At 59.8% G+C, this 115,343-nt stretch carries 87 protein-coding genes and 1 riboswitch (2 of these 88 only partly in view); of the genes, 48 read left to right on the forward strand and 39 right to left on the reverse strand.

Annotation, left to right across the window (positions count from 1 at the left end):
• The 5 genes from I6L44_RS07410 to I6L44_RS07430 form a co-directional block, all read left to right on the forward strand.
• A protein-coding gene (locus I6L44_RS07410; RefSeq protein ID WP_064337796.1) for a hydroxymethylglutaryl-CoA lyase crosses the window boundary here: on the forward strand, positions 1-641 show its 3' portion. 328 nt of this gene lie to the left of the window's left edge; the window shows 641 of its 969 coding nt (coding positions 329-969); its start codon lies off the left edge, out of view; it ends in the stop codon at positions 639-641.
• A 2-nt stretch (positions 642-643) separates the two neighbouring features.
• Positions 644-1,054: a MerR family DNA-binding transcriptional regulator gene (locus I6L44_RS07415; protein WP_216953765.1), complete on the forward strand. Its 411-nt coding sequence runs from the start codon at positions 644-646 to the stop codon at positions 1,052-1,054.
• Between the two features lie 36 nt (positions 1,055-1,090).
• The gene (locus I6L44_RS07420; RefSeq protein ID WP_216953767.1) at positions 1,091-1,852 is read left to right on the forward strand and encodes an ABC transporter substrate-binding protein; all 762 of its coding nucleotides are present in this window, start codon (positions 1,091-1,093) and stop codon (positions 1,850-1,852) included.
• A gap of 52 nt (positions 1,853-1,904) precedes the next feature.
• Positions 1,905-4,907, forward strand: coding sequence for a DUF748 domain-containing protein (locus tag I6L44_RS07425; protein WP_216953769.1), 3,003 nt, complete (start codon positions 1,905-1,907; stop codon positions 4,905-4,907).
• A 224-nt stretch (positions 4,908-5,131) separates the two neighbouring features.
• Positions 5,132-5,728 (forward strand): GPR1/FUN34/YaaH family transporter, encoded by a 597-nt coding sequence (locus I6L44_RS07430; RefSeq protein WP_005336948.1) that lies wholly within the window; start codon positions 5,132-5,134, stop codon positions 5,726-5,728.
• An 81-nt stretch (positions 5,729-5,809) separates the two neighbouring features.
• Here the strand turns inward: I6L44_RS07430 and I6L44_RS07435 are convergent, their stop codons facing one another.
• The gene (locus I6L44_RS07435) at positions 5,810-6,574 is read right to left on the reverse strand and encodes a zinc-dependent peptidase (protein ID WP_254204291.1); all 765 of its coding nucleotides are present in this window, start codon (positions 6,572-6,574) and stop codon (positions 5,810-5,812) included.
• Between the two features lie 76 nt (positions 6,575-6,650).
• Positions 6,651-7,088, reverse strand: coding sequence for a GNAT family N-acetyltransferase (locus tag I6L44_RS07440; RefSeq protein ID WP_216953772.1), 438 nt, complete (start codon positions 7,086-7,088; stop codon positions 6,651-6,653).
• A gap of 349 nt (positions 7,089-7,437) precedes the next feature.
• On the opposite strand from I6L44_RS07440, the gene I6L44_RS07445 reads away from it, so the two are divergent.
• On the forward strand, positions 7,438-8,937 hold the full coding sequence (locus I6L44_RS07445) for a sodium:alanine symporter family protein (RefSeq protein ID WP_100645999.1): 1,500 nt from the start codon (positions 7,438-7,440) through the stop codon (positions 8,935-8,937).
• Positions 8,938-9,007: 70 nt separating this feature from the next.
• Here I6L44_RS07445 and I6L44_RS07450 read toward each other — a convergent pair whose 3' ends face one another.
• Complete coding sequence (locus I6L44_RS07450) at positions 9,008-9,814, reverse strand: crotonase/enoyl-CoA hydratase family protein (protein WP_216953774.1); 807 nt, start codon at positions 9,812-9,814, stop codon at positions 9,008-9,010.
• 168 nt (positions 9,815-9,982) lie between these two features.
• Between I6L44_RS07450 and I6L44_RS07455 the strand changes: the two genes are divergently transcribed.
• The 5 genes from I6L44_RS07455 to I6L44_RS07475 all read left to right on the forward strand — a co-directional run bounded on the left by I6L44_RS07455 (position 9,983) and on the right by I6L44_RS07475 (position 16,225).
• Positions 9,983-11,770: a putative nucleotidyltransferase substrate binding domain-containing protein gene (locus tag I6L44_RS07455; RefSeq protein ID WP_216953777.1), complete on the forward strand. Its 1,788-nt coding sequence runs from the start codon at positions 9,983-9,985 to the stop codon at positions 11,768-11,770.
• Between the two features lie 2 nt (positions 11,771-11,772).
• On the forward strand, positions 11,773-12,399 hold the full coding sequence (locus tag I6L44_RS07460; protein WP_216953779.1) for a 3'-5' exonuclease: 627 nt from the start codon (positions 11,773-11,775) through the stop codon (positions 12,397-12,399).
• 105 nt (positions 12,400-12,504) lie between these two features.
• Entirely contained in the window at positions 12,505-12,816 is a 312-nt protein-coding gene (locus tag I6L44_RS07465; protein ID WP_040068110.1) for a DUF485 domain-containing protein, read from the forward strand.
• A complete protein-coding gene (locus I6L44_RS07470) occupies positions 12,813-14,465 on the forward strand; it encodes a cation acetate symporter (protein WP_216953781.1) in 1,653 nt (550 codons plus the stop codon). Before I6L44_RS07465 ends, I6L44_RS07470 begins: the two co-directional genes overlap by 4 nt.
• A gap of 167 nt (positions 14,466-14,632) precedes the next feature.
• Positions 14,633-16,225 carry an ABC-F family ATPase gene (locus tag I6L44_RS07475; protein WP_058057478.1) on the forward strand — a complete coding sequence of 531 codons (1,593 nt, stop codon included), beginning with the start codon at positions 14,633-14,635 and terminating at the stop codon, positions 16,223-16,225.
• Between the two features lie 235 nt (positions 16,226-16,460).
• Here I6L44_RS07475 and ppiD read toward each other — a convergent pair whose 3' ends face one another.
• The 6 genes from ppiD to tig form a co-directional block, all read right to left on the reverse strand.
• Positions 16,461-18,374 carry a peptidylprolyl isomerase gene (gene ppiD, locus I6L44_RS07480; protein ID WP_058057477.1) on the reverse strand — a complete coding sequence of 638 codons (1,914 nt, stop codon included), beginning with the start codon at positions 18,372-18,374 and terminating at the stop codon, positions 16,461-16,463.
• A gap of 150 nt (positions 18,375-18,524) precedes the next feature.
• The gene (gene hupB, locus I6L44_RS07485) at positions 18,525-18,797 is read right to left on the reverse strand and encodes a nucleoid-associated protein HU-beta (protein ID WP_005315375.1); all 273 of its coding nucleotides are present in this window, start codon (positions 18,795-18,797) and stop codon (positions 18,525-18,527) included.
• A 240-nt stretch (positions 18,798-19,037) separates the two neighbouring features.
• Positions 19,038-21,392, reverse strand: coding sequence for an endopeptidase La (gene lon / locus I6L44_RS07490; protein ID WP_005336976.1), 2,355 nt, complete (start codon positions 21,390-21,392; stop codon positions 19,038-19,040).
• Between the two features lie 141 nt (positions 21,393-21,533).
• Positions 21,534-22,808 carry an ATP-dependent protease ATP-binding subunit ClpX gene (clpX, locus tag I6L44_RS07495; RefSeq protein ID WP_005336977.1) on the reverse strand — a complete coding sequence of 425 codons (1,275 nt, stop codon included), beginning with the start codon at positions 22,806-22,808 and terminating at the stop codon, positions 21,534-21,536.
• 70 nt (positions 22,809-22,878) lie between these two features.
• Positions 22,879-23,502 carry an ATP-dependent Clp endopeptidase proteolytic subunit ClpP gene (gene clpP / locus I6L44_RS07500; RefSeq protein ID WP_005336979.1) on the reverse strand — a complete coding sequence of 208 codons (624 nt, stop codon included), beginning with the start codon at positions 23,500-23,502 and terminating at the stop codon, positions 22,879-22,881.
• Between the two features lie 86 nt (positions 23,503-23,588).
• Positions 23,589-24,899 (reverse strand): trigger factor, encoded by a 1,311-nt coding sequence (gene tig, locus I6L44_RS07505; protein WP_005345092.1) that lies wholly within the window; start codon positions 24,897-24,899, stop codon positions 23,589-23,591.
• 441 nt (positions 24,900-25,340) lie between these two features.
• On the opposite strand from tig, the gene I6L44_RS07510 reads away from it, so the two are divergent.
• The gene (locus I6L44_RS07510; protein WP_216953783.1) at positions 25,341-25,775 is read left to right on the forward strand and encodes a YccF domain-containing protein; all 435 of its coding nucleotides are present in this window, start codon (positions 25,341-25,343) and stop codon (positions 25,773-25,775) included.
• 92 nt (positions 25,776-25,867) lie between these two features.
• Complete coding sequence (gene yfbR / locus I6L44_RS07515) at positions 25,868-26,458, forward strand: 5'-deoxynucleotidase (RefSeq protein WP_042052862.1); 591 nt, start codon at positions 25,868-25,870, stop codon at positions 26,456-26,458.
• An 87-nt stretch (positions 26,459-26,545) separates the two neighbouring features.
• On the opposite strand, the gene lolE is transcribed toward yfbR, so the two are convergent.
• From lolE to I6L44_RS07530, 3 genes are all read right to left on the reverse strand, one after another.
• Entirely contained in the window at positions 26,546-27,787 is a 1,242-nt protein-coding gene (gene lolE, locus I6L44_RS07520; protein ID WP_216953785.1) for a lipoprotein-releasing ABC transporter permease subunit LolE, read from the reverse strand.
• Positions 27,787-28,485, reverse strand: coding sequence for a lipoprotein-releasing ABC transporter ATP-binding protein LolD (lolD, locus tag I6L44_RS07525; protein WP_005336988.1), 699 nt, complete (start codon positions 28,483-28,485; stop codon positions 27,787-27,789). Before lolD ends, lolE begins: the two co-directional genes overlap by 1 nt.
• A gap of 88 nt (positions 28,486-28,573) precedes the next feature.
• Positions 28,574-29,809, reverse strand: coding sequence for a lipoprotein-releasing ABC transporter permease subunit (locus tag I6L44_RS07530; RefSeq protein ID WP_216953788.1), 1,236 nt, complete (start codon positions 29,807-29,809; stop codon positions 28,574-28,576).
• Between the two features lie 76 nt (positions 29,810-29,885).
• Here I6L44_RS07530 and I6L44_RS07535 point away from each other — a divergent pair, with 76 nt between their 5' ends.
• Both I6L44_RS07535 and mfd read left to right on the forward strand, forming a co-directional pair.
• Entirely contained in the window at positions 29,886-30,461 is a 576-nt protein-coding gene (locus I6L44_RS07535) for a hypothetical protein (protein ID WP_064336238.1), read from the forward strand.
• A 56-nt stretch (positions 30,462-30,517) separates the two neighbouring features.
• A complete protein-coding gene (gene mfd / locus I6L44_RS07540) occupies positions 30,518-33,985 on the forward strand; it encodes a transcription-repair coupling factor (protein ID WP_216954384.1) in 3,468 nt (1,155 codons plus the stop codon).
• 100 nt (positions 33,986-34,085) lie between these two features.
• Here the strand turns inward: mfd and fbp are convergent, their stop codons facing one another.
• Positions 34,086-35,120 (reverse strand): class 1 fructose-bisphosphatase, encoded by a 1,035-nt coding sequence (fbp, locus tag I6L44_RS07545; RefSeq protein WP_005336993.1) that lies wholly within the window; start codon positions 35,118-35,120, stop codon positions 34,086-34,088.
• A 382-nt stretch (positions 35,121-35,502) separates the two neighbouring features.
• Here fbp and I6L44_RS07550 point away from each other — a divergent pair, with 382 nt between their 5' ends.
• Positions 35,503-37,119, forward strand: coding sequence for a peptide ABC transporter substrate-binding protein (locus I6L44_RS07550; RefSeq protein ID WP_216953790.1), 1,617 nt, complete (start codon positions 35,503-35,505; stop codon positions 37,117-37,119).
• A gap of 104 nt (positions 37,120-37,223) precedes the next feature.
• Here the strand turns inward: I6L44_RS07550 and I6L44_RS07555 are convergent, their stop codons facing one another.
• From I6L44_RS07555 to sixA, 3 genes are all read right to left on the reverse strand, one after another.
• Entirely contained in the window at positions 37,224-38,141 is a 918-nt protein-coding gene (locus tag I6L44_RS07555) for a DMT family transporter (RefSeq protein ID WP_216953792.1), read from the reverse strand.
• Positions 38,142-38,305: 164 nt separating this feature from the next.
• Positions 38,306-38,512 carry a DUF1107 domain-containing protein gene (locus I6L44_RS07560; RefSeq protein WP_005336998.1) on the reverse strand — a complete coding sequence of 69 codons (207 nt, stop codon included), beginning with the start codon at positions 38,510-38,512 and terminating at the stop codon, positions 38,306-38,308.
• Between the two features lie 133 nt (positions 38,513-38,645).
• Positions 38,646-39,113, reverse strand: coding sequence for a phosphohistidine phosphatase SixA (gene sixA, locus I6L44_RS07565; RefSeq protein ID WP_021230584.1), 468 nt, complete (start codon positions 39,111-39,113; stop codon positions 38,646-38,648).
• Positions 39,114-39,275: 162 nt separating this feature from the next.
• Between sixA and I6L44_RS07570 the strand changes: the two genes are divergently transcribed.
• On the forward strand, positions 39,276-42,062 hold the full coding sequence (locus tag I6L44_RS07570; protein WP_216953794.1) for an insulinase family protein: 2,787 nt from the start codon (positions 39,276-39,278) through the stop codon (positions 42,060-42,062).
• A gap of 331 nt (positions 42,063-42,393) precedes the next feature.
• Here the strand turns inward: I6L44_RS07570 and I6L44_RS07575 are convergent, their stop codons facing one another.
• From I6L44_RS07575 to I6L44_RS07585, 3 genes are all read right to left on the reverse strand, one after another.
• Positions 42,394-43,041, reverse strand: coding sequence for a thiopurine S-methyltransferase (locus I6L44_RS07575; protein ID WP_216953796.1), 648 nt, complete (start codon positions 43,039-43,041; stop codon positions 42,394-42,396).
• A gap of 291 nt (positions 43,042-43,332) precedes the next feature.
• Positions 43,333-44,703 (reverse strand): leucine-rich repeat-containing protein kinase family protein, encoded by a 1,371-nt coding sequence (locus I6L44_RS07580; protein ID WP_216953799.1) that lies wholly within the window; start codon positions 44,701-44,703, stop codon positions 43,333-43,335.
• Between the two features lie 251 nt (positions 44,704-44,954).
• Positions 44,955-45,746 carry an alpha/beta fold hydrolase gene (locus tag I6L44_RS07585; protein WP_040066426.1) on the reverse strand — a complete coding sequence of 264 codons (792 nt, stop codon included), beginning with the start codon at positions 45,744-45,746 and terminating at the stop codon, positions 44,955-44,957.
• Positions 45,747-45,864: 118 nt separating this feature from the next.
• On the opposite strand from I6L44_RS07585, the gene I6L44_RS07590 reads away from it, so the two are divergent.
• From I6L44_RS07590 to I6L44_RS07600, 3 genes are read left to right on the forward strand one after another with little or no spacing between them, the layout of a single operon-like run.
• Positions 45,865-46,248, forward strand: coding sequence for an MmcQ/YjbR family DNA-binding protein (locus I6L44_RS07590; RefSeq protein WP_005333730.1), 384 nt, complete (start codon positions 45,865-45,867; stop codon positions 46,246-46,248).
• Complete coding sequence (locus tag I6L44_RS07595; protein ID WP_216953801.1) at positions 46,245-46,733, forward strand: GNAT family N-acetyltransferase; 489 nt, start codon at positions 46,245-46,247, stop codon at positions 46,731-46,733. Before I6L44_RS07590 ends, I6L44_RS07595 begins: the two co-directional genes overlap by 4 nt.
• Before the next feature lie 57 nt (positions 46,734-46,790).
• Entirely contained in the window at positions 46,791-47,126 is a 336-nt protein-coding gene (locus I6L44_RS07600; protein ID WP_005333735.1) for a DUF3802 family protein, read from the forward strand.
• A 261-nt stretch (positions 47,127-47,387) separates the two neighbouring features.
• Here I6L44_RS07600 and msrA read toward each other — a convergent pair whose 3' ends face one another.
• Positions 47,388-48,020 (reverse strand): peptide-methionine (S)-S-oxide reductase MsrA, encoded by a 633-nt coding sequence (gene msrA / locus I6L44_RS07605; RefSeq protein WP_216953803.1) that lies wholly within the window; start codon positions 48,018-48,020, stop codon positions 47,388-47,390.
• A 268-nt stretch (positions 48,021-48,288) separates the two neighbouring features.
• Here msrA and argA point away from each other — a divergent pair, with 268 nt between their 5' ends.
• Both argA and lysC read left to right on the forward strand, forming a co-directional pair.
• Entirely contained in the window at positions 48,289-49,617 is a 1,329-nt protein-coding gene (gene argA / locus I6L44_RS07610) for an amino-acid N-acetyltransferase (RefSeq protein WP_216953805.1), read from the forward strand.
• 107 nt (positions 49,618-49,724) lie between these two features.
• Positions 49,725-49,948: riboswitch (Lysine riboswitch) on the forward strand.
• Positions 49,949-50,038: 90 nt separating this feature from the next.
• Entirely contained in the window at positions 50,039-51,391 is a 1,353-nt protein-coding gene (gene lysC / locus I6L44_RS07615) for a lysine-sensitive aspartokinase 3 (RefSeq protein ID WP_216953808.1), read from the forward strand.
• 82 nt (positions 51,392-51,473) lie between these two features.
• Here lysC and I6L44_RS07620 read toward each other — a convergent pair whose 3' ends face one another.
• A complete protein-coding gene (locus I6L44_RS07620) occupies positions 51,474-52,559 on the reverse strand; it encodes a hypothetical protein (protein WP_216953809.1) in 1,086 nt (361 codons plus the stop codon).
• 255 nt (positions 52,560-52,814) lie between these two features.
• Here I6L44_RS07620 and I6L44_RS07625 point away from each other — a divergent pair, with 255 nt between their 5' ends.
• Positions 52,815-55,070, forward strand: a complete 2,256-nt coding sequence (locus I6L44_RS07625; RefSeq protein WP_216953811.1) for an LTA synthase family protein — start codon at positions 52,815-52,817, stop codon at positions 55,068-55,070.
• A gap of 91 nt (positions 55,071-55,161) precedes the next feature.
• Here the strand turns inward: I6L44_RS07625 and aroG are convergent, their stop codons facing one another.
• The 5 genes from aroG to I6L44_RS07650 all read right to left on the reverse strand — a co-directional run bounded on the left by aroG (position 55,162) and on the right by I6L44_RS07650 (position 60,937).
• On the reverse strand, positions 55,162-56,217 hold the full coding sequence (gene aroG, locus I6L44_RS07630) for a 3-deoxy-7-phosphoheptulonate synthase AroG (RefSeq protein WP_216953812.1): 1,056 nt from the start codon (positions 56,215-56,217) through the stop codon (positions 55,162-55,164).
• Between the two features lie 220 nt (positions 56,218-56,437).
• The gene (gene aroA, locus I6L44_RS07635; RefSeq protein WP_005351267.1) at positions 56,438-57,721 is read right to left on the reverse strand and encodes a 3-phosphoshikimate 1-carboxyvinyltransferase; all 1,284 of its coding nucleotides are present in this window, start codon (positions 57,719-57,721) and stop codon (positions 56,438-56,440) included.
• Positions 57,722-57,947: 226 nt separating this feature from the next.
• On the reverse strand, positions 57,948-59,036 hold the full coding sequence (gene serC / locus I6L44_RS07640) for a 3-phosphoserine/phosphohydroxythreonine transaminase (RefSeq protein WP_216953813.1): 1,089 nt from the start codon (positions 59,034-59,036) through the stop codon (positions 57,948-57,950).
• Positions 59,037-59,261: 225 nt separating this feature from the next.
• Positions 59,262-60,188, reverse strand: coding sequence for an electron transfer flavoprotein subunit alpha/FixB family protein (locus I6L44_RS07645; protein WP_216953814.1), 927 nt, complete (start codon positions 60,186-60,188; stop codon positions 59,262-59,264).
• Positions 60,185-60,937, reverse strand: coding sequence for an electron transfer flavoprotein subunit beta/FixA family protein (locus I6L44_RS07650; RefSeq protein WP_201950651.1), 753 nt, complete (start codon positions 60,935-60,937; stop codon positions 60,185-60,187). The genes I6L44_RS07645 and I6L44_RS07650 overlap by 4 nt, the downstream gene beginning before the upstream one ends.
• Before the next feature lie 169 nt (positions 60,938-61,106).
• Between I6L44_RS07650 and I6L44_RS07655 the strand changes: the two genes are divergently transcribed.
• From I6L44_RS07655 to I6L44_RS07705, 11 genes are all read left to right on the forward strand, one after another.
• Positions 61,107-62,750: an electron transfer flavoprotein-ubiquinone oxidoreductase gene (locus I6L44_RS07655; RefSeq protein ID WP_216953816.1), complete on the forward strand. Its 1,644-nt coding sequence runs from the start codon at positions 61,107-61,109 to the stop codon at positions 62,748-62,750.
• 293 nt (positions 62,751-63,043) lie between these two features.
• Positions 63,044-63,991 carry a magnesium/cobalt transporter CorA gene (gene corA / locus I6L44_RS07660; RefSeq protein WP_005337059.1) on the forward strand — a complete coding sequence of 316 codons (948 nt, stop codon included), beginning with the start codon at positions 63,044-63,046 and terminating at the stop codon, positions 63,989-63,991.
• Between the two features lie 148 nt (positions 63,992-64,139).
• A complete protein-coding gene (locus I6L44_RS07665) occupies positions 64,140-64,616 on the forward strand; it encodes a DUF2919 domain-containing protein (protein ID WP_216953818.1) in 477 nt (158 codons plus the stop codon).
• 310 nt (positions 64,617-64,926) lie between these two features.
• The gene (locus I6L44_RS07670; RefSeq protein ID WP_058056695.1) at positions 64,927-65,376 is read left to right on the forward strand and encodes a hypothetical protein; all 450 of its coding nucleotides are present in this window, start codon (positions 64,927-64,929) and stop codon (positions 65,374-65,376) included.
• Between the two features lie 4 nt (positions 65,377-65,380).
• Complete coding sequence (locus tag I6L44_RS07675; protein WP_216953820.1) at positions 65,381-68,371, forward strand: hypothetical protein; 2,991 nt, start codon at positions 65,381-65,383, stop codon at positions 68,369-68,371.
• The gene (locus tag I6L44_RS07680) at positions 68,371-69,210 is read left to right on the forward strand and encodes an FTR1 family protein (protein WP_201967649.1); all 840 of its coding nucleotides are present in this window, start codon (positions 68,371-68,373) and stop codon (positions 69,208-69,210) included. The genes I6L44_RS07675 and I6L44_RS07680 overlap by 1 nt, the downstream gene beginning before the upstream one ends.
• A gap of 102 nt (positions 69,211-69,312) precedes the next feature.
• Positions 69,313-70,737: an NAD(P)/FAD-dependent oxidoreductase gene (locus I6L44_RS07685; RefSeq protein WP_216953823.1), complete on the forward strand. Its 1,425-nt coding sequence runs from the start codon at positions 69,313-69,315 to the stop codon at positions 70,735-70,737.
• Between the two features lie 34 nt (positions 70,738-70,771).
• On the forward strand, positions 70,772-71,332 hold the full coding sequence (locus tag I6L44_RS07690) for a hypothetical protein (protein WP_216953826.1): 561 nt from the start codon (positions 70,772-70,774) through the stop codon (positions 71,330-71,332).
• Positions 71,333-71,490: 158 nt separating this feature from the next.
• Positions 71,491-72,861, forward strand: a complete 1,371-nt coding sequence (locus I6L44_RS07695) for a hypothetical protein (protein WP_216953828.1) — start codon at positions 71,491-71,493, stop codon at positions 72,859-72,861.
• Positions 72,862-72,919: 58 nt separating this feature from the next.
• Positions 72,920-74,614, forward strand: coding sequence for a hypothetical protein (locus I6L44_RS07700; RefSeq protein WP_216953830.1), 1,695 nt, complete (start codon positions 72,920-72,922; stop codon positions 74,612-74,614).
• Positions 74,615-74,727: 113 nt separating this feature from the next.
• Entirely contained in the window at positions 74,728-75,939 is a 1,212-nt protein-coding gene (locus I6L44_RS07705; protein WP_216953832.1) for a Bcr/CflA family multidrug efflux MFS transporter, read from the forward strand.
• 80 nt (positions 75,940-76,019) lie between these two features.
• Here I6L44_RS07705 and nhaD read toward each other — a convergent pair whose 3' ends face one another.
• Positions 76,020-77,444 (reverse strand): sodium:proton antiporter NhaD, encoded by a 1,425-nt coding sequence (nhaD, locus tag I6L44_RS07710; protein ID WP_216953834.1) that lies wholly within the window; start codon positions 77,442-77,444, stop codon positions 76,020-76,022.
• Between the two features lie 107 nt (positions 77,445-77,551).
• The gene (locus I6L44_RS07715; RefSeq protein WP_005333716.1) at positions 77,552-78,019 is read right to left on the reverse strand and encodes a DUF4357 domain-containing protein; all 468 of its coding nucleotides are present in this window, start codon (positions 78,017-78,019) and stop codon (positions 77,552-77,554) included.
• Positions 78,020-78,216: 197 nt separating this feature from the next.
• Here I6L44_RS07715 and I6L44_RS07720 point away from each other — a divergent pair, with 197 nt between their 5' ends.
• The 5 genes from I6L44_RS07720 to I6L44_RS07740 all read left to right on the forward strand — a co-directional run bounded on the left by I6L44_RS07720 (position 78,217) and on the right by I6L44_RS07740 (position 84,476).
• Complete coding sequence (locus I6L44_RS07720) at positions 78,217-78,897, forward strand: ABC transporter ATP-binding protein (protein ID WP_216953836.1); 681 nt, start codon at positions 78,217-78,219, stop codon at positions 78,895-78,897.
• A 30-nt stretch (positions 78,898-78,927) separates the two neighbouring features.
• The gene (locus tag I6L44_RS07725; protein ID WP_216953838.1) at positions 78,928-81,357 is read left to right on the forward strand and encodes an FtsX-like permease family protein; all 2,430 of its coding nucleotides are present in this window, start codon (positions 78,928-78,930) and stop codon (positions 81,355-81,357) included.
• Between the two features lie 32 nt (positions 81,358-81,389).
• Positions 81,390-82,439 (forward strand): lipocalin-like domain-containing protein, encoded by a 1,050-nt coding sequence (locus I6L44_RS07730; protein ID WP_216954386.1) that lies wholly within the window; start codon positions 81,390-81,392, stop codon positions 82,437-82,439.
• Between the two features lie 393 nt (positions 82,440-82,832).
• Positions 82,833-83,597, forward strand: a complete 765-nt coding sequence (locus I6L44_RS07735; RefSeq protein ID WP_216953840.1) for an SDR family oxidoreductase — start codon at positions 82,833-82,835, stop codon at positions 83,595-83,597.
• A gap of 51 nt (positions 83,598-83,648) precedes the next feature.
• Entirely contained in the window at positions 83,649-84,476 is an 828-nt protein-coding gene (locus I6L44_RS07740; RefSeq protein ID WP_216953842.1) for a bifunctional transcriptional activator/DNA repair enzyme AdaA, read from the forward strand.
• 243 nt (positions 84,477-84,719) lie between these two features.
• On the opposite strand, the gene I6L44_RS07745 is transcribed toward I6L44_RS07740, so the two are convergent.
• From I6L44_RS07745 to I6L44_RS07770, 6 genes are all read right to left on the reverse strand, one after another.
• Positions 84,720-87,671, reverse strand: a complete 2,952-nt coding sequence (locus I6L44_RS07745) for a KAP family NTPase (RefSeq protein WP_216953844.1) — start codon at positions 87,669-87,671, stop codon at positions 84,720-84,722.
• Positions 87,672-87,833: 162 nt separating this feature from the next.
• Complete coding sequence (locus tag I6L44_RS07750) at positions 87,834-88,106, reverse strand: hypothetical protein (protein ID WP_101531265.1); 273 nt, start codon at positions 88,104-88,106, stop codon at positions 87,834-87,836.
• 379 nt (positions 88,107-88,485) lie between these two features.
• Entirely contained in the window at positions 88,486-90,075 is a 1,590-nt protein-coding gene (guaA, locus tag I6L44_RS07755) for a glutamine-hydrolyzing GMP synthase (protein WP_076495702.1), read from the reverse strand.
• A gap of 84 nt (positions 90,076-90,159) precedes the next feature.
• The gene (guaB, locus tag I6L44_RS07760; RefSeq protein ID WP_041207517.1) at positions 90,160-91,623 is read right to left on the reverse strand and encodes an IMP dehydrogenase; all 1,464 of its coding nucleotides are present in this window, start codon (positions 91,621-91,623) and stop codon (positions 90,160-90,162) included.
• Between the two features lie 264 nt (positions 91,624-91,887).
• A complete protein-coding gene (locus tag I6L44_RS07765; RefSeq protein ID WP_216953846.1) occupies positions 91,888-92,523 on the reverse strand; it encodes a YitT family protein in 636 nt (211 codons plus the stop codon).
• Between the two features lie 610 nt (positions 92,524-93,133).
• Complete coding sequence (locus I6L44_RS07770; RefSeq protein ID WP_254204274.1) at positions 93,134-96,340, reverse strand: alpha-amylase family glycosyl hydrolase; 3,207 nt, start codon at positions 96,338-96,340, stop codon at positions 93,134-93,136.
• Between the two features lie 329 nt (positions 96,341-96,669).
• Between I6L44_RS07770 and xseA the strand changes: the two genes are divergently transcribed.
• Positions 96,670-98,043, forward strand: a complete 1,374-nt coding sequence (gene xseA, locus I6L44_RS07775) for an exodeoxyribonuclease VII large subunit (RefSeq protein ID WP_216954388.1) — start codon at positions 96,670-96,672, stop codon at positions 98,041-98,043.
• A 116-nt stretch (positions 98,044-98,159) separates the two neighbouring features.
• Here the strand turns inward: xseA and I6L44_RS07780 are convergent, their stop codons facing one another.
• Complete coding sequence (locus tag I6L44_RS07780; protein WP_005337027.1) at positions 98,160-98,879, reverse strand: GntR family transcriptional regulator; 720 nt, start codon at positions 98,877-98,879, stop codon at positions 98,160-98,162.
• Positions 98,880-99,126: 247 nt separating this feature from the next.
• On the opposite strand from I6L44_RS07780, the gene mngA reads away from it, so the two are divergent.
• Both mngA and mngB read left to right on the forward strand, forming a co-directional pair.
• Positions 99,127-101,073 carry a PTS 2-O-a-mannosyl-D-glycerate transporter subunit IIABC gene (gene mngA, locus I6L44_RS07785; protein ID WP_216953855.1) on the forward strand — a complete coding sequence of 649 codons (1,947 nt, stop codon included), beginning with the start codon at positions 99,127-99,129 and terminating at the stop codon, positions 101,071-101,073.
• A gap of 86 nt (positions 101,074-101,159) precedes the next feature.
• On the forward strand, positions 101,160-103,814 hold the full coding sequence (mngB, locus tag I6L44_RS07790; RefSeq protein ID WP_216953857.1) for a mannosylglycerate hydrolase: 2,655 nt from the start codon (positions 101,160-101,162) through the stop codon (positions 103,812-103,814).
• Between the two features lie 170 nt (positions 103,815-103,984).
• On the opposite strand, the gene I6L44_RS07795 is transcribed toward mngB, so the two are convergent.
• Entirely contained in the window at positions 103,985-104,974 is a 990-nt protein-coding gene (locus tag I6L44_RS07795) for a D-alanine--D-alanine ligase (RefSeq protein ID WP_216953859.1), read from the reverse strand.
• Positions 104,975-105,178: 204 nt separating this feature from the next.
• Positions 105,179-105,787: a 2OG-Fe(II) oxygenase gene (locus I6L44_RS07800; protein WP_005360026.1), complete on the reverse strand. Its 609-nt coding sequence runs from the start codon at positions 105,785-105,787 to the stop codon at positions 105,179-105,181.
• A gap of 338 nt (positions 105,788-106,125) precedes the next feature.
• On the opposite strand from I6L44_RS07800, the gene I6L44_RS07805 reads away from it, so the two are divergent.
• Complete coding sequence (locus tag I6L44_RS07805; RefSeq protein ID WP_040066373.1) at positions 106,126-106,602, forward strand: glutathione peroxidase; 477 nt, start codon at positions 106,126-106,128, stop codon at positions 106,600-106,602.
• A 161-nt stretch (positions 106,603-106,763) separates the two neighbouring features.
• The gene (locus tag I6L44_RS07810) at positions 106,764-108,164 is read left to right on the forward strand and encodes a DEAD/DEAH box helicase (RefSeq protein ID WP_216953860.1); all 1,401 of its coding nucleotides are present in this window, start codon (positions 106,764-106,766) and stop codon (positions 108,162-108,164) included.
• A gap of 98 nt (positions 108,165-108,262) precedes the next feature.
• Here the strand turns inward: I6L44_RS07810 and hutW are convergent, their stop codons facing one another.
• A complete protein-coding gene (hutW, locus tag I6L44_RS07815; protein ID WP_216953862.1) occupies positions 108,263-109,624 on the reverse strand; it encodes a heme anaerobic degradation radical SAM methyltransferase ChuW/HutW in 1,362 nt (453 codons plus the stop codon).
• A 253-nt stretch (positions 109,625-109,877) separates the two neighbouring features.
• On the opposite strand from hutW, the gene I6L44_RS07820 reads away from it, so the two are divergent.
• The gene (locus tag I6L44_RS07820; protein ID WP_216953864.1) at positions 109,878-111,473 is read left to right on the forward strand and encodes a methyl-accepting chemotaxis protein; all 1,596 of its coding nucleotides are present in this window, start codon (positions 109,878-109,880) and stop codon (positions 111,471-111,473) included.
• Positions 111,474-111,607: 134 nt separating this feature from the next.
• Here the strand turns inward: I6L44_RS07820 and I6L44_RS07825 are convergent, their stop codons facing one another.
• Positions 111,608-112,624 carry a S66 peptidase family protein gene (locus I6L44_RS07825; protein ID WP_216953866.1) on the reverse strand — a complete coding sequence of 339 codons (1,017 nt, stop codon included), beginning with the start codon at positions 112,622-112,624 and terminating at the stop codon, positions 111,608-111,610.
• A gap of 264 nt (positions 112,625-112,888) precedes the next feature.
• Here I6L44_RS07825 and I6L44_RS07830 point away from each other — a divergent pair, with 264 nt between their 5' ends.
• The 3 genes from I6L44_RS07830 to asrB all read left to right on the forward strand — a co-directional run.
• On the forward strand, positions 112,889-113,731 hold the full coding sequence (locus tag I6L44_RS07830; protein WP_005333746.1) for a patatin family protein: 843 nt from the start codon (positions 112,889-112,891) through the stop codon (positions 113,729-113,731).
• Between the two features lie 200 nt (positions 113,732-113,931).
• A complete protein-coding gene (gene asrA, locus I6L44_RS07835; RefSeq protein WP_204383049.1) occupies positions 113,932-114,990 on the forward strand; it encodes an anaerobic sulfite reductase subunit AsrA in 1,059 nt (352 codons plus the stop codon).
• 1 nt (position 114,991) lies between these two features.
• Positions 114,992-115,343 carry the 5' portion of an anaerobic sulfite reductase subunit AsrB gene (gene asrB / locus I6L44_RS07840; protein ID WP_216953874.1) on the forward strand. 488 nt of this gene lie beyond the right edge of the window, so 352 of the gene's 840 nt are visible here — the first part of the coding sequence; the start codon lies at positions 114,992-114,994; its stop codon lies off the right edge, out of view.

The following is a 115,343-nucleotide window of genomic DNA, read 5'->3' on the forward strand; positions in this document are numbered from 1 at the left end:
CCGACGGTTTTACCCGCGCCAATATCGGCATCAGCGTGGAGGAGTCGCTGGTGCGCTTCGCCCCGCTGGTGCAGGAGGCGCGCCGCCTCGGCATCAAGGTGCGTGGCTACCTCTCCACCGTCATCGCCTGCCCGTTTGATGGCCCGACCCGCCCGAAACGGGTCGCCGCCATGGCCGAGCAGTTGCTGGATCTCGGCTGCCACGAAATTTCGCTGGGGGACACCATAGGCGTCGGCACTCCGGGCACGGTGGCGCCCATGCTGGATGCGGTGCTGCACGAGATCCCGGCGGGTCGACTCGCGGTCCATTTTCACGACACCTACGGCCAGGGGTTGGCCAACCTGCTACCCGCGCTGGAGCGCGGCATTCGCACCATCGACTGCTCGGTGGCGGGGCTTGGCGGCTGCCCCTATGCGCCGGGCGCCTCCGGCAATGTGGCGTCAGAAGAGGTGGTCTACCTGCTGCACGGCCTTGGCATGACGACCGGAGTGGATCTCGACAAACTGGCGGCCACCGGCCAGTGGGTCAGCGAGCAGCTCGCTCGCCCCAACGGCTCGCGGGTCGGTCAGGCCTTGCACGCCAATGCCGAACGGCTGCGTGCCCGCCTCTGCCAGCCACACGCCCAGCAACAGGAGTCATGACCATGTCCCGTTCCCTGCCCGGCAAGGAGGTCACCTACAGCATCTCGGAGCTGGCCCACGAGTTTGATGTTACGCCGCGCACCATCCGCTACTACGAGGACGAAGGGCTGCTCACCCCCCTGCGGGAGGGGCAAACCCGCATCTACAGCCATCGGGACAAGATCCGGCTCAAGTTGACCCTGCGCGGCAAACGGCTGGGGTTTAGCCTGGCCGAGATCCGCGAGCTGTTCGATATGTACGACACTGACAAATCGAGCAAAACCCAGCTCTACTCCATGATCCAGCTGATCGAGGAAAAGCGCCGTGCCCTGCACCAGCAGCTGGAAGATATCCAGATGGTGATGGCCGAGCTGGAAGCCGCCGAACAGCGCTGTGTTAATTCCCTTAACAGCTTGAAAACTGGCGCAGATTAACCGAATCTGGGAGCAAGCTATTGCCTTGGGGATCCCATGAGATATTGGTGCTGGTTTTTGCTCTTGTTCAGCCTCTCTGGCTGGAGCCATCCCCTCATCAAGGTTGGCGGATACCCCTATGCCCCCTTTGTGGTCAAACTCTCCGATTCCAGCTATGAAGGGCTGACGCTGGACCTCATCGCCAAGCTAAACGAGATCCAGCACGAGGTAAGATTCGTGTTTGTTCCCACCTCGGCCGCCAACCGTTACAAGGCGCTCGATCTGGGCCGTTTCTCGCTGATGCTGTTTGAAGACACCAAGTGGGGCTGGGACACAGATAAATTCAAGATAACAGCCCCCTTTCTCGGTGGTGGTGAGGTCTATGTGGCCCTGAACAAAACGGGCCGGGATCAGCGCTTTTTCGATGACCCCTCTCGGCATCATCTTATCGGGGTGACCGGCTACCACTACGGCGTCGGCCAGTTCAATGCTGATCCCCTCTACCTGCAGCGCAAGCTCAATATCACCCTGGTCAAGGACAACATCAGCGCCCTGCAAGCCCTGCTCAAAGGGCGTGGCGAGGTAGCCATTCTCAACGTTTCCTACCTTAACCAGTATCTGCTGGCCCATCCCGACACCGCCGACCTGCTGCTGATCTCGCAAAAATGGGATCAACAGTATCAACACCGCGCCATCCTTCACCCTGAGGCCCCCATTACCCCTGCCCAGCTGGAACAGTGGCTCGCAGCGCTGCAACAAAAGGGGGAACTGGATCGCCTTTGGACAAAGTACGGCGTACAACAGCACGCAACCCCATGATTACTATCCAGCTTTTCTGTACCATGGTGGGAACCAAATGGGAGTGCACCAAATGAACACCACTGAGCCCGCGTCCCCCAAGCTCCGCTTGCTGCGCTACCTTGCCTACGCTTTTCTGCTGCTTCTTATCCTGATCACCCTGCTGCTGTGGCAAACCCCCCGTCTGGTCCAGCGCTATCTGCCCGGCTGGCTGGCCGAACACTATGGCCTGCAACTGACGCTGGGGGAGATTGACGTAGGGCTGCGCAACCCATCTCTCACCCTCGGCGCGACCGCCCTGCTCGATGCCAAACAGCAGCCCATCATCCGTTTTGAGCAGCTCTTTATCACCCCCGACCTGCAAGCCAGCTGGCAGCAGAAAGAGGTCGTGCTTTCCGCCGTCACCCTGACCAAACCCGTGGTGCTGCTGCAACGGCTGGCAGACAAAAAGGGGGATGTTCGACTCAATCTGACCGATGCGCTGGCGACCCTGCTCGCCCCTGCGCCCGCCCCCGAGCCCGAAACAGCCAGCGCCCCGCTATTGGTCGATATTGCCAGTGTCAATGTCACTGACGGCCATGTGCGCTATCAGGATCAACGCAAGGAAAGCGAACCTGGCTGGTTGCCGCCCCTCAATCTGGAAAAAGTGACCCTCAAGCTCGATAACCTGCGCACCGAGGCAAATCACCCGACCGCCTATCAGCTGAACGCCGCCATCAACGGCAAAAGCAGTCTCTCCGCTCACGGCAAACTCGATGTGATGAGCGGCATGGGTCAGGGCAAGGTGAGCCTCAAGCAGGTCGAGCTGAAACCCTTCGCCCCGCTCTGGGCACCCTATCTCAAGCTGGATCTGGCCAAGGGCCACGCCAATGCAGAGGTGGAGTACCAGCTTAAAGAGAGCAAGCAAGGGGTACTGTGGCAATTGTCCAAAGGCAAGCTGACCCTAGACAACTGGCAGCTTAAAAAACACAAGGGCGACGAATTTGCCCGCTTCGGCCAGTTGGCCCTTAGCGATCTGGCTGTCGATGGCCAGAAACCGTCGCTCCAGATCGGCAAGGTGACCCTGCAACAGCCCCTGCTCAAGGCCACCCTCAACCCACAGCAGGAACTGGATCTGGCTGACTTGCTGATTGAACAGGCCCCCGCCAAGCCCGTCAAAGAAGCCAACGCCGCAAACGAGGTGGCCAACAATGCGGCGCCCAAGTCGGCACAACAAGCAAAGACAGCCGGTAACGGCAAGAAACAAGGGGCAGACAAACCCTGGCAGTGGCAGATCAAGCAGATCACCATCGACAAGGGCGATCTCACTCTCACCGAATCGAGCAGCGGCAAACCGCAGGCACGCCAGCTCTCCGGCCTCAAGCTGGCGCTGGGGCCAATGGGCAGCAAGGGGGAGCAACCGAGCAAACTGACTCTGGCCACCCAGTTCAACCAGAGCAGCCCCCTCGCCTTTGATGGCCAACTGACCCTGACTCCTTTCACCTTAAGCGGCGACATCAACCAGCAGGGGCTGCCCCTGACGCTGGCACAGCCCTATCTGGCCGATCTGGTACGCATCAAGGTGCAAAACGGGCTGCTGAGCAGCAAGACCCGCCTTGATCTCGCCACCACCGCCCAGGGAGATCTGAGCAAGCTGACCCTGCAGGGAGGGCTCGATGTCAACGGGCTCAAGGTGGTCGATCGGGCAGACAATCAGCGGCTGCTGGAGTTCAACACCCTGGCTCTCACCGGTCTGACGTACGACGGCATCAGCCAGCAGATGCGGATCAAGGAGATTGCCCTGAACAAGCCCTTCGCCCGCATCGAGATCAACGAAGATGGCACCACCAACCTGCAACAGCTGCTGTTGCCGCAACCGGCGGCAACCAAAAGTACTCAAGCGGCGGCAGGCAGCAAGACTCCCGACTTTCGTTTCACCATTGACCAACTGCGCACAGAGCAGGGCAACCTGCGCTTTGCCGACCGCAGCCTGAGTCAGGATTTTGTGGCCGATATCGCCTCGCTGGGCGGCCAGAGTCGCCATATCAGCAATATTCCGGGGCAACGCTCCGATCTCGCCTTCAACGGCAAGGTGGATCGCTATGCGCCAGTGACCATTCGCGGCGGTACCAACCTGCTGGTGGCCAACCCAATCCTCGACATCGCGGTCGCTTTCCACAATCTGGAGCTCACCACCTTCACCCCCTATTCGGGCACCTATGCCGGTTATGCCATCGACAAGGGGCAGCTCTCCATGAAGCTGCACTACAAGCTGGAGGGCAACCGGCTGGAGGGGGATAACGACATCACCATCAAGAAGCTGCAACTGGGCGAGAAGATCAAGAGCGATCAGGCCAAGGATCTCCCGCTGGGGTTGGCCATCGCCCTGCTGAGCGATGCCAACGGGGTGATACAGATGAACCTCAAGGTGAAGGGGGATCTCGATCAACCGGACTTCAGCATCGGCAATATCTTCTGGGATGTGCTGGGCAACACCCTGAGCAAGGCGATCACCTCCCCCTTCTCCCTGCTCGCCTCGCTGGCCGATGGCACCGAAGATCTCGACGAACTCCCCTTCCTGCCGGGGGATCCCGATCTCACCCCCACCCAGCAGGAGAAACTGGTCAAGCTGGCGCAGGCCCTCAAGGATAGACCCAAGCTCAGCATGAACATTCGCGGCAAGGTCAACTTCAACGAGGAGCGCCCCATCCTGCAACGGCAAAAGCTGGAACGGGTACTGGCCAAGCTCACCGGCAATCAGGCGGATCTCGACCTGCTGGAACAGGACCCCGCCCTGCAAGAGGCGCTGGCCCAGGCCTATGAAGAGCGCTTTGGCGAAGATCTGGATGACCTGGCCGCTCGGCTCCATCTGGATGAAGAGAGCGCGGCACTGCGGGCCCAGGCGGTGATCCTGCTGCGGGATCAGCAGCTCATCACCGCCAAATCCCTGCGCAATCTCGCCATGCGCCGGGCGCAAAATACCAAGGAGTTTCTGGTCGACAGCCAGGGGATCGCCCCGGAGCGGCTGTTCGTGCTCGACAGCCAGGTCAAGGAAGAGGACAAGGAAGCCAAAGTGATCCTGACACTGGATCAGTAAGGCCGCCGCACTGCACAAAAGCGTAATAAAAATACAACCCCTCAACTATTTTGACACCTTTTGCTCACCAAACAGCCTGCCTTGGTGAGCATTTGGCCTCTGATGCAAATAATCACGTAGTTTTTTTACGATTTATCCCCCTTGCCCCCTTGCGGGCGCGCCGCAGCCTGCCTAAAATCGCGCGTCTTTTGTTAACCCCCACCTCTATTTTTGGAGAACGCCACGTGAGCGAAAAATTGGCCAACCCTGCCCCTCTGGGTCTGATGGGTTTCGGTATGACCACCATCCTGCTGAACATCCATAACGCAGGTTTCTTCCCCATCAGCGCCATGATCCTGGCCATGGGCCTGTGCTACGGCGGCATCGCCCAGATCATTGCTGGCATCATGGAGTACAAGCGTGGCAACACCTTCGGTGTGACCGCGTTCACCTCCTACGGCCTGTTCTGGCTGAGCCTGGTGTTCCTGCTGATCATGCCGACCATGGGTCTGGCCGAAGCCACTCCGCACGCCTACATGGGTTGGTATCTGCTGATGTGGGGCATGTTCACCCTGTTCATGCTGGTTGGCACCATTAACTACCCGCGCGCCAAGCAGTTCGTGTTCGCCTCCCTGACCGTGCTGTTCTTCCTGCTGGCCGCCCGTGACTTCACCGGCAGCACCCTGATCGGCACCATCGCCGGTTTCGAAGGCATCATCTGTGGCGCCAGCGCCATCTACCTGGCCATGGCCACCGTGATCAACGAGCAGTTCGGCCGCACCGTGATGCCGATCGGCGATCACAAGAAAGCCGCCGCCGTACAGCTGAAAGCCGCTGCCTGATAGGCAAGCCACTCAGATTGTGAAAAAGGCACCCTCGGGTGCCTTTTTGCTATCTCGAATAACCGTTCAACAGATCGATTATCAGTCAAGTGACTCGACGTCCACCTCCCCCGCCAGCAAGCGAGTCGCGGGGAAACGCAGTGCGGGATCCTGGCTAAAGAACTGGCTCAGTTGCCGGTATACCGCGGGATAGACCTGCTGCAGCCGCAGCGGATCGGTAAAGAAACACTCGCAGCAGACGGCGAAAAACTCCGCGGGATGTTCAGCAGCATAGGGATCGATGGCGGTCACTTCGTCCCGGTCGAGTTGCTGGCAGAGCGCATCGAAGGCGCTCTGAAAGGCCTGTTGCCAGAGCTGACTGCTCATCTGCCCCGGCAACGGCGGCGCACCGTCCGCCTCACCGCCCAGCATATCGAGCTTGTGAACCAGCTCGTGGATCACCAGATTAAAGCCATCCCAGTCGCCATCCTGCTGCAGTTCGCTCCAGGCCAGCACCAGCGGCCCTTGCGGCCAGGATTCACCGGCGTTCTCCTCTTCAAACTCGCTCACCAGACCGAACTCATCCTGCACCTCCTGACGCCGGGTGACGGGTTCGGGAATGATGATGATTTCGTGAAAGCCGCGATACCAGTCAAGGCCGAGGTGCAAGATGGGCAACGCCGCCTGCAGCGCCAGCACCGCCTGTTGGCGTGGGCTGAGCTCGACCCCGATCAGGGTCAGGGTCTTGCGCTTGAGCAGCTGTTGCCCCAAGCCGATAAGCGTCGTCTGCTCGGTGTCGCTGAGCCCTTGCAAGATGGGCACTGCCGCCAGCGCCTGACGCCACAGCGCCAACTCATCCTCACTCATGGACGTTTGCGGGCGACCACCCAGCCATTTGAACCATCCCAGCACGCCTACTCCTTCTTTTGATGCAAACAACAGGTTACAGCAGTTTGACGAACCGTTTCGGCCGCTCCTGATAATCCTGCGCCAGATAGAAACGGTGGGCCGCCTCGCGCATGAGACTGCTGGAGAGCTCCAGCTGGGCGCAACCAGCGGCCCGCGCCATCGCTTCGGCTCCCTTGAGCAGGGCTGCGCCCACTCCCGCCCCTCTTGCCCCTTCATCGACAACCAGCGCCGAGATCAGGCCCCAAGCTGGTGCAACATGCAGCGGTGCCAGCTTGTGCCACACCAGCACACCGACCACCTTGTCGGCCTGGGAGGCGAGCAGCACAACGCTCGCGGGATCCGGCGCCAACAGGCGCGCCGTCACGTCAGCGCCTTCGGCAGGATACCCCAATTGGCTGAACAGGTGGGCGATGGCGCTCCCGTCGTCTGCCTCAGGGGGACGGATCGTCAAGGTGTCAGGGTCATTTTTCATTGTTGGCCTCATGTTTGCTTTCCATTGTGTTACGCCCGTCACATTGTCCGGCGCAGATCAACAAGGAGGATCTCATCTTTACTCATAGAAAACGCTGCCTGCCATTATCCCCCCACCCTTGTCAATTCACAAATTTGCAACAAGGCAACATTTTTCGCTGGGAAGCACCGATACAACTCGATATGTTACAAGCCATGCATGGCGCGTGTTTGCGCCCTGCCAAACCACTCGGAGCCACCCTCGTTTGCTTACCTCAGACTGTTAACAAATGAGCCCCTAACTGTGACAGAGAGCGAGGCCAAGATCTCGCCAAGACAGCGCCACAAACACAACAAAGGAGTTGTTGTACATGAATGAAATCGTCAATGCCATCAATGGTGTAATCTGGAGCCCTGCGCTCATCTACCTGTGTCTGGGGGTCGGTCTTTACTTCTCCCTGCGCACCCGTTTTTTGCAACTGCGTCATATGAAAGAGATGGTGCGCCTGATGTTTGATGGCAAGAGCACCGATGCCGGTGTCTCCTCCTTCCAGGCGCTGGCCATGACCCTGGCAGGTCGCGTGGGTACCGGTAACATCGCCGGTGTGGCCACCGCCATCACCTTCGGTGGCCCGGGCGCCCTGTTCTGGATGTGGATGGTTGCCTTCCTCGGCGCCAGCTCCGCCTTCGTGGAGTCCACTCTGGGTCAAGTTTACAAAGAGAAGATCAACGGTGAATACCGCGGCGGCCCGGCCTTCTATATCGAGAAAGGGCTTGGCATGAAGTGGTACGCCTGGACCTTCGCCATCGCGACCGTATTCGCCTGCGGCGTGCTGCTGCCGGGCGTGCAGGCCAACTCCATCGGTTCAAGCCTGCAGACCGCCTTTAATATCGATCCGAACGTCACAGCCGCCGGTCTGGCGCTGCTGCTCGGCTTTATTATCTTCGGTGGCGTCAAGCGCATCGCCAACTTCGCCAGTACCGTAGTACCCTTTATGGCGCTGGGCTACATCATCGTGGCTTGCGTCATCATCGCCCTCAATATCGGCCAGCTGCCGGGCGTGATCCTGCTGATCTGGAAGAGCGCCTTCGGTCTGGATGCCGGTTTCGGTGCCATTCTGGGTCTGGCCATCATGTGGGGGGTAAAACGCGGGGTCTACTCCAACGAAGCGGGTCAGGGTACCGGGCCGCACGCCTCCTCTGCTGCGGCAGTGAGTCACCCGGCGAAGCAGGGTCTGGTGCAGGCGTTCTCCGTCTATATCGACACCCTGTTCGTCTGCTCCGCCACCGGCTTTATGCTGCTGATCACCGGCCTCTATAACGTACAAGGGCCGGACGGCGCCGCCATCTACACGGGTATTGCCGGTATCGCAGCAGGCCCGGGCTATGTGCAGACCGCCATGGAGAGCATGATGCCGGGCTTTGGCAGCATTTTCGTGGCCATCGCGCTGTTCTTCTTCGCGTTCACCACCATCGTTGCCTACTACTACATCGCCGAAACCAACATCGCCTACATCAACCGCAAGATAAATCGCCCCTGGCTCACCTTCTTGCTGAAGATTGCGCTGATGGCTGCCACTGTCTACGGCACCGTCAAGACGGCAGATCTGGCGTGGGGCATGGGTGATATCGGGGTCGGCCTGATGGCATGGCTCAACATCATCGCCATCCTGCTGCTGCAAAAAACCGCCTTCACCTGTCTGAAGGATTATGAAGCGCAGCAGGCACAAGGGATTGACCCCGTATTCCACCCGGAGAAGCTCGGCATCAAGAACGCCGATTACTGGGTGGGCAAACGCTCCGAAGAGAACTTGGAGCGGGAGAAATCGGGCCATCAGTTCGAGCCGGATCAGGATCGCAAGATCTCCTAAACCGACACGAAATAACCGTTCGATAAAAATGGCAGCCTCGGCTGCCATTTCTTTTTCCTGTCACCTCATCTCAGAGCGGATTGCGGCGCGGCCCGAAGGGCAGGCGCCAGCGAAACAGGCTGTTAAGGGTGGCCCGCCACTGATTGGGTCGCCCCAGGATCTGCTTTTGCAAGCGGGTCTCTTCCTTCAGCATCGCCTCATCGCTGCGGGCCCAGGCCTGACTGTAGAGCTGCTTGATCCCCGCCAGTGCATCCGGCGACTTGGTGATAAGAGTGCGGGCAAACTCCCGCGCCTCCACCAGCGGATCGGCGCAGACCCGACTCACCAGCCCGAGGGATTTGGCCTCGATGGCATCCAGCTCGCGCCCGCTCATGGCCAGCTCCATGGCGGTATCCACTCCCATCAGGTTGCGCATGGTGACGCTACCGCTCATATCGGGAATGATGCCCCACTTGATCTCCATCACCGAGAAGCGGCAATCGGGGGTGCTGAAGCGAAAATCGGCGCCGAGCGCAATCTGCAAGCCACCGCCAAAACAGACTCCCTGGGTCACCGCAATCACCGGCACCGGCAGCTGGTGCCAGCCATAGGCAACCCGCTGGGCCAGATTGGTCGCCTCGTCTGCTTCACGCTTGAGAATATCGAGCGCCGCTACCGGCTGTCTCAGCATGGATTTCACATCCAGCCCGGCGCAGAAGGCTCGCCCCTCGCCATGCAGGATCACCGCCCGCAGCCCCTTGTGCCGGGCGAGCTGCGTCAATGTCTCATCGATGGCGCTGAACATGGCGCGGTCCAGCGCATTGAGTTTATCCCCCCGCGTCAGCATCACTTCGGCAATCCCGTCGTGGATCTCGCACTTGATCCTTGGTTTTTCCATCTCCCTTGTCCTCCCCTTGATCCCTGAAACTGACTCACTGGTCATACCACCACGTTATCAGAGTGTGAACAGGCGGTACAGCTGAGACTAAAGTCGGCTGGTCGCCTCCCCCTCCCTTTGTCACACTGGGAGCTGCATGAGTGCCGCAAGCCAGCAGAGGACGCTGTCATGTCAACCCTGTTCAATTTTGCCAGACCACCGTTCGACCGACTGGATGAGGAGGCGCGCGAGCGGCTCTCCCGCCACCTCTCGCTCTGCTATTTTCGGGCCGGGGATCTGCTGCTCAAGGAGGGGGACGAGCCTCCCGGCCTCTATCTCATCATCAAGGGGGCGGTGGAAGAGTCGGCCCCTCACCATCAGTTTGGTGATTACGGGGTCGATGACCTGTTCGATGTGCGCGCCCAGTTTGACGGCCGCTGCCGCCACCGCTTCACCGCGCTGGAAGATAGCCTCTGCCAACTCATTCCTCGCCACACATTTCTGACGCTCTGTGAGCAGGATCCGCAGTTTGCCAGCTACTTCACCGCCAATCTGGCCGAGCGCCAACGCCAGCAGGAACAACGCGAACAACTGGGGCAGAAGAATCTGGCGGAGTTTATCCTGACACGCATCGAACCGGGCCACCTGCAGGCACCGCTTATCGTCGACAGCAGGCTGTCACTGCTGGCAGCTACCGAAGCCATGGTGAGCCAGGGGACAGATTGTCTGCTCTACCCCGCCCACGACGGTTCGCTCACGCTGGCAACCCGCAAGACCTTGCTCCATGCCCTGACCCTCAAGGGATTGCCGCTGACGGCCCCCCTCTCGGTGCTGACCCCCACGCCGCTCATCGGTCTGCCGCTGGAGAGCTATCTGTTTGATGCCCTGCTGCTGATGACCCGCCATCGCATCAAGCGACTGGTGGTGTGGCGCGGCAACGAAGTGGCGGGGATCCTGCAACTGACCCAGGTGCTGGGGCTCTTCTCGACCCACTCCCACGTGCTGACATTGCGTATCGCCCGCGCCGACAGCCTGCCGGCACTGGAGGCGGTGGCCCGCGAGCAGCAACAATTGACCAGATCGTTGTTTGCCCAGGGGATCCACACCGCCTTTTTGATGAAGCTCATCGCCACCATCAACGAACAGCTTATCGCCAAAGCCTTTGCGCTGGTGATCCCCCCCGAGGTGCAGGATAAGGTCTGCCTGCTGATGCTGGGCTCGGAGGGGCGCGGCGAGCAGATCCTCAAAACCGATCAGGACAACGCCCTGATCCTGCCAGAGGGGCTGGCATGGCCCACCCAGGCAGCCGATCTGGCCGAATTCAGCGCCCTGCTGGAGCGCCTCGGCTACCCGCTGTGCCCCGGGCAGGTAATGGTGAACAATCCGGCCTGGGTAAAAACAGGCGATGAGTGGCAAAGCGCCATTGCCAGCGCCTGCACCACGGCCAGTGAGGAGGAGCTGCTCTGGCTCGCCACCCTGGCCGATGCTCACCCCATCGCGGGGGATCGACAGCTGCATCTGCCTGTTGCCAGAGCGCTGCGCGAGCAGTTGGCGGACAGGCGGGATCTGCTGGCGGAGATGGTGCGACCGGCGGTGGCCTTTCATGCCCCCCTCACTCTGTTTGGCAGGCTGGAGCAGCCACCGGAAGGGCTGGATCTCAAGCGGGGCGGCCTGTTTCCGCTGGTGCACGGTATCCGCATGCTGGCCCTTGAGGCTGGCATTCTGGAGACCTCAACCCTGGGGCGTATCGATGCGCTGGTGGCAGCCGATCGGCTCAGTGCCGACTATGGCAGCAATCTGGCAGAGGCGTTTCGGCTCTTTATCCGGCTGAGGCTGCGCAGCCAGCTCAAGGGGGGCAATAGTCGGGTGCAGACAAGCGAGCTTAGCCACAGCGAGCGGGATCTGTTGCGTCAGGCGCTGCATCAGGTTAAGAAGTTCCAGCAGTGGCTCACCTTGCACTTTCGTCTGAGACAATAGCCATGTTGAGCCGCGTTCGACGCTACTGGTATGGCCGTGCGTTCCGAACTGGCGAGTTCGCGCCGCTCTTTGCCACCCCACCGGAAGATGAACGGATCGCCCTCGATTTCGAGACCACCAGTCTCGATCCCGAGCAGGCCGAGATCGTCTCCATCGGGGCGGTGCGCATTCAGGGCAACCGGCTGCTGACCGGTGAGGCCCTCGCCATCAAGGTACAGCCACCGGCCAGCCTGACCAGCCAATCTGTGGTGATCCACGGTCTGCGCCATCAGGATCTGCAACAGGGAATGGAGCTGGAAGCCGCGCTGCGCCTGCTGCTCGACTATATCGGCCCGCGCGAACTGGTGGGCTATCACCTCGCCTACGATCTGCGTATTCTCAATCTCGCCTGCCAAAAATTGTGGGGATTGACCCTGCCCCAGCGAGGGATCGAGGTGAGCCAGCTTTATCATGACCACCTCTATCGCCGCTACCCCGATGCTGCGATTGACCTCCACTTGAGTGCCATCTGCCGTCACTTGGCGCTGCCCCCCCTGCCCGCCCACGATGCCCTTGCCGATGCCACCACGGCCGCGCTTATCTACCTGCGCCTGACCTGCGGCTCGCCGCTCACTTATCCCAAAGTCTAATTGTCGAGAAATAACATTTAATTCACATTTTGCTTACATGAGCAGATTGCCTGCTCGTCGGGGTTACCCCATCCACCGCTGACACTCATGTCATGGAGAACTGCAATGGAACAGCAAAGCTATCTGAGGATCCAGCAAGATCCCAACTTCCAGGAGCTGGTCGCCAAGCGCCAGCGTTTTGCCTGGGCCCTCTCGGCTCTGATGCTGGGACTCTACCTGGCGTTTATTCTGCTCATCGCCTTTGCCCCCGGTTGGCTGGGCACCCCCTTGAGCGAAGGTTCGACCATTACTCGCGGCATTCCTGTCGGGGTAGGATTGATCCTCTCCTCCTTCGTGTTGACCGGCGTCTATGTCTTTCGCGCCAACGGCGAGTTTGATGAACTGAACCAGAAGATCCTCAAAGGGGTGCAATCATGAAAGGCAAGTTGCTGCTGTTGACCTCACTGGCCTCCTCTCCCCTGCTGGCGGCCGATGCAATCTCTGGCGCCGTGGAGCGTCAGCCCCTTAATGTCGCCGCCATCGTGATGTTTCTGGTGTTTGTGGCCGCTACCCTGTTCATCACCTACTGGGCCTCCAAGCGCAACCGCTCGGCTTCCGACTACTATGCGGCCGGTGGCCGTATCACCGGCTTCCAGAACGGTCTGGCCATCGCCGGTGACTATATGTCCGCCGCCTCCTTCCTCGGGATCTCCGCGCTGGTCTACACCTCCGGCTACGATGGCCTGATTTACTCCATAGGTTTTCTGGTGGGCTGGCCCATCATTCTGTTCCTGATCGCCGAACGGCTGCGCAACCTCGGCAAATACACCTTCGCCGATGTCGCTTCATATCGTCTCAAACAGACTGAAGTGCGCACCCTCTCCGCCTGCGGTTCGCTGGTGGTAGTCGCCCTCTACCTGATCGCCCAGATGGTCGGTGCCGGCAAACTGATCGAGCTGCTGTTTGGCCTGCAATACCATGTGGCCGTGGTGCTGGTTGGTATCCTGATGGTGCTCTACGTGCTGTTTGGCGGCATGCTGGCCACCACCTGGGTGCAGATCATCAAGGCAGTGATGCTGCTCTCCGGTGCTAGCTTCATGGCCATCATGGTCATGAAATCGGTCAACTTCGACATCGGCGCCCTGTTTAGTGAAGCGGTCAAAGTGCACGAGAAAGGCTCCGCCATCATGAGCCCGGGCGGGCTGGTCTCCGACCCCATCTCCGCCATCTCGCTCGGTCTGGCATTGATGTTCGGTACCGCCGGCCTGCCCCATATCCTGATGCGTTTCTTCACCGTGAGCGATGCCAAGGAAGCGCGTAAATCTGTGTTCTACGCCACCGGCTTTATCGGCTACTTCTACATCCTCACTTTTATCATCGGCTTTGGCGCCATCTTGCTGGTGAGCACCAACCCGGCCTTCAAGGACGCCACCGGCGCCCTGCTGGGCGGCACCAACATGGCGGCAGTCCATCTGGCCAATGCGGTCGGTGGCAGCCTGTTCCTCGGCTTCATCTCCGCCGTGGCATTTGCCACCATTCTGGCGGTAGTTGCCGGATTGACCCTGGCCGGAGCCTCTGCGGTCTCCCATGACCTCTATGCCAGTGTGCTGAAGAAGGGCAAGGCCAACGAGAGCGATGAACTGCGTGTCTCCAAGATGACGACTCTGGTGCTGGGTGTGGTTGCCATTGGTCTGGGGATCCTGTTCGAGAAGCAGAACATCGCCTTCATGGTCGGTCTGGCCTTCTCCATCGCCGCCAGCTGCAACTTCCCGGTGCTGTTCCTCTCCATGTTCTGGTCACGCCTGACCACCCGTGGCGCCGTCTATGGTGGCTGGCTGGGGCTGGTGAGCGCAGTGACCCTGATGATCCTGGGCCCGACCGTGTGGGTGAAAGTACTGGGCCATGCCCAGGCTATCTTCCCCTACGAATACCCTGCCCTCTTCTCCATGGGTTTGGCCTTCATCGGGATCTGGTTCTTCTCCATCACCGACAGCTCCCAGAACGCCGCCGACGAGCATGCCAAGTTCCTGCCGCAGTTCGTTCGCTCCCAAACTGGGCTGGGTGCCTCTGGCGCCACCTCCCACTAACAGATCAAGTTCATCCTTCCAAGCCGGCTTCGCGCCGGCTTTTTTTATTGCCCATCAATCGGCTGCACGCCCCGCTTGCCCCGATCAAGATCACACTTCTCGCTAAAACTTTCGGGGGATCTGTGCCATAATGCGCGCCATTTGACAGACCAATCGGGACACATACCTTGTTAAGCAGCAACAACATCACCATGCAGTTCGGCGCCAAGCCGCTGTTTGAGAACATCAACGTCAAGTTTGGCGGCGGCAACCGCTATGGCCTTATCGGCGCCAACGGCTGTGGCAAGTCCACCTTTATGAAGATCCTCGGTGGTGATCTGGAGCCCACTGGCGGTAATGTGAGCCTGGATGTCAACGAGCGCATCGGTAAGCTGCGTCAGGATCAGTTCGCCTACGAAGATATGCGCGTACTGGACGTGGTCATGATGGGTCACACCGAGCTGTGGGCGGCTATCGCCGAGCGCGATGCCATCTACGCCAACCTCGAAGCCACCGACGAAGACTATATGAAGGCCGCCGAGCTGGAAGGTCTGGTTGCCGAGTATGACGGCTACACCGCCGAAGCGCGCGCAGGCGAGCTGCTGCTGGGTGTCGGCATTCCGCTCGAGCAGCACAACGGCCCGATGAGCGAAGTGGCGCCGGGCTGGAAACTGCGGGTGCTGCTGGCACAGGCGCTGTTCTCCAACCCCGATATCCTGCTGCTGGACGAACCGACCAACAACCTGGATATCAACACCATTCGCTGGCTGGAGCAGGTGCTCAACGATCGTGAAAGCACCATGATCATCATCTCTCACGACCGTCACTTCCTGAACTCCGTCTGTACCCACATGGCGGATCTGGACTACGGCGAGCTGCGCGTTTACCCGGGCAACTACGACGACTACATGCTGGCCGCCACCCAGGCGCGCGAGCGTCTGCTGGCCGACAACGCCAAGAAGAAGGCCCAGATCGCCGATCTGCAATCCTTCGTCTCCCGTTTCAGCGCCAACGCCTCCAAGTCCCGTCAGGCGACCTCCCGTCTCAAGCAGATCGACAAGATCAAGATTGAGGACGTCAAGGTCTCCAGCCGCCAGAACCCCTTCATCCGCTTCGAGCAGGACAAAAAGCTCTATCGCAACATCCTGGAAGTGGAAGGTGTATCCAAGGGTTATGGCGACGGTCCCCTGTTCAAGGGCCTCAACATGATGATGGAAGTGGGCGAGAAGGTCGCCATTCTGGGTACCAACGGTATCGGTAAATCGACTCTGATCAAGACCCTGGTCGGCGCACTGGCTCCGGATACCGGCACCATCAAGTGGTCCGAGAACGCCCAGATCGGTTACTACGCTCAGGATCACGCCGAAGACTTCGACACTGATCTCAACGTGTTCGACTGGATGGCCCAGTGGAAACAGGAGAACGAAGACGAGCAGGCTGTACGCTCCATACTGGGCCGTCTGCTGTTCTCTCAGGACGACATCAAGAAGCCGGTCAAGGTGCTCTCCGGTGGTGAACAGGGTCGCATGCTGTTCGGCAAGCTGATGATGCAGCGCCCCAACATCCTGATCATGGATGAGCCGACCAACCACCTGGACATGGAATCCATCGAATCCTTGAACATGGCGCTGGAGCTCTACCAGGGGACCCTGATCTTCGTCTCCCACGACCGCGAATTCGTCTCCTCTCTGGCGACCCGCATCCTGGAGCTGACTGAAGATGGTATCCGCGACTTCGGCGGCACCTACGAGGATTACCTGCGCACCCAGGGCGTGGTGTAACCCCCGCCTTGCAAGCTCGCAATGAAAAACCGGCACACACGTGCCGGTTTTTTTATATTCCGTATTTAGACGACTGAGATGGCGTATAGCAGTGGTGTGACTACACGCCACAGAGCAGAGGGCAGAGAGCAGAGAGCAGAGAGCAGAGAGCAGAGCTTGAATATCCCCCCTCTTGCCCACAGATAAAAAAACGGCTCCATCACGGAGCCGTTCTCAATGGATTGCGCAGTGCCGATTACTCGACGGTCGCTTCCACACTGGTGAAGTACTCGATTTTGGCTGCTTTGCGCAACTCGTCGATCAGAGACTTGTAATCCACCTGAGCTTTGCCCTGACCCAGCTGAGCTTGCAGCATGGCGGCCATGCCGGATGCGGCGGCAGGGACGTTGACCTTGTCCAGCGCAACCACAACACGGTCGCCATTGGTCTCGGCAACCAGAGCCACGCTCGGCTTGCCGTCGATCGGATGGGGCAGTGTGAACGCCTGGGCAATCAGGTTCTGATCCAGCTCGCGATCGAAGCGGGCAACCCCTTTGTGGGTCTCCACTTTCAGACCGAGTGCAGTCAGATCGGCGGTGATGCTCTCACCGACCTTCAGCTTGTCCAGCAGACCCTGGGCCTTGCCACGAGCCACTTCACTGGCCTTGTCATGCTTGATGGCGGCAATCACCTGCTCTTTCACCTCGGCCAGCGGCTTGACCGCTTTGGGCTTGTGACCAGTGATGTGCAGCACCAGCGCCTTGCCGTCAGCCAGCTCGATCACGTCGGAGTTGGTGTTGTCATCGCGCAGCTGTTCGGAAAACGCCACGGAGAGCACCTTGGGATCATTCAGCGGAGCCGGAGCAGTCGCCTGGGTGAAGAAATCGGAAGATTGAACCTTCATCCCCATGGCATCAGCGGTCAGATCCAGCGAGTCCGGGTTTTCGAAGCTGTTGTCAGCCATCTTCTGCTGCTCGGCGAAGAACTTCTCCTTGGCCTTGTCAGCTTGCAGACGAGTGATGGTCTCTTCTTTCACATCGGCAAACGGCTTGGTCTGGGCTGCTTCAACCCCCAGCAGCTTGATGATGTGGAAACCGAACGGGCTCTTCACCACGCCGGAGAGATCGCCAGCCTTGTTCAGGGCGAACGCGGCTTTCTCGAAGGCCGGATCCATCACCCCTTTCTCGAACCAGTCCAGCTCGCCGCCTTTTTTGGCAGAGAAGGTATCGGAAGAGTCAGCCTTGGCCAGCGCAGCGAAATCATCGCCCGCCTTGGCTTTGGCCAGCACGGCTTCTGCTTTCTGCTCGGCCGCTTTCTCATCCTTGCCAAACGGGATCAGGATGTGAGCCACGTGGCGACGCTCGGCACGCTGGAACAGATCCTGGTGCTGATCGTAGTAATCCTGGGCATCCTGCTCGGTGACCTTGATATCCTTGGCGAGGTTGGCAGCGTCCAGCAGCAGATAGTCGACCTTGACCTGCTCGTCGTTCATGAAACGGGCGCCATTGGTCTTGTAGTACTGCTCGAGCTCGTTGTCGGAGACCTGAACGTCAGCCATGTAGTTGGCGGCAGCCAGACGTACCAGACGCAGATCGCGAGTCTGGTTGTAGAGCTTGTCGAGCTGCTCCGCTTCCCCCTTGAGGGAGAATTCGGTGCCCAGCAGAGCGCTCATCAACTGTTGACGCACCATGTCCTGACGCAGGGAGTCACGGAACATTTCAGGAGTCATGCCGGCACGACGGATCAGCTGCAGATAGCGGTCATTGTTGAACTTGCCATTCTCGGCAAACTCCGGCATGGCCACGATGGCTTGCTTGATCTGTTCGTCACTGATACGCAGACCCAGTTCACGGGCCTTGCTGTCCAGCAGCGCCTGATCGATCAGCCGATCCAGCACGCCGCGACGGAACTGTTTCATGTAATCGGGGTTCGCGGCCAGCTGGCTGAATGCCTCTCCCATCTGGGATTCCATGCGGGCGCGCTCGTTACGGTAGGCATTTTCCAGTGCCGCAGCACTGATCTCGGTGCCATTGACGGTGGCGGGGGCGGTACGGGCCGGGCCGTTCAGGTAACTACCTACACCAGCCAAGGCAAAGGAGAGGATGATCAGGCCCAAGATAACCTTGGCTACCTTGCCCTGCGCCCCTTCGCGTAGTTTATCCAACATCATGTTTGTACTTATGCTCCCGAACTCGATGGGCGTAAACAATAAAAAGGCGCACCGATTGCGATGCGCCTTGGTCAATCAGTATGAGAGAAGACTCTCTAACTTGTCTGGTCTGCGACCAAGGACGGTAGCCGACGGATATCAGCGACCGACTTAGTTAACAGCGTCTTTCAGGGCCTTACCGGCTTTGAAGGCAGGAACTTTACCAGCAGCGATTTCGATGGTCGCGCCAGTCTGCGGGTTACGGCCTGAACGGGCAGCACGCTCGCGTACAGCGAAAGTACCGAAACCAACCAGAGCAACCTGGTCACCCTCTTTCAGCGCTTCACCAACAGCATCAATGAAGGCATCCAACGCACGGCCAGCGGCAGCTTTGGAGATATCGGCACCGTCTGCAATCTTGTCAATCAGTTGAGATTTATTCACTCTTATATTCCCCTTTTATCGAACACCGCTGCGGCGCTGATTTCCCTGGCCACAACAAGTGGAGGTTTTATAGCAAGCCTCCTGATCAGTTGCAAGTGACAATCTGGCGCAAACCCGCGCCACACAACGCATTGCGACTCATCACGAGTACCCGATCGGTGGTCAAGGCTACTTCCGTTATCGGGCGCATGCAAGCCTTAACCACCCGCCGAATGCGCCAAATTTGCGGCGCATCAACATTTACACGACAGAAACGCGCTCAAACCCCTGTGGATTGTCCTGCAACGCCAATTCCAGCACCTCGTCAATCCAGCGAACCGGATAAATTTCAAGGTCTTGTTTGACGTTTGCCGGGATCTCCTCAAGGTCACGCTCGTTCTCTTTCGGAATAAGCACTCGCTTGATGCCGCCACGGTGGGCTGCCAGCAACTTCTCCTTGAGACCGCCGATGGGCAGCACTTCGCCGCGCAAGGTGATCTCCCCTGTCATCGCCACATCAGCACGAACCGGATTACCGGTCAAGCTGGAGACCAGGGCGGTACACATGGCGATACCGGCGCTCGGACCATCTTTCGGGGTTGCCCCTTCCGGTACGTGCACGTGGATATCGCGCTTCTCGTAGAAGTCGGCATTGATGCGCAGCTTCTCGGCACGGGCTCGTACGACCGTCATGGCCGCCTGAATGGACTCCTGCATTACGTCACCGAGGGAACCGGTATAAGTGAGCTTGCCCTTGCCCGGCATGTTGGTGGTCTCGATGGTGAGCAGATCGCCCCCCACTTCGGTCCACGCCAGACCACACACTTGACCCACTTGATTCTGGTCGGTGGCCTTGCCGTAATCGAAACGCTGCACCCCGAGGAACTCCTTGAGGTTCTCCTGATTGACCTGAACATGCTTGATGCTCTTGTCCAGCAGGATGCGCTTGACCGCCTTGCGACAAATCTTGGAGATCTCGCGCTCCAGACTCCGCACCCCCGCCTCGCGGGTGTAGTAGCGGATCACTCCGACCAGGGCAGAATCTTCGATGGTGATCTCGGACTCTTTCAGGCCGTTGCGCTGGATCTGCTTGGCAACCAGATGCTGCTTGGCAATGTTGAGCTTCTCATCTTCGGTGTAACCGGAGAGACGGATCACTTCCATCCGGTCCAGCAAGGGACCCGGGATGTTCATGGAGTTGGAGGTGGCCACGAACATCACGTCCGACAGGTCATAATCCACTTCCAGATAGTGATCGTTAAAGCTGTTATTCTGCTCCGGATCCAGCACTTCCAGCAAGGCGGATGCGGGATCGCCACGCATGTCCGAGCTCATCTTGTCGATCTCGTCGAGCAGGAACAGCGGGTTCTTCACGCCGACTTTCGCCATCTTCTGGATAAGCTTGCCGGGCATGGAACCAATATAGGTACGGCGGTGACCGCGGATCTCCGCTTCGTCACGCACCCCACCCAAGGCCATCCGCACATATTTGCGGCCTGTCGCCTTGGCGATGGATTGGCCCAGCGAGGTCTTGCCCACACCGGGAGGGCCAACCAGACAAAGGATGGGGCCCTTGAGCTTGTTCACCCGCGCCTGCACCGCCAGATATTCGAGGATGCGATCCTTGACCTTCTCGAGGCCATAGTGATCGGCATCCAGCACCTCTTGCGCCTTGCCCAGGTCTTTCTTGACCTTGGAGCGCGCCTTCCACGGCACCTGCACCATCCAGTCCACATAGCTGCGAACCACGGTAGCCTCGGCGGACATGGGAGACATCATCTTCAGCTTGGCAAGCTCGGCCTGGGCCTTTTCACGGGCATCTTCCGGCATGCCAGCCTCTTCAATCTTGCGATTGAGAGCTTCAAACTCATCCGGGCTATCTTCCAGCTCACCCAGCTCTTTCTGGATGGCCTTCATCTGCTCGTTGAGGTAATACTCGCGCTGGCTCTTTTCCATCTGCTTCTTGACGCGAGTACGGATGCGCTTCTCGACCTGCAGCAGGTCAATTTCCGACTCCATCATAGCCATCAGGAATTCGATGCGCTCGGAGACTGAGACGATCTCCAGCACCTTCTGCTTGTCTTCCAGCTTGAGCGGCATGTGGGCCGCCATGGTGTCAGCCAGACGCGCAGCATCGTCGATCGCCGAGATCGAGGTCAGTACCTCGGGCGGGATCTTCTTGTTGAGCTTGATATAGCCTTCAAACTGGCCGATGGCGGAGCGAACCAGCACTTCCTGATCCTTCTCCTCAATGGCTTGGGAGGGGATGTACTGGGCCTCGCAGACAAAGAAATCCTTGTCGTCGATCATCCGCTCCAGGCGGGCACGCTGTCCCCCCTCTACCAGCACCTTGACGGTGCCGTCCGGCAGCTTGAGCATCTGCAGAATATTGGCCACTGTCCCGACGGTGAAGATCTCCTCCACAGTCGGCTCATCGGTTGACGCATCCTTCTGGGCCACCAGCAGAACTTTCTTGTCCTGCTCCATGGCCGCTTCCAGACAGCGAATGGATTTTTCCCGCCCCACAAAGAGTGGAATGACCATGTGGGGATAAACCACCACGTCACGAAGAGGCAGGACGGGAATCTCGATGCGTTCTGAACGCTCTAGGTTCATATATGTCCTCTCGGCTTGTTATACCGTTGGCAAAGCGCTTGGCTGAGTATATGGGGGCGCTGAGATGAGATTCAATCGCCGAAACCGTAAAAAGCATGAAAGGGGCAAAAAGCCCCTTCCATTCGATTAAAAATCAGACATTTACTCTGATGCAGCAGCCTGGGTTTCGGGATTTTCGTAAATCATCAAGGGCGCGGAGTCCCCTTTGATCACGGTCTCGTCGATCACCACCTTGCTGACCCCTTCCAGAGAAGGCAGGTCATACATGGTATCCAGCAACACGGCTTCCACGATGGAACGCAGACCACGAGCACCGGTTTTACGCTCCATCGCCTTGCGGGCAATGGCGTTGAGTGCGTCGTCACGGAACTCCAGCTCGACCCCTTCCAGATCGAACAACGCAGCGTACTGTTTGGTCAGCGCGTTTTTCGGCTCTTTCAGGATCTGGATAAGCGCAGACTCGTCCAGCTCGGTCAGGGTCGCGACCACCGGCAGACGGCCGATGAACTCGGGGATCAGACCATACTTGATCAGATCTTCCGGCTCTACCTTGGCGAAGGTCTCGCTCAGGGTGGCCTTGGCATCCTTGGATTTCACCTCGGCGCCAAAACCGATACCGGTTCCCTTCACGGAACGCTGCTCGATCACCTTGTCCAGACCGGCAAAGGCACCGCCACAGATGAAGAGGATCTTGGAGGTATCAACCTGCAAGAACTCCTGCTGCGGATGCTTGCGACCACCTTGCGGCGGCACGGAAGCGATGGTCCCTTCGATCAGCTTGAGCAGTGCCTGCTGTACCCCTTCCCCGGAGACATCGCGGGTGATGGAGGGGTTGTCCGACTTGCGGGAGATCTTGTCGATCTCGTCGATATAGACGATGCCACGCTGGGCCTTCTCTACGTCGTAGTCGCACTTTTGCAGCAGCTTCTGGATGATGTTCTCCACGTCCTCGCCCACATAACCGGCTTCGGTCAGGGTGGTGGCGTCGGCCATGGTGAACGGCACATCCAGCAGACGAGCCAGAGTCTCGGCCAGCAGGGTCTTGCCGCTACCGGTCGGGCCAATCAGCAGAATGTTGGATTTGCCGAGCTCCACACCACTGTTTTCGCCGCTGTTGCGCAGACGCTTGTAGTGGTTGTAGACGGCAACGGCCAACACCTTCTTGGCATACTCCTGCCCGATCACATAGTCATCGAGATGAGCGCGGATCTGATGAGGGGTCGGCAGCTCGTTACCATCGCGCTTGGGAGAGATCTCGCGGATCTCTTCGCGGATGATGTCGTTGCACAGCTCGACGCACTCATCACATATGTAGACGGAAGGGCCAGCGATCAGCTTACGCACTTCATGCTGGCTTTTGCCGCAAAAAGAGCAGTAGAGCAGCTTATCACCCTCACCCTTGCGTTTCTCTGTCATTCAGCAACCTCGTTTTATCAATAGAGGATGGATCGGCCTGTTGAGTTTACAACAGACCGGGACACCCTGCTCAGCTACGCTGGCTCAGGACACCGTCAACCAGGCCATAGGCCACGGCCTGCTCGGCGGACATGAAGTTGTCACGATCGGTGTCACGCTCGATGGTAGCCATGTCCTGACCGGTGTGGAACGCCAGGCGCTCGTTCAGGGTATTTTTAATCTTCAGGATCTCCTGGGCGTGGATCTGGATATCAGATGCCTGACCCTGGAAGCCACCCAGCGGCTGGTGGATCATCACGCGGGCGTTAGGCAGGCAGAAACGCTTGCCCTTGGCACCGCCAGCCAGCAGGAAGGCACCCATGGAGCAGGCCTGCCCCATGCAGACGGTGCTGACATCCGGCTTGATGAACTGCATGGTGTCATAGATGGACATGCCTGCAGTCACCGAACCACCCGGCGAGTTGATGTAGATATAGATGTCCTTGTCCGGATTCTCGGACTCGAGGAACAGCAACTGGGCAACCACCAGATTGGCCATGTGATCTTCAACCTGACCAGTCAGGAAGATCACCCGCTCTTTCAGCAGACGGGAGTAAATATCGTAGGAACGTTCACCCTTGGCAGTCTGTTCGACCACGATGGGGACCAGCGCATTGCTGGGAGAATCGGTCATATCGTTATAGTTCTTGTACATAAGGCATTGTCCCTAAAATAAAATGGCCCGAGTGGAGATCACACGAGCCATTATACTTAACAGTCTTGACCTTAAGTCAAATGTTCTTAGGCAGCGGCGCCAGACTTGTTGATCACTTCGTCAAAGGCAACCTCTTTTTCGGTCACTTGCGCTTTGGACAGGATCAGGTCGATGGCTTGATCTTCTACTGCCAGGTTACGAACGCCGTTCAGCATCTGTTCGTTCTTCTGGTAGTACTCGATCACTTCTTTCGGATCTTCGTAGGCAGTCGCCATGGACTCGATGATGCTGTTTACACGGGCATCGTCAGCCTTGATCTCGTTGGTGCGGATCACGTCACCCAGCAGCAGGCCTACGCGTACACGACGCTCGGCTTGAGCCTGGAACAGTTCAGCCGGCAGCTCGGGAGCGTTGCCGCCCTGGAAGCCACCGAAGCGCTGCAGAGCCTGCTGACGCAGTGCGTCGATCTCTTGAGCAACAGCTGCTTTCGGCAGGTCGATTTGGTTGGCTTCAACCAGACCGTTCAGAACCTGCTCTTTCACGCTGTTTTTCAGGGCTTGAGCCAGTTCGCGCTCCATGTTCTTGCGCACTTCGGCTTTCAGCTCTTCAACAGAACCGCTTTCGATACCGAAACGCTTCACGAACTCTTCGGTCAGCTCAGGCAGGATCTGCTCTTCAACCTTGATCAGCTTGGAAGCGAACTTGGCTTCTTTGCCTTTCAGGTTTTCAGCGTGGTAGTCAGCCGGGAAGGTCACTTCGATGGTGAACTCGTCGCCCGCTTTCTTGCCCAGGATGGCGTCTTCGAAGCCCGGGATCATACGGCCAGCGCCCAGCACCAGGTTGAAGCCTTCAGCTTTGCCGCCGTCGAACTCTTCACCGTCGATGGAACCGACGAAGTCCATGGTCACACGCATGCCATTGGCAGCGGCAACATCGGCATCAGCCCAGGTAGCGTGCTGCTTGCGCAGGGTGTCGATCATGTTGGCCAGATCTTCATCCTTCACGGTCGCAACCGGCTTCTCGACCTTGATGGTCTCGAGACCTGCAACTTCGAACTCCGGATACACTTCGAAAGTGGCGGTGAATTCGAAATCCTGACCTTCTTTGATCTCTTTCGGATCCATGGTCGGGGCACCGGCCGGGCTCAGTTTGTTTTCGATGATGGCTTTGATGAAGTTGCTCTGCATCATTTCATCAGCAACGCGGGCGTGAGCCATGGCGCCGAACATCTTCTTGATGATGGCAACCGGAGCCTTGCCAGGACGGAAACCGTCGATGCGACGAGTTTTGGCCAGGCCATTCAATTCTTTACGCACAGCGGCGTCTACGGTAGCGGCCGGTACAGTGATGGTAAGACGGCGTTCCAGACCCTGGGTTGTCTCTACAGAAACTTGCATTCTTCTACCTCGTTCAACTCAGCACTGTGTGCTGACCCTTTATTGCCCCTGGGCAAAGCCCGGAGTCTTCCTGTTTATAAAGACAACGATATGTCTTTGTGATGAGAAAATATGACGCGGCATTATAGCGGCGCACTTTGGTCGAGTCGAGCCACACATCCCCCACATTGAGCGGCGTGCAAGCACAATTCGTGCAAAACTGCCCTTTATATGGGGAGAGAGGTGCCTGACTTCAACTATCCGATGGCAATAATTTTGCGTTTGCTCACCTTTTTTCATCCGAACGCCGCTTTATTGCCCATCTTTCGCCGAAAAACAGCCCACCGTTGCGGGCGGCGACTCAATTTGACCAGCCAAATGGCGATTGGACCAATCAACCATTGCGTCCCTACCCCTCCCTCGTTATGGTGGCAACCAAATTGATGATCTGGAGTCACTCACATGGCCTTTTTCCGCTTCTTGTTCAATCTGCTCTGGTTTGTACTGGGAGGTGTCTTTATGGGCCTGGCCTGGTGGCTGGCCGGGCTTGTCTGCTTTATCTCGCTGATCGGCATTCCCTGGGGACGAGCCTGCTTCGTGATCGGCACCTTTACCTTCTTCCCGTTTGGCAAGCAGGCTGTCAACCGCAAAACCATGACCGGCCAGAGCGATATCGGCACCGGCACTCTGGGGCTGATTGGCAACATCCTCTGGTTCGTGCTGATCGGTGTCTGGCTGGCCATAGGCCACATCGCTTCCGCACTGGCCTGCTTCGTGACCATTATCGGTATTCCGTTCGGTATCCAGCACCTCAAGCTGGCGCTGATCAGCCTGGCGCCCATTGGCCAGATGATTGTGACCAATCAGGAGGCTGAATCGGGCCGCTATATCCGCTAACTGCGGGAAATGCGCGGGCAGACGCTGCCCAGCAACGAAAAAAAGGGCAGACTAGGGTCTGCCCTTTTCTATTCTCTTTTGTTGAGGCCATCATGTTACCCAGTCACTTTTTCGCCAATCTCGCCCGCATGAAACTCATCTATCGCTGGCCCCTGATGCGCAACATCCAGCCGGAAAACATTGCCGAGCACAGCCTGCAGGTGGCCATGGTGGCCCATGCCCTCGGCATCATCAAAAACCGGCTGTTTGGCGGCAGCGTGAATGCCGACCGCGCCGCCGTGATGGCCCTCTATCACGACAGCAGTGAGGTGCTGACCGGCGATCTGCCCACCCCGGTCAAATACTTCAATCCCGAGATCGCCCGCGAGTACAAGAAGATAGAACTGGCCGCCGAACAGCGGCTGCTTGGCATGCTGCCGCCGGAACTGGTAGAGGATTTTCGCCCGCTGCTCGATTCGGCAGCCCAAGATGGCGAGCTGGCCAGGCTGGTCAAGGATGCCGATACCCTCTGCGCCTATACCAAGTGTCTGGAGGAGATCAACGCCGGCAATCGGGAGTTTGAACCAGCTCGCAAACGCCTCGAAGCCATGCTGGAAGCGCGGATGAGCGATGAGATGCGCTACTTTATCGACACCTTCGTAGCCAGCTTCTCCCTGCCACTCGATGAGCTTAACGCTCACTAAGCCAGTCTACATGACCTGAAAACAGAAGGGCCCGCCGGTTTGCACCGGCGGGCCCTTCGTTATTTATGGCGCATTAGATGCGGCGCATCAGTGACCCAGCTCGCGGGAAGGTACCAGACCGCTCGCCCGCCAGGCGGGATAGAGGGTCGCCACCAGACTCATCAGGATGGCGGCGCCCGTCACGATAAGCAGATCCTGCATATGCAACTCGGTCGGCAAGAAGTCGATAAAGTAGATATCCGGATTGAGGAAGCGGTGGCCGATGAGCTTTTCGACAACGCTCAAGATCTGGGTCAGCTTGCTCGAAAGCAGCCCGCCCAGCAGGGCACCGAGCAGGGCACCGGCCACGCCGTTGACCATCCCCTGAATAACGAAGGTAAGCCGGATCTGACCGGGGCTCGCCCCCATGGTCTTCAGGATGGCGATCTCGCTGCGCTTCTCGTTCACCGCCATCACCAAGGTGGAGACGATGTTGAAGCAGGCGACGGCCACCACCATCAGCATCACCACATACATGACGGTACGCACCATCTGGATGTCCTGATAGAGATAACCCTGGCTGTTCATCCAGCTGCGGATATAGACGTGATGGGGGAACTGCTGCGCGGCGGCGATCGTAATATTTTGTGCATTAAGCACATCGTTCACCCGCAGGCTGAAGCCCTCTACATCGCTGCCCATGCCGGTGATCGCTTGCGCATCGGCCAGATGCATAAAGCCGAGTAGGCCGTCGAGCTGACCGCCGATCTCCAGCAGCCCCACCACGGTCAGGGCTTCGCGCCGAGGATTCTTGATCCCCGCCTGATCGCCCCCTTGCGGCAGCAGCAGGGCGACCGAGTCCCCCACCTTGACCCCCAGCTTGTCGGCAATAGTCTTGCCCAAGATCACCCCACGTTCACCCGGTTGCAGCTCACGCAGACCACGGCCCGTCATGTATTTGCCTGCATCCGACAGATTGGCTTCCAGATCGGGTAACACAGCGCGCAGTTGTACCCCCTTGAGGGCAGAGCCATGCTCCAGCAGGCCATTGAGGCGAATGACCGGGGCAGCCGCCTCAACGCCCGGCTGGGCCAGCAGGTAGTCACGCAGACGCGGCCAATCCGGCAACGGCCGCTCGACGGCGTCCAGCTCACCTTGCGGCACCACGGAGAGCACCCTGTCTTTGAGCTCCCGCTCGAAACCGTTCATGGCGGAGAGGCCCAGGATCAACGCCATCACCCCGAGGGCGATACCGATCAGGGAAGAGGCAGAGATAAAGGCGATAAACCCGTTGCGACGGCGGGAGCGGCTATAACGCAGGCCCAGAAAGAGGGGCAGCGGTTTGAACATCAGGCAACCTCCGCCATCACGCCGCTCACCAGGGTCACCCGGCGATGGAGCTTGGCCGCGAGGCTCAAGTCGTGAGTCACCACCACAAACGCAGTGCCCAGTTCACGATTCAGTTCACACAGCAGTTCGTACACCGCGGTGGCACTGGCGTGATCCAGATTGCCGGTAGGCTCATCCGCCAGCACCAAGCTCGGTTCGTTGACCAGCGCCCGGGCGATCGCCACCCGCTGACGTTCGCCACCAGAAAGCTCGGAGGGACGGTGGTTCAAGCGATGGGAGAGCCCTACCCTACCCAACATTTTGGTCGCCTTTTCGGTGGCAACCGCCACCGACTCACCGGCGATCAGCAGCGGCATGGCCGCATTTTCCAGCGCACTGAACTCGGAGAGCAGGTGATGGAACTGGTAGACAAAGCCCAGCTCGCGGTTGCGAAAACGGGCTTGGGTACGGCTGTCCCAATGGTGGATATCCTCCCCTTTGAACAGCACGGCGCCGCTGGAGGGGTTGTCCAGCGCCCCCATCAGATGCAGCAGAGTGGTCTTGCCGGAGCCCGAGCTCCCCACTACCGCCAGCATTTCACCGGGCGCAACGCAGAGATCGATCCCCTTGAGCACCTGAGTCTCCAGCTCCCCCTCTTTATAGACATGATTGAGCGCCTGGCAGCGCAGCAGAGGTTCACGGGATACGGCTTCATTCATAACAGGGGCTCCACTTGCCTCGGTAACAACGCTGGCACCCGCAACTACGGGGGCACCAGTCACAACAGAAGATGCATTATTCACGGCATTACTCATAACGCAGCGCCTCGGCCGGTTTCACCCGTGCGGCGCGTGCCGCCGGGTAAAGGGTGGCACTGAAGCTCAGCAGCACGGCGCCCAGCAAGATGGTGATGACCTGAGCCGGCTCGACAATCACCGGCAAGCCACTGCCGCCCGCCGCCATATAGAGGTTGAGCCCCACCGCATTGAGCAGGGGGTTGAGACCCAAGGAGAGCGCCAGGCCCGCCAGTCCGCCAAACAGGGCGCCAATCACCCCGCTGGAGGCGCCGAGCACCATGAAGATTTTGACGATCCCCGATTCACTCATGCCCATGGTGCGCAGGATGGCCACTTCGCCCTCCTTGTCCGTCACCACCATCACCAGCGCGGAGAGGATGTTGAAAGTAGCGACGGCGATGATCAGCACCAGCATCAGCCCCATCATCCGTTTTTCCATGGCGACCGCCTGGAACAGCTCGCCCCGCTCGCGGCGCCAATCCTGCCATAGCAAGCCATCCGGCAGCGGCGTCTTGATCACTTCGTCAGCCGCAAAGGGATCATCGAGCCAGAGGCGAATGCCACCTACGGTTTCTGTCGGCAGACGCAGCAGCCGCTGGGCATCCCCCAGCGCGATCAGCGCAATCTGGTTATCCACATCGGCACCGACCCCGAAGATGCCGGAGACAGTAAAGAGGCGCTGGGCCGGTACCCGGCCAAACGGAGTGAAGCGGGTCCCCTCGGTCAGGATCAGGCGAACCTGATCGCCGATGGAGACATTGAGACGGCGTGCCACCCCCTGCCCCAGCACGATGCGGTAGTGGCCGGGCTGCAGAGTATCGAGGCGCCCCCCCAGCATCTGGCTATGGAGGATGTCATCCTTGGGCCACTTAGCAGGGTCGATCCCCTGCACGCTCACCCCGGTCAGTTGGCCAGGGCTTTGCAGCATCCCTTCGCTGTCGAGCATGGGGGCCGAGGCGACCACATGGGGTAATTTGGCCAGATCCGGCAAGCCTTGCGGGTCGGCATCAATGCGGCCAGCCTGATTGGTCACCACCACATGGGGGATCACCCCGAGGATGCGCCCTTTGAGCTGCCCTTCGAAACCGTTCATCACCGAAATGACCACCATCAGGGCGGCGACCCCGATGGCGATGCCAAAGGTAGAGAACAGGGAGATAAATGAGACGAAGCGATTGCTGCGCTTCGAGCCTGCATAACGCAGGCCGATGGCCAGCGAAAGGGGCTGAAAAAGTCCGGTCTTCAAGGATATGTACGTTGCCAACAAAATAAGATACCGGATAATAAAGGGAAACCGTCCATGACAACAAGGGATAGCCTCCATGCAGGAACAGTTCTTCAGCGTCACTCATGCCACGCCGGTCAATGTGATCCCCATGCCGGCCGACTTCCATCTCCCCTCGCTGGAGGAGCTGGACGCTGAGCTGCCGGAGCCCTTTCGGATCTCTTCGGCCATTACCTCCATCGATCTGGTGACCACTCGCCTGCTGCGCAACCAGAACGAGTCGATGCACGATCTGATCGAGATCGTCAATCAGCAGTCCCGCAAGATCGACATGATCATGGGCTATGTGCTCTCTCTGCAGGACCATCCGGAGCAGCGCTTTCACACCCTGCGCTTCGGGGCTGGTCAACTCACCTACCTGCACCCCTATCATGGTCACGGGGATGCGCCGCACCTGCACCAGATCGTCCGCCTCAAGATCTTCCTGCGGGAAGAGGCGGCCGCCATCTACTGCTATGGCCAGGTCAAACAGCTTGACGGCGGTGAACATGGCACCCATGTGCAGCTCGACTATGTGCGGATCCGCGAAGATGACCGTGAACTGCTGGTTCGTGCCAGCCTCCACGTGCAATCGAAGCAGCTCAAGCTGCGCGCCCAAGAGCGTCAGCGCTAACCAGAGCGAACGTCAGCGATAGATAACGTCAACGTTAAAAGAATCGAACCATGCCAATGACACTCCCCGCCTTGCCCGCCAAAGCGGGCCAAAAGATCACGCTCGGCCAACTGGTCGGCAGCAGCCTCTCGCTAATTGCAGCCCGTCTCACCAATGAAGCCAAGGGGCCGGTACTGCTTATCACCGCCGATACCCCGAGCGCCCTGCGCCTGGAGCAGGAGCTGCAGTATTTGCTGACAGACAAGCAGCTAGCCGATCAGTCCGTGCCGGTATTGCTGTTCCCCGATTGGGAGACCCTGCCCTACGACACCTTCTCCCCCCATCAGGACATCATCTCCCAGCGGCTCGAGACTCTCTACAAGCTGCCGCAGATGAGCAAGGGGGTGTTGATTGTCCCCATCTCCACCCTGATGTTGCGCTGCGCCCCCCGGGTCTATCTCGACAAATACAGCCTGATGGTGAAGGCCGGCCAGCGCCTCAATCTGCAACAGCTGCGCGGACGCCTGGCCGAGGCGGGTTACGTGGCGGTGGATCAGGTGCTGGAACATGGCGAATTTGCCGCCCGCGGCTCCCTGCTCGATCTCTTCCCCATGGGCAGTAGCAGCCCCTATCGCATCGACTTCTTCGACGATGAAGTGGACTCCATCCGCCCATTCGATCCCGAAACCCAGCGCTCCAGCGAACCGGTCAAGACGGTCAGCCTGCTGCCCGCCCGGGAATACCCCACCGACGAGGCGGCCATCGAGCTGTTTCGTGGCCAGTTCCGCGAGCAGTTCGAGCTGTCGCGGGCAGAGGGCTCCGTCTATCAGGAGGTGAGCAAGGGGCGCTGGCCCGCCGGCATCGAATACTATCTGCCTCTCTTCTTCAACCAGACCGCCAGCCTGTTTGACTACCTGCCGGAAGAGACCCTGCTGCTCACCGTGGGGGATATCTACCCCGCCGCCCAGCGCTTCTGGAACGATATCGGCCAGCGCTATGAAGACAGACGCTGGGACAACACTCGCCCCCTGCTACCCCCGGCCCAGCTCTATCTGCCGGTGGAGCAGCTCTTTGCCGCCCTCGGCCAATATGGCGCGGTGCGGCTGCAAGAGGCCGCCACCGCGGGCGATGCCGGTCAGCACGATCTGCCCATCGAGGCGCTGCCGGATCTGCAACTCGATCACAGCAAGGAGCAACCCCTGCTGGCGCTCAACCAGTTCCTGCAAGGTTTTGCCGGGCGCACCCTGTTTGCGGTGGAATCCGAAGGACGGCGGGAGGTGCTCGGCGATCTGCTGGCGCGTATCTCGCTGCAACCCAAGGAGTTCCCCTCCCTTGACGCCTTTATGGCGAGCCCGGATCGACACGGCTTGCTGGTTGCACCCCTTGAGCGTGGCTTCCTGTGGCAGGAGGTCGGTCAGGATCCACTGGCGCTGATCACCGAGACCGAGCTGCTGGGCGGCAAGGTGCGCAGCAAGCGAGCGCGGGAGAAGAGCAAAAACTTAAGCTCCGATGCAGTGATCAGAAACCTGGGCGAGCTGACCCAGGGCCAGCCGGTGGTCCATCTGGATCACGGGGTCGGCCGCTATCTGGGGCTCGAAACCATCGACGCCGGTGGTCTGCCCACCGAGTTTTTGACTCTCGAATATGCCGGCGGCGACAAGCTGTTCGTGCCGGTCACCAGTTTGCACCTTATCAGCCGCTACACCGGCTCTGATAACCCGCCCAGCCACAAGCTCGGCGGCGAAGCCTGGAGCAAGGCGCGGCGCAAGGCGGCGGAGAAGGTGCGCGACGTGGCAGCCGAGTTGCTCGATGTCTACGCTCATCGCGCCGCTCGCGCCGGTTTTGCCTTCAAGCACGACAAAGAGGCCTATCGCCAGTTTGCCGCCAGCTTCCCGTTCGAGGAGACCGACGATCAGCTCAACGCCATCAATGCGGTGTTGGGGGACATGTGTCAGGCCAAGAGCATGGACCGACTGGTGTGTGGCGATGTGGGTTTCGGCAAGACCGAAGTGGCGATGCGGGCGGCGTTTGTGGCCGTCCACGGCGGCAAGCAGGTTGCCGTGCTGGTGCCCACCACCCTGCTGGCGCAACAGCACTACGACAACTTCCGCGACCGCTTTGCCAACTGGCCGGTGCGGGTCGAGGTGCTGAGCCGCTTCCGCTCCGCCAAGGAGCAGAGCGCTGTGATGAAGGAATTGGCCGAAGGCAAGGTGGATATCATCATCGGCACCCACAAGCTGCTCGGCTCCGAGCTCACTTTCAAGGATCTGGGGCTGCTCATCGTCGATGAGGAGCACAGATTCGGGGTGCGCCAAAAGGAGAAGATCAAGGCACTGCGGGCCGATGTGGATATCCTCACCCTCACCGCCACCCCTATTCCGCGCACCCTCAATATGGCGATGTCCGGCATGCGGGATCTCTCCATCATCGCGACTCCACCCGCCAAGCGACTCGCCATAAAAACCTTCGTGCGCCAGCACGAACCGGCGGTGGTGCGCGAGGCGGTACTGCGGGAACTCAAGCGTGGCGGCCAGGTCTACTACCTGCACAACGACGTGGAGAGCATCGAGAAGTGCGCCGCCGACCTGACGGAGCTGGTACCCGAGGCCCGCATCGGCATCGCCCACGGCCAGATGCGCGAGCGCGACCTTGAGCGGATCATGTCCGACTTCTACCACCAGCGCTTCAACCTGCTGGTCTGCACCACCATTATCGAGACCGGTATCGACGTACCGAGCGCCAACACCATCATCATGGATCGGGCGGATCATCTCGGTCTGGCCCAGCTGCACCAGCTGCGTGGCCGGGTTGGCCGCTCTCATCATCAGGCCTATGCCTACCTGCTCACCCCCCATCCCAAGCTGATGACCAAGGATGCGGCCAAGCGGCTGGAGGCGATCGCCTCGCTTGAAGATCTCGGCGCCGGTTTTGCGCTGGCGACCCACGATCTGGAGATCCGTGGCGCGGGCGAACTGCTCGGCGACGATCAGAGCGGCCAGATTGAATCGGTCGGCTTCACCCTCTATATGGAGATGCTGGAGCAGGCGGTCGAGGCGCTGAAAAATGGCAAGGAGCCGTCGCTCGAGCAGCTGATGAGCCAGCACACCGAGGTAGAGCTGCGCCTGCCTGCGCTGCTGCCGGATGACTACATCCCGGACGTCAATATGCGCCTCTCCATGTACAAGCGGATCGCCAGTGCGGCGGATGAGCAGGAGCTGCGCGAGCTGAAAGTGGAGCTGATCGACCGCTTCGGCCTCTTGCCGGAGGCAACCAAAACCCTGCTGGAGCTGGCTGCCTTCCGTCAGCGTGCCACCGCCCTTGGCATTCGCCGGGTGGAGATGAGCGAGCGCGGCGGCTATCTCGACTTCACCCAGGAGACCAAGGTCAATCCGGCCTATCTGGTCAAGCTGCTCTCCAGCCAGCCACGAGTCTACAAGATGGACGGGCCGACCCGGCTGCGTTTCCAGATGCCAACCCAGGAGCGCGCCATGCGCCTGAAACTGGTGGATGGCTTGCTGGCTGATCTGGCCAACAACAGCCTGTAAGCATTTGCAGTGCTGGCGGCGAGCCAGAGAGATAACGCCAACTAAAACGGGAGCCATATCGGCTCCCGTTTTTTATTTGCTATCTGACTACTGCGTACTATCAGCCCTGGTTGGCAGGATCCTCATGGGCGGAGAACTCGCGCATAAAGGCCTCGGCGCGCTCCACCATCTTGGTCGAGCCAACAAAGTAAGGGGTACGCTGGTGCAGCGCGGTGGGCTGGATATCCATGATGCGGCCAAAGCCGTCGGAGGCCTTGCCACCAGCCTGCTCCACCAGAAACGCCATCGGGTTGCACTCATAGAGCAGGCGCAGCTTGCCGTTCGGGGAATTAGTGCCGGACGGATAGATGTAGATACCGCCCTTGAGCAGGTTGCGATGGAAATCAGAGACCAGGGAGCCGATATAGCGGGAGGTGTAGGGTCTGTGGGTCGCTTCGTCGCGCTCCTGGCAATATTTGAGGTACTTCTTCACCCCGTCCGGGAACTTGATGTAGTTGCCCTCGTTGATGGAGTAGATCTTGCCCTCTTCCGGAATGCGGATGTTCTCGTGGGAGAGACAGAAGCAGCCGATGGAGGGGTCGTAGGTAAAGCCGTTGACGCCAAAGCCGGTAGTGTAGACCAGCATGGTGGAGGAGCCGTAGACCACATAACCGGCGGCGACCTGACGGTTGCCCGGTTGCAGGAAGTCCTCCAGGGTCACCGGCGAACCTTGCGGGCTCAAACGGCGGTAGATGGAGAAGATGGTCCCGACCGAGACGTTGACGTCGATATTGGAGGAGCCATCGAGCGGGTCGATCAGCACCACATACTTGGAGTTTTTGGAGAGTGGCGAGTCAAAGGCCACGAAGTCCTCTTCTTCTTCCGAGGCCATGCCGCACACCTCGCCGCGCGCTTCCAGCGCCGCCTTGAAGCGTTCGTTGGCGTAGACATCCAGCTTCTGCTGCACCTCGCCCTGTACGTTTTCAGCGCCCATGGAACCGATGATATCCGCCAGTCCCGCCTTGTTGATCTCCCGGTTCACCACCTTGGCAGCAAGGCGAATCGAGCTGAGCAACGAGGTCAGCTCGCCGGTCGCGGTAGGATAATCCGCCTGCTTTTTGACGATGAACTCACCCATGGTGATCATGTTTCGCATTTTTGTTCCTTTAGATCGCATCCGTTGGCATTGAAAACGTTTGCAGGCGTCGGCAAAAAAAATGCCGATCACCGGCGGCCTTGATTTGTAACCTAATGTAACGTCTGTTTTTTGTTTTTGCAGCGAATTAAGCGGCCTATTAAATAGGCTATTTCGCCTCACGTTATGGTAAAAGGCGCGTTTTATTCGGTTTCAATCGATAACTTTCGGACCCTTAATTCGTGGCAATAACCTGCGACAAGCCATGAGCTGACTGGCCTTGAGCCATTAAAAATGGAGTCTGATGGGCCTGCCATTACCTCAGCCATTGCCTCTTGAGATCCGATCGCCAATCCAGCACACTGATTTCGCTTTGGAAGCAAATAAAACTCAAGGATTATCAATGAACAAGACTCTCATTGCCGGCATGGTAGCCGGACTGTTTGCCCTTCCCGCCTGGGCTGCCCAGGTGCCTGCCGGTACCAAGCTGCTGCCGGATGCCCAACAAATCTACGTGACCAATATCGGCACCGAACCTACCACCATCGACCCCCAGCTGGTAGAAGAGACCGCCGGTAGTGCCATCGTCAACGATCTGTTTGAAGGGCTCTACGAGCTGGATAATACCGGCAAGATCAAGCCAGCAGGTGCCATCAGCTACGAGGTCGACAAGACAGGTACCGTCTACACCTTCAAACTGAGGCCCGAGGCCAAGTGGTCAAACGGTGAACCGGTCACCGCCGCCGATTATGTCTACGGCTGGCAACGGGCGGCCGATCCCAAGACTGCCTCCAACTACGCCTGGTTTATCGAGTTGACCGGTGTGGTCAATGCAAGGGAGGTGACCCAGGGCAAGAAGAGCCCGTCAGAGCTCGGGATCAAAGCGCTCGATGACCACACCCTGCAGGTCACCCTGAAAAATCCGGTCCCCTTCTTCCTGAAGACGCTGGCCCACTACACCACGTTCCCGGCCCCCAAAGACACCATTGAAAAATTCGGCAAGGATTGGGTCAAACCGGGCAATATCGTCTCCAACGGTGCCTTTGTACTCAAGGAGTGGACCCCCAACGAGCGGCTAAGTGCCGAGCGCAATACCCACTACTGGAACAACCAGCACACCGTCCTGAACAAGGTGATCTATCTGGAGATCGTCTCCGAAACCGCCGCCTACAACCGCTATCGCACCGGTGAACTGCACTACACCACTTATCCGTTGGAGCAGTACAAGCAGCTCAAGAGCAAGAGCCCGGAAGAACTGGTCAGCGTCCCCACGCTGGCCAGCTATTACTATGTCTTCAATACCCAGCGCAAACCGTTCGATGACCCGAAAGTACGCAAGGCGCTTTCGCTCGCCATCGACCGGGAGACCATCACCGACAAGATCCTGGGACAGGGACAAATTGCCGCATATAGCTTCACGCCCCCCATTGTGGACGGTTTTGAATTGAAAAAACCGGCCAGCCAGCTGCAGAGCAAAGAGGAGCGGATCAAGCAAGCCAAAGCCCTGTTGGCCGAAGCGGGCTATGGCCCGGACAAGCCACTCACAGTGGACATTCTCTACAACACCAACGAGAGCCACAAAAAGATTGCGCTGGCCGTCTCCTCCATGTGGAAACACAACCTAGGGGTCACTGCCACCCTCAACAACATGGAGTGGAAGACCATGGTCTCGGCGCTGAACGAGGGGGATTTCGGGGTTAGCCGCTATGGCTGGAACGGGGATTATAACGACGCCTCCACCTTTCTCGACATCATGACCTCCAGCAGCAGCGCCAACAGCGGCAAGTGGTTCAACAAGGAGTACGACGCCCTGCTGGCCAAGGCCCACGACTCGCTGGATCCCGCTGAACGCAATGCCCTGTATCAGCAGGCAGAGGCGCTCATTGATGCGGATGCCCCCATCGCCCCCATCTATTTCTCGGTCAAATCAAGGTTGCTCAAACCTTTCGTGAAAGGCTATCCCCACCTTAACCCGCAGGATGTGGTCTACAGCAAGGAGCTCTATCTGGTTGCCCAGTAACCGGCTCGGCAAGATGTGACCATAAAAAAGCGCCGGCATTGCTGCAGGCGCTTTTCATTGGCGGCCAAGCGGGCCATTGGGCCCATCTACGCTTTCACGCAAGATTACTCTTCGGGACAAGGAGCCAACACCTCCCGGCGACGACCTATCACCACCGGACGCACCAGCAACTGAGCCAGCAAAACCCCCAGCAGAGTCAGACCGCCCCCGATCAGGTGATAGCTGGTCAGCCGCTCTCCCAGCAGGGTGATGGCAAGGCCAGCCGTCATCACTGGCAGCAGATTCATAAAGATGGCGGTACGATTGGCACCAAGCAGGGTGATCCCCTGCATCCAGAGCCAGGGACAGAGGGCCGACGCGGGGATCCCCGCATAGAAGATCAGCCAGATCGCACGCCCCTCTGGCAGCTGACCATCCACCAGCAGAAAGAAGGGGGTCAGGATCAGCACACTGCAGAGCACCTGACCGTAGAGCAGCGACCAGTTGTCGAGCCCCAAATCCCACTTCTTGAGCAGCACGCTATAAAGGGCATAAGTGCCCGCCGAGAGCAGCATGTAGACAGAGCCGATATGAATACCCTGGGTAAACAGTCGGGTCGGATCCCCCTGCCCCAGCAAGATAGACAAGCCAAAGATGGAGAGCAGCGCCCCCAGCACGGCGCCCCAGGTGGGCCGCTCACGCAGCAGCCAGATGCTGAGTAACACGGTCAACAGTGGCGTCAGCCCCATCATCAATCCCATCTCGGTGGCCCCCATGGTCTGTGCGGCGTAGTACCCAAAGGTCTGATTAAGCACCATGCCCAGCGAGGCCAGCATGGCGATCTGCCAAAGGCCGGCACGAATGCGGGCACGCGCACGCCATACTCGACGGGCCAGAAACGGGCTTAATACCAGCGCAGCCACCACCCAGCGCGACCAGGCCAAGGCTGCCGGGGACAACACACCAACCGCCAGTTTGCTGACGATGCCATTGCCAGCCCAGATGGCAATGCAGGAGAAGGGAAACAGAAAGGCAAAGGGCATGAGAGGATCCAGACCGAAGAGACAACAGCGGGTCAGTATAGGGGGCGATGGAAGATAAACAAAGGTGTGGGCCTGAACAGCCACATGGTGAACGCCAGTAGCTAGAAACAAATATGCCCGCAAAAGTGCGGGCATATCAGTGCAGAAACAGGTTCAGAAGCGCATCACGCGGCATCCATGTGCAGTCTGGAGATCAGCTCGTTGACCTCGGTGACTGTCTGGCGATGGGGAATATCCGCCGGATTCGGCATCAGCAACAAACCGGATTGGAAATCAAACCGCCCCCGACCATGAATGTAAATCCGACCTTTAAAGAAGGTTTTGACATGCTTTGCCACCATCAGTGGCAGGTACTTCTTGAACACTCTCATCGTTTGCAACCTCTTGCAGTTGTATCCGTATGACAGCAGCTTCTGCGAATTAATTCCGTAAAATATTTATAAAAATCCGGAAAACTCGCCCATCTCTTCCCAAAAAATTCAATCTATAACTTTTTATTAACTTTTAGCCTATTGTATGCGGCCCTTCGAGCCAGAGCAAGGCTCCTTTGCCATCGTGCCACTCGATACAGGCGATCCCCGAGGTGGCAAACATGGGTGCTCCTGCGGCCGGACAGAGGCTTTGCACCAGATAACCCACTAGCGGCAGATGGCTGACCATCAGGATCTGGTCATGTTGTTCAGCCAAAGTGGTAAGGTAGCTGGCCACGAAAGCGGGATCACCGTAAGGGGTAATGTCGCCACTCTCTTCAACGGCTGCTGCGTCAGGCAATTCACTGCATATGGCTTGCCAGGTCTGGCGTGCCCGCAGATAGTTGCTGTGGATCACCCGATCCAGCGGGCCAATCAGCTGAGGCGCCAGCCAGCGGGCCATCTGGATAGACTCTTCAATACCCTGCTCGGTCAATGGACGCTGTTCATCTGTTTTCGCATTCATGCCAGCCTGGCCATGACGCATGATATAGATCTTCATTACAACCTCGCCCAACGGGCCTGTTTTGATAGCCGGGGGATCTTACCCCGCCACGGGTGTGGAAACAATTGCGCTACCTCTCAGAAAAGGGTTTGCCTGACGGTATAGCGGGGTCGATAATCATGTTTAAATTCAAATAAATCCAACGTGAGTCACACGCCAATGAGCCCATATGCCAGTCCCAATGACCATCGGCAATACCATTTTCTGGAGCTGGCCAACCGGCTCAGGGTCTTGTTGATTTGTGATCCCGACACCGACAAATCCGCCGCCTCACTGGCGGTCAATACCGGCCATTTTGACGATCCCGCTGACCGGCAGGGAATGGCCCATTTTCTGGAGCACATGCTGTTTCTCGGCACCTGCACCTACCCCAAGCCTGGTGAGTACCAGCAATTTATGAGCCGTCATGGCGGCAGCAACAACGCCTGGACCGGCACCGAGTTCACCAACTTCTTCTTCGAGATCGACAACGGCTTCTTCGAAGCAGGGCTGGATCGCTTCTCCCAGTTCTTTATCTGCCCCACCTTTGATCCGGAGTGGGTGGAAAAGGAGCGCAACGCGGTCGACTCCGAGTATCGCCTCAAGCTGCAGGACGACATGCGCCGCAGCTATCAGGTGCATAAAGAGACGGTCAACCCGGCGCACCCCTTCTCCAAGTTCTCGGTGGGCAACCTCGATACCCTGGCCGATCTGCCGGGACGGGATCTGCGCTCCGACCTTATCCGTTTTTACGAAAGCCACTACAGTGCGGATCGCATGGCTCTGGTGATGATCTCGCCGGAATCCATCGATACCCAGTTGCAGTGGTGCTGTCGCTATTTTGCTCCCATTTTGAATCGCAATTTGGGAACCCCGACTCTCACCATGCCGCTCTATCGGCTCGATGATCTCGGCGTGCGCATCCACATCAATCCGGTCAAGGAGACCCGCAAGCTGTCGCTCTGCTTCCCCCTGCCCAATGTGGACGAGTTTTACGACAAAAAGCCCCTCACCTTCCTGAGCCATCTGATTGGTTATGAGGGAGATGGCAGCCTGCTCTCCCTGCTCAAGGCGAAAGGCTGGGTCAACCAGCTCTCGGCAGGTGGTGGCATCAGCGGCGCCAACTTCAAGGATTTTGGCGTCAACTTTGGCCTCACCCCTCTGGGCCTTGAGCATGTGGACGACATCCTCGCCGCCCTGTTTGGCTATCTGAAACTGATTGGCCGCGAAGGGCTGCAGAGCTGGCGCTACGACGAAAAACGGACCGTGCTCGAATCGGCGTTCCGCTTTCAGGAGCGCGGCCGCCCCCTCGATACGGTGTCAGGGCTGGTGCTCAACCTCTTTAGCTACAAACCAGAGGATCTGCTCTACGGCGACTACATGATGCGCGAATATGACGAGGGGCTGATCCGCCGCTTCCTCGCCAAGCTCACCCCGCACAATTTGCGTATCACCATCACTGCGCCGGAAGTGGCGACCGATCGGCTGGCCCGCTGGTATCAGACCCCCTACAGCGTGACGACCATTACCGAGGCCGAGAAAATTTGCTGGCAGCAAAGCGAGCCGGATCCGGCGCTGGCGCTACCCAAGCCCAACCCCTTTATCAGCAGTAGGCTCGATCCGCGCACGCCCGAGCTTGCCGCCGACATGCCCGCCTGCCTTATCGATCGCCCCGGTTTTCGCCTCTGGCACCTCCATGAGCACCTGTTCAGCGTGCCCAAGGGCAATCTCTACATCTCCATCGACAGCGAACATGCGGTAAAAAATCCGCGCAATATCGCCATGGCGCGCCTCGCCGTGGAGCTGTTGGCCGACCACCTCAACGCCCTCACCTATCCGGCGGAGCTGGCGGGGCTGGGCTACCAGATCTATGCCCATCAGGGGGGCTTTACCATCAACCTGAGCGGCTTTGCCGACAAGCAGCCGCTGTTGCTCGACATGATCCTCGGCAACCGCACCCTGGGGTATCCGGATCCGGGTCGCTTCGCCGAGATCAAGGAGCAGCTCATTCGCAACTGGGATAACCAGTCCAAGGCGCGCCCCATTTCCCAGCTCTTTAACCAGCTCACCAGTTTGCTGCAACCGAACAACCCGCCGTTCGAGCAGTTGCTGCGCCACCTGCGCACCGTCGAGCTGGAGGAGATGCCCGGCTTCGTGGCCCAGCTGTTTGGCGAGGTGCATGTCGAGGCGCTGGTGCATGGCGACTGGACTGCCGCCGAGGCGCTGGAGCTGGCCGCCCTGATGGAGCGCCACCTGAGCGACATCAATGGCACCAGCAGCAAGCCGAGCGGCGAGACCCGTCGTCCGCTCATCTCCATTCAAGACAGAGGCACCCTTATTCGCGAGCAGGGTTGCGATCACGAAGACTCGGCACTGCTGGTCTACTACCAGTCTCGCACCACCCGAGCGCGGGATCTCGCCTGCTTCACTTTGGCGAACCACATCATGTCCTCCACCTTCTTTCACGAGCTGCGTACCCGTCAGCAACTGGGGTATGTGGTGGGCGCCGGTAACCTGCCCCTCAATCGCCACCCGGGGCTGATCTTCTATATCCAGTCGCCGGTGGCGGGGCCGCAGATCCTGCTCGATGCGGTGGAGGAGTTTATCGACCTCTTCCCGCTCGCCATGCTCGAATTTACCGAGCAACAGTGGCAAGAGAGCAAGGCGGGGCTGCAAGCCCAGCTGAGCGAGCGGGATGCCAACCTGCGCAGTCGCGGCCAGCGGTTGTGGGTCAGCATCGGCAACAAGGATCTGGGGTTTGATCAGCGGGAACGGGTCTGCGACGAGGTGGGCAAGTTGAGCCGCGCCGATCTGGTGCGCTTTATCACCCAACTGCGTTCGCGCACCTCCGATCGGCTGATCCTCTGCAGCTATGGTCAGGGGCACGAACATGACGAGCGGATCACCGGCCAGTTTATCGACGACCCGCGGGCATTTCGGCTCAATGCCGCCACCTTCGAAGCCTGATCAGGCCTCGACATCCCCCGTTTTTCCTTCCCACGGCAAATCGCAGGCAATAAAAAGCCGACCCATCAGGGTCGGCTGGAAAAACCATAACAATTGCGACCAAAGCCGCCAAAAGTGAACATGAGCGTGAAAATCAGACACTGAGTTGCTGATCAGCAAGCGGGAAAGACCCGATACTCGCTTTGCAATGCCAACAGTGATTGAGAAACAGCCTCATATTAGGCACTCCCCCCGCCAATCACGTTGATCTACGTCAAAGGAGGTAGCGAAGAGCGCGTAGCCTGATGATTTGTCGGCGCAGATCACTCTTTGGCCGCCCGTTAGCTGCCCGTTAACCCCGGCGAACCAGCCGGTAGGCCACCTCATCGAAGTAGGAGAGCTGGCCCGACAACACCCGCGGGTGATCCACCTCGGCGGCGCGCCCCAGCACCTCGATACGAAAATCGCGCTCAAACAGGGCCCGTACCTCCATCTCTCCCACCGAGAAGGGGGGCTGACTCTGCTGCTCCGGCTGATATTCGAGGGTTACCAGCAGGATCTGGCCACCGGTCTCGACCAGCGAACTGATCAGGGCAGCATACTGGCGGCGCATCGCGGTCGGCAGGGCGATCAGCGCCGCGCGGTCATAGACCAGCCGGTAACGGCGACCCAGACTGGGGGCAGCGAAAAAATCCCCCTGAAAAATGCGCAGGCTGTCCACTTGATGGCACTGATAAGGGCCCACTTCGCTGACGGTATCGGCGAGCTGGTTTTCACTGAAGAACTGGCTGACGGCAAGGCTCGATAGCTCGAAACCGTCGACCGGATGGCCCTGAGCGCTCAGCCAGAGCATGTCGCGGGACTTGCCGCACAGGGGAACCAGCACCGGCTCGTCCGCTTGCTGGGCCGACCACCAGGATTGCAGCCAGTGGTTGAAGTCCGCCTGATGAAAGCCAATCCGGTTCTCTTCCCAACGTTGATGCCAAAACGCAGCTTCCATCGTTATTACCCTTCTGTACTAAAGATGCCTCAATATCACAACTTAACCGGCACCGCGCAACCCTCTGCCCTCCCCTTTTTGCCGCGCAGCCTCTGCGTGTTATCGGGCGAATGACGGGACGTCCCCATGCCCTGCGCCTCGCTGTCGCAATGGGCGCTATTGGCTGCGTTTATGACGGACAAGACATACCAACCCATGCAAAAACGTCATGGGTGTATGGCGATGAAGGAATGAAAGGAATGAAAGGAATGACGTTGGCAGGCCAAAACGTGCCCGCCAACGCCAGAAAGATCACGACAGCGTGGCGCGAGCGGCCGCCAGCTGGCGCTCGATATAAGCAAAATCGGGACGATCGGCGGGGAGTTCCGAGAGGCAGGCCGCTTTGAGCTGATGCAACCCATCAAGCGGTGAGTCTTGCGTATCGCAATGGGCCAACAACTCTTCAAGCAGGCAACCAAAGGCACGCACTTCCAAACGCTCAAGGCCTACGGCCCGCTCGCGGTCGCTGCGCTCATATAAGGAAGCCGCACCAAAATCCCCCAGCAGAGCGCGAGCCGGGGCGTCAAACCCACGGGCAAACAGAATATTGTGGCCGTAGAGGTCCCCGTGCATGATGCCCGCGCGGTGCAGATGGCCCGCTACCGAGGCAATGCCGTGGGCCATCGCCAGCGCATCCGGCACACTCAGATGCAGCTCCTCTGGATAGACATCCCGGGTGCAGGAGTCTAGGCTCGGCGGCCCGGCCAGATTGGCAAAGGCCGGGTCGATCAGCTCCATCACCAGCGCCGGAATGCCGGAGGGGTGATCCGCCACCTTGCCTATCACCTTGATAAGTTTGGGATGAGTGCCCGCCGCCAGCGACGCCGCCATCTCGCAGCGGGGCAGCCCGTCACTGGTCACCGCCCCCTTGAACAGCTTGACCGCCACCTGACTATCATCGCCTCTATCGCTCGCCTGAGTCACTTCATCAGCAGTATTACCCACAAGGGTGGCGCGATGGATAACGCCAGATGCTCCCTGCCCCAGCAACTCGCCCAGCGCCAGCGTCTCCCAGGCAATGGGCGCGACATGGGCATCATCGATGGCCCGCGCCTCCTCCCCTTCGCTAAAGGGGTTGCCTGAGTAGGCAAGCCAGGAAAGGCGCGGCAGCGAGAGCAGCCACTCGGGGAAGCGTTCGATGCGGTTGGCGGCGATGCGCAGCAGCTCCAGCTTGCGGCAGTTGGCAAGGCTGGCCGGCAGCTCGCGCAGGCGGTTGCCCGCCAGCATCAGCTTTTGCAGGGCGTCGCACTGGCCCAGCTCATCAGGCAACTGTTCCACTGCGTTGTCGGTCAGGATCAGCCAGCGCAAACCGGCGGGCAGCGCCTTGGCCGAGACGGTAGCAATCCGGTTGGCCTTAAAGCCCAGCATGGTGAGCGTCGGGCAACGCCCCAGCACCTCGGGCAGCTCGGTAAAGCGGTTCTCGGAGCAGAAGATAATGCGCAGTTTGCCAAACTCGGCCAGCTCGTCGGGGAGCGTGCTTAGCTGGTTGCCGGTCAAATCCAGCACCTCCAGCGTCTCTTTCAGGCTCAAAATCTCGGTGGGGAACTCCGTCAGGTTTTCACAAAGCTTCAGATGGCGGGCACCGCACAGTTCACCCGCACGCAGCTGTTCCAGAGTATGCATAACCGTTTCTCAATCCTGATAATCTGCCTGATGACGTAGCCAGCCATCAGCGCGCGCCGAACCGGGGTCCGGCGGTTTTAAAGGGGGGCATTATAAAGAATCAGGGGGGCAGATCACCCCTTGTAGCTTGAAAGTATGCGGCTTATACGATCGCCAAGACAGCGGCATCTATTGCACGTTGGCAGCGCTTTGCTCGCGGCCAGCTTGCAATGCCGCTGTAGCATGACCTGAATGCACAGCGTAATGAATCCTTATTTCCGTCCGCTCCCCAGCGATTGAATAAATGCCAGCGTACGACGATTAAACTGCTCCGGCTGCTCCACATTGCAGACATGACCGCACTGCTCGATTACCGCCAGCGAGGAGCTGGCATCGCGGGCCACCTGCTCGCGCACCGGTGCCAGAAACATATGATCCTCCTCCCCCATCACATAGAGGGTGGGAATGGGCAGGGAGCGTTCGCGGAAGTAACGCATCAGTGGGTTGACCTCAGTGGCGAGGCGGAACCAGCGTTTGAACTCTTTCTGGCAGAGCTTGCGGGCCTCGCGCACAAAGAGGTTGCGCGACTCCTGATGGTGCTGGCGCGGCATGATGATGAAGGCAAACAGCCGGTAGAGCCACATATAGGGCAGGAAGTGCTGGCCGAGTCGGCCCAGCTGCACCAGCACCCGCGAGCGGATATCGAGCCGCAGGATGGCGCCCCCCAGAACCATGCTTTTGACCCGCTCCGGGCAGAGCTCGGCCAGATGGCGAATAAGGATGGTGCCAAGGGAGATGCCGACAAAGTGGGCGCGGCGGATATCGAGATGATCGAGCAGCCGAACGATATCTTCGGTCACTTCCCGAAAGCTGTAGTGACCCTTGACCACCTGTTGCAGCTGGTGGGACTGGCCGTGGCCGCGCAAGTCCAGCAGCAGCACGTTGAAGTGCTCGCGATAGGCGCGCAGCTGTTTGAACCAGATGGAGGAGCTGCCACCGGCGCCGTGGACAAACACCACCCAATCCCGCTCGGGACCCAGTTCGAAAGTCTTGTGATACAACATCCAATAGGCTCCCTTGGTGATGGGGGGTATACTCGGCTGCGCGCATATTAACAGAACAGGCCCGCCGATAGATATGCGCCTGACATGACCCGGATCACCCCTTGCGCGAGAACTTTCCATGGATTTGACCCGTTTGCGCCACTTTCTGCTGACCCTGCCGGGCGCCACCGAAGATACCCCGTTTGGCCCGGAGATCCTGGTCTACCGCATCGCGGGCAAGATGTTCGCGCTGGTGGATTGGCAGGCCGAGCCGCTTACCATCAACCTAAAATGCGAGCCCGAGCTGGCGTTGCTGCTGCGCGAGATCCACCCCGAGGTCAAACCGGGTTGGCATATGAACAAGCAACACTGGAACACAGTGACCCTGAACAGCACCTTGCCAGATGATCTGTGGCAGGGCTGGGTGCACCACTCCTATGAGCGGGTTGTCGCGGGTCTGCCCAAAGCCAAACGGCCACAGGCGCCGCGTCCCCTCTCCCCCACTGACGACCCAACCTTATGACCCCAGCACTTAGTCCAGCACTTTGCATTGTCCCCCTTGGTGAGGCACATATCCCCGCCCTCGTGAGCCTGTTTGAGCAGGCGGTGCGACGCTGCGGCCCCGAGCACTACAGCGCCGAACAGGTGGAGCAGTGGGCCCTCGGTTCACAACATCCGGGCTTTGTCAGCCAGCTGCGCGAGCACCACGGCTGGGTGGCGGAGCTGGCAAATGTGCCCCTCGGTTTTGTCACCCTGAGCCCCGATGGCCATCTCAGTCTGCTCTATGTAAGCGCCGACCATCAGCGCCAGGGACTGGGCAATCTGCTGCTCACCACGGCGCTCGCGGGGGCCAGAGGGCTCGGTATGACCCTCATCACCACCGAGGCCAGCGCCTTCAGTTATGAGCTATTTTTACGACATGGCTTTACGTTGACCGGGCTGGAGTCCGTGGAGCGGGGCGGAGTCAGTTTTACTCGCCATCGCATGCACTGCTGCTTGCCAAGCTAGGGCAAGCCACTAAAATACGCTTAATTTTCGTATTGTTACTGTATTGAGGCAGCAACCATGGTGGTAGAAAGTGAAGGCTATATCTCGCTGATCGAGTATCTGGTGGAGAGTTTGGGATTGTTTGAATCCCAACAGCAGAACGATGGTGAAGAGACCATCGAAGATCTGGTCAGTGGCCGTGTTGCCAGCAACCTGATGGCCATTTGCGAGCAAAACCCCCAGCTAGATCCCAAGGTGCGTTTTGCCATCATGCAGGAGGCCGACGCCGTGGTCGCCGACCTGGAAGAGGTGCTCTCCGCCGTCTGGCTGCGCGCCCCGACCCCGGAACAGAAAACCTTCCTCATCGAGTTTATCGATCTCATCAAGAACCTGTTCGACAGCGCCATCGGCTGATCTGCCGTCCGGCTCTCCCGCCCAACGCAAGATTTCAAAGCAGCAGATAAGGAAAAGGGCCGCCTTGGTGGGCAGCCCTGCTTGCTATCATTTTCAACCCGCCAGTGCGTTCATTCATCAGGCGGTTATCAAGGCAAGAAATGTGTCTGGACTTTGCATCCGATCCCTGGACGCTACCTAGTTAGTCCCGACTGGTCGCAATAAGTTCCCTCCTCCGACCATTTATTTTCACTTTTATTAAGAAATCGACTACAAACCTGTTCAGCGGTTCAGGCTGGGCGGCAAACAGACTCCAATGCCACCCAGTCCGCAGTAGCCATCCGGATTTTTCTCCAGATATTGCTGATGGTAATCCTCGGCGTAGTAGAAGGGCGCCAGCGGCAAAATGCGGGTAGTAATGACACGGCTGTCGCCGCTTGCCGCCATCGCCTGCTGGTAGGCCGCCATGCTCTGCTGGGCAATGATCTGCTGGCTCTCGTCGCCATAGAAGATCACCGAGCGATACTGGGTGCCAATGTCCCCCCCCTGACGCATCCCCTGCGCCGGATCGTGCTGCTCCCAGAATAGTCTGAGCAGATCGCCATAGCTGATCACCGCCGGATCAAACACCACCTGCACCGTCTCGGCATGGCCGGTCAGCCCGCTGCACACCTCTTTGTAGGTGGGATTCTGGGTCACGCCGCCCTGATAACCTGCCGCGGTGGAGTAGACGCCCGGCTGCTGCCAGAACAGGCGCTCGACGCCCCAGAAGCAACCCATGCCAAACCAGGCGATCTCCATGTTCTCGGGCCAGGGCCCCTTGGTCGGGTTGCCATTCACCGCATGCTGCTGACCAATCACCATCGCTTCGCGTCGTCCCGGCAGGGCATCTGCCGGTGAAATAATCTGTTCCATGAATTCTGTCCTTGTATAAAACCCTGTGAAATCACACAGCTGACGAAAAGGAGCATCGAAGATAGCAGTTTATCGCGCCGGATCAACCGGCGGGCCCCTCCCCGCTCGCCCCGGCGGCCATCTGCACCGTCCGTCACCCTTTCCCGATCCGCACTGCCAAGCCGCCCCTCGTAGACCAGAAACAGCCAAAATCAATATTTAGTCTTGATTTGTGAATTAATTTTCATATATTGAGCAAATTGCTGTTTTTTTATGGAAGAAATATCAAGTGCGTGAACGCGAACCCAGTCTGGTCAATGCCTTCCGGCAATCCACCCCCTATGTCAATGTGCATCGGGGTGCCACCTTTGTGCTGATGATGGGGGGAGAAGCCATCTGCCACCCCAACTTCGCCAATATCGTCAGCGATATCGCCCTGCTGCAGACACTGGGCATACGCCTGGTACTGGTGTTTGGTTCACGTCCGCAAAACGATGAAGCGCTGGCCCGCGCCGGTATCGAGGCCCAGTATCACAAGCGGATCCGGGTCACCGATGACGAGAGTTTCACCATCATCAAACAAGTGTGTGGCGGCCTGCAATACGACATCACCGCCCAGCTCTCCATGGGGCTCGCCAACACCCCCATGCAGGGGGCGCGGATCAGCGTGGTGAGCGGCAACTTCGTCACCGCCCAGCCGCTGGGGGTGGATGATGGCATCGACTTTTGCCATAGCGGCCGGGTGCGCCGCATCGACGTGGAGGGGATCACCCGCCAGCTCGATCAGAAGAGTCTGGTGCTCATCTCCCCCATCGGCTGCTCGGTCACCGGCGAGAGCTTTAACCTGAGCTCCGAAGAGGTGGCCCGCCGGGTGGCGGTCGACCTCAAGGCGGACAAGCTCATCTGCTTTAGCAGCACCCAGGGGGTAATGGACAGGCGCGGCGAAGCCATCTCAGAGCTCTTCCCCGAGCAGGCCGAAGAGCTGCTGATTGAGCTGGAGCAGGCGGGAGAAGAGATGTCCGGCACCGCCCGCTATCTGCGCGCAGCGATCGCCTCCTGCCGTGGCGGCGTGCCCCGCTCCCATCTGGTGAGCTATCAGGATGATGGCGCCATGCTGCAGGAGCTGTTCAGCCGCGACGGCCTCGGCACCCAGATAGTGCGGGAAAGTGCCGAGCAGGCCCGCGCCGCCACCATCGAAGATATCGGTGGCATTCTGGATCTTATTCGCCCGCTGGAGGAGGAAGGGATTCTGGTACGCCGCTCGCGCGAGCAGCTGGAGATGGAGATCGACAAGTTCACCATCATAGAACGCGATGGCCTGATCATCGGCTGCGCGGCCCTCTACTGCTTTATGGAAGAGGCGATGGCGGAGATGGCCTGCGTCGCCATCCACCCCGACTATCGCAACTCCAACCGGGGGGATCAGCTGGTGGCCAAGGTGGCCGAGCGGGCCAAGCGGCTCGGCATTCGCCGCCTGTTCGTGCTCACCACCCGCTCCATCCACTGGTTCCGGGAGCGGGGCTTCGATCCGCTGGAAGTGGAAGATCTGCCAGTGGCGCGCCAGCGTCTCTACAACTGGCAGCGCCGTTCCAAGGTTTTGTCAAAGACCATTGCCTAAGTCATTGATCCTGCGTTGAGTTAGCCGACAATTTGAACTTTTTCACAAACTCGATTGACAGTGCAATCCAACGCAGGGTATTTCTAAATGCACTCCACCGCCCTGGTGGAGCCAGAAGAGGAGCGCTGCCCAGGCAGCCCAAGGGAGGACGCCAGCGTCCGGTGAACTTGGGTCAGGGGGAGCAGCGCCGAGACGAGTGAGGAGACTGGTAACCTCAACGTCGGCTGCGGGGGCTGAATCCCCCGGGTTGTCATCGGTAGTGATCATCCCCCACCGCGCCCTGTCAGGGGCGGTACGGGATGGGCTCTGCAGGTGGAGTGCTTCTGGCCGGGATAGTTTCGTTCATTCCTGCCATTTTCAGCCTCCTCCTCTCTTTTTTGCCCGATGGAACCGGAATCTTAAAATAAGACAGGAGTAAGCAATGAGCCCGATCAATGTCGCCAAGTTTGGCGGAACCAGTGTCGCCAACTTCCCGGCCATGAATCACTGCGCCGATATCGTGCTGGCCAATCCCGCCACCCGGGTGGTGGTACTGAGCGCCAGCGCCGGTGTCACCAACCTGCTGGTCGCCCTGGCACAAGGGGAGCTGGACGAAGCGGGCCGCGACGAGCAGCTGGCCAAACTGGCCGGGATCCAGCAGGCCATTCTGGCAGATCTCGGCAACCCCGTTGATGTGAGCGCCCTCATTCATGGCCAGCTGGACGAAATTCGCCTCATGGCCCAGCAAGCTCACCAGCATACCGATGCGGAGCTGGCCGATCGCCTCATTGCCTGCGGCGAGCTGATGTCTACCCGCCTCTTTACCGAGCTGCTGCGCCAGCGCGGCGTCAAGGCCCACTGGCAGGATGTGCGCCAGCTGATGCGCACCGACAGCCGCTTTGGCAAGGCCACCGTCGATCTGGCCACCACCCGTACCCTCTGCCAGCAGACGCTGGGCCCGCAGCTTGGCGACAGCCTCATCATCACCCAGGGCTTTATCGGTGCCGATGGCGATGGCCGCACCACCACGCTGGGGCGCGGCGGCTCTGACTACAGTGCGGCCCTGCTCGCCGAAGCGCTCGATGCCGCCAGTATCGAGATTTGGACCGATGTGCCCGGCATCTACACCACGGATCCGCGCCTCGTCACCCGCGCCCGCCCCATTCCTGAAATCAGCTTTGTCGAAGCAGCCGAGATGGCCACTTTCGGCGCCAAGGTGCTGCACCCCGCCACCCTGCAACCGGCGGTGCGCCAGAACATTCCGGTGTTTGTCGGCTCCGCCAAGGATCCTGCCGCCGGTGGTACCTGGATCCGCGCCAGCACAGATTCAAGCCCGCTGTTTCGCGCCATCGCCCTGCGCCGCCAGCAGGTGCTGGTGACCCTGCACAGCCTCAACATGTTCCACGCCTACGGCTTTCTGGCCGAAGTGTTCGGCATTCTGGCCCGTCACCGCATCTCGGTCGATCTCATCACCACATCGGAGGTGAGCGTGTCACTGACGCTGGATCACACCGGCAGCCAGAGTAACGGCGAACCGATCCTGAGCGACAAGGTACTGGCCGAGCTGGGCCAGCTCTGCAAGGTGGAGGTGGAAACCGGTCTGGCACTGGTGGCGCTCATCGGCAACCGGATGAGCGAAGTGAACGGGGTGGGCAGTCAGGTCTTTGACGCCCTGCGCGAGCACAACATCCGGATGATCTGCTACGGCGCCAGCGCCCACAACCTCTGCTTCCTGGTCAAGGAGAGCGAGGCGGGCAATATCGTCAACCGCCTCCATCAGGAGTTGCTGGACTGACCCTCACCGCGAGGCGAACCAGACCATGCAACAGGGCGCCCGCAAGGCGCCCTGTTCATTTGTACTCCGCAAAGGTATTGGCTCAGGCAAGGCTGGTGGCAGGCAACTGGCAGGCCACTGCTTCCCGGCGCAGCTGCTGCAAGCAGGCCAGCAGCCCGGTCTGGCCCAGCTCCGTCTCCTGGGGCGAGAGATTGTCCACCAGCAGCGGATAGTGTTCCGTCACTGCCTGCATCAACCAGTCGAGGCGACGCAGGGTGAGCGGGCCGCAGCTCTGGCCGCTCAGATCATCGGCCACATCGAGCCGGTGGCTGCGATACATGTCCCGCCACCAGTTGGCGACCAGCGCCTCGTCGCTCGCCAGCGCGGCGCTCCACTCCCCCTGCAGGGCGTGCAGGCGGGCCAGCACGGGCGCGCTGGCCCCTTCGCGGATCAGGTGGTGGATCTCCCGTTTGACCCATTTCAGACAAAGCTCGCGCCAGTAGCGAAATTGCGGCAGAGGATCGGCCTCATCGAGCCAGAGTCCGGAGAGGGTGCGGGTCTCCAACCGCTCCGGTACATGGAACTGCGGATCGACCAGACCGTTGGAGTTGTATTCAAAGCGGGGATCGAAGGTCCACATATAGCCAAAGTCGAACACGCAGATCTGCTCGCCGTCATCGAGCAAGTTGCCCGGACTCGGGTCCCAGTCAAACCAGCCCCAGCGGGCCAGCTCACCCTGCACCTCCAGCATCTGGGCCAGATTGCGCTCGTTGAGCTGATGGACCGGCACACCCCGCAACCAGGGGGAGACCAGTACCCCGGCCCGCGCCGAGCCGAAGCTGGTGCAAACCACGTGGGAGAGGACAGTAGGATGCAGCTCGCGCAGCGCCTCGATTTCACGCCGCCGCTCCAGCTCGGTCAGAAAGGCGGTCTTGCCATCGAGGTTGGCCACCAGTGAATCCTGACGGCGCCGCTTGAGGCACCAGTGATGCCCCTCCACCTTGAGGTGAAACACCTCGGCGGTGAGACCGTGGCGATAGACCTTGACCACTGCGGGATGAGTATCCTTCAGCTTGACCAGTTGGGCCAGCGGCAGCGGGCAGTCGCGCTCGCGTCCGATCCGGATCTCTTCCTTGCTCTCCAGCATGCGCAGCAATCTGGCCTGACGTGCCATCACTTTGGGATTCATACATGTACCTCCAGTCGCTATCGAGAGACTAAACAGCAGCTCCCTCCCAAGCCAGTGGCAAAACCCCATGATGACGCTTTCATCACATATTCCGAACAACCCCTCGATCGGGATCACAATTTGCAAGGTTGAGCTGTAACCAAATATTCATTAAGTGGTCATTAAATTGACAAGCTGAAACAAGGCCCGCACCATCGGGTCAAACTCTATACGGATGAACGATCTCTCCCTTACTCGCTCAAAGGATGAGCTTATATGAATCGCCCCTCCTCAGGCCGCCCCCGTGCCCTGAGTCTGCCCTCTGGGCTACTGGCCCTGCTGGGCGGATTGCTGCTGCTGACTCTGTTATTACCGCTGATCAATCCCGGCAGCTGGCTGGGCCGTGCCCAACCGCTGGTGCTGGGCCCCGCCGACAATCCGCTGGCCACCCTCACCCGCCACGCCCTGCTCTATAAAAGCGACAGCCGCGGCCTCTATCTGGTGGTGCGCAGCCAGTGGCTGTTGCGGGGGCCGCTGCAAGCGGGGGACAAGGTGCGAGTGGAGCTGCTCAACGACAAGGGGGAGCGGATCGACCAGCTCAGTCAATCGGTGGATAAGCGTCAGGTGTGCCGCAATAACCGCTGCTCGCTGGATCTCAACAGCACCTTGCGCGCACCGGACGATGCACTGGCCAGCCGTTATCAGCTGCGCATCGGTCTGCTGCTCAAGGATCGCCCCGAGAGCGGTGATTTCAGCCAGATCCTGCAAACCCTGCCGGAGCAGGGCTTCAACCTCACTTATCTGGTGGTGAGCCTGACCCTGGTGCTGGCCCTGAGCGCCGCCGTGCTCAAGACGGTGCTGCCAAAGCTGCGCCGCAGCCTGCGCTGGCGGATCATCGGCAGCCTGCTGCTCGGCAACCTCACCTTCGTGCTGCTGCACGGCTTCGTGGTGTTCAAGCTGGGGGAGTTTCTGCTCTGGTCAGGCTTTCGCCCAGAGCACTACTATCTCGCCTGGGGCAGCATGGTGCTGGGCTGGAGCCTCTGCGCGCTGGCAGGCTTCAACCTCTATATGGGGCTGGTCTTTACCGCGCTTTCCGGTATAGGCCTGCTCGCCAACTTTATGAAGATCGCCATCTACGGCGTGCCGCTCGGCGGGGACGATTTTGGCAACCTGCTCGCGCTGCTGCGGATCCTGCTCGACCAGCACCCCATCCTGCCCATCTTCACCGTGTTGCTGGCACTGTTTCTCTGCTGGCGCTTTGCCCTGTCACGCTGGGTGTTGCGCACAGCCGCGGCCACCGTCGCCTTCTTTGCCCTGTGCGTCTTTGCCACCCAGACCGGCAACAAGCTGCTGGGAGCCAACATTCGCTACGTGGATCGCGCGGTCAACTACCACAGGGACATCATCCGCTCCGGCCCCGGCCTCTATCTGTTCAATCTGGTGGACGAGATGCTGCAAAGCGGCAGCGTGTTTCGCTACCCCTTGCAGATCAACGAGCTGACCCCGCAGCTGAGCTATCCGCCCCAGGGCATAGCGCCGCGCTGGGATCTGGTGATCGTGCTGCAATATGAGTCGCTCTGGCTCGACTGGAAGGGGCGGATCTGCGCCCCGGCTCCCACCCTCGCCCTGCCCGCCAGCGTGCAGCAGTGGCAAAAAACCATCCACTCCCCCACCACCGGCGGCATGACGGTGCTGGCGGAGTTCGAGATGAACACCGGCCTGCCGGTGGGCTTGCTCAAGCAGGGGGTGGTGCCCTACTACTACCTCTCGCAGCAGGTGCCGGGGCTGGCCCAGAGCGCCAGACAGAACGGCTACCAGACCCTGTTCGCCCACCCCTATGTGGAGAAGTTCTGGGGCCGCGCCAAGGCAATCCCGGCGCTCGGCTATGAGGAGCGCTGGTTCGACACCCGCTTCACCACCCTTGAGCACAAGGGGCTTTATATCTCCGATGATGCGCTGATCGACCACCTGCTCAAGCGCAGCGAACAGGATGACAAACCGCTGTTTGCCTACGCGGTCACCATGCAGGGGCACGGCCCCTTCGATGGCCCCCGCTATCAGGGGCAGGAGCGCCGCGGCGCCTGCCCGAACCAGAGCGAGAGCGACACCCAGTTGCTCAACACCTACTACACCGGGGTGGTGGATGCCATGGCCTCGCTTGAGCGTCTGCTCAAGACCCTCGACCAGTCGGGCAAGCGCTATCTAGTGGTGGCCTTTGGCGATCACCAGCCGTTTTTGATGTCCGCCGGCAAGGGGATTCACGGCGACAAACCGGCGCGCGATGCCACCTACCAGATCCCCATGATGGCCTTTGCCCGCAGCGATGATCCTCTTATCCTCGGGGAACAATTTGCTCCGGTGCGCCAGCTCTACCAGATGGGTCAGGCCACCCGCCAGCTGCTGGCGGGGGATATCACCCCCATCGAGGACAAGCCTCTGCTCCACCCGGTGCTGGGAGAAGAGAAGGGGTTCGACCCCTCGAGCCTGGTTCCGCAGATCCGCGCCAGCTTCCGGCCCGATGCCCTGCCCTGAGCCTTAACCCTGCAACACGAATAGATGAGGCCGCAATAGCGGCCTCTGGTTATTACTTTCTCTTTGTCACTGCGACTGCAAAATCCCGTCTTTAGCGGGCGTTGCGGGTTGCAACGGCATCCGCCAGATTGCGCAGCAGCACTTCGGTATCGGCCCAACCGATGCAGGCATCTGTGATGCTCTGGCCGACGGTGAGTTCACACCCTTCCACCAGATCCTGACGGCCTTCCACCAGATGGCTCTCCACCATCACACCAAACACCGCCTTGCTGCCGGCACGCAGCTGACCGGCTACATCTTCGGCCACCAGCATCTGGTTCTTGAACTGTTTGCTGCTGTTGGCGTGACTAAAGTCGATCATCACCTTCTGCGGCAAACCGGCCTTCTCCAGCCCCTTCACAACTTCGCTGACATGGGCGGCGCTGTAGTTCGGCTCACGACCACCACGCAGAATGATGTGACAGTCCGGGTTGCCGCGGGTCGCCACGATGGCGGAGTGACCATACTTGGTGACCGACAGGAAGTGGTGCGGCGCACTGGCAGCGCCAATGGCATCGATGGCCACCTTGATGGTGCCATCAGTGCCGTTCTTGAAGCCCACCGGGCAGGAGAGACCGGAGGCCAGCTCGCGGTGTACCTGGGATTCGGTAGTACGGGCACCGATCGCGCCCCAGCTCATCAGATCCGCCACATATTGCGGGGTGATCATGTCGAGGAACTCGGAGGCAGTTGGCAGCCCCATGTCGTTGAGATCCAGCAACAGCTTGCGACCAATGCGCAGACCGTCGTTGATCTTGCAGCTATTGTCGAGGTACGGATCGTTGATCAGCCCCTTCCAGCCCACTGTGGTGCGCGGTTTTTCGAAGTAGACCCGCATCACGATCTCCAGCTGACCTTTCAGCTCGTCGCGCAGCGCCTTGAGGCGCTTGCCATACTCCAGCGCGGCAACCGGATCATGGATGGAGCAAGGACCAATCACCACCAGCAGACGATCATCTTCGCCGGCCAGGATATTGTGAATGGCCTGACGGGATTCAAAAACGGTGGACGAGGCCACCTCGGTAGCCGGAAACTTCTCAAGCACCGCAACCGGGGGTAATAACTCTTTGATTTCACTGATACGAACGTCGTCGGTTTGATGCTGCATGACAAGGCTTCCTGCTAGATGACTGCGATTAGGAAATCTCAACATAGCCCGTGACATCGCATGTGTAAATAGGAAATTACAGCAATAACAAAACTATTTTATATATCAATCTTGCAAGTTATTGAAATGATGCTAGGCGAAATTGAGGTGCGGATGAGGAAGGCAAAAAGGCCCGCTCAGCGCGGGCCCGAAGCGTCGGTGATGACGGGTTTGTCAGTGATCAGCCACGCTGGCTGATACTGGCCAGCTTGTCGAAGTAATCCGGGAAGGTCTTCGAGGTGCACTTGGGATCATTGATGGTGACCGGGGTATCCGACAGCGCCACCAGCGAGAAGCACATGGCGATACGGTGATCGTTGTAGGTATCGATCTCGGCATGCTTGAGCTGGGTCGGCGGGGTCACGGTGATAAAGTCATGCCCCTCCTCCACTTCGACGCCCAGCTTGCGCAGCTCGGTCGCCATGGCGTGCAGACGATCGGTCTCCTTCACCCGCCAGTTGTAGATATTGCGAATGGAGGTCGGCCCCTCGGCAAACAGCGCGGCAACCGCGATGGTCATGGCCGCATCGGGAATATGGTTCATATCCATATCCACTCCGTGCAGCGGCGCCTGCTCCGCCTCGATGAAATCATCACCCCAGGTGATGCGCGCGCCCATCTTCTCCAGCACATCGGCAAAGTGAATATCACCCTGAATGCTGTGCTTGCCGATACCGGTGACCCGTACCTTGCCCTTGATGGCACCCGCCGCGAGGAAGTAGGAGGCGCTGGAGGCATCTCCTTCCACCAGAAAGTCACCCGGGCTGATGTAGGTCTGGTTGCCCTTGATGTAGAACAGCTTGTAGTTGTCGTGCTCGATGACCACCCCGAACTGCTTCATGATGTGCAGAGTGATGTCGATGTAAGGCTTGGAGACCAGCTCCCCCTTGATGTGGATCCGGGTATCACCGGCCGCCATCGGCGCCGCCATCAAAAACGCGGTCAGGAACTGGCTGGAGACGGAGCCATCGACGTGCACATCGCCGCCCCACAGCCCCTTGGCATCCACCACCAGCGGCGGATAACCATCGTGTTTCAGGTACTGGATATGGGCACCCGCTTCACGCAGGGCATCCACCAGATGGCCGATGGGACGCTCTTCCATGCGCGGCTCGCCGCCCAGAGTATATTCACCGGAGCCCAAGCACAGCGCGGCGCAGAGCGGTCGCATGGCAGTACCGGCGTTGCCGAGGAACAGATTGACCGGCTCTTTCACCGCAAAGCTGCGACCCAGACCCTGCACTGTACACTCGGTCTTGTCGGCGGAGAGCTTGTACTTGACCCCGAGCTGGGTCAGCGCAGCCAGCATATGACGAATGTCATCGCTGTCGAGCAGGTTGGTCAAACGGGTGGTGCCACGAGCCAGCGCCGCCAGCAGCAGCGCACGGTTAGAGACACTCTTGGAGCCGGGCAGATTGACCTCACCGGCCACACGAGAAATGGGTTCCAAACGCAACGAATTCATAGACTTCCTGTGCTATCTCAAAAAAAACGCCTGTCCGGACGTTAACAGCCTGCGTCCCGCTCGGCAAGGGCACTTTCAGGGGAAATCGCACGGTAAACGCCAGCGCGCTGGTTCTGTTGAAAAAAAGACGCCGGGGTATCCCCGGCGTCTTGAATCACTGCAATAGCTGGAAGCGGCTCAAGGGTTGTCACGAGAGGCCACCAGCAAACACATAGGGGCTCTGTTCTCAGCCGTTGCGCTTGGCAAAGCCATCCATAAAGCTCACCAGGGCCTTCACTCCCTCCAGCGGCATGGCGTTGTAGATGCTGGCGCGCATGCCACCGACGATGCGGTGCCCTTTGAGGGCCAGCAGGCCGGCCGCTTCCGATTCGGCCAGGAACTGCTTGTCCAGCTCGGCATTTTTCAGCTGGAACGGGATGTTCATCCGCGAACGGCAGCTGACATCCACCTGATTGCCGTAGAAGCTCGACTGATCGAGATAGTCATAGAGGAAGTCGGCCTTCTCCTTGTTGCGCGCTTCCATCGCCTCGAGGCCACCCTGTTCTTTCAGCCACTCGAACACCAGGCCAGCCAGATACCAGGCGTAGGTGGGCGGGGTGTTGAACATGGAGTCGTTCTTGGCAGTGAGCTTGTAGTCGAAAATCGAGGGGACATCGGCTCTCGCCTGCTCCAGCAGATCATCGCGCACGATGGCAATGGCAAGCCCGGACGGCCCGATATTTTTCTGGGCACCGGCATAGATGATGCCAAAGCGGCTCACCTCGAGAGGACGGGAGAGAATGGTGGAGGAGAGATCCGCCACCAGCGGCACCTCGCCGGTAGCCGGGATGTCGAACATCTCGATGCCGTCGATGGTTTCGTTCGGGCAGTAGTGAACATAGGCCGCATCGGCGCGAAACGCCGGGGTCGGCAGCAGGTGAGAGATCCCCTGCTCGTTCTTGGCAACCCCCTGGAAGGTCTGGATATCGCCATACTTTTTGGCTTCATCCACAGCGCTCTGGGACCAGACGCCAGTCAGCAGGAAGTCCGCTTTCTTGTTGGCCCCGCCCAGCAGGTTCATGGGTACGGCGGAGAACTGACCGCGGCCGCCACCGTGCATGAAGAGCACCTTGTAGTTGTCCGGCACCGCCAGCAGCTCGCGCAGATCCGCTTCGGCCTTCTCGGCAACCGCCATGTAGGGCTTGCCGCGATGGGAAAGCTCCATGACCGAGGCTCCCAGCCCCTGAAAATTACAAAATTCGCGCTGGGCGCGCTCCATGACTTCAACCGGCAGCATGGCGGGGCCGGCGCAGAAGTTGTAAATCTGTTTGCTCATGACGCTTTCCGTGAGTGGATGAGAATAATCGATGACTTGTCAGGTTTTACACAAGAGCAGCCAGCGGATCAAAGGCTTTTTGGGAGCTGGCTCAACCTTTTACCGTCAATCTGCATCCCCCTTGCAGTAGAAAAAGCCCTGAACGGGTCAGGGCTTGCAGGGAACATGCACAGAAATGGCGGGCAGAGCGCATAAACGACCACAGCCCAGCCATTTCTGACAAATTTACAGTTTGGCGGTGAGCTCCGGCAGCAGAGTGAAAAGATCCCCCACCAGCCCGTAGTCCGCCACCTGAAAGATGGGGGCGTCGCTGTCCTTGTTGATGGCCACGATCACCTTCGACTCCTTCATCCCCGCCAGATGCTGGATGGCGCCCGAAATGCCGACCGCGATGTAGAGCTCGGGCGCCACCACCTTGCCGGTCTGCCCCACCTGCAGATCGTTGGCGACATATCCCGCATCAACAGCGGCTCGCGATGCCCCCACGGCGGCGCCCAGCTTGTCGGCCAGCGCTTCTATCAAAGCAAACTGCGTCTTGGAGCCCAGTGCCCGGCCACCGGAGACCACCACCCGGGCGGCGGTCAGTTCGGGCCTGCTGGAGCGCACCGCGCGGCGCTCGACCAGCCGGGTACGACCAGCGAATTCGGGCACGGCCAAGCGTTCGATGGGAGACTGCCCGCCCGTCGCCGCCTTGGCAAAGGCTGTGGCCCGCACCGTCATCACTTTGACGGGCGCCGAGCTTGCCACTCTGGCAATGGCATTGCCCGCATAGATGGGGCGCAGGAAGATGTCGCTGCTCTCGATAGCCGTCACCTCGGAGAGCATCTCCACCCCGAGGCGAGCCGCCACCTGTGGCAGCAGCGCCTTGCCCATGGCACTCGCCGCCATCAGGCAGTGGCTGTAACCCTGACACCAGCTGGCCAGCAGCTTGTCCACCCCATCCAGCAGCCCGTCGGCCAGCAGGGGATGCTCGGCAAGCAGAACCTTGTCGACACCGCTGAGGGCTGCCGCCTGTTCACCCGCCTCGGTCAGCCCCTGACCCAGCAACAGCAGGTCAACTTGACCGCCGATGGATCCGGCGGCGGTGACCAGTTGTGCCACGTTGTCGGCCAGATGGCTCTGATGATGTTCGGCAATGATCAGCACGCTCATGGCAGCACCTTCGCTTCGTGTTTGAGTTTGTCCACCAGCTCGTCCACCGAGCCCACCTTGATCCCGGCGCTGCGGGCTGGCGGCGCCATCACCCCGAGCAAACGGGTCTGGTTGGCCACCTCAACGGCGAGTGTCGAGAACGGAGCGCTATCAAGCGGCTTGCGCTTGGCCTTCATGATGTTCGGCAGCGAGGCAAAACGCGGTTCATTCAAACGCAGATCGGCGCTTACCACCGCAGGCAACGGCATGCCGAGGGTCTCGAGGCCACCGTCGATTTCGCGGGTCACCAGCAGTTCTCCCGCTTCCACCTTGAGGGCTGACGCGCAGGTCGCCAGCGGCCACTCATTGAGGGCAGCCAGCATCTGAGCCACCTGATTGTTGTCAGAATCGATGGACTGCTTGCCGAGCAGCACCAGATCCGGCTGCTCCTGCTCACACACCTTGTGCAAGGCGCGGGCAACAGTCAGCGGGGCGAGCGTCTCATCGGTGACATAATGCAGCGCCCGATCCGCCCCCAGCGCCAGCCCATGGCGCAGTTGCTCGGCGGCAGCGTCAGGGCCAAAGGTCACCACCACCAGCTCGCTGGCAACCCCGGCTTCCCGCAGCCTGACCCCCTCCTCCACCGCAATTTCACAAAAGGGGTTGATCCCCATCTTCACATTGGCGAGCTCCACGTCGGAGCCGTCTCCCTTCACCCGGATCTTGACGTTGTAGTCGACTACCCGTTTGATCGCGACCAGCAGCTTCATGGGGTCATGCCTCGTCTCTTTGGATTGAATTCATTAGTGTGCCTCTGCGTTTGTTGCAGTACGCTCTTCCCTGATTTTTTGCTTTTTCTTGCTCAGTTTTGCTTACAACAGCTTTACGTTTACGTAAACTACCAGCATTACCCTAGGCCAACCAGAGCGCAGAGGCAAGATGGAACGGGAAGCAATGGAATTTGATGTCGTCATCGTCGGCGGCGGTCCGGCGGGGCTCACTGCAGCCATCGCCCTGAAACAGCAGGATGCCACTCTCTCTGTCTGTCTGCTGGAGAAGGGAGCGGAAATTGGCGCCCATCTGCTCTCCGGCGCCCTGTTTGACCCCGTTGCCTTGCAAGAGCTGCTGCCGGATTGCTGGCAGCAAGCGCCGCTCGGCGTGCCGGTCAGCGACGATCAGGTTCATCTGCTGCAAAGCGAGCAACACTCTCTGCAACTCCCCGCCTGGGCGGTGCCGCCCCGAATGCACAATGAGGGCTGTCACATCGTCAGCCTAGGCAATCTCTGCCGCTGGCTCGGCCTGCAGGCGGAAAAACTGGGAGTCGAAATATACCCGGGATTTACCGCCAGCGAACTTATCATGGAAGCGGGCCGGGTCAAGGGTGTCATCACCGGCGATCTGGGGCTAGATCGCGCGGGCAATCCAAAAGCTGATCATGTGCCCGGCATGGCGCTTCTCGGCCGCTACACCCTCTTTGCCGAGGGGGCCCGCGGTCATCTCGGCAAGCAGCTGATCGCCACATTCAATCTGGCAAGCCCTGCCCAGCCCCAGCACTATGCCATCGGCTTCAAGGAGCTATGGCAGCTTCCCGCTGGCCAAGGCAAAGCAGGACAGGTGCTGCACGGCAGTGGCTGGCCCCTCGGCAAGCAGGGTGGCGGCAATAGTCACGGCGGTTTCTACCTCTATCACATGAAGGAGGATCAGGTCGCGGTCGGGCTGATTGTCGATCTCAACTACCAGAATCCCTGGCTCAGCCCGTTCGACGAATTCCAGCGCCTCAAGCATCACCCGCTTATCGCCGGCGTGTTGCAAGATGGGGAGCGCATCAGCTATGGCGCCCGCGCCATCACCAAGGGGGGCTGGCACGCCCTGCCCCGCATGCACTTCCCGGGCGGCCTGCTGATCGGTTGTGATGCGGGCACTCTCGACTTTTCCCGCATCAAGGGGATCCACACCGCCATGAAATCGGGGATGCTGGCGGCAAAAACCGTCGCGATGGCGCTGCGGGGGGGCGATGAGGGAGGCCGGGATCTGGCCCAGTATGGTGACGAGCTGCACCAGAGCTGGCTGGCCCGCGAACTCAAGGCGGCGCGCAACTTCGGCGCGGCTCTTCATCGCTATGGTCCCTGGTTGGGCGGTGCCTTCAACTGGCTGGAGCAACGGCTGTTTGGCGCAAACTCGCCCTTCAAACTGCTCGATAAGGCGCACGACTACCGTCAGCTGCGCGTGGCCAGCCGCTGCGAGCCCATCCATTACCCCAAACCCGATGGCAGACTGAGCTTTGACAAGCTCTCGTCTGTGTATCTGGCCAACACCAGTCACGACGAGGATCAGCCTTGCCACCTCAAGCTGCAGGACGAGCGCATTCCGGTCGAGGTCAATCTGCCCACCTGGGCCGAACCCGCCCAACGCTACTGCCCGGCAGGGGTGTTTGAAGTGCTTGAAATGGAAGGTGCGGCCAAACTGCAGATCAACGCCGCCAACTGCATCCACTGCAAAACCTGCGATATCAAGGACCCCAGTCAAAACATTATCTGGACGCCGCCACAGGGGGGCTCCGGGCCCAATTATCCGAATATGTGATGAAGCGGGGCAGCGGCAACAAGCAGCCCCAGCTAGCCCTCCCCCAGCCAAAGGCTGGGTTCTACCCCGCATAGCCGCTCAGGTGATCCGACCTCGCTGTTTTTTTGAACAAACAAGCTGAATCCCTGATGAATAGCCCCTGACAAGCGCGGCCCGCCCCTGTATAGTTCGCCGCATTCAGGTTTTCCATCGGCCCGATCTGCTTATCCACGGGATCGCCTTCTGCAGCGATCTAAGGCCGCATGACCTGTGCAACCATCCCTGATTACCCATGACTTTTTAAGGGGGGACAGATGATCACCGCCTACATTCTCAACAACAAGGTGCTGGACATAGTCACGCTCGGGCCTGACGACATAGTACCTGACAACACGGTCTGGCTGGATGCCTACAAGCCGGACACGGCAGAGCGAGAATGGTTGACGGGCCTGTTCCTGGAAGAGGTCCCCGACAAGGAAGAGCTCGACGACATCGAAGCATCCGCCCGTTTTTACTGGGATACCGATGGTCTGCACATTCACTCCCTGTTTCCCCAGCGGATCGGTCGTGACACCAAGGGTGTCCACGTCTCCTTTACCCTGCGCAACAACCTGCTGATCAGCATTCGCGAAGATGACATCGGGCTGGTGCGCCTGCTACGTCACTATATGCGCCAGGATCGGCTGGAGGTGGAGGATGCCCTCGACATCCTGCTGGAGGTGCAAAACCTCAAGGTGGAGTACCTCTCCGACCTTATCGAAGATGGTTACAAGACCTTGGAAAACACCGCCGATCAGATCTTCGAGCCGGATCAGATCAACCCCATGCTGAAAGAGTTGATGGCACAGGAAGAGGCCAACGGCCAGATCCGTCTCTCTCTGCACGATACCCGCCGCGCCCTGCGTTTCCTCAAACGCAGCCTGCGCCAGCGCATGAGCCTTGAGCAGAACAAGTGGATCGACGAGATGCTGCACGACGTGGAATCCCTGTTGCCCCACACCCAGTTCCTGTTCGACAAGATCAACTTCCAGCTGGAGGCCTCCATGGGGGTGACCAATCTGGAGCAGAACAAGGTGATCAAGATCTTCTCGGTAGCCGCCGTGATCTTCCTGCCGCCGACCCTGATCGCCAGTATCTACGGCATGAACTTTGGCCGCATGCCGGAGCTCGCCTGGGAGTATGGTTATCCCATGTCACTGGTGCTGATGGTGATGTCATCGCTCGGCACCGGCCTCTTCTTCAAGCGCAAAGGCTGGCTGTAACGCCGCCGACGCGCGCTGCGATATCTGAAGAAACGGATTGGGGGGCATGGCCCCCCGATTAATTTGCGCCACACCCAACGCCTTGCAAAGGGCACTTCGTCGCCCCATATCCCCTTCATCACTCAATTCAAGTGGATAACGGGCAACCATGACCCTCTACCCCGAACACCGATATGACGATCACGGCCAGTTGCGCCCGCCCCTCTGGTTCTGGCCCATCGCCCTGTTGCTGACCCGCTCGGTCTGGCTCTTTCTGATGGCAGGGGTCACCCGCGAGAGCGGCAGCGAGATCCTGACCCTCTTCTATCCGGACAAGATCACCCTCTACATCAGCCTGCTGACCGACGTACCCGCCATGCTGGCGTTGCTCGCCTGCGGGGGCACCTATCAGCAGACCCAGAGCATTCGCGCCAGACTCCGTCGCCACAGCCCGCTACTGCTACTCTGCTCTGCCGTCAGCGGCCTGCTGATGCAATTGCACAGCCTCAATCTGCAAAAGTGGTCGTTCAGCTGGCCCACCGCACTAGTGCTGGTCGCCAGCCTCTGGTCACTCTGGTATCTGCTGCGCAGTCGCCAGCTACGGGAATATGCTGCTGATGATCCTCATCAGGAGTCGAACATCTAGCCAAGCTTTAGCTGCAATCAATTGAAATAAATATAAAAAGCCTCTTGGTGAGCTGAACACCCACAACAAGCCAGACGCGCGATCATAACCCCGAGCCGCAAGCGGCCCCGTTGTCGAGGAGCGGCTGCGCCCGCACTCTCGCCCCATAGGTGGCGGCCAAGCGGATAAGGGATTATCAATAGCCGTGTTAGGTCACCCCGTTCATTCAGGCTTGATTCATTATCAATGGAATTGATAACACTTTTCATTACTCTTACTGCGTTATAAACTTGCTCCCCCCGGGCTGCCCCGCCCGGGTGCTGGAGCCTTTATGACAAGCCTTTCTCTCTCACCCCGACAATTCTGGCAGTGGCTGGCCTACCACCATCAGGCCGCCGAGGGTACCCTCTATCTGATGTTCTTCTCCGGCCTACTGTTGTGGGAGCCGCTGACCCCGCTCTGGTCGCTGGCGCGCTGGAATCTGTTCTTGCATGTGATGCTCTCGCTCACCCTGTTCCCGCTGCTGTTTGGCGCCTTCTGGCTCTCCCATCGCAGCTTGTTGAACCGCAGCAACAAACCCTTTTTGCGCACCACGGGGCGGATTATTGAAGCCCTGCTGCTGATCTGTCTGGCCAGCGGCCTGCTGCTGGTGCTGCACGGCACTCCGGGCGATGCCATGGGCAACCTCGCCAGCTGGGCCCACTGGCTGAGCGCGTTGGCGTTAACTCCTCTGGTGCTGCGCCACGCCTGGCGCTGGACCATCTTGAAATGGCGCTCCTGATCCCATGTTGAAGTCATCGTTTTCTGCATATTTGTCACCCCTGCTGGCCCTCCTCCTGCTGCTGGCCAGCCCCTTTGCGTTGGCCCAGCAGATGAGTTCAGGGCTGCTCGCCTATGAGGAGGGAAGCGCCCCGCGCCTCGTCACCGCCAACCTGAGCGCAGGTTCCGTCACCCTGCTGGAGCGCGATAGCGGAAAGCGCCTCAAAGAGGTGCCGCTGGGGGGCGATCTGCGCCAGCTGGCCCGCGCCGATGACGGCACCCTGCTGGTCACCGACTACAGCGGCGATCGCCTGCTGCTGCTGGATGATGATCTCGATCTGGAAAAGGCGATCCCCACCGGCCATAGACCCTACGGGGTCATCTTCGATGCCAAACGGCAGTGGTTCTGGGTGACGCTGTTCGAATCCGCTCGCCTGCAGGCCTACGACACCGCGGGCAACCTCCAGCTGGATGCAGAAACCGCCGAGACTCCCCGTGGACTAGCCCTGACCGACGACGATCGCCTGCTGCTCACCCACGCCATGACAGGCCAGCTCGCCATCTATGATCTCGCCAAGCTTGAGAAGAACGCTAAGGGGGCTACCCTGCCCAAGCCCAAACTCATCACCCTGGCCGAGACCCACAGCGACACGCCGAGCGACTCCCAGGGCTTGCCGCGCCTGCTCGATGGCATCGCCCTCTCCCCCGATGGCAGCGAGGCCTGGCTGCCCCATGTACTGTGGAGCTTCAGCCACCCCTTCCAGTTCCAAAGCACCGTCTTTCCGGCCGTCTCCATCATCGATCTCGATGAGGAGAAAGAGCGGGTCGATGAAAGAAAACAGCTCTTTTTGCAGATCAACCTGCCAAGCGTCGGCAACCGCAGCCAGATCGTCTCTAACCCGTTTGCTGCACGCTTTGCCGCCGACGGCAAGCGGGTCTATCTGACCCTTGCGGGCTCGGAAGATCTGCTGGTGTTCGATCTCTCCCGCAGCGGCAAATCCAACAACAACCGCCACCGCCGCAAGAAGTTTCAGGGGGGCGCCAAGGCGACCCAGCTCTTGCGCCACCTGCCGGGCCAGAATCCGCGGGACTTGCTGATCGACGGTGACCATATTCTGGTGCACAACGCCATGGGGCAGGATCTTACCCGCCTCAATAGTGGCGGCAGCGGCCCGTTTGCCCGAGTCACGGTCGATGTGCCCCACTTCGCCAAGCTGGTAGAGACGGATCCGCGCCCCGCGCCGCTTCAGCGTGGCGAGCGGCTATTCAACCTTGGTAACACAGCGTCCAACTCACGCTTCCCCATGGCGGGAGACAACTGGATGAGCTGCAACTCCTGCCATCTGGACGGGTTCAATTTCACCAACCGCTATCTGATGGCGGCCCATCGCCAGAAGAGCGGCGACAACGCCATCAACGGCCACGCCAACCTCACCAACATGGTGGCGGGGGATTTTGTCGGCGAATACCTGCGCATGACCCAGCAGACCCAGGGCGGCATGGGCCATGACACCCGCGATGGGGCCGAGGCAGTTGACCCCGCGAAGCCCCAGCCGGAAGTGAAAGCGATGATGGAGGACTTACACGCCTTCGTCACCGCCGATGGCAACCTCCCCTATCTCGCCAACTGGCTGCGACTCGATGCCCCGCGCACGGATCCCGCCAAGGCGCCGACCACTCACCCGAAAGAGTGGCTCAACTCCGCCTCCTGCCAGAACTGCCACCAACAGGCCTTCAAAGATTGGAGCGAGAGCAACCACCGGCTGATGGGCAACTCCCACCCCTACTACAAGGTGGTACAGGCGCTGGCCCGCGAAACCGAGGGCGAAGCGTTCGGTCAGTGGTGTCAGGGCTGCCACATGCCCCAGCAGGTGATGACAGGCCAGCTGGATCTGCCCAAGGGCTCCCACATGTTCGAGCAGGGTGGCGCCTCGCTGATTGCCGCCCACAAGGCGGGCGAACCTGTGGTGGAGGAAGGGACCGGCTGCGTGCTCTGCCATCGCATCACCAAGGTAGAAGATGCGGGCGGCAACAGCGCCTTTACCGTGAATTTGAAAGACCGCGAGAGCTATGTGTTCGAGGATGCCCCGGGCGGCAGCCTCCAGCACTGGCTGGCCGAGCGGCAGATCAACGCCCGTCCGGCAGCCCATAAAGCCTCCTATCAGAAGGATTTCTACCGCGATGCGGCCCTGTGCAAGTCGTGCCACAACGAGTTTGCTCCGGGCACTGGTGCCAACATCGTCAACACCTGGGACGAGTGGGAAAAGTCCAGCTTCGCCAAGGCCGAGGATCCCGCCAAGCGGCGCACCTGTATCGACTGCCATATGAACCCGGAGCCGGGCAATGGCGGTGCGCCGGTGGCGGGCCAGTCCACCGAAAACGGCACCATGAAGGCGCGGCTCTATCGCCACAACTTTACCGGCGCCCAGCACCAGCTGGTGGGGCTGCGCAATCCCGACCTTGAACAGGAGAGTCTGGCCCTGCTGCGCTCCAGCGCGACACTCTCCGCCCGTATCGAACCGACGGCCGATTGTCAGCAGCTGGTGGTGCGGGTCGCCAATACCGGCGCGGGCCATGCCCTGCCCACCGGAGTGGCCGATTTTCGTGAACTCTGGCTGGAGCTGACCGTCACCGACGCCACCGGCAAGGTGGTGCTTGCCAGCGGCCAGCCGGTGGATGGTGCAGTCCCTGAGGATGCGCGACTGTTCAGAAAAGTGTTCGGTGATGCCGAGGGCAAGCCGGTGGGGCTCAAGTTCTGGCGCTACGCCAAACTGCTGGAAGATACCCGCATTCCGGCCGATGGCTGGCGCGATGAAGTCTGGTCGCTGCCCGCAGAAGCCCAAGGGCCCTTCAAGGCCGATATCAAACTCAATTTCCGCACCTACCCCAAGTGGGTCAATGATGCGGTGCGCGCCGCCGAGCCGAGCTTGCCGGAGCCACCCATAGTGCAGCTAAATCGGTTGCAACTTACCTTGCAGCCTCTCCCCGTCACGCCCGCTACGGAGCCTCAATCCTGATGTTTGCAAGCTTTCTCATTACTCTGCGCGAGGGGCTGGAAGCCTTCCTGCTGGTCGGCATCTGCCTCTCCTACCTCGCCAAGCTGGGGGCGAGCCGCTACAACAAATTCATCTATCTGGGGGTGGGGCTCGGCCTTATCGCCTCCCTGATCGTCGCCTTCCTGTTCCAGGTCGTGGTGAGCCAGTTCGAGAGCGAGCGCTACAACCACCTCTTGATGGCGGGGATCCTCATCTTCGCCACCTTGGTGCTCACATATATGGCGATCTGGATGCAAAAACAGGCCAAATCCCAGGTGGGGGCCATGACGGCGCGCATCGATGCAGCCATCGATGGCGGCAACCTGTTTGGTCTGGTGCTGCTCGCCTTCCTAGCGGTGATGCGCGAAGGGTTTGAAACCGTGCTCTTCTTCTCCGCTCTGCTCTACTCGGGCCAAGGGGTGGATCTGCAATCAGGCCTGATGGGCGCGCTGGCGGGGCTGCTGGTCTCCATCGCGCTGGTGTGGGGGCTGCTGCGCTCCACCCGCAAGGTGGCGCTGGCCCCCTTCTTCCGCTGGACCGGCCTGCTTATCATCATCATCGCCGCAGGTCTGCTGTCGTCCGCCGTCAACATGTTGCAGGCGGCAGAGATCATCACCTTCTGGACCACGCCGGTGTTCGACATCAGCCACATTCTCGATGATCAGGGGGTATTTGGTACCTTCCTGCGCGCCCTGTTTGGCTACAATGCCTCACCCGCTGGCTTGCAGCTGCTGACCTGGGCCCTCTATCTGGCGATCTTCGTTACCCTCTGGCAACGCAGCTACCGCCCGCAGGTAAGCGCCGCGACTGGCAAAGGCTGAGCCAACTCACCATGTGGCAACAAGGCCACGGGTTAATAACACCATTCGGGAGCCGCGCCTTGGCGCGGTTCCCTTATCTATCAAGCAGTTTCGGAATAGGTCATGAGCGATAACAACAAGAAAAGCATTGCAGTGCTGGGTGCCGGCCCCGCCGGTTTGATGGCGGCCTGGCGCCTGCGCCGCGCCGGTTTTGCCGTCACCCTGTTCGAGCAGGAGCCGGTGGTCGGCGGCATGTGCGCCACCCAGACCTTCAAGGGGCGCGATGGGGAATATCGCTTCGACTACGGCGGCCACCGCTTTATCACCAAGAACCCCGAGCTGCTCGCCTTTATCGACGAGCTGATGGGGGACGACCTGCTCCACGCCGAGCGCAAGAGCGTCATCCGCTTTGGCGGGCGCACCTATGACTACCCCCTGAACCTGCCCAACCTGCTCAAGACGGCGCCGCTCGCCCTGATGGCCGGGGCGGTGAAAGACTTACTGCTGTTGCCATTTAGCAAGAAGCCGGACGATTTTGCCAAGGCAAGCTTTGCCGAGTGGATCCAGAGCCACTTTGGTCGCACCCTCTATCGCCAATTCTTCGAGGGTTACACAGGCAAGCTGTGGGGCATCAATCCGGACAAGCTCTCCGCTGACTGGGCCGGTCAGCGCATCAGCCTCATCGATTTGAAAGACGTGGCCCGCCGCATGCTGCCAAGACGCAACGGCAGTATCTCGGTGCGCACCTATGCCCGCAAATACCGCTACCCCAAATATGGCTTCGGCCAGATCTTCACTACTCTGGGGGAGCGACTGGTGGCAGAGGGCGTTGAGCTCAAAACTGGCGCTACCATCACCCGCCTTGAGCAGGTTGATGGCCGCATCGAACGGGTGTATTGGAAACAAGATGACGTTGAACAGAGCGAACGCTTTGATCAGGTGATCTCCACCCTGCCGCTGCCGCTCACCTGCCAGCATCTGGGCTTGCCGTGCGATCTCCAATACCGGTCGCTTCGCTTCGTCAATATGCCGCTTAAAACAGAGAACCTGTCGGACAACACCTGGCAGTACCTCTCCGATCCCCATATTCTGGCCACTCGTTTGCAGGAGCCGCGCCGCCGCAGCCCCTTTATGGCGCCCCAGGGCCAGACCTCGGTGATGCTGGAGATCCCCTGCAATCCGGGGGATACCACCTGGCAGGCGCCGCTCTCTGATCTGCGCGGTCGGGTTACCACTGATCTCGCGAGTCTCGGTGTCGATACCGCCAAGCTTGGCGATGAAACTTTTGAAGCGCGCAGCGAATACGCCTATCCGCTGATGGATTTGGGCTATCAGGCCCGTCGAAACGAAGCGATCAAGGCGCTGATGCCCATCACCAACCTCATCATGACCGGCCGTCAGGGGACATTCCGCTACATCTTCACCGACACCGCCATGGAGATGGGTATGATGGCCGCCGACATGGTGCTCGACGGGGTGGACAGACGTCATGCCATCTTTAACCATCGCAACGAAAATACCGTGATCGAAACCCAGAGCGTGGCCTGAGTGCCGCGCCATTGGCATAAGTAAGGAGAACAGGATGACCATCCGCCCGGGTTTACTCGCCCTCACCCTGCTGCTGGCCCTGAGCGGGCAGGCGCAGGCTTACTCCTACGCCGCCGCCGGCAAGGAGCCACTGATCGACGCCCGCGAAGCGCTGCTGGGCGCCGCCACTGACGGCAAGGATGCCAGCACCACCTTGAGCGAGATTGCCGACGAGCTGACCTATCTGGAACAGCACCACAAGGTGGAACTGCAAGGGCCGCTGGCCGCCGCCATCAAGGCCAAAGACGCTGCCACCACCGCCGCCCTGCTCAACCGCGCCTACAAGGCGGAGATCGAGCGCCGCCTCGAAGGGGCCAGCCAGAATCTTGGCGACTACCAGACCGCCAAGGTGCTGGTGGTCAAGAGCAAGCGCTTCCTCGACTTGATCCTCCCATCACTCAATGAAGGAGATCGCAAGGCGGCCGAACAGGCGCTGGCCAGGGTGCTCGATGCCATCGGTAACCCGGGGGTATTCGGGGTGGGCGCCAAGCCCGCCGACGCCGCCGCCTTTAGCGATGCAGAAAAAGCGCTGATGGCCGTGCTGGCGCCGCTTTGATGGCAACCTGCCAATCATTGCGCCACCTCGCTCTGACAAACGGTGGGTTTCGCTGCGCTCTACCCACCCTACGCACGGCCTGCCGATAAATGCACCCGGACGCTGGTTTGCCCCCTTCTCCCCTTGCGGGAGAAGGGCTGGGGATGAGGGGTAAGGTAATGGCTCGGCGTTGGTCTTCCCCCTGCTCCACCACCATTTGGCTGCTCATTCTGCTGCAACTGGCCTGGCTTTGCTGGCTGCTGGCCTTTCCGGTAGCCCTCGATTCCGACGATGCCCTCAATTTCGCCCACGGGGTGACGCACTTTAGCGTGCTGGAGTTCTCCCCCCACTTTCCGGGCTACCCCGCCTTTATCTGGCTGGCGCGGCTGATCAATCTGCTGGTAGACGATCCGGCACGTGCGGTGCAGTGGGCAAGCCTGCTCGGGAGCAGTTTGCTGGCACCGCTCGCCGCCTTGCTGGCGGTCAGGCTGTGGCAACGGCCAAACCTTTTGGCACCCGTCTGGCTACTGGTGCTGGCACTGCCGCTCACCCCGACGCTGGCGCTCTCCGGCCTTTCGGACGGGCCAGCGCTCGCCGCCTGGCTCGGGTCGCTGCTGGCCTTGCAACAGCGCAGAATTGCGCTGGCGGGTCTGTTACTGGGACTTATGCTGGCACTGCGCCCCTCCTATTTTGTGCTGGCGCTGCTGCCCCTGTGGCTCGGGCTGGCGCAGCAGGGCACGCGCGTCAGGTTTGTTCTCCCCATCGTGCTGGTGGGGCTTATCAGCCTGCTCTTTGTCTGGCAGGCCGATGGCTGGGCCTACTTCAGCGAGGGGCGGCGCTTTACCGATGGCCACTTTACCCTGTGGGGCAACACGGCAGCGGCCCACGGCGATCGGCTGCTCAGCTGGGCGCGCACCTTCAACGATCAGCTCACCCCGCTTTGGCCCTTGGCTGTTGGGGCGCTGCTGGTACTGCCGCTTTGGCAAAGATCAAAAAACCACCCTGCCGCCCTCCCCCCGCTCTGGACACTCTACTGGCTCGCCCTGCTGCTCTGGACCCTGTTTGGCCAGAATCCCGACAATCCCCGCCATCTGGCGCCCATTACACTGCTTGGCATAGTTCTGCTGGCAGGCTGGCTGCCACGTCGTGGCGAGTGGGTGGTCGCGGTCGCCGGATTGCTGCTGCTCGGCGCGACCTGCACCCTGCCCCATCCGCCCGCCATGGTGCAGGCGGCAAGGCTCGCAGAGAAAAGCTGCCCAGCGCTGGTGACCCAGTGGGGCGTGCGGCTGCTGCGGGAGACCACAGCCTTGGCCGTCACCGATGGCTGGTACAAGGGGGATGCGGCGCTGGCGCTCTCTCGGGGAGCCTGCCGCCTCAGTCGCCGCCCCATCGACGCGAACGAAATGCCCACTGCGGTGCGCCAGCACTGGTTTGCCCCGCGCTTTGCCGCCGAGCCCGGCCTCTGGCTCGCCATTCCCTCGCGGCAGACAACCCATGGCAAAAGTGACAAGAAACACAGAAAGAGCGCAAAAATCCGCCAAGGCAACTAAAAAAGAGGGGAACAACTCGGGTACACTCACTGCGCATCCATAACAGACGAGTCTCCTTATGCGTGTAACCAGAGAGTGGCTGTGGGTTTTGTCGGTGCTGACCGGGGCCTGTGCCCTCCTGTTGCTGCCATTCTGGCTGCGTGGCGGCAGTCAGGGCCATGATCTGTTTCACCACCTGCTCTCCGGTCACTTCTTTGCCGTGCAACTGTGGCAAGGTGAGCTCTATCCGCGCTGGTTGATGGAGATGAACGGCGCCTTCGGCAGCCCGGTCTTTTTCTTCTATCCCTCCTTGCCCTACTATGTGAGCGCCCTGTTCGCCGGCCCCACCCCACTGGCCCACGAGGCGATGACGCCGCTGCTCTGGAGCAGCAGCGTGGCACTCTGGCTCTCCGGCCTGTTTGCCTATCTCTGGTTGCGCCCCTTTGCCGGCCACGGACGGGCGCTGGCGGCCAGTTTGCTCTATATGGCGCTGCCCTATCATCTGGCCATCGATATCTACGCCCGCTTTGCCCTGGCGGAGAGCTGGGCCTTCGTCTGGGCACCGCTGGCACTGCTGGCGCAGGATCGCCTCTGCCGCGGCGCCCCCTTTGCGCTACTGCTGCTCGCACTGGCCGTCTCCATGCTGACGCTTTCCCATCTACCAAGCACCCTGCTCATTCTGGGCTTGCTCACCCTGCGCAGCCTGCTGCTGGTCTGGCGCTACAAGGGGAGCACAGCGCTTGTCAGTGTCCCTGTCACCGCCTCCCCGCTTATCGGCACCCTGCTGGGCCAGCTCTGGGGGTTGGCGATGGCCAGCCTGTTGCTGCTGCCCGCTCTGCTGGATCAGGGGGGGATCTCCATGGAGCAGATGCGCACCGGCATGTTCGAGTTTCAGCGCAACTTTCTCGATCGTTTGCCCCAAAGCCGTGATGACTGGCGCTTTCGCGGCCATCTCGCCTGGCTGACGCTGCTCACCCTGGCTCTGCTGCTGGTAGCTTGGGCGGCCGCCCGCGAGCCGCGCCATCCCGAGTTGCTGCTCTGGGGGGTCATTGGCACCCTGAGCTTTCTGATGATGCTGCCACCAAGCGAGCCCCTGTGGCGCCTGCTCACTCCGTTGCAACTGGTGCAATTTCCCTGGCGCCTCAATCTGCTGCTGGTCATCGCTACCGTCGCCGTAGTGGCGCTGGGTACCCCCACCTATCGCCCGTGGCAGTGGGTCTGGTGGCTACTACTTGCCCTCACCCTGCTCTCGCAGGGACTCTATGTACGCGAGGCGCCGCTCACCCAGGCTCCCGTAAAGAGTCAGCTCGACGGGGAGTTCGACAGCAAGCGCAGCGCCCGCGAATACCGTCCAAAGCAGGTGCCACGCGGCATGTTTGCCCCCACCCTGCTGGCCTGGAAAGAGGAATTCCAGCCCGCCATCACCAGCGACCATCAGGGGGTGAACTGGCAGATCCAGCGCTGGCAGCCTCGTCATATCGAATTGACGGTGGATGCCCCAGCGCCCGCCAAACTGATCCTGCACCAGTTTGATTACCCGGGCTGGCAGGCAAGGCTCGACCAGCGCCTGCCGCTGAGCGTCAGCAGCACCCGCAACGGGCTGGTGCAGGTCTGGGTGCCTGCCGGACAACACAGCCTCACCTTTACCCTCACCGCCCGCTGGCCGGAGCGGCTCGGTTACGCCATCTCGTTGCTGGCCTGGCTGCTCTGGCTGGGGGGAGTGATCCGCGCAGCGCGCCGACATGACCGAAAGCTTGATCCCCAAGGTGGCTGAGCCGCCGGGCACCTCCCCCTTTTGAGGGGGTAGGAACGTCATGCCGAGCGGGGGCAAACCTGATAGACTCGCCCTTCTCCCTTTTTCAACCAAGGTTCACCAGCGGATACCCTATGCCCCACGCACAGTCCCCCCAGGCCACCATGCTCTCTCCCCGTTTCCTGTTTATCCTGCTCGGCGCTCTGGCGGGTCTGACCCCGCTGGCGGTGGATATGTATCTGCCCGCCATTCCGGCCATCGCTCGGGATCTAGCCACCAGCATCGACGGTGCCCAGCTCACCATCAGCGCCTTTCTGGGCGGTTTTGCCATCGGCCAACTCTTCTACGGCCCGCTGGCCGACAGCTATGGCCGCAAGCCGGTGATCTTGGCGGGGCTGGTGATGTTTGCCATCGCCTCGGTGGGCTGCGCCATGGCGGACTCCCTGCCCGAATTGCTGGCCTATCGGATGTTGCAGGCAGCGGGCGGTGCGGCGGGCTCTGTGGTGGTCAATGCCCTGCTGCGCGATCTGTTCGAGAAGGATGCGTTTTCTCGCGCCATGTCGTTCGTCATTCTGGTGATGACCTTGGCGCCGCTGGTAGCCCCTGTGGTGGGCGGCTATATCAGCGCCCACGCCGATTGGCGGGTGATCTTCTGGCTGCTGGTGGGGATCAGCCTGCTGATCTGTCTGGTGATGCAGTGGAAAATTCAGGAGACCCTGAAACCTGAGCACCGCCAACCCCTTAATCTGGGCCAGATCCTCAAAAACTACTGGGGGGTACTCTCCCATCGCGGCGCCATGGGCTACGTGCTGTGCGGCTCCCTCTCCAGCTCCGGCATGTTCGCCTTCCTGAGTGGCTCCCCTTATGTCTATATCGAGTATTTCAAGGTGCCGACCGAGCACTACGGCTGGCTGTTTGGTCTCAATATTTTGCTGATGATGGTGGTCACTTTCGTCAATAGCCGACTGGTAAAAGGGGTGGGTGCCGAGCGGATGCTGCAATACGGCCTGCTGGTGCTGCCCTGCGCTGGCGCCCTGCTGATCTACAACGCCTGGAGCCAGACCGGCGGTCTGTGGGGCATCGTCATTCCGGTGGTACTCTTTATCGGCCATATCAGTCTGGTGGGGGCCAACGCCATGACCGGTCTGATGGGCCACTTCCCGCAATCTGCGGGTACCGCCTCGGCACTGGCGGGTACCCTGCGCTTTGGCATCGGCGCCCTGGTCGGGATTCTGGTCAACCTCAATCCGCCCCAATCGCCGCTGCCCATGGCCATCGCCATCGCCTGCTGTGGCGTGGGTTCCACCCTGAGTTACTGGCTGCTGGCGGGCAAGCGGGGCGATTGACCCCCCCTATCCCCCTCGGCCAGGAAAACGAAAGAGGCTTCCATCAACGGAAGCCTCTTTTCGTACTGGCGGGCAGACGTTCAGAACTGGGCACTGTTGAGCCAGAGGTGCGCCCCTATGCTCACCAGATAGCCGAGCAAGATAGCCGGCGACCATTTCAGGTGGCCAAAGAAGGTATACATGCCATGGGCCTGCCCCATCAGGGCAACACCGGCGGCAGAGCCGATGGAGAGCAGGCTGCCGCCCACCCCGGCGGTCAGGGTCACCAGCAGCCACTGCCCCAGCGCCATGTCTGGGCTCATCGAGATCACGGCAAACATCACGGGAATGTTGTCGATGACGGAGGACAAGACCCCGATGAAGATGTTGGCCATGGTGGGATCCCCAGCGTCATACAACCAGTGTGATACCAGCTCCAGATACCCCATAAAGCCCAGCCCACCGACACACATCACCACCCCGTAGAAGAACAGCAGGGTATCCCACTCCGCCTTGGCCACCTTGTTGAACACGTCAAATGGCACCACAGAACCCAGACTGCGCAACCGCACCTCATCACCATTGCGTTCATAGAGCGCCCGTTTGCGTGCCAGCGAGCGCGGTAACGACTTGCGCAGATAAAACCCGAAAAACTGCAGATAACCGAGCCCCAGCATCATGCCTAGCACGGGTGGCAGATGGAGGAAACTGTGGCATAGCACCGCCGTGATGATGGTCAGCAAGAACAGCGCGACGATGCGACGGGCACCCCGCTTGAGATCGACCACCTCGTTATCAGCCTCCGGCACATGACGCGGCACCATCAGGCTCATCAGGATGGCCGGGACCAGAAAATTGAGCAGAGAGGGAATAAGCAGGGTGAAGAACTGGCCAAATTGCACCTTGCCCGCCTGCCACACCATCAGGGTGGTGATATCGCCAAAGGGACTGAACGCCCCTCCGGCGTTGGCGGCGATCACTATGTTGATGCAGGCAAGATTGACAAAACGCCGATCACCGTTGGCCACCTTCAACACCACGGCGCACATCAAGAGCGCAGTGGTCAGGTTGTCTGCCACCGGCGAAATACAAAAAGCAAGCCCGCCGGTCAACCAGAACAGGGTGCGCAAGTGAAAGCCGGATCGCACCAGCCAGGCGCGCAGGGCATCGAACAGCCGCCGATCCTCCATGGCGTTGATATAGGTCATCGCCACCAGCAGGAACAGCATCAACTCGGCATATTCCAGCAAGGTATGGCGGAAGGCCTGCTCGGCGACAGGGCTCATCCCTTGCTGTGCATAGGCGATACCAATCAGGATCCAGATCACCCCGGCGGCCACCAGCACGGGTTTGGACTTGCGCAGTTGCAGATACTCTTCAGCCATCACCAGGGCGTAGGCCAACACAAACAATCCGACACAAAAAAGACCGATTGAGGAGGATGTCAACAGAACAGGGCCACTACTGGCATGGGCGGGAAGGATAAACAGGGACAGCAGCAAAATAACTGGGGTAAGCGCAGACATGGTCTCTTCCTTTTAGAACCATCTGGCAATGATGCTAACACCTGGATGAAAAGAAAAATTCATCCAGGTCAATTAACGCTTAATTGGTTTGCTGTCGAAACGCGGGATTATTTCTTGCCGAAACCCGACTGCTTGAGGGTATAGCCTGCGCTGTTCTGCCAGGCATCCAGACCGCTGCGGTTATTGCCCGCCACCAGACTGGCGGCCAGACTCGGGCTGTTGAACAGCTGATCGGCGGTAAAGACAAAGCCGCCCTGACTGCGGGGCACTATGACCCCCTTTTCCAGCAGCTCGTGACGCAGCTCGATCACCGCTTCACGCAAAGAGGCGGCATCCTCGCCATTGGCGGTGGAACCGGCCAGCACCATAAAGCCCGGATTTTGCCGCTTGCCCACCGGATAACCGTGGGCCTCGGCCCCCTTGCCGTTGAAGTGGTAGAGCTCGCGCTCCCCCGGCCGGTTGTCGGAGAGTGCCTTTTGCAGGGTCATCAGCTCGTTGTAGATCTCGATGGGGACGACGGCAGCCTGCTTGTTGCCCTTGCTATCGATGATAAAACTGACTTGCTTGTGTAACATCCTTGCTCATCCTGTGACCCATGGAAGCCCCTATTCTAACCACCTCGGGCAAGCGGGATCCAGCGAGGATCCACTGCTCTTTTGCCGCCTTGATCACTAACTGGCACTCTTGATCAACCGTAAGGGGTGTTGATCAATGCTGGCCGTGCTAGCGTACCAAGCATGATGAAAGCCATTGACCATCAAACGGTTATCCCATGCTGACCCTGCGCAACCTCTGCAAGAGCTTCGATAACGGCAGTGAACGACTGCCGCTGTTCCACCATCTCGATCTCGCCCTCCCCGCTGGCGAGATCACCCTGCTGCTGGGCCAAAGCGGCTGCGGCAAGTCGACCCTGCTCAATCTGATCGCCGGCCTGATTGCACCGGACGAAGGGGAGATCTGGCTGGGGGAGACCCGGATCGACACCCGCTCCCCCGACGAGCGGGCGCGCCTGCGGGGCCGCCATTTCGGTATCGTCTATCAGGATTTCAACCTGCTGCCGACCCTCAACGTGGCCGAGAATCTGGCCCTGCCGCTGGCCATCAACGCTCTGCCACCGGATGAGGCCAGGATTGACCAGTTGCTGCAACGGCTCGATATGAGCCACAAGCGCCATGCCTGGCCGGAGCAACTCTCCGGCGGTCAGCGACAGCGGGTGGCGCTGGCCCGCGCCCTTATCCATCAGCCCGGTTGGCTGCTCGCCGACGAGCCCACCGGCAGCCTCGATGAGCACAATGCCGAACAGGTGATGGCGTTGATGGTGGCGGCGGTACGCGATACCGGTGCTGGCTTGCTGCTGGTGAGCCACAACCCGGCCTATGCCGCCCTGGCCGACAGGGTGCTGCGCCTCGAAGGGGGGCAACTTATCGAGCTCAAGGGGCCCCGCCATGACTAAACAGCGACTGCGCCTGCCGGAGTCACGCTGATGCTGCCACTCAAAGCGCTGCTGCGCCTCTATCGCAGCCACCCCTGGTTGCTGCTGATGAGTCTGGCCGGGCTGGTATTGGGGGTGTCGCTGGTGGTGGCCATCGAGCTGCTCAATCACAGTGCCCGCACCAATTTTGTCGCTGCCCGCAGCCAGCTGGCGGGGGAAGCCAACTACCGGCTGGCCCCTGCTGGCGGGCTGGATGAGCAGCTTTATGTGCAGCTGGTGACCAGCCAGCCCGCCCTCGATGCCATGCCCCAGCTCCATGGCTGGCTCAAGGATGAAGAGGGGCGCAGCTTTCAACTGCTGGGAATGGATCTCTTCAACCCCGGCCCGCTGCGCCAGCTGTTTGGCGCCACTCGGGAGAGCGAGCCCGCGTTCTCCTTAAACCGCGCCGACAGCATCTGGCTGGCTACCCCCGAGGCAGAGCGCCTTGGCTGGCAAGCGGGCCAGAGCCGCCGCTTTGTATTGGGCGGCAACGATGGCGCCAGCGCCCGCCCTCTGACCCTGACGCTGGCGGGCACCTTCGAGCCGGGCGCCGTGCCCATGGAGCGGCTGCTGATAACCGATATCGGCCTCGCCCAGCCGCTGCTGGGCAAAGCGGGTCGGCTCGATCGCATCGTCTTCAAGCTAAGCGACGCCGAGGCTCGCACCCTGCAGGCCACCCTGCAGACCCGTTACCCCAACCAGCCCTTGTGGCTTGAGCCCATCAGCCCGGCGCTCGATGCCAGCCAGCTTGGCGATGCACTGGCCCTCAATCTGATGGCGCTCTCATTGCTCGCCATGGCGGTGGGATTGTTTCTGGTGTTCAACGCCCAGCGATTTGTCCAGAGCGTACGCCGCCCCCAGCTGGCCCAGTTGATCATACTGGGGATGGGGCCGAGTCGGGTGCTGCGCTGGCTCATTCTGGAGCTACTTATTCTCGCCACCCTCGGCACCCTGCTCGGGGTGCTGCTCGGCAGCCTGTTGGCACTGGCGCTGATGGGACAACTGACCCAGGCGCTGGCCGATCTCTATGGGCCCAACCCCATCGACCTGTTGCGCCTCTCCCCTGTGAGCCTGCTCAAGGCACTGTTGATCGGGCTGCTCGGCACACTGGCCGCCAACCTGCCCGGCTGGTGGCAACTGCTGCGCCAATCCCCCCTCGAACTGCGAGCCGGGAGCAGCCGTCCCCCCGCTCACCCGTGGCGACGGCGCGTGCTGGCCATCGCCATCTTGCTGCTGTGCGCTCTGTGCCTGTGGCTGCCGCAAACGGGTCTGAGTGGCGCCCTCTTTATCGCCGGCGGCTGGCTGCTGGCCATGGCGCTCTGGCTGCCCGATGCCCTGCGCGGCCTGCTTGGCTGGCTGCGACGGCGCACGGGCGGCCCGCTAACCGCCCGGCTCGGGGTGGCCGAGACCCTCTATCACCTCGATCGCACCGCTATCGCGGTGATGGCATTGCAGCTGGCCATCGCGGCGGCTATCGGCATCGGGGTCATGGTGTCGAGCTTTCGCTCCAGCGTGGAGATCTGGCTCGGCCAGCGTCTGGCCGCCGATCTCTATGTCACCGCCCCCAAAGGGGTGGCGGGCAACAAGGGCACCTTGAGCGGTACAACCCTCGAGACCCTGCTCGCCAATCCGCTGGTGAGCGCCGCCTCGCGCCGCTCGGTGCACCCCGCTCGTTGGCAGGGGCAGCCCATCGAGTGGGCGCAGATGGACTTTATCCCCCAGCTGAAAGCGGCCTATCCGCTGCTGGCCGGACGCTGGCCGACCCGCCCCGACGAAGTGCTGGCGAGCGAACCCCTGACGGTGCGCCTCGGGGTCAAGGTGGGCCAGACCCTTGAGGTGAGTGGCGAACAGGGGCCACGGCAGTTCACCGTCACCGGCGTCTATCAGGATTACGGCAGCGACAAGGGACAAATTCTGCACGCCTTCGAGGCGGGGGCGGTGCAATCCCTCGCCCTCTTTAGCAACGACCCCGAACAGCTGGCCGACCACCTGCGCGAGCGCTTTGGCGAGCAGCTCAATCTGCTCTCCGCCCCCGCCATCCACAGCGCGGCGCTCAAGGTGTTTGACCAGACCTTTGTGGTGACCGAGCTATTGAAGTTGCTGATCCTCGGCATCGCCTTTGTCGGGATCGGCTCGGCCTTTATGGTGCTGGGGCTGGCGCGCCGTGGCGAGTTGCAGACCTTGCAGAGTCTGGGCTTGAGCCCCCGCCACTGCCGCCAGCTGCTGCTGTGGCAAGGGGCGGGATTGGGGCTGCTCACCGCCCTGCTGGCTCTACCGGTGGGGTATGGCCTCGCCTGGGTGCTGATCGAGGTGGTCAACCCCCGCGCCTTTGGCTGGCGCCTCGCCTTCGAGGCCGCCCCCCTTCATGCGGTCACCGCCCTGTTGCTGGCACCGGTATGTGGGGCACTGGCATCCTGGTATGCGGCAAGGAGAGTGGTATGAAACAGATCAAAGGGTGGCCGCTGGCGCTGGGTATGCTCTGGACGCTCTATAGCGGGGCTATCGCTGCCAGCGATCTGGGCGCCCTGCTCGGCGGTGGCAGCGACAGCTTTAAAAAGGTGCTGCCGGGGCAAACCATCAAACTGCCGGAGGATCACGCTGCCCACCCCGATTACCGCTCCGAGTGGTGGTATCTCACCGGCAACCTCAAGGATGAACAGGGGCGCGAATATGGCATGCAGTGGACCCTGTTTCGCCAAGGGATCGAACAAGAACTCCGCACCAGCAACCCCTGGCTCACCCCCCAGCTCTGGCTGGCCCAGTTTGCCATCACGGATCTCGACCGTGGCAGCCACCAGCAAGATGAACGGGCCAGTCGGCAGGGGCCGGGGCTGGTGGGGGCCAACGGCGGCCAATATTGGCTCAGGGAGTGGCGGCTTGCCTCGCAAGGGGCAGCGCTCTTCCCCGCCACCCTCAAGGTGCAGAGCAAGATTGGCGAGCTGAACCTCACCGTCACTGCCGCCAAGCCGCTGGTGCTGCAAGGCAAGGCCGGTTACAGCGAGAAGAGCCCGGGCAACGCCTCCTTTTACTACTCCTACCCGCGCCTCACTCTTCACGGCACCCTGACCCGCGATGGCGAGACCCGCACCGTCAAAGGACAAGGGTGGTTTGATCACGAGTGGAGCAGCTCGGTATTGGCGGAGTGGCAATCGGGCTGGGACTGGTTTTCGCTCCAGTTGAACGATGGCCGCGAGCTGATGCTGTTTCGCCTGCGCACCAAACCGGGCCGCGCTAATCCCGAAAACCAGCCAGAAAACCGCTACGGCATTCTCATTGAGCGGGATGGCAGCAGCCGGGTGCTCGCCCCCGACGCGATTCGCCTCACCCCGGGCAACACCTGGCGCGGCCCCAAGGGGCAGGATTACCCCGTCGAGTGGCAGCTAAACGCCGCCGGTATGAGCCTCACCATCAAAGCCCGTCAGCCCAATCAGGCCATGACAGGTCGCTTTGACTACTGGGAGGGAGCTGTCTCTGTCTCGGGAGATGCTCAAGGTGTCGGCTATCTGGAGATGACGGGCTATTGATCCAGGAGCGTGGCTGTTGATTGCAACGGCCATAAGCCGCCGTCAATGCCCTGCCAGACGGATTTGATGATGCACGCAGCCACCATGACGCCGGGGCTCTCGCCCCTCACTGCGGCACACAGGGCGCGCCGCACCTGGATCCGGCGATTTTAAAGGGGGCATGATAAAGAATTCGGGGCGCAAAACGCCCCTTTTTGTTGCCGCGAAGGACTGTATCGACATGTCGCAAAACGACTTGGGGACAAAGAGAGCAAGATTCGGGTCGTTCCAGCGAGGAGTGGTTGCCATAGTGGGGCCAAACCCAAGTCGGTTGGAACCTATTGGAGTTCCAACCCACAGCCAACCTTGTGAGCCACTTAGCTGGCGCACAACACACTCAGCGAGGGAACTGCCATGTCATCACTGTCCAACAAGGTCGCCATTATCACTGGCGCCAGCTCCGGTATCGGCCGCGCCAGCGCCATCTTGTTTGCCCGCGAAGGAGCCAGCGTCGTCGTCGGCGCCCGCCGCCAGCCCGAACTGGATCTGCTGGTGGAGGAGATCCGCCACGAGGGGGGCCAGGCGGTGAGTCTGGCGGGAGATGTGAAAAGTGAGACTTACGCCCGCGATCTTGTTGATCTCGCGCTAACCCGTTTCGGCGGGCTCGATATCGCCTTCAACAACGCAGGTACCACAGGCACGCCGGGCAGCATAGAGGAGCTTGAGCTGACGCAGTGGCAGGAAATTCTGGATACCAACCTCACCAGCGCCTTTGTGGGAGCCAAGTACCAGATCCCCGCCATGCTGGCGCGTGGCGGCGGCTCGCTTATTTTTACCTCTACCTTCGTCGGCCATACCCTGGGGCTGCCCGGCATGGCGGCCTATGCGGCGAGCAAGGCGGGCCTCATTGGCCTGACCCGGGTGCTGGCCGCCGAGTATGGGGCACAAGGGGTGCGGGTCAACGCCCTGCTGCCGGGGGGCACCGACACGCCCATGGGACGGGCCTTTACCGATACGCCGGAGAGTCTTGCCTTTGTGCAGAATATGCATGCCCTCAAACGGCTGGCCCAACCGGAGGAGATCGCCCGCTCGGCCCTTTATCTCGCGTCCGATGTATCCAGCTTTACCACCGGCATTGCGCTGCTGGCCGATGGTGGGGTATCTATTTGTCGCACATGATGTTGTCGCCCCCAAGATCCTGCGATCGAAACCTTATCGTGAGAGCGCCTTATGTCTGATTACGCCCGTATCGCCGATGCCATCCGTTTTATCGCAAGTCAGGTGGAGCGCCAGCCCACTCTGGACGAGATAGCGGCGCACGTTCACTTAAGTCCCTTTCACTTCCAGCGGCTGTTCAGCCGCTGGGCCGGGGTGACGCCCAAACGCTATCTTCAGGTGCTGACCCTGGAGCGGGCCAAGCCGCTGCTGCAGGAGTCGCGCCCGCTGCTGGAGGTGGCCGATACCCTGGGCCTGAGCAGCGGCTCGCGGCTCTACGATCACTTCGTGCAACTCGAAGCGGTGACGCCGGGCGAGTACAAGCAGCGCGGGGCCGGGCTGGTTATCGATCACGGGGTGCACGACACCCCCTTTGGTCAGGCATTCGTCGCCCTGACCCCACGTGGGGTGTGCAACTTCTCGTTTCTCGATGACAAGGCCCCAGAGGCGCCACTGGCCACCCTCGCCCGCAGCTGGCCTGAGGCAACGTTGCAAGAAGCGCCATCACGCACCCAAGGGGTCATCAACACCATGTTCGATGGCAGCAAAGCGCCGGATCGCCCCATCTCGCTGCACGTGAGCGGTACCAACTTTCAGATCAGCGTCTGGCGGGCGCTGCTGCAGATCCCGCCCGCCAAGGTGGTGAGCTACGCCCAGGTGGCGAGCGCCGTCGGCAACCCCAAGGCCGCCCGCGCCGTGGGGCTGGCGGTGGGCGCCAACCCCGTCGCCTTGATGATCCCCTGTCACCGGGTCATCCAGCAAAACGGCAAACTCGGCGGCTATCACTGGGGCGAGACCCGCAAACAGGCGATACACGCCTGGGAAGCGGCGAGGTATGAGTAAAGGTGGCTTTTTTCAGCCCGCCTGATGAGGAAAACAGGAATTTTGGTAGTGAGTCAGCAGACTATCAGGCCGCGCCGAACGAGCATTCACGGTATAAAGCGAGGGCATTAGCAGAGTAGGGGCGCAGATCGCCCCTTTTGTTGCTTTGGCCAAGCTCGGGGCTCAGCCACCTCACCCCTGCGGATTAACGAAACACGTAGAATGCAAATTCATTGCCCCTACGGTACTGTAACGAGTAATCAATCATGACACAGAACATTCCGCAGCCAGTTCATCAAGCACTGCGAATACTCCATCAAGATCATCACGATAGAAGGCTGTATAATTTGATGTAAAAACACATCTCTCTCTAGTATTTAGCTGAAGTCCTCGGATTAGCTCGCGATATTTAGCCCAATATTTACCCATAGCAACTGGATTTAAACCACCTGGAAGTTTTTCTCTGGTTGCAATGTAGGCGTCGTCATCACTCCCAGAAAAGAATGTACTGCTAAGTTGTGACAAACAATAATCAAGGAAGAAAAATATGTTTTCTCTATCGGTCTCGGGATTGAAGCAAACATCAAATACGTAGTTATTCATCAACTTGGCAATCCCACCATTATCACCACTCTCACGCTCATCATAATATCCACAACCTACGCCTGAGCCATTGGGGGGATTCGTGTTACTAAGTTGATAGATAACAAATACTTTGATTATATTACGTGTAATAGCAACTCTTCGAGATAATGAGTTTTCTTCTGATAATAGAGGTTCTTGTAATGCGTCTTCGATTTTTTCCATAAAAGCAACACCAAGAAACACCTCTACAGATACATCATCGACCTCAGCAAAAAAGTTACGCTGCTTGTCAATATAAGTTCGCTTGAATATGGAAAATATATTCTGTGAGAGTTTCCTCATCTCTATCAAAGCTAGATCGCTGACTAATCCTGAAGTGGACGCACTATTATTCTGATGTATAATAAGTGCTCTCTGTAAATTGTAAAGCTGCCCACCACGATCAGCCGAGCACTCAAGTCTGAATATCATGAGGTCATACCAACCAAGGACACCACGCTCAGAACTTATAAGTTTTTCCAGTATACCATTACCTTTATAGGTATATTCTCCAAATAGCCGCCACGCTATCTCTATAATATTTTCATTAATGTTTGATAAACGCCGACCAGACCCTCTTCCCCAACCAACATTATCCAATAATCGCAATAAAGAGTAAATGGCTCGCTGACGTAACCCCTGATCGCCATTATTAAATGATGAGTAGTATGGTATATACTCAATAAGCGCATCTATAGCGCCTTCTGCTTGTATATTAGTGAGTTCATGAGATTGATTGACTAAAACCCGCCAAAACTGATCATGAGAATACTCACCACACGCCAACTCAAAATATGGTGTTGTTAGTATTAAAGCAATCTCCTCCCCATTTTTGACCCGTGCCACTGCATTTTGGTACAGGATAAATGTCTGTTGTGGTTCTGGCGTAGCAAACCGAACAATGAGTTTGAGGTATGCCTCTAAATTCCTAAAGCCACCACTATTAAAGCACGCTCTAGTTCGACGCTCTGCCTCATCTACATTACTACCGAAGCCGTTATCCAAAATATTTTTGTCAAATAACTGGGATAACAAGAACCAAGCAGGAGGCGGTACTTCATCCTTTAATAGAGCAAACGTCTCGGCGTTTTTGAACTCTTTATCTCCGTATTCTCGTCGTAATGAGAAAGAACCGCTTCGTCCTTCTGTTTCTTCTGCATATATACGTCGAAACAGCCCGGGGTAATTCAAATGCAATAACATCAGGTTGATAAGATCACGCTTATGAAAGTCTGTTCTACCCAAGTCAGTTTTCTCTATCTGCATCAAGAGCATCGCATTAACAAATCGTTTTAGTTTACGCAAATTTCCAACTAACGGTTGATAATTTGCCGCCAAGTTACTCCCTAGAATATCCGCTAATTCGTTGAGGACGACACCTAGTTTTATCATAGTGTCAGAGGGTACCGAACCAAGCTTGTTTTCATCGCGCGCCCAATCACGTCGCAAAAAATCGCAAAGACTAGAGCTATCAACGAATAGGCTTAGCTTGACTGTTACAAATTTCTCCAAAAACTCGCGTGCTCTTTCCCCTTCCTCATTTTTCCCAGTAAGAACTTCCGTATCATAGCAAAGAACATATGTTACCTGAGATAACTTGAACGTCCTCCGCGTTGCGAATAAAACATTATTTATCGTTTTCGTGTCCAAACGGTCTAGATCATCAATTACGATTATTACACGTCGATCGATGCGGCGCAAAACATCATCAATGTCATCGAGAAGTTCATCGATCGTTTCCTGAGAAGGCTCTAGCGAAAGCTTGAACCCGAAGAATGAAACATCTGCTTTTCCTTTTATGAGACGGGAATATCTAGAAGCTGCCGGTCTAAATTCTGGCGAAAATACCTTGTCTTGAATCACCGCGGATAGATCGCGAATTAGGCGGTCAGCAAGATCAGGTTCAGAGGCATAGCGTAACGGCTCGAATCGACAAACAAGAACCTTGTCACCAGCATCTTCCCAATAACGCTCAACCAGATTAATAAAACTTGTTTTACCTACACCCCATGGACCATCAACCCCAAAGACCAACCCTGGATGGGAGTCACATGCAAGCACAGTCTCAGCAAAAGACTTAGCCTGAAGTTCGTTTGTCAGGAGATCGTCCCTTTTATCATCAATTTCCTCATCTGCTATGAAATAGAGCTGAGACGTCTGTTTTCCAGCGCGTGTTCTACTTTGCAAAATTGGTGAGAGAAACATAACGCAGAAAAAAATAAGAATAGCAGGAGCCCAATGTGGGTCAGCGGATTTGAACGCTGCATGTAGCTTTGCAAGCCAAGGTGAGGCTAAATTGCTTGACCAAGCGCCAATAACTACACCTGCAAGTAAATCAATACGATAACTACGAACTATACGCATAGTTGTCAAATGAGCATTTCGCTTGACAGCGTAAAGCAGACAGATACCTAAACCAGTTATTATTCCAATTGCCTTTAGGTATAGAGAAACGTCTACAATTTGCAGTGCGAAGCTATTTCCCAAGAGGAAAAAGATACGTGCAACTTCAGCTCCAACAAAGCCAATAAAGAGCATCCTCGCGAAAACCAATAACTCGGGCATCTTCATCGCCGAAGGTTTACTCGCCATCGACTTCTCCTTTCTATGTGACTTGCTGTCTTAGGAAAGACACTTTACCACACGAACAATTGGAAAAAGAAAAGACGCCCTAAGGCGTCTTTCTTTTATCTGGAGTCTGGAGCAAACCGGTTAGGAGATCTCTCCCCCTCCCCGCCTTGCCCCACAACCCAATCAAATCGGGGTGATGGAAGTGATATGGGCATCCCCATCCAGTGATTTGAAGATCTGTACCACGGCTTCGCCATGGATCGGCTGGGCGAGCGGCACAGTGCTCTTGCACTTGAAGCGGTAGTTGGTGCCTGCCACCACCTGGGTGGAGACTTCAAAGGGTACGTACTGCACCCCGACAAATCCTTTCAGCGCCTGATCAAATACCGCCTGATCCTCGGCGGTCAGCTTGTGATATGCGGTCCATCCACCCACCAACACTGCTTGTTCTGACATATCAAACTCTCCGTGCTCTATGATCCCGACTCGTTTGGCCGTTCGGGCTGCGCCCCGTTGATTCAAGTGGTTTCCGGTCTCCACCGGGGTGTCATCACTGCCGGTTGGCGCGATGACGATGGGCCCGTTTGCGCAGCTATCTGCAACTGGATCAGCCCTCCCCCCAGCCACAAGCCGCTGTTGACAGCGGGCTCAATTGGCATGAGAGAGCCTAGTGCGGGATGGCAAAAATGCCCCTGTCACATATGACAGGGGCAAGGTGGCGAAAAAGCTGCTCGAAAAAAGAAGATGTGTTGCGCAAACGATTGAGAAAAGAAAAGACGCCTCAAGGGCGTCTTTTTGCATTTTTATGCTCGAAGGGCAGAACGGCGCGAGCCGCTTATTCCCATTCGATGGTTGCGGGCGGCTTGCCGGAAACGTCGTACACCACGCGGGAGATACCGTTGATCTCATTGATGATGCGGTTTGATACGTGACCGAGGAAGTCGTACGGCAGGTGAGCCCAGTGGGCGGTCATAAAGTCGATGGTCTCGACGGCGCGAAGCGCAATGACCCAGTCATATTTGCGACCATCGCCCATGACGCCAACGGAGCGCACCGGCAGGAAGACGGCGAACGCCTGGCTGACCTGGTTGTAGAGGTCAGCTTTGCGCAGCTCTTCGATAAAGACTGCATCGGCGCGGCGCAGAATATCGCAGTACTCTTTCTTCACTTCGCCAAGGACGCGCACGCCCAGACCCGGGCCCGGGAACGGGTGACGGTAGAGCATGTCGTAGGGCAGACCCAGCTCAAGGCCGACGCGGCGCACTTCGTCTTTGAACAGCTCGCGCAGCGGCTCGACCAGACCCATCTTCATCTCTTCCGGCAGGCCGCCGACGTTGTGGTGAGACTTGATGACGTGGGCCTTGCCGGTCTTGCTGGCAGCGGATTCGATAACGTCCGGATAGATGGTGCCTTGCGCCAGCCACTTGGCGTTTTTCAGCTTTTTCGCTTCATCGTCAAACACTTCGACGAAGACGCGACCGATGATCTTGCGCTTGGCTTCCGGCTCGTCAACACCGGCCAGCGCAGAGAGGAAGCGCTCTTCGGCATCGACCTTGACGATGTTCAGACCAAAGTGATCGCCAAACATCTCCATCACCTGAGTGCCTTCGTTCAGGCGCAGCAGGCCGTTGTCCACGAAGACGCAGGTGAGGCGATCGCCGATGGCGCGGTGCACCAGCATTGCGACCACGGAGGAGTCGACACCGCCAGAGAGGCCGAGGATCACTTCATCGTCACCCACCTGCTCGCGGATGCGGGCAACGGCGTCGTCGATGATGGTGGCCGGGGTCCAGAGGCATTCGCAGCCGCAAATGTCTTTGACGAAGTGCTCCAGCATGCGGGCACCCTGACGGGTGTGGGTCACTTCCGGGTGGAACTGCACGCCGTAGAAGCGCTTGGCTTCATTGGCCATGGCCGCGTGAGGGCAGGTCGGGGTCTGGGCGATGGTGGTGAAGTCGGCCGGAATGGTAGTGACCTTGTCACCGTGGCTCATCCAGACATCCAGCAGGGCATTGCCGTTGTCGGCGATGGCATCTTCGATGTTGCGCAATAGGGCGCTGCTCTTGCCAGCTTCGCCCAGCACTTCCACCTTGGCATAACCGAATTCACGCTCGGTAGAGGATTGCACCTTGCCACCCAGCTGCTCGGCCATGGTCTGCATGCCGTAGCAGATGCCGAACACAGGGACACCTGCGTTGAACACATACTCGGGGGCACGCGGGCTGCCCGCTTCGGTGACAGACTCGGGGCCGCCGGAGAGGATGATGCCGCTCGGATTGAATTCGCGGATCTGCTCTTCGGTTACGTCCCAGGCCCACAGTTCGCAGTAAACGCCGATTTCGCGCACGCGGCGGGCGATCAGCTGGGTGTACTGGGAACCGAAGTCGAGGATAAGGATACGGTGCTGGTGAATGTCTTTAGTCATTTTATTCCTGCATCAGGCTGATGTTGTCACAAAGGGCACGGGATAAAAAAAGGGTGGAAAAACGGGGCGCAGGGCCCCGTTTTATCAGCCCATCCGATAGTTGGGGGCTTCTTTGGTAATGGTCACATCGTGGACGTGGGACTCTTTCATCCCGGCGCCGGAGATGCGCACGAATTCAGCCTTGGTGCGCATGTCGTCGATGGTGGCGCTGCCGGTCAGGCCCATGGAGGAGCGCAGGCCGCCCATCTGCTGATGGATGATCTCTTTGAGGCGACCTTTATAAGGCACGCGACCTTCGATACCTTCCGGTACCAGCTTGTCGGCGGCGTTGTCGGTCTGGAAGTAGCGGTCGCTGGAGCCTTTGGACATGGCGCCCAGAGAGCCCATGCCACGGTAGGATTTGAAGGAGCGACCCTGATAGAGCTCGATCTCGCCCGGCGCTTCTTCAGTACCGGCGAACATGGAGCCGACCATGACGCAGCTGGCGCCCGCGGCGATGGCCTTGGCGATGTCACCGGAGAAGCGGATGCCGCCGTCAGCGATAACCGGTACACCGGTGCCTTCCAGCGCATCAACGGCGTCGGAGATGGCAGTGATCTGGGGCACGCCTACGCCGGTCACGATACGGGTAGTACAGATGGAGCCCGGGCCGATACCGACTTTGACGGCATTGACGCCGGCAGCAACCAGCGCCTTGGCGCCAGCGGCGGTCGCGACGTTGCCACCGATGATCTGCAGATCCGGATAGGCTTCGCGGGTGGCTTTGATGCGATCCAGCACGCCCTGGGAGTGCCCGTGGGAGGAGTCGATCAGCAGCACGTCAACACCGGCTTCCACCAGCGCGGCGACGCGCTCTTCGTTGCCGGCACCGGCACCGACCGCAGCACCGACCCGCAGACGACCCTTGTCATCTTTACAGGCGTGGGGCTTGCGCTCGGCTTTCTGGAAATCTTTAACGGTGATCATGCCCTTGAGTTTGAAGTCGGCGTTCACCACCAGCACTTTTTCGATACGGTGCTTTTGCATCAGGGCAACCACCTCTTCACGAGGGGCCCCTTCACGCACGGTGACCAGACGATCTTTCTGGGTCATGATCTGTTCAACGGTCTGGGAGAGGTCAATCACGAAGCGCACGTCACGGCCGGTGATGATACCGACCAGCTGATTGCCGTCAGTCACCACGGGGTAACCGGCGAAGCCATTCTTGTGGCTCAGCTCCTTGATTTGGGCGATGGTCATGTCAGGGCGCACGGTGACGGGGTCAGTGACCACGCCGCTCTCGTACTTCTTGACCTTGCGCACTTCGGCAGCCTGCTGCTCGATGGACATGTTCTTGTGGATAAAGCCGATACCGCCTTCCTGGGCCAGTGCGATAGCCAGACGGGCTTCGGTCACAGTGTCCATGGCAGCGGAGATCATCGGGATGTTCAAGCTGATGGCGGAGGTCAGCTTGGTACGCAGATCGGCAGTATTGGGAAGAACTTCGGAGTGGGCGGGAACCAACAGTACATCGTCGAAGGTTAACGCTTCTTTGGCAATCCTGAGCATGGCAATATCTCACCGTTGAGGAAGTGGGGGTGTAAAATATTGCCGACGAAGTTTACTCACGCATTGGTCACTGGTAAAGAAGTTTTTTGAATTTTTTATGGCGTAGCCCGATTTAACGCGGCCAACGGCGCAAAAAACTAATAAATTCAGCTGTAATCATGCCTTTTTTCACGACAAGATGATCTTTTTTGTCGTTGAGCCCCTTTCTCCCTCCAACCTCCCGGAACAGCATTTTCCATGATCCAATTATGTGCAGCCGGGTGTTCAGTTTCCCTGATAGCGACCTGGCTTGTGCCAATTCATCAGCATGGCGTTCATCGCCAGCGCACTCAGGGTGGACCAGAGCAGCAAGGGCAGTGGCAAGGTGAGCAGGGAGAGTGCAAACACCAGCACATCAAGCACCATCTGGCTCTTTCCCGCGTTGATGCCAACGCGCCGTTGCAGCCAGAGCGTTACCACCCCGGTGCCACCTACGGAGGCATTGTGGCGCGCCAGAGACAACACCCCCATGCCGAGAAAGGTCCCCCCTACCAAGGCGGCAAACAGTGGGTGGACATAGCTCACCGTCAGCAGCAGCGGTACCGCCTGGGTGGCCGCCGAGAGGGTAACGTTGACGATCAGCGTCTTGATGGTGAAGGCGCGCCCCATGGTGTAGTAACAAAACACCATGAAGGGCATGTTGACCATGAAGAACAGAACCCCGATGGGCAAACTGCTGACATGGGCGAGCAGCAGGGCGATGCCCGCGATGCCACCGGTGATCATGCCGGAACACTTGAGCAGGTTGAGACCGACCGCGATAAACATGACCCCGAGCACCATGCCGTAAACATCGTCCTTGAGGGTGTGGGCCAGGGCTTTGGTCGCCGGCACGGGCGACATGGTCATTTCACCTTCCATATGACTCCTTTCCATGTTTGCTGTGACATCAGGGCACCAGTCACTGGGCCGAAGGGGTCGGCATACTCGGGCGCCCTGGCCATTTCCCCTGCCGGTCCCCCTGCCGACATCACAAGACTCAGCAAAAAAAGCGCCAATCAACACAAGCATCCAGGATAAGCTGAAAAATCAAATTTAAATTCCGACATTCTGCCTATGACAGGAGCAACACACCCATTCATGGGACAAACATCAGGCTGCATCAGCATGTTTGACCAGCCACACTGAAGGCAGCTCACCATCTCCCCTTTTAAAGCCCGTTATTAAGTGGATCATGTTGATATGCTGCCACATGGCAGCATGAATCATGCTCGTCACAGGAGGGGCATAGGGTGGATACGGCATATTTCTCCAAGGTGGGTTCCTGCTGCCAATGTCGATGATGCGCACCACTTTGGGGCGAAAGCACCATAACAGAGCAAGCCACCCTCGGATGCCGCTTGCTCCCAAGCGATGTCGACGCTACTGCTTATTGCCTTCCCCGTCTGGTCCATCTCCCTCGATCCCTTGATATGCGGCATAAAAAAGTCGGCCCCAAGGCCGACTCGCTGCACACTGTGACAGGCTTTCCTTATTTGAGATATTTACCGTCAACGCCCACCTTGCCCGGGCCGTTCAGTACCCAGACCCGTGCCGAATAGGCGGGCACCGCAAAGCTCAGACTGCCGTTGCTGACGTTCTGACTCGCGCCGGTCACCGCATCCGTATAGGTGCCGTTCTTCAGGCCACTCAGGTTTATTTGCTGGGCCGAACTGGCCGCGAGGCCCACGGCAGCGTAGCTGCCTTGAGCGCTCAGGTCACGCACGAAGCTGATGCCGCTGCTCCACTCGTTCACCTGGCTCATGGGCGCCTTCTGCAGGGCGGGCACCGCCTTGCGGATCTGGTTCAGGCGCTTGATGTGCTGGTAGAGCGGGTGGCTCGGAGTGGCCGGGTTGTCCAGCACCTCCCCGTAGTAGGCACGACCAGTCTGATCCACCGTCATGGTGGCCCCGTCGATATCCTGAGGCTTGCCCGCCTGGAACATCACCTCCTCCCCGTAGTAGAGGGTCGGGATGCCCCGCGCCGTCCAGAGCAGGTTGTAGGTCATGGCCGCATTGCCCTCTTCCCCGCCGTAGCGGTACTTGAAGTCGTTGTCCGGCCCCACGTCATGGTTCTGGAAGAAGGTGATGAGCTTGGTGGCATCCCCATAGACCCAGTCCATGGCAAAGATCCCGCCCACCCCGCCAAAGCTCCCCCGGGTAACGTTGTCACGGAAGGTGGAGAAGAGGGAGAAGTCCAGCACAGAGAGGCCGGAATCGCCCCCTGCCCGGGGATCCGCCGGGTTCGGCGTGGTGCGGGTATACCACCAGGGACGGATCACCGCCGAGGCATTGTCGTTGGCCAGCTCAGAGCCCCAGCCGGTGCCCTTGACCAGGTTCTCGCCAAAGACGAACAACCCCGGCTTGTGGGCCTGCCAGTCGTGGACATAGGTCAGCAGCTCGTCCCGCTCGATGTGCTTCAAGGTATCGATGCGAATGGCGTCAACCCCCATGTCGAGGTACTGGCGGATGGCGCCGTTGAGGTAGTCCTTGACGTTCTGGTTGCCGGTGGCGAGATCGATGCAATCCCCCGCCATGTGTTTGCGCTGCAGGGCGAGCGGGCTCTCCCAGTCACCGCCTGACATGAAACCGTCCAGGTGATACCAGGCGGGATCCAGGGTCTGGGCGTCGATGCCGAAGAAGCGGTTGGGGTTGTAGCCAGCACTCGGCACGGTGGCGCCTGTCTTGGGGTCCACCAGAGGCTGGGTGCCCGCCGGATCGGACTGGCAGCGGGCCTTGTACCAGTCGGGAGCAACCGGGTTGTCGTCGTCACAGCGGTTGGCGCTGGCGTAGTCCCCGAGGTTGCCCTGATAGGGGCCGTTGTTGATGAGCCCCTGGCTCGACCCCGCCGGTACGTAGTATTTGACGGGCAGGCGATCGATCCAGGTCTTGCCGCGCAGGCCGTACTGGCTCGAGTGGTTGAGCACCACATCCTGGATCACCTTGAGCCCCTTGGCGTGGGCCGCCTGGATGAACTCCCGGTAACCCGCCCCCGGCGACTCCAGACGGGGATCGACCCGGTAGAAGTCGTAGGCGTGGTAGCCGTGGTAGTCGAGGCCGGAGCGGTTCTCCACCGGTGGCGTCACCCAGATGGCGGTGAAGCCGAGATCCTTGATGTAGTCGATCTTGGCGATCAAGCCCTTGAAGTCGCCGCGCCAATGGGGATCCCCCGCCTTGTAGCGATCCCGGTTATGGTAGTTGTTGCTGGGATCGCCATCATAGAAGCGGGCGGTCAGCAGGAAGTAGATGCTCTCGGCACGAAAATCGCCGCTCGCCACACCCTGCTCGCCGATACGGTACTCGAAGCGCTGCTCGCGCTGATTGCCGCTGGCGTCAATGGCAAGGGTGCGGATCACCAGATCGGTGCCGCTCCCCTTGTCGCTCGCCACCAGGGGCTGGCCTGCATAGCGGGCCGACGCAGTGGTGGGCTGGCTGCCGTCCGTGGTGAAATGCACGGCGGGGGCGCTGTCCTGATCGTCGCTCACCCCCAGGGTGATGGACTGGCTGTCCAGATAACTCCCCGGGGCCGGGGTGGCCGTCACCGTGGGGGCCTGCAGATCGGCCCCGGCCAGCGTCTCCACCTCGATGGCCTTGCGCAGGCTGTCAAAGCAGATGCGATAGCGGGTGTTGGCGCTAACCAGGTAATCCTGGGCCGGATACGCCTCGGTCCAGTCCCCCTTGTGGTCAATCTTGAAGCGGGGGTTGTTACTGCCAAAGGCCTGCTCGGTGCAGAAGGTGGTACCATCCTCGATGGTCATGGGGGTGAGCCCCCAGTTGTTGGTCGTGCCCCGGAAGTACCAGCTGTCGCTGCTCTGTCCTGCCCCAACCACCACGCTCACGCTGCTGCTGCCCTTGGCGCCCTGATCGTCGGTGACCGTGAGGCCATAGGTGAAGGTGCCGGTCTGGGTGGTGCTGACGACGATGCTCTCCGTGGTCTCGCCGCTGCTCCACAGATAGCTCGTGATCTGGCCGTCGGGATCCATAGAGTCGCTGCCGCTCAAGGTCAGTGTCGCCCCCTGGGTCACATTCACCGTGCCCCCCGGGGTGATGACCGCGAGCGGCGGCTGGTTGTCATCCCCAAGGGGGGTGATGCTGTAGACCAGGGTCTGGTCGTTGACCTGGATGCGCACCGTACCCACGGCGCTCCAGAAGATGTCGCCGCCACTTTTCTCAAGCACGCCGTCGCCGTTGCTGTCGCCAAAGTTGACGGCCCAGTCGCCAGCCTGATCAAACTTGAGGCGCTGGCTCGCCTTGCCATCCATGTAGGCTTCCACCTGCCACAGGTGATCCCCTACCAGAGTCATGGGGAGGCTGGCCCAGCCGTTGAAGGTGCCGCGTACGTTGAGTTGCGGCAAGGTGCTGGCAAACCCCGAGGCCTCGCAACTGGCCACCGCCGTCGCGCTCACCGCCTGGGTGCTGGCGTTGATGCGGATCTGGTACGCCGTGTTGGCATTGACCCCGTAGTCGGCCGCCGGGTAGCTCTGCTGCCAGTTGCCGTACCTGTCTATCTTGAAGCGCGGTCCGCCGCTGGCATCCCCGCTCACGAAGCGCTGGCAGGTATCAAAATTGACGCCGTCCGTCGACGTCATGGCGGTCGCCGCCCATCCATTCGCGGTGCCCCGGAAGAACCACTCCGCCGCCGACGTCGGCGCCGTGATCAGGGTTCCCAACAATCCGGCCGCGAGTATCCATCTAGCCATTGATAGTCCTTTATTTTCATTGTTTTGTGTGTGATGCCGGTGTGTCCCGGCATTCCCCCATCCGCAACGTCCCGCCTTCGGATGAGCCCGATCAGTCTAGAGTTCCCCATAACCAATTCATGGCGAATGCGCGCAAAATGTGACCACCATCGACTTCGCTATTGGCTGTATGTGATTGATAGCGCTTTCATTTCCATGCAACACCGATTTGCAGGGAGGAGTGACCAACCTGATCCATTGACTCGGCGGACGAGGTGAAGTGGGGTAAGATGGCGACATTGTTTCTCTCCTCCGCCTTCGCTGGCGAGGAACCGTGCGCAGGAACCGCCTTGAACTATCGCAACGAATCCGGCCAAAACAGGCAACAGCAGGTCTTTACCGTCACCCGCCTCAACAGCGCCGTGCGCATGATCCTGGAGCAGGATCTGGGGCTGGTGTGGCTGACCGGCGAGCTCTCCAATCTGGCGATGCCAAGCTCCGGCCACTGGTATTTCTCGCTCAAGGACATGTCGGCGCAGGTGCGCTGCGCCATGTTCAAGGGCAACAACCGGCGGGTGGCGTTTCGCCCGCAGGATGGCATGCAGGTGCTGGTGCAGGCGCGGGTCTCCCTCTATGAGCCGCGCGGCGACTACCAGCTGATCATCGAATCAATGCAGCCGGCAGGCGACGGCGTGCTGGCGCTGCGCTTTGAAGAGCTCAAGCGCCGCCTCGGCGCCGAGGGGTTGTTTGACGAGAGTCGCAAGCGGCCGCTGCCCCGCGAACCGCGGGCGGTGGGCCTTATCACCTCCGCCACCGGCGCGGCTTTGCACGATATGCTCACCGTGCTCAAGCGGCGTGCGCCGGATCTGCCGGTCTTTATCTACCCGACTCAGGTACAAGGCAGCGCTGCCATCAGCCAGATCGTCGCGGCGATCGCCAAAGCGAACCGGCGCGCCGAGGTGGATGTACTGATCGTTGGCCGTGGTGGCGGGTCGCTTGAAGATCTCTGGTGCTTTAACGAAGAGGCGGTGGCGCGTGCCATTGCCCACTCCGCCATACCTGTGGTGAGCGCGGTGGGCCACGAGGTGGATGTCACCATCAGCGACTTTGCCGCCGACTTGCGTGCCCCTACCCCGTCGGCTGCCGCCGAGCTGGTTGCGCCGGATCAGAGCGCCCGTGCCCAGCGTCTGGTTCACCTCAAGCAGCGGCTGCTGCAGGCGATGAGCCGCCAGCAGACCGCCGCCCGCCACGATTTCATCCTGCTGCAAAAGCGGCTCGACCATCAGGATCCGAAGCGGCGGCTGGAGCAGCAATCCCAGCGCCTCGACGAACTATCCACCCGTTTGCAACAGCTATTACGCCAGCGGCTGCATCAGGGTGAGCGACGCCTCACCAATCTAGAACTGCGCCTGCAGGGCAAGAGTCCGGAGCGCCTCTTGGCAGCTGGCAAGCGCCGCCACCAGCTGGCCGAGGAGCGGCTCTATGCCCTGATTGCCAAACGCCAGGATCTGGCGAGCCACCGCCTCGCCATGCTCACCGCCCGCCTCGACGGGGTGAGCCCGCTCGCTACTCTGGGTCGCGGCTACTCCATCACCCGCACTGCGCGTGGTGAGGTCATCAGCCGCGCCGATCAGGTCAACCGTGGCGACCAACTCATCACCACACTGGCGCAAGGGAGCCTGCAGGTACGGGTCGAGGAAGTTATCAAAGACGCCGAGCAGTAGATCGGCCGCATCAAACCACCCGCCAATCTGCTATTCAGCCCGGCAATCAGCCAAAAACAAAGGCCACCACCGCAAACAGGGTGGTGGCCTTTTTTATCTCGGGTGCTGGCAACCGCTCACCCCTTGGCGCGGCGCGCCACCAGGGTGAACTTGTAATCATCGCTCTTGAAGAAGTTGCGACTGAACTCGAACACGGTGCCATCTTGCAAGAAGCCACGGGAGACCTTCTCGATAATGGGCTTGGCGGGGTCGATACCGAGCGCCTCCACCACCTGCGCCGAGGGGAGCACCGGAATGATCTCCTGCTCGCTGCGGTCAATCACCAGCTGCTTGACCTCTTCGATGTAGTGGTACTTGGAGCCCTGCATCACCGCATAGCTGAGATCGGGGAAGAGAGCGAGCGGCATCCAGGTCTCCTCCAGCGTTACCGCGATCTGGCGAATAAAGCGCACTCGCTTGACGTAATAGACCAGCGCCCCTTCCAGCAGATTGAGCCGCTCGGCCAGCTCGCTGCTCGCCTTGATCACCTCGAAGGCGAGAATGTCGCTGTGGGTCTCGGCCGCCGGATCGGTCACCTTCTCATAGAGGCTGGTGAGCTGATAGATGTCGTAGTTCACCTTCTCCTGCCGCACGTAGCTGCCGCTGCCCTGAATGCTCTCGATGACGTTGAGTTCGGTCAGCTGCTTGAGGGCCTGACGCACCGTCACCCGGCTCACCCCGAACTGCTCGCGCAGCTCGGCTTCGGTGGGCAGGGCATCGCCGGGGGCCAGCTCCCCTTGCGCAATCCACTGCTGGATGGTGTCGGCTATCTGGCGATACATGGGTTTTTTCGACACGAAAGGCCACCTCGTCGGCTCTGCGCCATGATAAATGGAAGAGGCGTCATTCTACCCCAGTTACCCGGCAGACAAAACGGCTCGGCCTCATTTGACCTAACAAATCACCTTGAACTGACAATACAAAAGCAATACAAATAACAAATTGTATGATACCACTCACAAAAATCAGTCGGCCGGTTTGTTAGCATCGCTGTCACTTTCACCATGACGGCTTGCTGGCAAGCCAACCTGACAGAGGATCATCATGAATCTGACCAGTCTTACCGGCCCCCATCTCATCACGCTGCAAACCCGGTTTGCCGATCGGGATGCGGCCATTCATGCCCTGGCTGATCGGCTCGATCAGGCCGGCAAGCTGCACGACAAGGCCGCCTTTCTGGCTGCGGTCATGGCCCGCGAGGCGCAGGGCCCCACCGCCCTTGGCGAAGGGCTTGCGGTACCTCACGGCAAGTGCGATGCGGTGCGCGAAGCGGCCTTTGCCGTCGCTACCCTGAGCGAGGAGCTGGGCTGGGAGGGGATCGACGGCCCCGAGCCGGTCAACCTGATCTTCATGCTGGCGATCCCGACCGATCAGGCGGGCTCGACCCATATGCATCTGCTCACCACCCTCACCACTGCCCTGGTGGATGACGATACCCGCGAGGCGGTGCTGGCGGCCCAGAGTGCCGAGCAGTTGATGGCGCTGCTTGATGGTGAAGGGGATAGTAGCAAGCAACCAGCAAAAGAATACAACCTAGATACAAATCAACCCACTGTGGTCTGTGTCACCGCCTGCCCGGCGGGGATCGCCCACACCTATATGGCTGCCGAGTATCTGGAAAAAGCGGGGCGCAAGCTGGGCATTCGGGTACTGGTCGAAAAGCAGGGTGCCAACGGCATCGAGGATCGCCTGCCGCAAGAGGCGCTCGATGCTGCGGTGGCCTGCATCTTCGCCGCCGAGGTGGCCATCAAGGAGCAGGAGCGTTTTATTGGCATCCCCCGGATCGAGACGCCGGTGGCCGAGCCCATCCGCCATGCCGAGCGGATCCTGAATGATGCGCTGGACGCGGCCAAGGCCGGTCGCACCGCCCCGACGCCCAACCCTAACCAGAGCGACGCGCCAACCGGCAAGAAGGTGAGCCTCAAGACCGAGCTCAAGCAGGCGCTGCTGAGCGGTATCTCCTTTGCCGTGCCGCTCATCGTGGCAGGCGGTACCGTGCTCGCCGTCTCTGTGCTGCTGGCCCAGATCTTCGGCCTGCAACATCTATTTGATACCGAGAACTCCTGGCTCTGGATGTACCGCAAGCTGGGCGGTGGCATGCTGGGCACCCTGATGGTGCCGGTGCTGGCGGCCTATACCGCCTACTCGCTGGCAGACAAACCGGCGCTGGGCCCGGGCTTTGCGGCGGGACTGGCCGCCAACATGATTGGCTCCGGTTTTCTCGGCGGTGTGGTCGGTGGTCTTATCGCCGGTTACCTGATGCGCTGGGTCAAGCAGCATGTGCGTCTGAGCCCCAACTTCAACGGCTTTCTCACCTTTTACCTCTATCCGGTGATCGGCACCCTGGTGGCGGGCAGCCTGATGCTGTTTGTCATCGGCCAGCCGGTAGCCTGGCTCAACAACAGCCTCACCGAGTGGCTCAACGGCCTCTCCGGCACCAATGCGCTGGTACTGGGCGCCTTGCTCGGCTTTATGTGCTCGTTTGACTTGGGTGGCCCGGTCAACAAGGCGGCCTACGCCTTCTGCCTCGGCGCCATGGCCAACGGGGTCTACGGCCCCTACGCCATCTTCGGCGCGGTCAAGATGGTCTCGGCCTTTACCGTCACCTTCTCCACCCTGCTGGCGCCGCGCCTGTTCCAGACCTTCGAGATCGAGACCGGCAAATCGACCTGGCTGCTGGGGCTGGCGGGGATCACCGAGGGTGCCATTCCGATGGCCATCGAAGATCCGATCCGGGTGATCGGCTCCTTCCTCGCAGGCTCGGTGGTCACCGGCGCCATGGTAGGAGCCATGGGGATTGGTCTCTCCACCCCGGGGGCCGGCATCTTCTCCCTGTTCCTGCTCCACGATGGTGGCCATGGCGCCCTGACGGCTGCCGCCGTCTGGCTCGGTGCGGCGCTGGTGGGCACCCTTATCTCCACTGTGGTGCTGATCGGCTGGCGCCGTCACGCCATGCAGCGCGGCACCTATCAGGTGGTCGCCCCAGAGTAAGGCGCATCTTCACCACCACTTTTTCAACAGACTATTTTTCCGCACGGCAGGCAAGGGCCGCCGTGCGCCAGCAAAGGATCATTGTCATGACAGTTTCACGAGTTCACATCACGCCGCACATGCACTGGGATCGGGAGTGGTACTTCACCACCGAGGAGTCCCGCATCCTGCTGATCAACAACATGGCGGAGATCCTGGCCCGTCTTGAATCCGACCCTGACTACAAGTTCTATGTGCTCGACGGCCAGACCGCCGTGCTGGAGGATTACTTCGCCATCCAGCCCGAGAACAAGGCCCGGGTGAAGGCGCTGGTGGAAGCGGGCAAGCTCATCATCGGCCCCTGGTACACCCAGACCGACACCATGCAGGTGAGCGGCGAGTCCATCCTGCGCAACCTGCTCTACGGGATGCGCGACTGCCTTAGCCTTGGCGAGCCGATGAAGATCGGTTACCTGCCCGACTCGTTCGGCATGTCTTCCCAGTTGCCCCACATCTTCAACGGCTTCGGGATTGACCGTGCCATGTTCTGGCGCGGCTGCTCCGAGCGCCACGGTACCGACAAGACCGAGTTCCTCTGGCAGAGCAACGACGGCAGCGAGGTGACCGCCCAGGTGCTGCCGCTCGGCTACGCCATCGGCAAGTACCTGCCAGAAGATGAGGCAGGTCTGCGCAAGCGGCTCGAATCCTACTTTGAGGTGCTGGAGAAGGCCTCGGTGACCAAGGATATCCTGCTGCCCAACGGCCACGATCAGATGCCGCTGCAACAGAACATCTTCGCCATCATCGACAAGCTGCGGGAGATCTACCCCCAGCGTGAATTCCACATGAGCCGCTTCGAGCAGGTCTTCGAGCGCATCGAGGCGTGCCGCGACCAACTGGCCACACTCAAGGGGGAGTTCAACGACGGCAAATACATGCGGGTACACCGCACCATCTCCTCCACCCGGATGGACATCAAGCTGGCCCACGCCGCCATCGAGAACAAGATCGTCAACATTCTCGAACCGCTGGCAAGCATCGCCTGGGCGCTCGGCTTCGAGTACCACCACGGGCTGCTCGAGAAGATGTGGAAGGAGATCATGAAGAACCACGCCCATGACAGCATCGGCTGCTGCTGCAGCGACAAGGTGCATCAGGAGGTGATGACCCGCTTCATTCTGGCCGACGACATGGCCGAGAACCTGATCCGCTTCTACATGCGCAAGATTGTCGACAACATGCCGGTGGCGCTGTGCGAAGATGGGGTACAGGTGGCTGACAAGCTCTGCCTGTTCAACCTGATGCCCTTCCCCCGTCAGGAGGTGATCAACACCAGCATCCGCATTCGTGCCCAATCCTTTGCCCTGCGCGACGAAGCGGGCCAGCCGGTCCCCTACTTCATCCGCGCCAGACGCGAGATTGACCCGGGTCTGGTAGACAGGCAGATCGTGCACTACGGCAACTACGACCCCTTTATGGAGTACGACATCCAGCTCTGCCATCCGCTGCCGGCCATGGGCTACTGCACCCTCCATATCGAGGGCAACCAGCCGGGACTGGAGCAGCCGGTGACGGCCAGCGGCGAGCTGCTGGAGAACGATTTTTACCGCATCGCCCTCAACGACAACGGCACCTTGCAGATCCTGGATAAACTGCGCGGCACCACCTTCGATCAGGTGCTCACGCTGGAAGAGGGCTCCGATGATGGTGACGAGTATGACTACTCACCATCGCGGGACGAGTGGCTGCGCTACTCCACCGAGTTTGCGGTGACTCGCGAGGTCACCCATCAGGCGTGGCAGAGCATCGCTACGCTCAAACTGCGTATGGCCTTGCCTGCCAACCTCGCCGAGCGTGCCAACCGCCAGTGCAGCGGCCACCTCGATGTCATCTGCCGCATTACGCTGGCGCACCAGAGCCCGCGTATCGATATCGAGCTGGAGCTCGACAATCAGGCCGATGATCATCGGGTGCGAGTGCTGATCCCCACCCCCTTCCCGAGCGACACCGTGGTCTCTGACAACCAGTTTGGCTGCATCACCCGCCCCACCCGCGACAGCGCCATGGCGAACTGGGAAACGGAAGGGTGGAAAGAGGCGCCCATTCCGGTCTGGCAGCTGATGAACTTCGTCGCCCTGCAAGATGGCAAGCAGGGACTGGCGGTGCTGAGCGACGGTCTGCGCGAGTTTGAAGTGATCGGTGAGCAGTGCGACACCCTGGCACTCACCCTGCTGCGCGGGGTCGGCGTACTCGGTAAAGAGGAGCTGCTGCTGCGCCCGGGTCGCCCCTCCGGCATCAAGCTGCCCACCCCGGACTCCCAGGTGCGCGGCAAGCTCAGCTGCCGTTTCAGCCTGCTTAGCTTTGCCGGTGATCACATCAGCGCCAACGTGATGCAGGCGGCGCGCAGCTACCTCACCCCAGTGCGCTGCTACAACAAGATCCCGTTCGATGCCATGAAGCTCAACAAGGCGAGCTTCACCACCCCGCTGCACTTCAGCCTGCTCACCATGGATCCGTCCGGTCCGGTGCTGAGCGCTCTGAAAAAGGCCGAGGATGAAGAAGCGCTGGTGATCCGGGTCTACAACCCGAGCGAACAGGCGGTGCTGGTGGGTGGCAAAGTGACCAGTCTGCACACCTTGAGCGACTGGCAAGCGGTGCGGATGGACGAACAGCCCCTGCCCCTTGAGCTGGCCGCTGGCGAGTTTGGTGAGCTGGCGCCGTGCCACTCCCGCAGCGTGCGCTTTCGGGTGGCTCGCGGCTAACCACCGGTAACACCCACAGCTAGCAACAGGCGAGGAAGAGTCATCCCCTCCCCGCCTGTTTATCCCTTCAAGCTGGCCTGCCCCGCTTGATAAAGGCATAAAAAAAATCCCCGCCAATTGGCGGGGATGTTTATTGGGTTCTGCTTCATCCCACGAGCGGGAGAGCACGCTTAGCTGGCCTTGCGCAGGATCTGCTCAAGGTAGTCGGCGAAGCGGTGACCGTGATGCTCCAGCAGTTTCGGGAACATGGAGATGGAGGTCATGCCCGGGAAGGTGTTGATTTCATTCAGCAGGATCTCCCCCTCCTCGGTCAGGAAGAAGTCGATGCGCGAGAGATGGGTCAGTTTCAGCTGGCGGAACGCCTTGAGGGCATACTCGTGAATAGCATCAGCCTGCGCCTGGGTCAGCCCCTCGGCACGCAGTGCGGTCTCGGTATGGCTGGCGCTGCTGTACTTCTCTTCATAGGTGTAGAACTTGTCCTGCGGCACGCAGATCTCGCCCGGATAAGTCGCCACCAGCTCGTCACCGTACTGGTAAACCGCCACTTCCAGCTCGCGCGGCTTGACCGCTTTCTCGATCAGTACCTGTTCGGAGTAACCGAAGGCATCGGCAATGCCTTTCACCAGATCCGCTTCGTTGCTGGCGGAGTAGCAGCCAACGGAAGAGCCCTGGGAGGCGGCCTTGATAAAGACCTTGCCCCACTTGGCCAGCGCGGCCTTCGCTTCGGCCAGCGCAGCGTCATTTTGCTCGGTCAGGAACAGGTACGGGGTGTTGGGAATGCCGATGGCGGAGAGCCACAACTTGGTGCTGATCTTGTTGAAGCAGATCTTGCTCGCCTCGGCATCGCAACCGAGATAAGGCAATCCGGCCAGTTCGAGGAAGGATTGCAGATCGCCGGTCTCACCCGGGTAGCCGTGGATGCAGGGCACCACGTAATCCACCGGACGGGCCACGCTGTCAAACGAAAGCAGCTTGTCGAGCCCCAGCTTGCACTCGCGGCCATCGGCACTGAGCCAACGATCGGCGAACATCTCGACGCGGGTCACTTCGACACCGGGCAGAAGGCCCAGTTGTTGCTCGAGGAAATTGGCGCTGCGCAGAGAAACTTCGTGCTCGGAGCCACCGCCGCCGCACAGCAGCAAGACATGCATGTTCTTCATTAGATGTGATCCCTTGGGAAAAGCGGCCTCGTCATGACCATTTGATAAGCCAACCACCATAAAAACCGGACGAAGCCAGATACGAACATAAGTGCGCGCCAGTGTAGCAAGGGAGATCAACCCTTGTCAGCTGATGGGAGACCCATGACCCCACTTCTTGCAGTGAAAAGTCTCCCCTGTGTCAAAATCGGGACACATTGCCCCTCAGCGCGGGGGATCGACCCTTCCCATGCCGTTGCCATTGACCCGAAACCAGCCGGCAATGCTGTAGCGCTCGCGATTGGCAGGCAGCACCTCGTGGGGAAACTCCTCGGAGAGAAACATGACCAGCCGCCCCCCCTTGGGGCTCACATCCATCAGAAACTGCTCCTTGTCGTCATACATGCGCAGCACTCCACCCGCTTCGGGCAGCCAGTCGTTGTTGAGGTAAAACACGGTGGTAAGACGGCGGTTGGAGCGACCGGCAAAGGCATCCCGATGGGTGGCGTAAAAATCCCCGCTGCGATAGCGGGCGAAGTGGGCCTCGTAGTCGAACAATCCCAGCATCAGCATCCGGTTGGCGGCAAGACGCAGGGACTCCATCCGGGCGAGGTAGTCAGCCACCGGCGCACCGAGGGAGGGCTCCAGCCAGTGGATCTGGTCACGGCGAATATCGGGATTGCCCTGGTGCAGGGCGTCACGGCCGATCCCGGCAGGTTGCCATTCGCTTGGCAAACAGGCTTTGAGGGCATCCACCTCGGCGGCGGTCAAAAAATCATCCACTATCACCCATCCCCGGGTGTAAATGGCATCCATGGCAGCTTGATAGTCCAAGATTGGCTCACAATGAGTGGAAAGAGGGCGCTTTGTAGCGACTTACCGGCAAAGTCACAAACCGGTTTGCTTCTCTTGAGAAGTCCCAACATCAATACGCGAGTTGCTGCCCGCCGCCCCGCGTTTTTGTCGACAGTTGTGATCCCGCTCTGCCAAGGAGCGTATTGGCTGTCGAAACTGTGATGGCCCTTGCAATCAAGGGGACGGATCCTTGCTCTCACCTTGCCGTTAAAAGAGCCAACCGATACCGTAGCCACATCACCATCATGTCGTTAGGCCGGCGCTCATCGCCACAACCGACCTGACACCCCACGGATAACCACGAGAAGGATCTGCTTATGCCTCTGCCCGACCTTATTTTGCAACAACTGGATGGAAGCCCCTACCCGCTGACTCAACTGGCGGGCAAGGTGGTACTGGTGGTCAATGTGGCTAGCCGATGTGGCTTTACTCCTCAATACGAGGGGCTGGAAGCCCTCTATCGCGAGCTGGGGCCAGAGGGGTTGGTGATCCTGGGCTTCCCCTGCAACCAGTTTGGCAATCAGGAGCCGGGGGATGCGGACGAGATCGCTCGCTTCTGCTCTCTCGATTATCCGGTCAGCTTCCCCATCATGGCCAAGTGCGATGTCAACGGTGAACAGGCCCACCCCCTCTATCAATGGCTCAAGAAAGAGAAACCGGGGCTGCTGGGGCTCGAAAACGTCAAGTGGAACTTCACCAAGTTCCTGATCGACCGTGATGGCAAGGTGGTTGACCGCTTTGCTCCCACCACCAAGCCGGAGAGTCTGGTCACCCCCATCCGCGACCTGCTCTGATTGCTTTTCGCGATACAAAAGAGCGGCCGGTACAACAGCTACTGCGCAGCGGCCGCTCTTTTGCTATATTACGGCCCCACTATCTTTTCCATATCGTGGCTGGCTCCAACGCGCTGGCCACCCGTTGAGCCAAAGGCTCATCTCAGGAGTTTCTCTCGAACATGTCATTCAACGAACTGGGTCTGTCCCCGCACATCCTGCGGGCCGTCAAGGAGCTGGGTTACGAACAGCCAACCCCCATCCAGCAGCAAGCCATTCCGGCTATTCTGGCTGGTCAGGATGTGCTCGGCGGTGCCCAGACAGGCACAGGCAAAACGGCCGGTTTCACCCTGCCGATGTTGCAGCGTCTGCTGGCCAACCACGGTCGTGGCCGTCGTCAGGTGCGCGCCCTGGTACTGACCCCGACCCGCGAACTGGCGGCACAGGTGGGCGAGAGCATCATCAAGTATGCCCACCACCTGCCGTTCAAGACTCTGATCGCCTATGGCGGTGTCAGCATCAAGCCCAATCTGGACGCCATCAAGCTGGGGGTGGACATTTTGGTCGCCACCCCGGGCCGTCTGCTGGATCTGCTGACCCAGGGCGCCCTGACCCTGAGCCAACTGGAAGTGTTGGTACTGGATGAAGCGGATCGCATGCTCGACATGGGCTTTATCGTCGACATCCGCCGCATCATGAAGGCGCTGCCTGCAGAGCGGCAAACCCTGCTCTTCTCTGCCACCTTCTCAAACGACATCAAGGCGCTGGCCGATGACCTGCTGAACGACCCCACCCTGATCGAGGTGGACCCCAGCAATACTGCCGCGGAGCAGGTGACCCAACGCATCATTCAGGTGGATCGGGAACGCCGCCGCGAGCTGCTCTCCCACATGATTGGCCGTGGCAACTGGCAGCGGGTGCTGGTCTTTGTTCGCACCAAGCAGATCGCCGACCGCCTCGCCCAGCAGATGCAAAAAGATGGCCTCAATACCGTGGCGATCCACGGTGACAAGAGCCAGGGTGCCCGCAACCGGGCGCTGGCCGATTTTCGCAGTGGCGAGGTGCGGGTGCTGGTGGCGACCGATATCGCCGCCCGCGGTCTGGATATCGATCAACTGCCCTACGTGATCAACTTCGAACTGCCCCAGATGGCGGAGGATTACATCCACCGTATCGGCCGTACCGGCCGCGCCGGTCGTGGCGGCGAGGCCATCTCGCTGGTCAGCCAGGACGAGCTGGGTCAGCTCAAGGCTATCGAAGCCTTGATCGGCCAATCCCTGACCGTGGAGATCCTGGAAGGGTATGAGCCAAGCGGCAAGCCGAGTCGCCAGACTCTGCCGGGCAGCAAGCCGGTGCAGAACCCGCCCCGGGCTCGCGGCCATGCCAACGCCAAGAGCAATGCCAAAGGCAAACCTGCCGCAGGCAAGGGCAAAGCCAAGGATGATGCCTCCAAGAAGCCCGCCCAGTCTCCTCAAAACAAGTCCCGCAAGCGGGAAGTGGTGGGCGAGGATATCGGCTTTGCGCCAATGCGCCGCTTGCCCAAAGCAATGCGCGACAGCTATCAGGAGAGCAGCGACGAGTAAGCTCGCGCGACGCTAACTGCCAAGCCAAAAGAGGGAGCCTGCAAGGCTCCCTCTTTCGTTGTGGATCACACGGAGCCGTGCAAATGCTCCACTCGGGCTCAGACCAGCGAATGGCGCACCGCGGCGGTACCATGGCTGGGCGGCGCTGAACCATCGAGCGGATTGAGCTGCAGGAACTCGAACAAGCCAGCCTGCATATTGACGTTCCAGAAGCGTCCGGCAAGGGTGAGTTGCAGTCGCTCATGGCTTATCTCGGCCAAGCCATGCTGCTGCCAGGCCGAGAAGAGCGGCATCAGATGAGCACGCAAGGAGACCGGCAGACGATCCAGCGCCAGCACGCCACTGTCGAGGGCACCGCGCAGCAGACCGTCCATCCTTGCATTGGGATTGCGCCCCATCACCATCCCGGGCGCCCGCTTGCCACTGGCCAGCGCGTCGTGCCAGGGGGCCAGATCCCGTCCATACATCAAGCCGTGGCCAAGAATGCTGCCCCCCGCACCGGCGCCAAAGGGGAGGATCTCCGCACCGCGCTTGGCCATCTGGTTATAACGACTCTGCTCGGCCGGACTGCGCCGCCAGTGACTGCAAGAGAGACGCTCCCAGCCGTGGGCTTCCAGTTGCGCCCCGCCATAGGCATACATGGCCGCCCGCTGCTGGCCATCGGCGAGCCAATCCAGGGTGCCCTTCTCCTGCGCCCGCTCCAGATTGGTGCCCTGCATGGCGATGAGCTGATAGAGATCGGCCCCGTGTACACCGCTCGCCATCACATCGCGGATATCCTGCTGCCACACGGCATCATCCTGACCGGGCAGACCAAAGATGAGATCCGCCACGATCACAGCCGCATCATCCCGGGTCAGCTCACCCAGACGGGTCAGCAGCGTCTCCCTGTCATCGAAACGGGCCGCCTGCTGACGAACCCGGGTATCAAAGCTCTGCACCCCGAATGAGAAGCGGTTGAAGCCCCCGGCCAGCGCCACCTGCCATTTCTCATTATCAAAGCCGTTGAGCCGCCCCTCCAGCGTCACCTCGGCATCGGCCGACAACGGAAAACGGCGGATCACGGCGGCCAGCATGGCCAGCTCGTCGGCGCTCATGTCGGTCGGCGTACCGCCCCCCACATAGACGGCTGAAAATGGCATGCTCTGCGCCAGCGGGGTGTCAGCCGCCTGCGCAAGGGAGGCGCACAGAGCGTTGACATAGCGGTTGATCCGCGCCGGGTTGGCGCCATTTTCAAAGAAATTGCAGAAGCTGCAGCGCTTGCGGCAAAACGGAATATGGATGTAGAGGGCGCGCTCCTCAGCTTCACTCTCTCGCTGCCACCAGCTCTGCCAGCCAGCCTCATCCAGCGGGAAGGGGCGCATCCCTCCCCGACTGGCGTGGGCCGAGGTCTTGGCGCTAAAGGCAAACTTGAGGGGATCCGGCGAGGAGATACCGGTCATGGAAGGGGTCAGATTCATGGTGGTCACTATTTAGCAAATAATGACAATGATAACGATTATCGTTACCAGCATTTTGTTCTGGATCAACCCGCAGAGCCGTGCAGCTCGTCGAAGTCATTTTGGCAACCAGCATTACCGATCTGCTTAACAGATTATTTACTAAAGAGCGGTTATGGTGTGCCGATAGAGAACCATCATTCTTGCTCTCCTCGCCTACGCTCAGATGAAGCTGGAACAGATAAAACACAACAACGCATGGAACGCCCCGACTATGCATAACCTCTCCCTGAACTGGAAAATCTTTCTCCCTCTTGCGCTGGTCATCAGCACCACCTTTGGCCTCAGCTTCGAGCTCTCTGCCTGGCTGCAACGGGATCTCGCCATCCGGCTGGCAGAGGAGAAGGTTGAGAGCATGGCCAACACCTATATGGATCAGGTCAACGTGCTGATGATGACAGGTGGCATGGCCAACCGGCAGATAGTGCAGACCAAACTCAAGAGTGAAGCGGGCATTGTCGAGGCTCGTCTGGTTCGAGCCCCGGCCGTCAGCAACCTGTTTGGCCTGGGTTTCCCGGACCAGAAAGCCCAGGACAGCTTCGACGAACGCGCCATCAATCAGGGGGAAACCATCCTGCAGCAACAGGGTAACCAGCTCACCCTGATCAAGCCGTTCAAAGCCTACAAGGAGTATCGCGGAACCCAGTGCACCACCTGCCATCAAGTACCTGAAGGCACTGTCATGGGAGCGGTGCGGATCAGTTACGATCTCAGCCATACCTTCGGCGAGATCCGCCACAACAACCTGATCCTGAGCGGCAGTCTGGCCCTTGTCTTCAGCCTCGGTTTCGGCCTGCTGTGGTGGGTATTGCAACGCTATGTAAAACACCCGCTGCGGCAACTGCAACGTACCATGCTCCAGATGGCCAAAGAGCGTAACCTCGCTATCCCCCTGCTAAACCAGAGTCAGGATGAGCTGGGCCAGATGACCCGTGCCGTCAATGAGATGGTGCAGGGCTTCAGGCACAGCCTGCAGGAAGTAGAAGGGGCGACCCATCAGCTCTATCAGGAGTCGAGCCAGATCCGTCAGGTGGCGACCCAGACAGAAAACTCGGCCCGTCAGCAAGAGTCGATGACCACTCAGGTTGCCGCCGCTGTAAGCGAGCTTGCGGCAAGCTCCCACGAAGTGCGCGAACATGCCCGCAAGAGCGCCGAGCTCTCCGCCCTCACCAATCAGGATGCCGCCAATACCAGCCGCCTCGCCCAGCACTCCATCATAGATATGGGCGAGATGTCGGCAGAAATTGATCGGGTGGATCAGGTGATCCAGCAACTCGATAGCCGCTGCCTCGCCGTTGACGGTGTGCTTGAGGTGATCAAGGGGATTGCCGATCAGACCAACCTGCTGGCCCTCAACGCCGCCATTGAAGCGGCCAGGGCCGGCGAGCAGGGCCGTGGCTTTGCGGTGGTAGCCGATGAAGTGCGGGCCCTCTCTAACCGTAGCCGCGCCGCCAGCGAGGAGATCTCCCAGATGATCGCCGCCCTGCAAAACGAGGCCCAAAGCGCCGTTGTGGTGATCGGGGATGCAAAAAGCAAAGCCGGTGAGAGCATCAGCAAGACAGAGGCAACCCTGGCGGCCATGCAAAACATCATTGGACGCATCGCCAGCATCAATGACCTCAACGCCCAGATGGCACAATCAGCAGAAGAGCAGGACAGGGTCTGCAGCGAAGTGGATCACGCGGTCAGCGACATTCGCAATACGTCCAATGACACTCTGGGTCAGGCCCATGCCGCCAACCTCGCCAGTATCCAGCTGGTCGAGCAGTGTCAAAAACTGGAGGCCTTGCTGAAAACCTACCGCTGGTAATCCAGCCAATGGCAACAAGCGCGCTCCCGAGTCGCGCTTGTTGCCACAAACTACCCTTGATGGGCGGTGTCGAGCATTCATCAATCCTCTTCAGCACATAGCATGTGTGCTTCATCTCCCTCGGCAACATAGCCTCAACAGTCATCCCACCAGGGATCCAGCAAGGTGAGCTGCTGGCGGTCGAGCTCGAGCGCTACCTCGATGCCCAGCGGCAGCGTCAGCATGGGGTGGGTATGGGCGCAGTCAAACTCCGCCAGAATGGAGAAGCTCGGCTCCCCCACCACCTCCAGCAGGATATCGAGGGGGCGCTTGCCGCTACCCTGATCGTTGAACAGCTCGTGCTTGCCGAGGATAAGCGCGCCGATCCGATCAAACACCCCGCATAGCTTGAGGTGGGCAAAGGAGCGCTCCAGCGTCTCGGCAGATTTCAGGCTGTCCTCGAGCAGCAAAATGTCGCCGCACTCGATGGCTGGCATATAGGGAGAGCCCCAGATCCCCGCCATGGTGTTGAGGTTGCCGCCCATCAGTCGCCCCACTACCCGGCCAGAACCCACCGAGATCAGCCGATTGGGCTGGCACTGCTTGGCCCGGGTCTGGTTCTCCCAATCCAGCCGTTCATCGCTCCACTGCGCTGGCGTAGGCAGCGTGCAGGGGACACCAACTTCGTCGGCCAATGCAATCTGTAAAAAACTGGCCAGCGTCTCATCCACCAGCGGCGGCAACTCGCCAAAGGAGGCCACCAGCGCCGGGCCATAAAAGGTAACCAGGCCAGTTTGGGCATGGATGCCGAGCAGCAGTGCCGTCACATCGGAGTAGCCAACGATGATCTTGGGATCGCGCCTCAGCGCATCAAAATCGAGGTAATGGAGCAGAGAGTTGGAGTTGCTGCCGCCAATCACCGACATGATGCAGCGTACTTCGGGGTCGCGAATAAGGGCGTTGAGCTCTTCGGCCCGTGCGGCGATGGAGCCGGATCGCCAGTGATCCTGCTGGCCGGTGAGGCTGCCCGCCTTGAGCCTAAAGCCCTGCCCTTCAAGAAAGGCTTTTGCGCGGGCAAAACGGTTGGGAGCCCAGGCGGTCGCCGCGCTGGAGGGGGAGAAAAAAGCGATGGTATCGCCACGTCGGAGCAGCGGGGGAACCAATAACGTCATGACACACTCATCCTTGCCAATATCCAGCCATCACAGAGTCGTTGAGACTCCTACACAACCCCTTTGATCACAACGGGTTTATCACCATCGTTTAGAAATACAAAACACTTGATTCATTATTAACAGATATTCTAAACACTATCCCCTTCCTAGAATGACCTCATTGCGATGGCCAACCCGGTTGGTTGTCAGAATGGTCGGCCTGACAGCCCGAACGTTCTCTTTCCCACTTTTTCTCTCTGACTTATCAATGAGGTGCCTGTCATGAACAAAAACGCATCCCCCAGCGCATTGGTTGTAGAAGGCGGCGCCATGCGCGGCATATTTGCCAGCGGCGTACTGGATGCGTTTATCGAGCATGACTATCGCCCCTTTGACTTCGCCATCGGCGTCTCGGCGGGGGCCACCAACTTGCTGGCTTATCTCGCCAGCCAGCATGGCCGCAGCCACGAGATCCTGACCAAACTGGCGTGCAGCCAGCAGTTTATGGACCCCCTGCGCTTTGCCAAGGGGGGCAATCTGGTGGACATCCACTGGCTGTGGAACACCAGCTGCCGCAAGTATCCCCTCGACATTCACGCCTACCGGGAGACCGGCATCCCCTTCTATGCGGTGGTGACCAATACCCTGACCGGCAAGGCGGAGTACATCCGGGTCAAGCCGGAGAACATGAACGAGGTGCTGCCCGCCAGCTGCGCCATTCCCCTCGCCTCCCACGAATACCCAGAGGTGCACGGGGTACCGATGACAGATGGCGGGGTGGCCGACTCCATCCCGGTGATCGAGGCCTACCGCCGCGGTGCCCGTCACCTGACGGTGATCCTCTCCGAGCCCCTTGGCTATCGGCTCAAGCCGATGCCCTTCCCCTGGATGATCCGTACCCTGCTCAAGACCCGCCCCGCGCTGGCACAGGCGCTGGAGCAGCGGGATCGCAGCTACAACGAGGCGCTCGATTTTATCGCCAATCCGCCGGAGGACTGCCAGATCGAGGTGATCGCCCCGGCCGACTACTTCCCCGTTTCCCGTTTTACCCGCGATATCAACAAGCTGGAGATGGGATACGTGATGGGCAAGTGCGCAGGCTATCAGGCCGCCCTGCTCAATTGATAAGGGTTTTACAGGCATGACCCGACCTGCCGCGACGCTCGCGCCGCCAACACAATAACAATCGGGTCAGTTGAGCAACATGAGTCATAAAAACAGACCGTGGCGAGGCAAGCGCGGCCAGAACCGGTGCCAGACACCCTGACCGGCCCGCGCCTCATCCCTATGCCAGGGCATCTCACCCTCATACAAGGTGTTTATTTATGTCGTTTCTTCTCACCCATCCCGCGCTGGCGCAGCTGTTCGAGCGGCTGCTGCCCGATTACCGGATCATGGCGCCCGCGGCCGAATATCGGGGCGGCCGCTTCTCCGACACCGATAACGTCACCTACCACAGCATCCGCCATCCGGCCGAGCTGGTGTGGCAGGAGAAGTCCCACTTCTCCCCGAAAGAGGTGGTGCTCCCCATCACCCAGACCCTGTTCCACTTCGACAATCTGGAGCTACGCGAATCAAAGGTGGAGGCCAAGCCCACCCTGCTGTTCTTGCGCAGCTGTGATATCCACGCTCTGCGCAGGCTGGATCAGGTCTACCTGAAAAACGGCCAGAACAGCGACGTCTACTACGCCCGGCTGCGCAGCAAGCTCAAGCTGGTACTGCTGGAGTGCCGCGAGAGCTTCGAGAACTGCTTCTGCGTCTCCATGGGCAGCAACGAGACCCAGGACTACGCCGCCGCCATTCGTCTGAGCGATGAGGGTGCCCGTATTGAGGTGAAGGATCCCGAGCTGCTCGGCTACTTTGCCGAACTGGGCGAAGCCGATGACTTCACCCCGGAATTTGTCCAGAGCAACCCGGTCAAGGTACGCACTCCGGACAGCGTCTGTGACGACCCCCAGCGGATCCGCCAGATCCTCACCGCCCATCCGGTCTGGGCCGAGTACGACAGCCGCTGCATCGGCTGCGGCCGCTGTACCACCTCCTGCCCGACCTGCAGCTGCTACAGCGTGCACGACCTCACCTATGCGGAGAACCCCAAGCAGGGCGAGCGCCGTCGCCAGTGGGCCAGCTGCATGGTGGATGGCTTCAGCGACATGGCCGGTGGCCACGGTTTTCGCGCAAAGCATGGCGAGCGCCTGCGTTATCGCGCCCTGCACAAGGTCAACGACTACAAGGCCCGTCAGGGAGAGGAGCACATGTGCGTCGGCTGTGGCCGCTGCGACGATCGCTGCCCTCACTACATCTCCTTTAGCAACATCATCAACAAGATGACCGATGTGGTCGAACAGACCATCGCAGCCGACAACGCGCAGGGGGCGAACTGATATGTGCCAGTGCCAACAAACCGCAACAGCAGAACCGCAGCAGGACGTGGTCGAAAACCGCCTGCTGCCCAAGGCCTACACCATTCTGGCCATCGAGCCCCACACCGAGCTGGAGTGGAACTTTCGAGTATCACGCGACTTTGATGTCCACTACGGCCAGTTTGTGGAGATCTCCCTGCCCACCGTGGGCGAAGCGCCCATCTCGGTCTCCGACTATGGCGATGGCTATGTGGATCTGTTGATCCGCAAGGTCGGCAAGGTGACCGATGCGCTGTTTGCCCTCGATGTGGGCGACAAGGTGTGGATGCGCGGCGTCCACGGTAACGGCTATCCGCTGGAGACCTACCGCAACC

This window comes from Aeromonas sp. FDAARGOS 1414, assembly GCF_019047065.1.
GTDB classification, from domain to species: domain Bacteria; phylum Pseudomonadota; class Gammaproteobacteria; order Enterobacterales; family Aeromonadaceae; genus Aeromonas; species Aeromonas veronii_A.

Excerpts from the sequence above, each read along its gene's own strand:
- I6L44_RS07570 (WP_216953794.1), top strand. The coding sequence starts at position 39,276 with ATGAGCCCATATGCCAGTCCCAATGACCATCGGCAATACCATTTTCTG.
- I6L44_RS07620 (WP_216953809.1), bottom strand. The coding sequence starts at position 52,559 with ATGAATCCCAAAGTGATGGCACGTCAGGCCAGATTGCTGCGCATGCTG.
- I6L44_RS07665 (WP_216953818.1), top strand. The coding sequence starts at position 64,140 with ATGACCCTCTACCCCGAACACCGATATGACGATCACGGCCAGTTGCGC.
- I6L44_RS07735 (WP_216953840.1), top strand. The coding sequence starts at position 82,833 with ATGTCATCACTGTCCAACAAGGTCGCCATTATCACTGGCGCCAGCTCC.
- I6L44_RS07670 (WP_058056695.1), top strand. The coding sequence starts at position 64,927 with ATGACAAGCCTTTCTCTCTCACCCCGACAATTCTGGCAGTGGCTGGCC.
- I6L44_RS07575 (WP_216953796.1), bottom strand. The coding sequence starts at position 43,041 with ATGGAAGCTGCGTTTTGGCATCAACGTTGGGAAGAGAACCGGATTGGC.
- I6L44_RS07465 (WP_040068110.1), top strand. The coding sequence starts at position 12,505 with ATGGAACAGCAAAGCTATCTGAGGATCCAGCAAGATCCCAACTTCCAG.
- I6L44_RS07445 (WP_100645999.1), top strand. The coding sequence starts at position 7,438 with ATGAATGAAATCGTCAATGCCATCAATGGTGTAATCTGGAGCCCTGCG.
- asrA (WP_204383049.1), top strand. The coding sequence starts at position 113,932 with ATGTCGTTTCTTCTCACCCATCCCGCGCTGGCGCAGCTGTTCGAGCGG.
- I6L44_RS07590 (WP_005333730.1), top strand. The coding sequence starts at position 45,865 with ATGGATTTGACCCGTTTGCGCCACTTTCTGCTGACCCTGCCGGGCGCC.
- I6L44_RS07425 (WP_216953769.1), top strand. The coding sequence starts at position 1,905 with ATGAACACCACTGAGCCCGCGTCCCCCAAGCTCCGCTTGCTGCGCTAC.
- I6L44_RS07440 (WP_216953772.1), bottom strand. The coding sequence starts at position 7,088 with ATGAAAAATGACCCTGACACCTTGACGATCCGTCCCCCTGAGGCAGAC.
- I6L44_RS07820 (WP_216953864.1), top strand. The coding sequence starts at position 109,878 with ATGCATAACCTCTCCCTGAACTGGAAAATCTTTCTCCCTCTTGCGCTG.
- ppiD (WP_058057477.1), bottom strand. The coding sequence starts at position 18,374 with ATGATGTTGGATAAACTACGCGAAGGGGCGCAGGGCAAGGTAGCCAAG.
- corA (WP_005337059.1), top strand. The coding sequence starts at position 63,044 with ATGATCACCGCCTACATTCTCAACAACAAGGTGCTGGACATAGTCACG.
- I6L44_RS07435 (WP_254204291.1), bottom strand. The coding sequence starts at position 6,574 with ATGAGTGAGGATGAGTTGGCGCTGTGGCGTCAGGCGCTGGCGGCAGTG.
- I6L44_RS07705 (WP_216953832.1), top strand. The coding sequence starts at position 74,728 with ATGCCCCACGCACAGTCCCCCCAGGCCACCATGCTCTCTCCCCGTTTC.
- nhaD (WP_216953834.1), bottom strand. The coding sequence starts at position 77,444 with ATGTCTGCGCTTACCCCAGTTATTTTGCTGCTGTCCCTGTTTATCCTT.
- msrA (WP_216953803.1), bottom strand. The coding sequence starts at position 48,020 with ATGGAACAGATTATTTCACCGGCAGATGCCCTGCCGGGACGACGCGAA.
- I6L44_RS07450 (WP_216953774.1), bottom strand. The coding sequence starts at position 9,814 with ATGGAAAAACCAAGGATCAAGTGCGAGATCCACGACGGGATTGCCGAA.
- I6L44_RS07740 (WP_216953842.1), top strand. The coding sequence starts at position 83,649 with ATGTCTGATTACGCCCGTATCGCCGATGCCATCCGTTTTATCGCAAGT.
- serC (WP_216953813.1), bottom strand. The coding sequence starts at position 59,036 with ATGAGCAAACAGATTTACAACTTCTGCGCCGGCCCCGCCATGCTGCCG.
- I6L44_RS07510 (WP_216953783.1), top strand. The coding sequence starts at position 25,341 with ATGGCCTTTTTCCGCTTCTTGTTCAATCTGCTCTGGTTTGTACTGGGA.
- I6L44_RS07600 (WP_005333735.1), top strand. The coding sequence starts at position 46,791 with ATGGTGGTAGAAAGTGAAGGCTATATCTCGCTGATCGAGTATCTGGTG.
- I6L44_RS07470 (WP_216953781.1), top strand. The coding sequence starts at position 12,813 with ATGAAAGGCAAGTTGCTGCTGTTGACCTCACTGGCCTCCTCTCCCCTG.
- yfbR (WP_042052862.1), top strand. The coding sequence starts at position 25,868 with ATGTTACCCAGTCACTTTTTCGCCAATCTCGCCCGCATGAAACTCATC.
- I6L44_RS07825 (WP_216953866.1), bottom strand. The coding sequence starts at position 112,624 with ATGACGTTATTGGTTCCCCCGCTGCTCCGACGTGGCGATACCATCGCT.
- I6L44_RS07645 (WP_216953814.1), bottom strand. The coding sequence starts at position 60,188 with ATGAGCGTGCTGATCATTGCCGAACATCATCAGAGCCATCTGGCCGAC.
- lon (WP_005336976.1), bottom strand. The coding sequence starts at position 21,392 with ATGAACCTAGAGCGTTCAGAACGCATCGAGATTCCCGTCCTGCCTCTT.
- mngA (WP_216953855.1), top strand. The coding sequence starts at position 99,127 with ATGAATCTGACCAGTCTTACCGGCCCCCATCTCATCACGCTGCAAACC.
- I6L44_RS07555 (WP_216953792.1), bottom strand. The coding sequence starts at position 38,141 with ATGCCCTTTGCCTTTCTGTTTCCCTTCTCCTGCATTGCCATCTGGGCT.
- mfd (WP_216954384.1), top strand. The coding sequence starts at position 30,518 with ATGACACTCCCCGCCTTGCCCGCCAAAGCGGGCCAAAAGATCACGCTC.
- mngB (WP_216953857.1), top strand. The coding sequence starts at position 101,160 with ATGACAGTTTCACGAGTTCACATCACGCCGCACATGCACTGGGATCGG.
- I6L44_RS07650 (WP_201950651.1), bottom strand. The coding sequence starts at position 60,937 with ATGAAGCTGCTGGTCGCGATCAAACGGGTAGTCGACTACAACGTCAAG.
- I6L44_RS07745 (WP_216953844.1), bottom strand. The coding sequence starts at position 87,671 with ATGGCGAGTAAACCTTCGGCGATGAAGATGCCCGAGTTATTGGTTTTC.
- I6L44_RS07765 (WP_216953846.1), bottom strand. The coding sequence starts at position 92,523 with ATGGAAGGTGAAATGACCATGTCGCCCGTGCCGGCGACCAAAGCCCTG.
- I6L44_RS07535 (WP_064336238.1), top strand. The coding sequence starts at position 29,886 with ATGCAGGAACAGTTCTTCAGCGTCACTCATGCCACGCCGGTCAATGTG.
- I6L44_RS07680 (WP_201967649.1), top strand. The coding sequence starts at position 68,371 with ATGTTTGCAAGCTTTCTCATTACTCTGCGCGAGGGGCTGGAAGCCTTC.
- tig (WP_005345092.1), bottom strand. The coding sequence starts at position 24,899 with ATGCAAGTTTCTGTAGAGACAACCCAGGGTCTGGAACGCCGTCTTACC.
- I6L44_RS07675 (WP_216953820.1), top strand. The coding sequence starts at position 65,381 with ATGTTGAAGTCATCGTTTTCTGCATATTTGTCACCCCTGCTGGCCCTC.
- hutW (WP_216953862.1), bottom strand. The coding sequence starts at position 109,624 with ATGAATCTGACCCCTTCCATGACCGGTATCTCCTCGCCGGATCCCCTC.
- I6L44_RS07595 (WP_216953801.1), top strand. The coding sequence starts at position 46,245 with ATGACCCCAGCACTTAGTCCAGCACTTTGCATTGTCCCCCTTGGTGAG.
- sixA (WP_021230584.1), bottom strand. The coding sequence starts at position 39,113 with ATGAAGATCTATATCATGCGTCATGGCCAGGCTGGCATGAATGCGAAA.
- I6L44_RS07690 (WP_216953826.1), top strand. The coding sequence starts at position 70,772 with ATGACCATCCGCCCGGGTTTACTCGCCCTCACCCTGCTGCTGGCCCTG.
- fbp (WP_005336993.1), bottom strand. The coding sequence starts at position 35,120 with ATGCGAAACATGATCACCATGGGTGAGTTCATCGTCAAAAAGCAGGCG.
- I6L44_RS07585 (WP_040066426.1), bottom strand. The coding sequence starts at position 45,746 with ATGTTGTATCACAAGACTTTCGAACTGGGTCCCGAGCGGGATTGGGTG.
- lysC (WP_216953808.1), top strand. The coding sequence starts at position 50,039 with ATGAGCCCGATCAATGTCGCCAAGTTTGGCGGAACCAGTGTCGCCAAC.
- I6L44_RS07810 (WP_216953860.1), top strand. The coding sequence starts at position 106,764 with ATGTCATTCAACGAACTGGGTCTGTCCCCGCACATCCTGCGGGCCGTC.
- I6L44_RS07415 (WP_216953765.1), top strand. The coding sequence starts at position 644 with ATGTCCCGTTCCCTGCCCGGCAAGGAGGTCACCTACAGCATCTCGGAG.
- guaB (WP_041207517.1), bottom strand. The coding sequence starts at position 91,623 with ATGCTCAGGATTGCCAAAGAAGCGTTAACCTTCGACGATGTACTGTTG.
- I6L44_RS07655 (WP_216953816.1), top strand. The coding sequence starts at position 61,107 with ATGGAACGGGAAGCAATGGAATTTGATGTCGTCATCGTCGGCGGCGGT.
- I6L44_RS07795 (WP_216953859.1), bottom strand. The coding sequence starts at position 104,974 with ATGAAGAACATGCATGTCTTGCTGCTGTGCGGCGGCGGTGGCTCCGAG.
- I6L44_RS07560 (WP_005336998.1), bottom strand. The coding sequence starts at position 38,512 with ATGAGAGTGTTCAAGAAGTACCTGCCACTGATGGTGGCAAAGCATGTC.
- I6L44_RS07770 (WP_254204274.1), bottom strand. The coding sequence starts at position 96,340 with ATGGCTAGATGGATACTCGCGGCCGGATTGTTGGGAACCCTGATCACG.
- I6L44_RS07805 (WP_040066373.1), top strand. The coding sequence starts at position 106,126 with ATGCCTCTGCCCGACCTTATTTTGCAACAACTGGATGGAAGCCCCTAC.
- I6L44_RS07700 (WP_216953830.1), top strand. The coding sequence starts at position 72,920 with ATGCGTGTAACCAGAGAGTGGCTGTGGGTTTTGTCGGTGCTGACCGGG.
- I6L44_RS07460 (WP_216953779.1), top strand. The coding sequence starts at position 11,773 with ATGTTGAGCCGCGTTCGACGCTACTGGTATGGCCGTGCGTTCCGAACT.
- I6L44_RS07550 (WP_216953790.1), top strand. The coding sequence starts at position 35,503 with ATGAACAAGACTCTCATTGCCGGCATGGTAGCCGGACTGTTTGCCCTT.
- I6L44_RS07580 (WP_216953799.1), bottom strand. The coding sequence starts at position 44,703 with ATGCATACTCTGGAACAGCTGCGTGCGGGTGAACTGTGCGGTGCCCGC.
- I6L44_RS07455 (WP_216953777.1), top strand. The coding sequence starts at position 9,983 with ATGTCAACCCTGTTCAATTTTGCCAGACCACCGTTCGACCGACTGGAT.
- clpP (WP_005336979.1), bottom strand. The coding sequence starts at position 23,502 with ATGTACAAGAACTATAACGATATGACCGATTCTCCCAGCAATGCGCTG.
- I6L44_RS07720 (WP_216953836.1), top strand. The coding sequence starts at position 78,217 with ATGCTGACCCTGCGCAACCTCTGCAAGAGCTTCGATAACGGCAGTGAA.
- I6L44_RS07685 (WP_216953823.1), top strand. The coding sequence starts at position 69,313 with ATGAGCGATAACAACAAGAAAAGCATTGCAGTGCTGGGTGCCGGCCCC.
- I6L44_RS07715 (WP_005333716.1), bottom strand. The coding sequence starts at position 78,019 with ATGTTACACAAGCAAGTCAGTTTTATCATCGATAGCAAGGGCAACAAG.
- I6L44_RS07695 (WP_216953828.1), top strand. The coding sequence starts at position 71,491 with ATGGCTCGGCGTTGGTCTTCCCCCTGCTCCACCACCATTTGGCTGCTC.
- I6L44_RS07730 (WP_216954386.1), top strand. The coding sequence starts at position 81,390 with ATGCTCTGGACGCTCTATAGCGGGGCTATCGCTGCCAGCGATCTGGGC.
- I6L44_RS07625 (WP_216953811.1), top strand. The coding sequence starts at position 52,815 with ATGAATCGCCCCTCCTCAGGCCGCCCCCGTGCCCTGAGTCTGCCCTCT.
- I6L44_RS07830 (WP_005333746.1), top strand. The coding sequence starts at position 112,889 with ATGAACAAAAACGCATCCCCCAGCGCATTGGTTGTAGAAGGCGGCGCC.
- guaA (WP_076495702.1), bottom strand. The coding sequence starts at position 90,075 with ATGACTAAAGACATTCACCAGCACCGTATCCTTATCCTCGACTTCGGT.
- lolD (WP_005336988.1), bottom strand. The coding sequence starts at position 28,485 with ATGAATGAAGCCGTATCCCGTGAACCTCTGCTGCGCTGCCAGGCGCTC.
- I6L44_RS07420 (WP_216953767.1), top strand. The coding sequence starts at position 1,091 with ATGAGATATTGGTGCTGGTTTTTGCTCTTGTTCAGCCTCTCTGGCTGG.
- lolE (WP_216953785.1), bottom strand. The coding sequence starts at position 27,787 with ATGTTCAAACCGCTGCCCCTCTTTCTGGGCCTGCGTTATAGCCGCTCC.
- aroA (WP_005351267.1), bottom strand. The coding sequence starts at position 57,721 with ATGAATTCGTTGCGTTTGGAACCCATTTCTCGTGTGGCCGGTGAGGTC.
- clpX (WP_005336977.1), bottom strand. The coding sequence starts at position 22,808 with ATGACAGAGAAACGCAAGGGTGAGGGTGATAAGCTGCTCTACTGCTCT.
- aroG (WP_216953812.1), bottom strand. The coding sequence starts at position 56,217 with ATGCAGCATCAAACCGACGACGTTCGTATCAGTGAAATCAAAGAGTTA.
- I6L44_RS07750 (WP_101531265.1), bottom strand. The coding sequence starts at position 88,106 with ATGTCAGAACAAGCAGTGTTGGTGGGTGGATGGACCGCATATCACAAG.
- I6L44_RS07725 (WP_216953838.1), top strand. The coding sequence starts at position 78,928 with ATGCTGCCACTCAAAGCGCTGCTGCGCCTCTATCGCAGCCACCCCTGG.